Raw genomic sequence first — 103,899 nt, forward strand, 5'->3', positions numbered from 1 at the left:
GCATCATAAGGGTTATGAAGGCCAAGAATGAGGTCGGATGCAGAGAAAATGTGCATCATAAGGGTTATGAAGGCCAAGAATGAGGTCGGATGCAGGGAAAATGTCCATCATTAAGGCTATGAAGGCCAATAATGGGATCAGATACAAGGAGAATGTCCTTCTTCAAGGTTCCTTTACTGAGTGCTATCAGCGTAATTTGCTAAATGTCCTGTATATTTATTATTAAAAAACGAATGGTAATTAGGTTAGAATCCTATTCGATTTTTTTCTCCCAATATTGAACCTATTAGTATTCCTGCAGCTCTTTTTTCTATTGAACAGTCATATTTTCATAAAAAAAACATAGCTTGTCATAAGACCGTTTTAGAGGGTGGTTTTATGACTTATATTATTGAGAATGCAAATATTTTAAAGGAAGACAAGCTGAAAAAGGCTTCACTTTTAGTCAGGAACAATGAAATATCATTAATGCAGCCGGAGTTGAAAAGGTTTCAATTTACCAGAATGGATGCAAATCCATTTATCATGACTTCGGGTTTTGTGGTTTTGGATACAGCTATTCCTGCAGAGAAACCTTTCCATGAATTAAAGGATTATTTTATTAAGGAATTCCTCCTTAAAGGATGTACGGCTTTCCTTACAGCCGCCGCAGTTAAGCACGAATATTCAATGAAAAGTGATATTAAAGGGCTTAGAGCACGTTTATTAAGCAGCCCAATCGATTATATTATTGGAGTGAGAATTCCAGTTCGCCTGTTAACTCCCTCTTTTGTAAGAAAATGCAAAAGGGAAAGAGTGCCGGTTATCTTCGTCGAAGTGACTGATGCAGAAGAGCTTGAACATGTTCCCTGGGGATGGGTGCGTGAATCTATGTTTCCTTATAATTGTCCGCTGGCACCTGTTTTTTTAGGCAGGAATGGTAAAGAGAAAAGCAGAATTAAGACAGTGTGGGACAAATGGATGAAAGAACAGAAAATTCCCTCCATGCCAGAAGAAATAATGGAGCATGAACCCCTTTCCCGCAGGATTCTTTCCAAAATCGGGATATACCCGATAAAGGGCAATATTCAGCAAGGCGGCGAATTAACCTATAATTTATATTTAAAGCCCAGCGAGGGCCTTACCATTGAAGAATCCGGCTTGTTTCATTATCATAGAGATAAACTCGCTGTTACGGTCCAAAAAGGAAGGGTGATCCGTGCAGGGCAAGAAATTGCTTTTCGGCCGGGATTTGGCGAGCACATTATAATCAATACACCAGCTTACTTTAAAATGGCGGATTAGCATTCGAAAGGAATTCAGTATGGATAAAGTAAATAAAATCATTACTCTTTTAGAAAACGGTCAACATGAAGAAGCAATAGAAAGTTATCAGCAAATTTTGATTAGCGGTTCACATGAGGAAAGGTTTCTCCTCGCAGAAGAACTCTTTCAGTATGGTTTCCTTGAGGAAGCCAAAGCGCTTTATGAAAGGCTTTTGGAAGCTTATCCCGAAGAGGGTGAACTGCTTGTATTATTAGCGGAAACGCATATAGATCTGGGGAATGAAGAGGAAGCAATTCTTGTCCTTGAAAGGATCAATGAAAAGGACCCGAGTTATCCTCAGTCACTGCTATTGCTAGCGGATCTCTATCAAATGGACGGATTATACGAGGTCAGTGAGCAAAAGCTGCTAAAGGCAAAAGATATACTCCCTGATGAGGTAATTGTGGATTTTGCCCTGGGTGAGCTTTATGCTGAACAAGGGAAATTTCTTGAAGCCATCCGTGTTTATGAAAAGGTATTAGAAAAAGAGGAAATCATTGCAGGCATTAATGTAAACCAAAGGCTTGCGGAAGTCCTTAGTGCAGGAGGAGCTTTTGAAGAGGCCCTTCCATACTATGAAAAAGCACTCGAGGATAAACTGGAGATCAATACACTCTTCAGCTATGCTTTCACAGCGCTTCAGGCTGGCTATAACCGGACAGCTATTGAAAAGTTCAGCGAGTTGAAAGAAATCGACCCTGAATATCATTCCTTATATCTTTATCTTGCACAGGCCTACGAGAGGGAAGAAGAGGCTGCCAAGGGGCTAGCGGCCGTAAAAGAAGGGATCAAGCAGGATGAGTTCAATAAAGAGCTATTCTTTTATGGCGGGAAGCTGGCCTTGAAGAGTGGGGATGAAAAAGAGGCTGAAGATATGATCAGGCAGGCAATTGCTCTTGATCCTGAGTATGTGCAAGCTGCCGTTACTTTAAATAAACTGCTGCTTCAGCAGGAAAGATATGAAGATGTTATTGAAATCGCAAATATGATGAGTGATTTAGATGAGGAAGAACCGCAGCTATTATGGGATGCTGCTGTTGCTTATCAAAATAATGAAGAATTTTCAGAGGCATTAAACAAATACCAGCTTGCATATACTTTCTTTAAGCAGCAGCCGGATTTTCTTTCTGATTATGGATATTTTTTAATTGAGGAAGGAAAAAGGGAAGAGGCTGCCGAAATTTTTAATACATTAATTAAACTTGAACCAGGCAATGAAGAGTACTTGGATGTTCTGCAAAGACTTACAGATGATTTTCTTGCTTAAATAAGGCGGCATTAGATAGGAAGGGTTCCTTCCTTGCTGGTAGGGGCAGCCTTATTGAAAAACAGTTAGGCCAAATTAGTTTTATAAGCAGAGGAGGGAATCAAAAATGGCGACCCCTGTATCTGTCAACGAGAAGAAAGATTTTATACGCTGGTTTTTAAATCACTATCAGCTAAAAAGAAGAGAATGTGTATGGATTCTTAACTATTTGATGAGTCATGACCAGCTGATGGAGAAAGTGCATTTTGTGGAGCAGGCACAGTATTGCCCTCGCGGATTGATCATGTCGACCCATTGTGTTGACGAAGTTCCATTCCGTTTTTACAAAGAGAACGTTATGACCACAGATGCTGAAAAGTCGTTCCATGATATCCGGTTAAACCGTGATGAGGAAATATACATTCAGCTGAATTTCCACGCTTCCAATAAGGCTCATCAATATGCTGCAGTAATGGAGGAAAACCCATTTATGCCCAAAAGCCTCCAAATCAGTGAAAAGGACCGTCTGATTGCTGAAAGATTCCTGTCTGAAAGCCTGGAAAAGTTCAGAAGAGAAAAGCTTCTTGAATTAATCGATGAGGCACTTGATAAACAAGATAAAAAAGCGTTTAGCATTTTAACTCAGCAGCTGAATAAATTGGAAACTACCTAAGCCTTGCTTTTTAATAAAGCAGGGCTTTAATTTTTGGATTAACAAGTGCGTTTGCAGAAGATTTTTTCTTATTTGTAGCATCTCAATGAATAATGATATATTTATAAGGTAAATTTCTGTAATGGAGTGAATCAAATGAAGTGGATTTCCCAGGACATTGATATGTTCCTGAAAGAGAAGCAATATGTGGATACGGTTGTTATGCCGCTCCTTCCAGTCTCATTCGGTGAAGATATAAAACAGTCAGTCGCGATGACTGAATTCATATCTCTTCTCAGTGTGCAGCTTGAGCGGCAATTTAGAGGGCGCCTAATCATGCTGCCGGGCTATTCTTATTTGAGAACAGTTCCGGAGGACCGGCTTGTCAACTCCATAAAGGAATGGGAAGAGGAGCTTAAAGCGCAAGGATTTAAGCATATTTTTCACCTCACTTCTGACAGCTTATGGAAAGGGTTGGAAAGCAGTTTGGAGGGAGGCGTAATTTGGCTGCCATCCCTGCCCCTTGAGCATATGGATGAAAACTATAAAAATTCCATTCTGGAAGATCAGGTGAAGCAGCTTTTAAACTTGTTTGTGCAAAAGTGGCAAAATGGTGAATAGTTCGAATTTTAAGTCATACTATTGACATCTTTCGCCAAAGGATTATATTGACCTTACATAAAGATTGATATATCATTGTTATGTCCTAGTTTTATATTGTGTTGAATTTTGTCCGTTGGACTTAACTTCATAATAGAGGGGGGAAAAGTATGAGCAAAAATCGAGTTTCTAGACGTCAATTCCTAAACTATACACTTACTGGTGTAGGCGGTTTCATGGCAGCAGGCATGCTTATGCCGATGGTCCGCTTTGCGGTCGATCCGGTTTTGCAGGCAGCTGGAGAAAGTGATTTTATTCCAACAAAGCAAAAAATGGCTGAAATTACAGAAACACCGACAAGGGTTGATTACACTTATGAGCAGCAGGATGCATGGTACACATCCGAAGTTACCGGCACTGCGTGGGTTTATAAGGATGAAAAGGGTGAAATTGTTGCATTGTCTCCAGTTTGTAAGCATTTAGGATGTGTAGTTGACTGGAATACTGACAAATCAAACCCTGACCATTTCTATTGCCCTTGCCATGGCGGCCTTTATACAAAGGATGGGACAAACGTTCCAGGTACACCGCCAGTTGCACCGCTTGATGTATTTCCTTACACAGAAAAAGATGGCTTCTTGTATTTAGGCAAGGCTGAACCGCGAAAGGAGGCGTAATAATTGTTAAACAAAATTTATGATTGGGTAGATGAGCGTTTAGATATTACGCCGATCTGGCGGGATATCGCTGACCATGAAGTGCCCGAGCATGTAAACCCTGCGCATCACTTCTCTGCGTTTGTTTACTGTTTTGGCGGTCTGACGTTCTTCGTTACAGTAATTCAAATTTTATCCGGTATGTTCCTGACAATGTATTATGTCCCGGATATTAAAAATGCATGGGAATCCGTGTATTACCTGCAAAACCATGTTGCATTCGGTCAAATTGTCCGCGGAATGCATCACTGGGGAGCAAGTTTGGTAATCGTAATGATGTTCTTACATACGTTACGTGTTTTCTTCCAGGGAGCTTACAAGAAGCCCCGTGAATTAAACTGGATTGTCGGAGTGCTTATTTTCTTCGTGATGCTTGCACTTGGACTAACTGGTTACTTATTGCCTTGGGATATGAAAGCCCTTTTTGCTACAAAAGTAACAATCCAGATCGTAGAGTCAACTCCATTGATTGGGGAGTATCTGAAAATACTTATTGCCGGACATTCTGATATTGTCGGAGCTCAAACTATTACCCGTTTCTTTGCAATCCATGTATTCTTCCTTCCGGCTGCACTATTCGGGTTAATGGCTGCCCACTTTATTATGATCCGTAAACAAGGTATTTCTGGACCGTTGTAAGATATATGAAAGCGCTGAGCGGGAGTTCAGCGTGTGAACCCTGCTCGAAAGAACTTAAACGCTTTTTAAACTTAAACACTGCCTAAATATTCAAGAAGGAGGGGAAATCGCCCAATGCATCGTGGTAAAGGTATGAAATTTGTAGGTGACTCCCGTGTCCCTGCTGAACGCAAACCGAATATCCCGAAAGACTATTCGGAATATCCAGGTAAAACAGAAGCATTCTGGCCAAACTTCTTATTAAAGGAATGGATGGTAGGAGCTGTTTTCCTTATCGGTTTCCTCAGTTTGACAATAGCGCATGAGCCGCCATTAGAAAAAATTGCAGATCCAAGTGATACAGCTTATATCCCGCTGCCTGACTGGTACTTCTTGTTCTTGTACCAGCTGTTAAAGTATAGCTATGCATCAGGACCTTATAATGCAATTGGAGCGTTCATCATTCCAGGGCTTGCTTTTGGAGCTTTATTGCTTGCTCCGTTTATTGACCGCGGACCTGAACGCCGTCCATCCAAGCGTCCTTTAGCTACTGGATTTATGCTGTTGGCATTAGCCGGTATTACTTACTTAACGTGGGAGTCTGTTGCACACCATGACTGGGAAGCTGCAGCAGAACAAGGTAAGATTGTTGCCGAAGTAGAATTCGATAAAGAATCTGATGGCTATAAGATTTTTGAAGCGAATGGCTGTGTTTCCTGTCATGGGGGAGACCTTCAGGGGGGCGCGGGTTCACCTGCACTTGTTGACACAGGCTTAACACCTGAAGAAGTTGCTGATATTGCCAAGAACGGTAAGGGTGCAATGCCTGCCGGTATGTTCAAAGGCACTGATGAAGAACTTCAAAAATTGGCCGAGTTTATCTCCGGCCTTGAAAGTAAATAAACCTTGAGAAGCTGGCTTCTGCCAGCTTCTTATTTTTTTATAGCTATATTTAAAACTTATAATCACCTTTTTATGAATAGTGAGGAAGATATTTAAAATGCATCGAGTTTCCTTCCTGTAGGTTCATTCATTCAGCTGAGCAAATCAAAAAATAGGCGGACCCTCGATGCTAAGTATGCCGAAGGAGCGGTCATGCTGCTTCCTATAGTGAGCGTCCCTGAGATAAAATCAGCAGGCAGAGCTTTTTTGTAAAAGGCATACTATGGTAAAATAATGAAATAATATGATGCTAGAAGAGAAGGGGATAATAGATGAAGTGGATTTATCCTATGTTGGCCAGCAGAGCAGTATTAATGCTGCTTCTGGTTATCAATACGGCTGGAACGATTTATGGATATATATGGTACAAATGGCAGATTGTTGACACTCCTGCTATATTTCTGCCATTCGTTCCGGATAGCCCGACTGCCAGTTTGTTTTTTGTGTTTGTTTTGATTGCCTTTTTGATGGGGAAGAATTGGCCGCTTCTTGAAGCTTTGGCTATTGTAACTCTTGTGAAATATGGGATTTGGGCTGTTGTAATGAACTTGCTTGTTTTTCAGGTTACCGGAAATCTGGATCCTGCTGCACTTATGCTGATTTTTTCACATGGAGCCATGGCGGTCCAAGGGGTTTTATATGCTCCTTTTTACCGTTTTAAACTCTGGCATCTTGTATTGACTGCCATTTGGACTCTTCATAATGATGTAATCGATTATGTCTTTTTCATGCTTCCCCGATATCCAATTTTGAACCTGTATACACCCCAAATTGGCTACTTTACATTTTGGCTGAGTATCTTCTCTTTGGGTGCAGCTTACTATCTGGTAATAAGAAAAAACCGGTTCAGTTTAGATTTAACAAAATAGTCCTCAATTTCTTCATAAAATTAAATATCATAGCTCAAGCAATAATTTCTGGTCTAACCTTGTCCTCTTTTTCATACATATCTAATAGTAATTTGAGGGGGGACAAGTTAATGAGGCGGAAATTAATCGCAGTCTTAATTTTTCTATTAATGATATTGCCTGGACAAGGATTTGCAGATAGGACCTCACATATAGAAAAGCTGGACCAATTATCTGATGAAGCACTGCAAATGGTTAAGCTCCATAGATATGAAGATGCCAAAAAGCTTCTTGAGTATTTTTCCGAGCAGTTCGTGGCTATTAATGGCAAAGAAAGGCCGTTTACGATGGATGAACTCCGTATCGTTACGGTATCTCATAATGATGCTGTTCAAGCTGCAGTAAATACATCAATGAGCCATGATGAACGGCTGAATAATGTAACAAAGTTCAGACTTGTCATGGATGCAATTTCCTCTAATTATCAGCCTTTATGGACAGAAATGGAAAAACCAATTATGACCGTTTTTGGGAATGTAAAGGAAGCGGCATACAGTGGCAATAATGAAAATTTTCATTCGAATTTGAATGCCTTTTTGTCATTATACGAGGTTATTTATCCGAGCCTGAAAATAGATGTGGATGCAGAAAGAATTCAAAAATTGAATGCCCGCATAAATTTTATTGATCATTATCGCCCCCAGGTTCTCACCCAGCAGTCCAGCCAGCAGGAGCTTGAAGCACTGGAAAGCGATCTTCAGACGCTCTTTGATGATATGACCGAGGACGAAGCAGATCCTTCTCTTTGGTGGGTAATTATTTCGACCGGAAGCATAATCATCCTTACATTATCCTACGTTGGCTGGAGAAAATATAAGGGAGATAAAGCAAGACAAAAGAATCGTTCCAGAGAGTTAAAAGATTGACATTGATGTGCTGCCCAAAATATAATGATTTACATCTTTAACAGCCTCAGCAGCAATTTTTAACCGCTGGGCATGTTTTAATCATAAGGAACAAGGGAAATGTAAAGAAAGACTTCCGCAGTTCGAATAGGGTATGTTTTGTGCTGAAGCAGAACATCACGATAAGCATAGGAGGTAAAAGAATGGGAGGATATCTCATTTATTTTGCGATTATAATCATTGTGCCGATTTGGGCGCAAATGAAAGTAAAGGGTGCATATAGCAAGTATTCTAAAGTTCCTTCCTCAACCCAAATGAGAGGTGCTGAGGTAGCAAGAAAGATTTTGGATGCAAACGGACTTTATCAGGTAGGTGTTGAAGAAACCCGCGGTCATTTGACGGATCACTATGACCCAAGGTCAAAGACGGTTAGGCTATCAGCCACAAATTATCATGGGCATTCTGTGGCTGCAGCTGCAATTGCTGCCCACGAAGTTGGCCATGCAATTCAGGACCATCAGGATTATGCTTTCCTGCGCTTTCGCCATGCATTGGTCCCGGTTGCGAATCTTGGTTCTAACTTTTCCTGGATTTTGATTATGATCGGATTTTTTGCCGGTATGAGCGGAATGGTATTATTGGGGATTATTTTTATGGCAGCAGCCGTAGTTTTTCAGGTCATTACACTGCCTGTTGAATATAATGCCTCTAATCGGGCTATGGATCAGGTAGTATCCTTAGGCATTATCAGAAATGATGAGGAAAGGGAAACGAAAAAGGTATTGAACGCAGCTGCATTGACATATGTAGCGGCTGCAGCGGTTGCTGTTCTTGAATTGCTTCGTTTAATACTGATTTACACGGGCATGACAAGGTCCGAGTAAAAAGCTGGCTTTTTGTTTCATAAAAAAGAGATGGCCTCCCTAAGGTCATCTCTTATTATTTATTGGTCCAGAACCAGCAAAGCAAGTTTACTATTTTTTATGGTTAAAAAGTTTTAATGCTCAACCGGCTTTTTGTTTTCGTCCAATGTAAATCCTTCTCCAAGCACATCATGAACTGCTGTAACAGAAACAAACGCATGGGGATCTACCGAGATTATGACATTTTTTAGCCGGACGATTTCATTTCTTCCGACAACACAATATAAAACCTCCCGCTCTTTTTTGGTAAAAGAGCCATGGCCTTTTAAAACAGTTACACCTCTGTCCATTTCCTTCATGATTTTTTCAGCAATTGCATCATTTTGTTCAGATATAATCATAGCTCCTCTTGCAGCATAAGCACCCTCTTGCATAAAATCAATCACTTTGGCGCCAACAAAAACAGCGACAAGGGTATACATGGCTTCACGGTAGTCCAGATAAGTTATTAAGGACAGGGCAATTACGAAAAAGTCAAAAATAAACATTGTTTTACCCATGCTTACGCCTGCGTATTTATGGGTAAGCCTGGCGATAATATCAACCCCGCCCGTCGTTCCTCCATACCGGAAAATGGTGCCCAGGCCAATTCCAATAAATACACCAGCAAATAAAGCAGCAAGAGTCAGATCTTCATTTAAAGGCATTTCAATTTGGTATCGCTGAAAAATCCACAAGAAAATCGATACACTGACAGTTCCGATAATGGTGTAGAAAAATACATTCCTTCCCAGAAGCTTCCAGCCTATAAAAAAGAGGGGTATATTTAATAATAGATTTGTATAGGAAGGATCCCATTTGAAAAGAAAGTAGAGCAGCAATGTGATTCCGGTGAATCCGCCTTCAGCTAGATTATTTTGCATATTAAAATGAACAAGTCCAAATGAAAAGATGGCTGCTCCAAGCAAAATGAAAAAGATATTTTTAAATTTTAATCCAAAAAGCATAATATCCCTCCACTACCTAATTATCTCATATTCAAAGCGTATCTAATTATATAAGATACAGGTAATAAGAGCAATAACATCAGGGGTAAGACATCGGAGCATACATGATCAGCCCTATTACAAATATTTTAAATAAAAATATTTGTAATAGGGCTGAGCTTTAGCTAACATGAAAAGTGGAAATCTCCGTGTGAAACCGTAAAAAGCTGAGGTGAAATAAATGCCAGACAACAAAACAATGAAAGAAATGCAAACAGAAGTAGATACATACATAAGCCAGTTTAAAGAAGGGTATTTCAGTCCATTGGCAATGCTTGCAAGGATGACTGAAGAACTTGGGGAGCTTTCAAGAGAGGTGAACCATTATTACGGTGAAAAACCAAAAAAGTCCACTGAGGAAGAAAAGGCTATCGAAGAAGAGCTTGGTGATATGTTATTTGTTTTAATATGCTTCGCAAATTCATTAAATATTGATTTGCAGGATGCACATGACCGGGTTATGAAAAAATTTAATACGCGTGATAAAGACAGATGGACAAGAATTGAAGATTAAGGAGAGAAATGAAATGGATAAAGTCAAAATTGCCATAGCCGGACCTCGCGGAAGGATGGGAAGAGAAGCTGTTCAGCTTATTAAAAAAACTGAAAACTATGATTTGGCTGCTGTAATTGACCGCAAGAATGGAGGAGGGTTCCTCAGCGATTTTGACGGCTTTTCAGAATTTGCCCAAATTCCGGTCTATACGGATTTGTCAGTCTGCTTTCAGGAGATGAAGCCAGATGTCCTAATTGATCTGACCACCCCGGAAGTCGGGATGGAGCATACCAAAACAGCTCTTGAACACGGTGTTAGGCCGGTTGTTGGAACAACAGGATTTACAATGGAAAACCTCCAGGAGCTTGAGGAACTTTGCCATGAAAAAGGGCTTGGCTGCATTATTGCCCCTAACTTTGCTCTTGGTGCTGTTTTAATGATGAAATTTTCACAAATGGCAGGCAGATACTTTAAAGATGTAGAAATTATAGAATTGCACCATGATCAAAAATTGGACGCGCCTTCTGGTACTGCAGTTAAAACAGCAGAAATGATTGCGGATGTCAGAGAGAATAAGGAGCAGGGGCACCCTAATGAAAAAGAATCGATTACTGGTGCCAGAGGTGCCAATTTTGACGGGATGCATATTCACTCCGTTCGATTGCCTGGCCTGATAGCCCATCAGCAGGTTATGTTTGGATCTGAAGGGCAAACATTAACGATTCGCCATGACTCCTATAACCGTGCTTCTTTTATGTCTGGAGTGAAACTGGCAGTGGACACAGTTCTAAAGATAGATACTCTTGTTTATGGACTGGAAAATATAATGGAATAGAAAGGGGGTGCAAACATGAATATTGCTTTAATTGCTCATGATAAGAAAAAGGATGATATTGTACGTTTTGCCATTGCCTATAAATCCATCTTATCCGGGCATAACCTATATGCAACCGGTACGACCGGTTCACGCATTATAAAGGAAACAGGTCTGGAAATCCACCGTTTCCAGTCAGGCCCCCTGGGCGGTGATCAGGAGATCGGGGCACTAATTGCCAATAATAAAATGGATGTAGTATTTTTCTTTAGAGATCCGCTTACAGTCCAGCCTCATGAGCCTGATGTATCCGCACTTGTCCGCCTCTGTGACGTATATGCTGTTCCGTTGGCAACAAATATGGGTACTGCTGAAATCATCATTAAAGGACTGGAACGTGGCGATTTATCCTGGAGGAAAATTGTAAGAGGAGAAAAAGGTGACACGAATGAACTTCGATAACCTGGACATTTTGGCATTTGGCGCCCATGCGGATGATGTTGAAATCGGCATGGGCGGAACGATTGCCAAATATGCATCCAACGGAAAAAAAATTGGGATATGCGACCTTACCAGGGCTGAACTATCATCAAATGGAACGGTCGAAACACGAAAAGAAGAAGCCCTTAAAGCAGCGGAGATATTGGGAGTAACCAGTAGAGAGACCCTTAATTTACCTGACAGGGGCTTATATTATAATCAGGAATACATAGCAAAAATCGCAGGTGTAATTCGTAAATACAGGCCATCTCTTGTTTTTGCGCCATATTTGGAGGACAGGCACCCTGACCATGGCCACTGTGCCCGTCTGGTTGAAGAGGCAATCTTTTCTGCAGGAATTAAAAAATTTGAAACCGAAGGCGGTTATGCGCCCCATAAGGTGAAAAGCTTGCACTTTTACATGATTAATGGTTTCCATAAACCAGACTTCCTGATCGATATCTCATCTTTTATGGACAAAAAAATAGCCAGCCTGGAGGCCTATGAAAGTCAATTTGTAAGAAGTCCTGATTCTTATGAAACTCCTCTGGTCAATGGTTATATAGAAACCGTCCAGTCAAGGGAAACCCTTTTTGGGAAACAGGCAGGGGTTCAATATGCAGAGGGATTTAAAGCAAATAGGCCGCTACTCTTGGATCGGGATTTATTTGGTGAAGACATATGAAAAAGCTTAAGATCGGAATCACCTGCTATCCGACAGTAGGAGGCTCAGGTGTTGTTGCAACTGAATTAGGCAAAATGCTGGCTGAAAAAGGGCATGAGATTCACTTTATTTCATCAAGCCTGCCATTTCGTTTAAAAAGAATGTATCATAATATTTTTTACCATCAGGTGGATGTAAACCAATACTCGGTATTTCAATATGCTCCATATGATATCGCACTTGCAAGCAAAATGGCAGAAGTAATAAAAAGGGAGGAACTTGACATAATACATGTCCATTATGCAATTCCTCACGCTGTATGTGCCATATTGGCGAAACAGATGAGCGGGAAGGACATTAAAATTGTGACCACTCTTCATGGAACGGATATTACTGTACTTGGTTATGATCCCTCACTTACTGACGCCATCCGTTTCGGCATCGAGAAATCTGACGGAGTTACTGCAGTATCCAATGCCCTAATCTCGCAAACCTATGACTTAATAAAACCTGATAAGACGATAAAAACGGTTTATAACTTTATAGATGAAAGGGTGTATCAGAAATCTGATTCTGTTTATCTTAAGGATGAGTACGGCATCGCTCCTGAAGAGAAGGTTATTATCCATGTCTCAAATTTCCGCAGTGTAAAAAGAGTGCCAGATGTCGTAAAAGCTTTTGCCAAAATAGCAGAAGAAGTTCCCGCAAAACTGCTTCTCGTCGGCGATGGTCCTGAAATGACTGTCATATGCAAACTTGTAAATGATATGAATCTTAAAGGCAAAGTCCTGTTCCTTGGCAAACAGGATAATGTGGAGGAGCTTTATAGCATCAGTGATCTTATGTTATTGCTCTCTGAAAAAGAAAGTTTTGGACTTGTTGCTTTGGAAGCAATGGCTTGCGGAGTTCCTTGTATCGGCACCAATGTTGGAGGTATCCCAGAAGTTATTGCCGATGGGAAAACAGGCTATATTTGCGGCCTTGGGGCTATTAACGAAATATCCGAAAAAGCAATTTCTCTTCTAAAAGATGCAGACCTTCATGGCAAGTTTTCTTCACAGTCTGTTTCACTTGCAAAAGCAGTTTTTAGTGCAGATCAAATAGTATCCCAATATGAAGAGTTCTATTATGAGCTTTTAGAGAATGGTGACCAGGCATGAACGAATCGTTTTTAAAAGCTGTTCCTGTATTAGAAAGGATTGAGGAAGCAGGGTATGAGGCTTATTTTGTAGGGGGGTCTGTCAGGGATTTTCTGCTTGGGAAAGAGATTGCCGATGTTGATATTGCCGCCTCTGCAACTCCTGAGGAATTGAAATCTATCTTTAATAAGACTCTTGATGTTGGTATCGAGCATGGAACGGTTATCGTTCTTTTTAATGGCATACCCTATGAAGTTACAACTTTTAGGACAGAGGCTGAGTATCTTGATTTTAGAAGGCCATCTGAAGTTCAATTTATCAGGTCTTTGGAAGAAGATTTGAAAAGAAGAGATTTCACCATGAACGCCATTGCAATGGATAAAAGTGGGCGGTTAATTGATCCTTTTAATGGGAAAAAAGATATCGGGAAAAAAGTCATTCGGACTGTTGGCAAGCCAGAAGAAAGATTTTCCGAAGATGCTCTTAGAATGATGAGGGCTGTACGTTTTTTCAGCCAGCTCTCGTTTGATATTGATAGAACCACTTTCGAGGCGCTTTCATCAATGGCTTATCTCCTGGAAAAAATTGCAGTTGAGAGAAAACTGGCAGAATTCGAAAAACTGCTGGCTGGAAAGAACCGCATGATGGCTCTAAAAATAATAAGTGAAACCGGGTTATACAAATATCTTCCGCAAATGTCAGTTTTCAAAAGGCAGCTATGCAGTTCGGCAGATTATAATGCATGTGGACTGACAGTTGAAGAAATGTGGGGCTTCCTTGTTTACCTCTTTGGTATGGACCTGCCAAAAGCAGAGTTTTTTCTGAAAAACTGGAAAATGCCTGTAAAGAAAACAAGAAAGATATTATCGTTCCTGCATTGGATTCAGTACAGATCAGATAGCGAATGGGATGCATTTTCTCTTTATCATGCAGGGAAAGAATCTTCCCTAAGCGCTGAACGGATACACAATGTGCTTGAGAATTCCGAAATAACGAGAAATACAGATAAGGTACTCAATCTTTATCATACCCTGCCAATAAAACAAAGAAGCGAACTTCAGCTTACTGGGAATGATCTGATGAACTGGTTCGACAAATCTCCTGGTCCATGGATCAAAACGGAACTGGAAAAAGCGGAAAGTGCCGTGTTAAAGGGCGTTTTGAAAAATAGCAATGAATCCATAAGGGAGTGGCTCATGAAGTGCAATCAGAAATAAGGAAAAAAATGATTGATGCTTTTACAAATAGTAAAGAGGAATATCTATCAGGACAGCACTTAGCAGACTTGATTGGGTGTTCAAGAACGGCAGTATGGAAGCATATAGAAGAGCTGAGAAAGGAAGGCTTCGAGCTGAAAGCTGTACGAAGAAAAGGCTATCGGATCACCAAAACACCTGAAAAGGTGACTGCGGATGAAATCAGGCTGGGGTTAAAAACAGAAACCCTTGGGCGCCATATTCACCATGAAGAAAGTGTCGACTCCACCCAGAAAATTGCACATCGGCTGGCCTATGAAGGCGCACCGGAAGGAACAATTGTAATTGCGGAGGAACAGCTTTCAGGCAGGGGGAGAATGGATCGCAGATGGCATTCGCCAAAATCCACAGGGGTTTGGATGAGTGTTATTTTGAGGCCGAATATTCCTCCTCCAAAGGCCCCCCAGCTTACACTGATTTCAGCTGTGGCTGTGGTACAGGCAATCGAAGAGCTAACTGGTTTGACCCCGCAAATTAAATGGCCAAATGATATCTTAATGAACGGCAAGAAGGTAACAGGGATCCTAACTGAACTTCAGGCGGATGCAGACCGGATCATTTCAATCATAATTGGAATTGGCATCAATGTGAACCAGCAGCTTGACGATTATCCGGAGGACATAAAAAATATCGCTACATCTTTATCAATTGAAAAAGGGGAAAAGCTCTCAAGAGCTGAATTGATAAAAATCCTTCTTGGAAAATTGGAGACCCTATATAAACTTTATCTGGATAAAGGATTCTATCCAATTAAACTTTTATGGGAAAGCTATGCTGTCAGCATCGGCAAGAGCCTTACAGCCAGGACTATTACGGGCAGCATCTATGGAAAGGCCCTTGGAATTACGGACGATGGCGTTTTGATGATTGAAGATAGCGGCGGAAAATTGCATTATGTCTACTCTGCAGATATTGAGCTCGATTCCTGAAAGACCGCCAGAAATTTAATATAGCCAATGCTTTCTATTTTTTGTTATACTTTTTATGGGCAGTATCCGCTGAAGAACTGCACCTGCTTTTAATAAATCTAATCAAATAGATATCTGCCTAGATCCATAAATGGACCGGGACAGAGGGATGAACTACTATAATGAGCTATTGCAAAATCCTTCTGCCTTCAGAAGGATTTTTTTGTGGCTGCAGGCCAATCCTGTATTTTTAATACTCATTGGTGAAGTTTTATTTCCTCTTCCTGAACAAGGAGGACGAAAGATGAAGCAAACAACTGATTTTCTGAAGATGAAAGAATATGATGAAAAAATTGTGATGCTCACAGCTTATGATTATCCTGCTGCCAAACAGGCGGAAAAAGCAATGGTGGATATGATTCTTGTTGGGGATTCTCTTGGTATGGTGGTGTTAGGCTACGATTCAACCATACCTGTCACAATGGAAGATATGATCCATCATGGAAAAGCTGTCAAAAGAGGGGCAGAAAATACATTTATTGTAATAGATATGCCTTTTATGAGCTATCATTTATCCATAAAAGATACGCTTTTGAATGGAGCAAGGCTAGTTCAGGAAACTGGAGCGCATGCTGTTAAGCTTGAAGGCGGAGATGAAGTTGCAGAGCATATTAAGGCTTTAACCAAGGCTGGGATACCCGTAATCGCCCATCTTGGCTTAACCCCGCAATCTGTTGGAGTCTTAGGCGGATATAAGGTACAGGGGAAAAATGCTGAAGCTGCCAAAAAGTTAATTGAAGATGCAAAGGAATGTGAAAAAGCTGGGGCATTTGCTGTTGTCTTGGAGTGCGTTCCTAAACAGCTGGCAAAACGGATCACACAGGAATTAACGATTCCTACTATTGGGATAGGTGCCGGCAGAGATACGGATGGGCAGGTTCTTGTTTATCATGATGTATTGGGGTATGGAGTAGATAGAGTACCTAAATTTGCAAAACAATATCAAAGCTTAAACACAGTAATTCAGGAAAGCCTGGCTGCTTATTCTGCTGAAGTAAAGAACGGATCCTTCCCTGATGATGCCCATTCTTTCACAATGAAAGAGGAAGAGCTGCTTAGCTTATATGGAGGCAAAATATGAGAACGATTACAACAGTAAGGGAAATGCAGCAAATAGCAGCACAGCTTTTACGGGAAGGGAAAACAATTGGTTTTGTTCCTACAATGGGTTATTTGCATGAGGGCCATCTTTCTTTGTTAAAAGCCGCCAGAAAAGAAAATGATGTGACAGTGCTAAGCATTTTTGTCAACCCGCTTCAATTTGGCCCTAAGGAAGATCTTGCGACATATCCAAGAGATTTTGAACGTGATAGCCAGCTGGCTGAGCAGGAAGGAAATGATTTTATTTTTTATCCCTCAGCAGAAGAAATGTATCCTGATTCTCCTTCGGTAACCGCAAAAGTACATGACCGCACAGATGTTTTATGCGGCAGGTCACGTCCAGGACACTTTGATGGGGTAGCCACAGTCCTTACGAAGCTTTTTAATATTGTACAGCCGAATAAAGTTTACTTTGGAATGAAGGATGCACAGCAGGTGGCAGTGGTTGAAGGTCTGGTAAGAGATTTTAATATTCCTGCAGAAATAGTGCCTGTTGAAACAGTCAGGGAACAGGATGGCCTAGCCAAGAGCTCCAGAAACGTTAATCTGCTTCCTGCAGAACGCGAACAGGCTGCTGCACTCCATCAAAGCCTAAAAATCGCAGAATCAGCGATCGCTGAGGGTGAAAAAGATTCCCAAAAGGTTATTGCTAAAATAAGGGAGCATATTGAGAATAATACAAGCGGTGCTATTGATTATATAGAAATTCTCTCTTATCCGGATTTAAAAGGAGTCAATGTATTGCAGGGGAAAGTGATTATTGCTATTGCAGTCAAATTTACTAAAGCCCGGCTAATAGACAACGCTATCATTACGATAAATTAAGAAAAGCTAAAGGGGGAAGCAGCATGTTTCGCACCATGATGAATGGCAAAATCCATCGTGCAACTGTAACGGAAGCAAATTTGAATTATGTAGGAAGCATAACGATCGATACCGATATTATTGAGGCAGTAGGTATGGCACCAAACGAAAAGGTCCAAATCGTCAATAATAATAATGGAGCACGCTTTGAAACATATATCATCCCTGGGGCAAGAGGAAGCGGTGTTATCTGTGTGAATGGCGCGGCAGCCCGCCTTGTTCAAGAAGGGGACATTGTGATTATCATTTCTTATGCACTTGTACCGGATGAGAAGGTGCCTTACCATGAACCAAAGGTCGCCATTATGGACAGCAGCAATCGAATTGCCGAAATGATCCATGCGGAGCCAGAAAGCACAGTTTTATAACAGGATTTATTAAACTGCTTTGTTAAAGGTGATTCTTTATTGGGCAATTTGCTGAAGGGTGCGGCAGGTCGAAGAGTACTTGACATTGGCAGCAAGGTTGCCCTGCCTGAGAGTGCTTGAGTGCCTGGAGAGAAAATCAAAATAAAAATTTAACAGAGTATCTAAGGAAGTGCTGGCCGGTCAGAAAAAGTACCCTATAGAGTAGACATATTAAAAAAGTCTGCCTATAGGGTACTTTTTTGTATAAGTTGCAATCCTTGGGTGAATAAGGGCATGTTCCATGTGGAAGAAAAATAATAAGAAGAATGCTATTTGTCTTTTTCTTTTTCCGTTTTTGTGATACCGTTTGAATGACTGAATTGTAGAGGTGTATGCCATGGGTAATAAATATGTCGTTGTTGATTTAGAAACAACCGGAAACGCGCCTAAAAAGGGCGATAAAATTATACAATTTGCAGCTGTGGTGATCGAAAACGGAAAAATCACAGAAGAATATTCATCATTCGTAAACCCTGAACAGGCAATTCCTCCTTTTATTGAAGAATTGACAGGGTTGTCAGATGACATGGTTGAGGATGCCCCTCTCTTTGCTGAAATTGCCCCGAAGGTACTCACTTTGCTGGAGGGAGCGTTTTTTGTAGCACACAACGTTCTGTTTGATCTGTCTTTTTTGCAGGAAGAATTGGTAGAATCTGGTTATAACGGGTTTTACGGGCCTGTGTTAGATACTGTGGAAATGAGCCGTATTCTTTTTCCAACTGCAGATAGCTTTAAGTTATCAGATCTTGCAATCCGAGAAGGGCTAAAACATGAGCGCCCTCATCAGGCAGACAGTGATGCGTATGTGACTGCAGAGCTTCTCCTAATACTGTTGAAAAAGATTGAAAGCCTTCCGCTAAAAACGCTCGAACAGCTGCATAAGCTTTCTGGCGGCTTAAAAAGCGATTTAGATATTTTATTTGATGAATTCATTTTAATAAAAGAAAGCAGGATTGAGTATTTACCTGACTTTCTTGAAATTCATAGGGGAATTGCTCTGAAGAAAGTCGAAATGCCAAAAGAGCATAGTGGACCTGACAGCATCGGTTTTCCTTTTACTGCAGAGGAAAAGCAGGAGATGTTTATAAAAGCTTTTCCCTCATATGAAGTTAGGCAGGGCCAGTTTAAGATGATGGATTCAATATATGAAGCTTTCAAGGGTAGCAAGCATGCCTTAATTGAGGCGGGAACGGGTGTCGGAAAATCATTGGCATACCTGGTTCCATCAGCAATATATGGAAACGAGTCCGGCAAAACTGTCATTATTAGTACATATACGACGCAGCTGCAGGAACAGCTCCTGACAAAAGATGTGCCCCTTTTACAAAGAATGCTGCCTTTCCCTGTAAAGGCAGTAGTGCTGAAGGGAAGAAGCCACTATATCAGTCTGGCAAAGTTTGTCCAAACACTAAAGGATGATGAAGAAGATAATTATGATACAATCCTTAGCAAAATGCAGATTCTTGTATGGCTGTTGGAGACGGACACAGGTGATATTGATGAATTAAACCTGTCGAGCGGCGGGATGTTTTACTGGAGCAAGATAAAGAATGACGAAACTGCTTTTTTGCAAGACCGCTCATGGATACCTAGAGATTTTTATCTGAGAGCAAGGAAGGAAGCACAAACTGCAGATATTATTATAACCAACCATTCTTTGCTTCTAACCGATTTGGTGGCACCAAGCGCGATATTGCCTGAATTCAGCCATGTGGTTATAGATGAGGGGCACCATTTTGTTAAAGCATCAGGGAAACATTTTGGCCAAAAGCTTGACTATTTAACCGTCCGTTTGCTGCTTGGCCAAATTGGGCTATTTGAACAGAAACAGCTTTTTTACAAGCTTGAAAAACTAGTGGAAGAAAAAGCAGGAAGCCCTGATCATTCCATCCACTCTTTTGAAATAAATCAGCTGATAGCTGATCTTCTGCATGAAATGGATGAATTATTTAAGATTATAGGAATTTATGCAAAGAAGTATTCTAAAGCAAAGAAGGGCATCAATCGATTAACTGTTCGCTTTTTAAATGGTGCTGATGACAAAGAGTCAAAAGCGGTAATAGCCAGTGCGGAACGCTTTGGATTTTTGCTGAAAGATTTGATGGCAGCAATAGATGGCCGCATAAGGATTGCTGCCTTGATTAAGGAAGCTTTAACACTGGAGGAAAAAGCACTTATGGAGGATGTTGCCTCCGTATTTGATGATTTGAATGATTTAAATGAGAGCTTAAAATCTATTTTTAAAACCCCAGCCCCTCATTCTGTTGTCTGGATTGAGATGGATACTCGTTCTGCACAGAATAGCACTACTGTTTATGCTCAGCCAGTAACAGTATCAGAATACCTAAAGGAGCTATTCTTCAGCAAAAAGGACAGTGCCGTGATTACTTCGGCTACTTTGTCCGTAAAAGATTCCTTTCAATTTATCCTTAATGAGCTGGGCCTTGAGGAGCAGCAATGCATCCTTGAACAAATTCCATCGCCTTTTAATTATGAAGAACAGGTAAAGCTCCTGATCCCTTCTGATCTGCCTGAAGTAAATGCGGTTCCGCTTGAGGAATACGTTGCCTCCATTTCGGAACACATTATTTCGGTTGCTGAGGCAACAAAAGGGAGGATGCTGATCCTTTTTACTTCATATGAGATGCTGAGGAAAACGTATGAACTTATAAAGGAATCAGGGTTCCTGGAGGACTATGCAGTAATTGCACAGGGAGTGACCAGCGGCAGCCGTTCAAGGCTTACGAGAAATTTTCAGCGGTTTGATAAGGCAATCCTATTGGGAACAAGCAGCTTTTGGGAAGGGGTGGATATCCCGGGGGAAGACCTTTCTTGCCTTGTAATTGTGAGACTTCCATTCACACCGCCGGACGAACCTTTGGCACAGGCAAAAAATGAGCAAATCAAAAATGAAGGAAAAAACCCATTTTCCGCAAACTCGCTGCCTGAGGCGGTAATCCGTTTTAAACAGGGTGTCGGAAGGTTAATACGAACCAGTTCAGATAGGGGAATTATCCTGGTTTTTGACCGGAGGATCGTAACAACGAAATATGGAAAGGCTTTTCTGGATTCTATCCCTCCTGTTCCAGTGCAAAAAAGCAATATTGATGAAATTGTTGAATTAATTTATACTTGGCTATAATGTTCTCATTGCGGCTCTCAGTAAGCATGGGAATGCGTTGCCCAGGGATCATGCGGACTGCACTACTGCACTTTTGCCTCCTTTTTTCGGTGAGAGAAGGGCCCTTGAAAAGCAGGATAAATTCGTCTAAATAACACATTATATATTTGTTGGGAATTTATTTATGCCAGGTGGAACTAACATTGTGGAAGGGGCTTATCCATTCCGCTTTTGTTCATAGGGTAGGAGGAATAAATAGATGAAAGTGTTGTTCGCCTTTATGCTAATGTTCACGAACTGGTACTACATACCGAAAGACTCTCCTGCAGTTCCGGTAAAGGTTGAAAGCATCGATTTGAAACTAAAAAGCGATGAGCTCGCTATGACTTTTTTTTCTCTTTCCAGTGGTGAAGCTTCCTTGATTCACCATGGAAATGACCAAAATATACTGATTAATACTGGCGGACAGGGGACAGAACCTGAATTAAAAAAGCTTCTAAAACTGTATGGGGCAAATGAAATATCGACAATTATTTTAACGGATGAGGAATTGTATAACGAAACAAGCCTTGTATGGCTGATAGAAGAGTACGGCGTTAAGCAGGTAATAGCAGGGGAAACGTTAGCTTCTCAACTAAAGCATGGAAACACTGATTTAAGTGATATCAATATTCATATTTGGAGTATGGATACGAAGCAGCAGCTGTTGCCAGGCTTGCAAACGGAAGTTCTATATAATGGGAATGATTCAGGGGACGGAATGGATGTATCTTTTACATTTGCAAGACATAGGGTCTTTTTTATGAATTCAACCAGTGAGAAAGCAAAAGAGGTGTTTTTGAAGAAGGATCTTTCCAATGTCAATATCCTGAAACTTCCGGCGTTTGGAAGGGAAAAATCAATTTCTGAAGATATGATAAAACATATGGATCCCCAAATTGCAATCTTATTTCATAAGTCTTCCGTAAAACCTGACTCGGATTTGTTCGGACTGTTAAATGATGCGTGGGTCGATGTATATTATACAAGGAAGCATGGAACTGTCACCATTAAATTCACGGATATTAACTACGAAGTCATTACGATATTCCAGGAAGATGTATACAAATAAAGGCTGTTTCCTAACCTTCACTATATTTTCCTATAGGAAAATATTTTGTGAGAAGACATTTGCCTCGTTGAAATTTGTCTGATTGAAAAAGCTGCGCACATGGCGCAGCAAGACGTGATGGACTAGAAGAAAATTTGTGGTTGATTATTACAAGGAAACAAATTATGCTGTTATACTGTTATTGAGTGTATTTCTTTGTAAGTTTATTTTAACCTAAAGGGTTAGGTATATAAGTTACAAATATTGTAGAGGCTGAGGAGGAATTCCAGAATGGAAAGCAAAATAGAGGTTTTATCAACAGTCAAGATCCAGCAAAGCCCGGATTTGTATAAAATTGTTGATGTACTAAATAGAACCTTAAAGGAAAAAGATCTTATGTTCGGTTTGGCACTTGATCAGGAAGACCAAAATAAAGCGATTTTTACTATCTATCGTACATAAAAGAGTGATTAAGAAATGAAAAAAGCACTAATAGCTATCATAACTTTGCTTGTCATTTGCATTGGTACAGGGATTCTGATTTATTTCAACAGCATGAAGCCGGTAAAAGCGGCCGAAGCAAAAGCTGTAGAGCTTGCAAAAAAGGAAACAGATCTTGTTGCTGTTCAAGACTTCCATTTATACCATGGGACAGAAACCTACTATGTTGTCGAGGGCAAGGATGCTGACAAAGCAGACATTTATGTGTGGGTTCCAGAGAAAAAAGGGAAAATAGTTACGCGAAAAAAATCTGATGGAATTTCAAGCGAAGAAGCAATAAACAGACTTAAGCAAGAGAAGAATCCTGCAGAAATTATGTCAGTACGCCTGGGAATGGAGAAAAATATCCCATTATGGGAAATTCATTATCGTTCTAAAGGCGATTTAATAAATTATTATTATATAGATTTTAAAACAGGAGAATGGCTAAAAAAAATTGAAAACCTGTAAGTTTTAGGCCGTTAGCATGGGCCGCAGGAGAAAATGGGAGGAAGAACAATGGAGATTCAACTGGCACAAAGAGTTAAAGCATTAACACCATCAACAACTCTGGCAATTACTGCTAAAGCAAAGGAACTAAAATCCCAGGGACATGATGTCATTGGATTGGGAGCGGGAGAACCTGATTTTAATACCCCTCAGCATATCATTGATGCTGCAGTCCAATCCATGAATGAAGGCCATACAAAATATACCCCTTCCGCGGGGCTTCCTGCATTAAAAAAGGAAATTGCAGCCAAGTTCAAAAAAGATCAGGGCATTGATTATGACCCATCTGAAATTATTGTTACTAATGGAGCAAAGCATGGCTTATATACTCTCTTCCAAGTTTTACTTAATGAAGGGGACGAAGTGATCATTCCGATTCCATACTGGGTCAGTTACCCTGAGCAGGTTAAACTGGCAGGGGGAGTTCCGGTTTATGCAGAGGGAAAAGAAGAAAATGAATATAAAATTACACCAGAACAGCTGGCTGAGAGCATAACAGACAAAACAAAAGCAGTTATAATCAACTCACCCAGCAATCCAACAGGAATGCTTTATTCCGCAGATGAATTAAAGGCATTGGGAGAAGTTTGCCTTAAGCATAATGTCTTAATTATCTCAGATGAAATATATGAAAAACTGGTTTACGCGGGCCATAAACATACTTCCATTGCTGAGCTTTCAACTGAACTGAAAGAGCAAACCATTATCATCAATGGAGTTTCCAAGTCACATTCCATGACTGGATGGAGGATTGGCTATGCCGCAGGAAATAAAGAAATCATAAAAGCAATGACTAATCTAGCCAGCCACAGCACATCCAACCCGACTACAACTGCACAATACGGTTCCATCGCAGCCTATGCCGGACCGCAGGATATGCTGCATGAAATGCGAGAAGCCTTTGAGCACCGCTTAAATACAATTTATGATAAATTAATCAAGATTCCTGGGGTTACTTGCATCAAACCTCAAGGGGCATTTTATCTGTTCCCTAATGTTCAAAGGGCTGCCGAGATGACAGGCTTTGAGAATGTTGATGACTTTGCAGGGGCATTGCTGGAAGAAGCAATGGTTGCAGTAATTCCTGGTTCCGGTTTCGGTTCTCCGCAAAACATCCGTTTATCATATGCAACTTCTCTTGATTTACTGGAAAAGGCTGTTGAGCGCATACACGGATTTGTTGAAAAAAATATGAAGTAAAAGCACTTAAGACAGGAGAGCCGGATGATATCCGGCCTTCTTCTGTGTTATCTGAATAAAAGGCTAAATTGCCGGTGCTATAACTTTCTATATGATTGCTTGTCAATGGGCTGGAAGGTATAATAAATAGCGATACATAAGTAGTAATTGCTTAGATTTTTTGGAGGGAACATAAATTGACAAAAACCACTATTTCTCAAGTTTATAAATTTGTTGACCAGGAAGTTACAATCGGAGCTTGGATTGCCAATAAGCGTTCCAGCGGAAAAATTGCTTTTTTGCAGCTCCGTGATGGGTCAGGCTTTATTCAGGGTGTAGTAGTAAAAGCAGAAGTCCCCGAAGAAGTATTCCAGGGTGCAAAATCGGTTACCCAGGAATCTTCCGTATATGTGACGGGCAGGGTGCAAAAAGACGAACGTTCACCATTCGGCTATGAATTGCTGGTAACTGGTTTGGAGGTTATTCATCAGGCAGTTGATTATCCAATTACACCAAAAGAGCATGGAACAGAGTTCTTAATGGATAACCGCCATTTATGGCTTCGCTCCCGCCGCCAGCATGCGGTCATGAAAATTAGAAATGAAATTATCCGCGCAACTTATGAATTCTTCAATGAGCAAGGGTTCTCAAAGGTAGACCCCCCAATTTTGACAGGAAGTGCTCCAGAAGGAACTTCAGAGCTTTTTGCGACAAAATATTTTGAAGAAGATGCCTATTTATCTCAAAGCGGACAGCTTTATATGGAAGCTGCTGCAATGGCGCTTGGAAAAGTATTTTCATTCGGACCAACTTTCCGTGCTGAGAAATCAAAAACGCGCCGTCATTTGATCGAATTTTGGATGATTGAGCCTGAAATGGCTTTCTATGAGTTCGAAGATAACCTTAAAGTTCAGGAAGAGTACGTTGCCCATATTGTTCAGTCCGTATTAAAGAATTGTACGATTGAACTTAAAACACTTGGACGGGATACAGAGAAGCTTGAAAAAATCACAGCTCCATTCCCACGCATCACTTATGATGAGGCTATTAAATTCCTTCAGGATAAAGGCTTTGATGATATCCAGTGGGGAGATGACTTTGGGGCACCACATGAGACGGCCATTGCGGAAAGCTATGACAAGCCTGTCTTTATTACGCACTATCCAACTTCCTTGAAGCCATTCTATATGCAGCCTGATCCAACTAGAGAAGATGTTGTATTATGTGCAGACTTGATTGCTCCTGAAGGGTATGGAGAAATTATTGGGGGATCTGAGCGTATTCATGATTATGACCTCCTCAAGCAGCGCCTTGATGAACATAATTTAGATATGGATGCATATAAATGGTATCTTGAACTGCGCCAGTACGGGTCAGTGCCGCATTCTGGATTCGGCCTTGGACTTGAAAGAACGGTTGCCTGGATTAGCGGAGTTGAGCATGTTCGTGAAACAATTCCGTTCCCTCGCTTACTTAATCGTTTATATCCATAATAAATTGCCTATTACGGGAAAATGAATATTGGCTAAAGCAAAAAAATCCGCCTCCAGCGGATTTTTTGCTTCTTAACCCTATCGAAGGAACATTCAGAAGTTTGTTAAACAGGTGATTGTTCTTAGCCAGTCAAGGTAAAACTTCATGGAAAACTTACCGGTTATTCTCCTCACTTTAGCCAGGTTGTTCATGATATACTGAAAAGGAGGTGTCCGTATGTCCAAAAACAGTTTATTAAAATGGATTCAGGAAGGGAATATTTCCATCCCTGGAGTATTGTTAACACAGTACAAAGAAATGAATTTGAATGAGCATGAACTCGTTTTAATACTTCATGTCATTTCTTATATAGAACATGGGAATGAATTTCCCACCCCTGTCGAATTATCTTCCCGCATGACTATTTCAGTAGCCGAATGTACGGAAATGCTAAGAAAGTTAATACAAAAAGGCTATATTGAAATAAAGGACAGCTATTCAGCTGATGGAATCCGCTATGAGAGGTATCATCTAGATCCGCTATGGGAGAAGCTAATTGACCAATTTCTTTTGAACGGCAAGAAAGAAGAGGCTGTTAAGCTGCAGCAGGAGGAAACCGATCTATACACTTGCTTTGAGAGGGAGTTCGGCAGACCGCTTTCTCCGTTTGAATGCGAAACACTTGCCCTTTGGATGGATGATGACCATCATGATCCTCATATAATTAAAGCTGCATTAAGAGAGTCTGTCCTGTCAGGTAAACTAAACTTCAGATATATTGACAGAATTTTATTTGAATGGAAAAAGAATGGCATTAAGACGATTGAACAGGCAAAAAGCTATGGGAAAAAATTCAGGCAAAACCAGTCTCAGCAGAAAGCTAAGAAGGAAGATATGCCTTCGCAGACAACAAAGTCTGTTCCTTTTTACAATTGGCTTGAACAGTGAGCAGATTATAAGCTGCTGAAAAAATAGATAAACAGTAAGTGGTGATTTCTTTGTTAAATAAAACACAAATTCGATATTGCCTTGATACAATGGGAGAGATGTTCCCGGAGGCCCACTGTGAACTAATTCATTCCAACCCGTTTGAACTTGTTATAGCAGTAGCCCTATCTGCGCAATGTACCGATGCACTGGTAAATAAGGTGACAAGAAAGCTGTTTCAAAAGTATAAAACACCACAGGACTATCTTGATGTCCCGCTGGAAGAGCTGCAGGAAGATATACGTTCAATCGGGCTATATCGAAACAAAGCAAAAAACATTCAAAAGCTCTGCCGTATGCTTCTTGAAGAATATGAAGGAATAGTCCCCCGCGATAGGGATGAATTAACAAAGCTTCCGGGTGTAGGGAGAAAAACAGCCAATGTAGTTGTTTCTGTAGCTTACGATGTTCCGGCGATTGCGGTGGATACACATGTAGAACGAGTAAGCAAAAGGCTGGGTTTCTGCCGCTGGAAGGATTCTGTGCTGGAAGTAGAGAAAACATTAATGAAGAAAGTCCCAATGGATGAATGGTCCGTAACCCATCATCGAATGATCTTCTTTGGCAGGTATCATTGCAAGGCACAAAATCCTCAATGTGAAATTTGCCCTCTGCTTGATCTATGCAGGGAAGGAAAGAAACGGATGAAGGGGCAAATGACAAAATGAAGGGACAGCTAGACATTCCTGTTCCAACTAGGATTTGCCATCCTTTATTCTACAAGCCCCAAGACACGATTAAAGTAAGTCAAGAAATGATTCAGTCTTTTCAGCTTTACCCAGCATTTCTTTTTGAAGCAGCTTTTTTTTCAGGAATACAGGCATTAAGGCCTTGGGAGAATAAGCAAGAATTCATACCGCTTTTGCTTGAGGAATGGAAAGAACAGAAAATCCTCCTTGACAAGCACTTCTCAAATAGAAATCAAAAAGCTGCAGAACTGCCGTTGAAAACAGCATTAAGCTTATTCCTGCAGCTGCTTTTTTGGACAAATGGCAAACCAGCAGATTTGGAGTCTGAGATTCAGGATTTGCCAATTAAGCCAGTAAATTTACTGGAAAGACTGGATTTTATTTTTAAACGGCCAGTTTCTTATCATGCGTACATTCAGTTATCTGAACTAATGGCTGAAATGGAAAAGCAATATATAAAGCAGCAAACGTTAGAAAAAATAAAGAAAAAGGCGCCTCAGTAGGTGCCTTTTTGTTTGGGGAGGTTTGGTCAGCTGGTTGGAAATAAAATAAAGTGACCGCGCACGAAGCAACGAAAGCTGCCCAGAAGCACGAAAACAAAGAAAGTCCGCACACAACCGAAAACCTGCTGAGCAGGAAACAAAGTGCCTACAACGGACCCAATGGAGACTTTGATAAAATGGGAGCTAGGGAAAACCATCAATAATCCTATTTATCACGAAATGAAAAGAGCTGACATAGGAATATGCCAGCTCTTTTTCATTGCCTATTTAATTGTTAGTCCCTGTTCCAGAGCCGCTGCCTCCAGTGTTGCCTCCAGTGTTGCCTCCAGTGTTGCCTCCGGTATTGCCTCCAGTATTGCCTCCGGTATTGCCTCCGGTATTGCCTCCAGTATTGCCTCCGGTTCCAGAGTCAGTTCCGCCTTCTCCAGTTCCAGTTCCTTCGTCGCCACCTTCACCATCACCATCACCGGGACCTTCACCTTGGCCATCATCGTTTCCGCCATCACCTGCAGATCCGCCGTCGTTAGGGTTCCCGTCCTGGTTTCCGGATTCGCCATTCTGACCTTCTTGGCCATCCTGGCCCTCTTCAGCGTTTTCCTCTTGTTCGTCTCCTTCAGTAGCATCTTCTTCGTTGATGCTTGGATCTGGGATATCGACTTTAACAGAAGCAGGATCACTTTGCTGGTCACCTCGAATGGCTGTTACTTTAAAGGTGTACACAGCTCCAGGCTGTGGATTTGCAATTTTTAAGCCTTTTTCAGAAGTAACACTCAGCTGCTGGTCTGCACCTTCATTAACTGATACAGTAACCTCAAATTGCGTGCCTTCCGCATCTGCCGGATAATCCCAGGTCAGTGTAATTTCGTTTGTCCCCTGGTCATAATTTGCACCCAGGCTAGAAGGGGAATCAAGTTTATCAAATTTCTCGGATACCTGTGTTGGGGCATGACCCTTCACAGCATATTCATAAATAATTTGGTCCTTTGGCGTGTATTTGCTTGCTTTTTTGGCAGGGTTGCTGCCTTTTTCTATTGCCACCTGTTCCACTGTTTTAGGAACGGTAAAGTCTGCTGTTTCTTTTCCTTCTGATACGTATGCCATTAAATTGCTGAACAGCTTCTGGGCAATTTTTTGGTCAGCGCCAGCGTTAATATAGTTCTTTCTGTCTTGGTATCCCGTCCAAATGGCCGCTGTATAGTTAGTCGTATATCCTGCGAACCAGGCATCTGGCACAGCACCCTGTGGAACGCCAAATTTTTGCTTGTCTTCATCTGAATAATTCGTTGTACCTGTTTTTCCAGCTACAGGGAGGCCAGGAACATCGGCTAACTGGCCTGTTCCATATGAAGACTTTACAACACTCTTCAGCATGTCGCTAATCATGAATGCTGTGTAATCCTTCATAACAACTTCAGATTCAGGTTTTAAATCAAGCTTTGTACCATCACGCATTTCAATTTGCTTCACAGCATGAGGCTCAGTGTAAAAGCCGTTATTTCCAAAAGCGCTGTAAGCTCCAGCCACTTGCATGGAGGAAACCTCATAAGCTCCTATAGAATAAGACTCATACATTTCATCCATTGGAATGCCCAATTTCTTTGTGAATTCCAAAGCTTTATCCGTACCAACTTCCTGAAGGGTTTTCAGGGCAGGGATATTCCTTGAACGTGCGAGGGCTTCACGCATGGACATAGGGCCCATATGTTTGCCGTCCCAGTTATTGATTTTTGTACCGCCTGAGTACGTATGCGGTTCATCCACAAGCGTATGGTAGGTACCCCATTTTAGGTATTCAATTGCTGGTCCATAATCGACAATTGGTTTAAAAGTTGAACCTGCATGTCTCTTTTGGTCCACAGCGAAGTTAAATCCGCGTTTGACCTCTTGGTTGCGTCCTCCGCCGATCGCCCTGATTTCACCTGTCTTTGTATCAAGCAGGGTGATGCCGGCCTGGAACTCTTCATCTGGATACTCAACTACTTCATTTGTATTTAATATCCTTTCCACATGCTCCTGGGCATTCGGGTCCAATGTTGTATATATTTTTAATCCATCGGAATATGGATTAAGATCAGGGTATTTCTTTTCAACTTCATCTAACACAACATCAATGAAAGAATCGTATTTTGAATCGTTTGTTTCTCTCTTTTCTTCTGCTACAAGTGAAGATTCAACAGGCACCTTTTGAGCTGCTTCCATTTCTTCCTTTGTAATAAAACCATGCTGATTCATAAGCGAAAGGACAATATTTCTCCGTTTTTCTGCTTTATCAGGATGTTTGAATGGATTATAGTTGTTCGGGCTTTGCGGCATCCCTGCTAAAAGGGCAGCTTCATGGAGCTCCAATTCATCCAATTCTTTATCAAAGAAGATTTTCGATGCCGTTAGAACACCATGCCCCTCAGACATGTATATCTTATTTACATACATTTCGAAGATTTCCTGCTTTGTATACTTGCGCTCCAGCTGGAAGGCTAACCAGGCTTCCTGTGCTTTCCTGCTTAACGTTTTTTCATTATTTAAAAAGGAATTCTTGACGACCTGCTGGGTGATCGTACTGGCTCCCTCAGACCCAAAACCGCGGGTTACGTTTGCAATTACTGCTCCGCCCAAGCGGATTAAGTCCATTCCATTATGCTTGTAAAAACGGACATCCTCGGTTGCTAAAAAAGCATCTTCCACAAGCTTTGGTATATCTTCATATGATACATAGTCACGGTTTTCCGAGCCTACATCAGTTATGAAATTGTTTTCCATGTCGTAAATTTGCGAAGAAATCGGATCTTTTAACAGCTTTTCATCAAGCTTTGGAGCATCCTTAACCATGAATGCAAAAGCGCCAGCACCTAAAAGCATTCCGGCAATTCCAAGGGCAATCAGTATAAGAAAAATGCGTTTAAAAGTACCGGTAGCCTTTTTCTTTCCCTTATTTTTAGGTTTGGATTGCTGTTTGCGGCGCTCCTCTCTTGATTGGTATTTTTCTGCCATATATATGTTCATCCTTTCTGACAATGAAGACTGAAATAAATATTATTTAAGGTTATAAAGATAATCTATTATCTTAATATAGTCAATTCTGGGCTGAAATCCAAGCGGAATGTAATGCCCATTTGCAGCTATTTCATCTTTGGTAATTGACTTTCTTCCGCCATCCTTCATTCTTTTCCAGTAGGAGAGGAGATAATGTGCCTCCAGGAGAAACACTTCTTCAGTTGCAGAAAAACGAAGAAGGACAAAGCAAATCCCTTTCTGGGCCAAAACGGTCTCCATATGCTTAACTTGGTGTTCGTGAAAGTTTTTTAATGGAAAAGAGGTGGTATTTTGTGTTTCCTTTGCTTCAAAATCAATATATCTTCCATTATAGACCCCATTATAATCTGTAGTTGATGCTTGTTTAAAATATGCCTCCTTGATCACCGCTGCACTTCTCTTGGGATAATCCACCTGAACAATTTGGACTGGTGTAGGCTTTTTATGAATGGAAGCTATGCCGTGTTCCAGATAGAATTCATTTGTTTCATTTATATCTTCCTCCAGAGTCATTCCGCGATTGCTATATGACCATTGCTTATCTGCTTTTATTTTTTTTGTCTTTTTTTCGGCAGGGACATATCTCCTGCCATTCGGATAATGAAAATTCATGCAGTCACCCCGTTTTAAGCTACACCTTATCATAACAAAAGACAGCAAACTTTGGTTGAATAAAAAGTTCTATTTGGCAAACGCTAATACATATTCATTTTCTGAGGTGAAATGCTATGTTTCTTCCTGGAAAATCTGCCCTTATCGAAAACGAACAAATATTAATAGAACATATTAATAAAATGACAGCTAAAAAGAATTTGGATAACATCTCCAGGACGGATGCATACTTTTATTTTTATAATGAACACCCTGAGATACAATGGGCCTTTTTAGCCTCGATGGTATCGCGGAATGCCGGCTGGAACATGTGCGATCTTGAAGGGAACTGTTTTCCAAAGGTGATTGGGAAGAGAGTGAGAGATCTGCTCTATTTCACTTATGAAAGAGCCAATTGGCTAATCTTTCAGGACGCATATCCTCAATTGCTTCTCTATCATTATTCGACGAAAATGAATAAGCCAATGTTTCATTTATTAAAGAAATTTCATATTTCTTCATTCATGGAGCGGGAGTGGCTGCATTTTTGGAGAGATGGAAATAAGAAGAGGCTAATGATCTCACTGATAATTAATGAACAAAATGTTATCCAAGAGCCTGTGATCGAACATCCTGTTTATAAAAATAAAGTTTTCCATACTATGCTCTTTGCTTTTCAGGATTATTTTCATTTTAGCTCTGTCATTTTTCCTACATGCAAAGGCAAATTGTACGGTGCTAGTGTGAATGGCTTTAGGTCAGTATCTAAAAGGATTGATCTGGGTAAAAGGCTCGCTGAAATCTTATTTGATCCCCGTTTTTATACAGCCGTTTATGAATTTGCGTCCAACACAACCCATACAGGGTCAAGGCACGATTATGAAAAGTATTTTAAGAGGAAGAGACCAAGAACGACTCCTTTCCTACGTTGTACATACCCAATAATCAATCATCACATTCATGAAATTAATGATTGGTCTGCCAAAAATAGAATTAAGAAAAAATGGAGGAAAGAAACAGTTAGCCAAAAGCATCCCATTCATATTACGGAATGGTATCTCCATAAACAAAAGCAGCTGGAAAGGGCAGCCTGGCTAGGGAACCTCCTTCATTCCAATTAAAAAAGCAAGGATTTTTCCTTGCTTTTTGAGTTTGGTTCTTATGTTGAAGGCCGGTCAGGCCCTTCAAGTTTTTTATTTCCATAGCCGGTCTTTGTTTCTTCGAGTTTTTTAGGCTGTACCTTATTTTGTTTTTCTTTTTTTGTCATCCCTTAACACCTCCGGTATATAGTTTGTTCAATGGCTTCCTTTTCATTCCTTGGCAGGTGTCGAAACAAATACTTTTCATGCAAATTAGAACTTTCTTTGGCGAATCCCTTCTAGTTTTGTCAGGCATGAAGGAAAGGCCAAGTCTAAAGAGAAATAAGTATGCACAGAAAAAATTACAGCAGCATACGTAATAATTTGGCTGGGGAACAAGGCGATCAGAAAAAAATGAGGAGGTTTTTACATGGAGGATAAAATCGTGGAAAAAAAAGAACTGCTGGCAATGCTGACAGAAATTAATGATCAGCTTGAAGAGCTTGAAAACGTCCTGGAATCGAATTTGTCGGCCCTTCGTCAAAATTGGTATGATGAACAGACAGATAAAATAACAGCCTGTGGAAATAAACTTGAAGCGATTGAAAATGAGTTAGCTGCCTTCTCAGAAACAAAATCTGAAGCAGCGCGAAATGGAGCTGCTAATTCAACGAAAAGCATGCAGCTTGAACTTGGGTTTTCAGTGAAATAAAATAGCATTAACTTTCAGTAGCTAATAAATAGGTAGCTACTTTTATTTTGGAGCTGATAAAGCAATGGTCAATGAAAAAGTACTTCTGCAATTAACTGAAGGGTTATTGAATTATGTGCAAATCTCTGATGAGCGATACAAACAGGTAAAGGAATCAGGGGAAAAGGGGGATTTCTATAACGAAGTAAAGCCTTTTGCAGATGAAGTTAAAGCGATTAATGATAAATGGAGAGGCCAGGCTGCGGAGTGGGTTAAAATGCATAGACCCAGAAATCTTTATCCCCAGCAAATTGACTCTGCTTCAGAGCATATCGAAATGGTTTCCATTCAGGCATTCTTCCCGGAAACAAGCAAAAGCAGATTCATAAACTATGTGAATTCTGCCATTTATGTTTTAAAACAATTGACTGCTTTATTGTCAGAAGAAAAGAGGGGAACCTAATCGGTTCTCCTCTTTTCGTTTTTTCTTATACATTAATGGAATCATGGAGGGAGCTATCTTTATAGCTTTCCGGAACAGCTGCTCCTTGAGCTTCAAGCTCACGAACAAGATTGCGGTAATCTGTACTGGAAATTTCATTATGGATATAGGCCTTTTTGGCAAAATCCAAAAGCTCATTTACACATTCAGGTGTGTAATCCCGTAATTGCTGAAACTTCTTTTTTAGTTCGTGAACATTCATTGATATTTCCTCCTCTTAAAGATAGATGTGCGGAAAATTCGCTTCCCCGCAAAACCATGGCATGCATTAAGGGACAAGAGATAGTCTGTTTTTTTAATCCTAACATGAAAATTAATTTTTCGTCGTTTTTAAAAAAATCAAACTTCCGACATGGTTAGACAAAAACGGTAAGCGCTTCCAATAATGTTTTTCCGTTATTCTGCAGCACCTCAAATTTAATGGTCCTTCACACTCTGGGCACGGATTACATATATTGTATTGATGAAGAAAAGTTAGGCAATTACCTATATCATAACAAGTATAAACATTACATTTATTTCAGTCATAAGGAGGATGTTTGCCCATGTTTGGCCGCAAAAAAAATAGAGCCAGCCATTTCCATCCATATGGCCATTGGAATCAGATCCCTCCCGGTGTTCCATATTCCATGGAGATGAATGGCCAACATTATATGAGGCAACAGCCAATGCAAGAATATCAAGGGTTGCAGGGACAGTGGAACCCATATTATATGCCTTACGGCATGAATTTTCAGCAGCCATTCCCTGGACAATACCCAGTCCAAGGTTCCCAGCATGATTATAGTCCCAGCCCTTATCCCATGAATGGATATGAATCCAATTACTACCCTGCTCAAGCTTCTAAAAATCAGAGCATCTTTCAAAATCCCTTAGAACCCGAAGAATACTATGGTAATAATACAAAACAGCAGCAGATTCCTCCATACCCGTATGTGAACCCCTACCCTAAACAGTCTTTCATTCCAAAGCAGCCATCTGGAGTCCAGTCTATCATGAATTCATTTAAAGCACAGGATGGCTCACTGGATCTCAACAAAATGGTGGATACTGCCGGCCAAATGATGAATGCCGTAACACAGGTTTCGTCCATGGTTAAGGGGCTGGGAGGCGTATTTAAAGCATAGTTTTACAAGGGCCGAAAAAGGCCTTTTTTTATTGGATTGAAAAATCAGACTTGAAAAAAGATTGGATGTATTTAAAAATAGAATAGCCGGTCTATATTTTCTCGGTAAAAAGTAATAATCAAAAATGCAGGAAAATTTATCTATATTCTGCCATTTATTCGTTGACAAAATTCAGATAAAAGTGAAAAATAGAAAAATGACTAAAAGTCATTAAGAGGGGGGATCAAGAATGGTCCGCGCTGTACAGCAGATATTGTTCATATTTATTTTGATCATGATTCTTGCGGCATTGCCAAAGATTGTTTCGGTAGATGCTGCAGAAGGAGGCTTGAACTGGAATCTGGCCAGCCTGCCTCATATTTATGGAAACTTTATTTCCGAAGTAAGCCGGGGCAGCCTTGGACATTATCAGCTCGGCAGCCAAACTAGGCCGATAGCCGAGGATATAGGCGATAATTTCTATACAAGCTTAAAAATTGTGTTAATGGGCGTAAATGCAGCTATACTTATAAGCCTCCTATTTGGTGTGTTTATCAGCAGGTTCCGGCTTACAAAAATCTTTGGGATGATATTAAATGCATTAGCAGTCATTCCTGATTTTATCATTATCATTATATCTATGATTCTTGCAGTCAAAATCTATAAAGCGACAGGGATCAGAATAATATCGCTTCGTCCGGATGGCGGAGCGCTCAATACATGGTTTCCGACCATGCTTGTTGCAATTGCCCCTACGTTATATTTGTTTAAACTTGTATCGGTAAAATACTACCAAACAAGCGGGGAAGATTATATTAAGACGGCTGTTGCGAAAGGGATGGGACTGAATTATATAAATTTCCAGCATGTATTTAAAAATCTGGAGCCATTTATAAAAGCTGAGCTGGTAAAAGTTATTTCGCTGGCAATCGGAAATCTTTTTATAATTGAATACATAATGAATGTCTCCGGAATAACCAAGTTTGTATTCCAAAGCCATGAAGTACAGCCTATTGCTATTGGGCTGTTTGCTATGCTTTTCATTTCCCTTATTGTCTATTTATCAATTAGGCTAATATTCTATCTGTTTAAACGGGGTTTTCTATATGAATAGGATCCTAAAGATCAATTACTCATTGTACATTGGGATTTTCATGGTTTTCGTGCTGCTTTTTTTCTGTTTATTTGGTCCAATGCTGGCACCGCATTCATTAACCTCCACACTTGAAACACAATATACAAATGGAAAAGTGCTGGCACCGCCGCTGGAACCATTTGATTCGGATTCATACCCTTTAGGCACTGACAAATGGGGCTATGATTTAATGTCAATGATTCTGAATGGCATTAGGTATACGGTTTTTATCGCGATCGCTGTCACTGTTATTAAAATGTTTTTTGGGACTATAGCAGGACTATATATCGGCACTTGGAAGAGAACGCCAGGCTGGATGGTTGCATTCGAAAATGCATGGAGCTATGTCCCGCTGTTTTTGATCCTGTATTTTTTTCTATCGCCCATTAGCTTCAACAGTTCTCTGGAAACAGGCACTCTCATTGGATACTTTGTTGTAATAGCTTCAGTCATTAGCATTCCCAGCATTGTTTCTTCTGTAAGGCTTAAAACAGCTGAAATATATCAATCTGTATATATTGATGCTTCAAAGGCACTTGGTGCAAGGAGACATCGCCTTATATGGAAGCATATCTTCCCTCAGCTGAAGGAAACTTTTCTGGTCATGTTTATTCTTGAGATTGTATATGTAATAGCTATTATGGGGCAGCTTGCGCTTATGAATATTTTTTTGGGCGGCACCATAATGAGGTACGACCCGATTATTTATCTTTCTGCAACAAAGGAGGTGGCAGGGCTTGTTGGCCAGGCAAGAGGCAATATATACGGCAATACCCATATACTGATTGTTCCGTTGATAGTCCTTTTATTTACCACAGCATCCTTTAGCCTGCTTGCCAATGGGCTGAAAAATCGCTTTCATTCCAATTATCAGCGTACACCATGGATTAAGACCGGGCATGAGCCCAAGGTGCAGCCAGCAAGGAAAATTTTGGGGGAGAATAGAAGGTTTTGGTCCTTTTCCGGACCAAAAATCGCTTTCTTTGCTCTAATAATCGCTTTTGCAGCTGCCGGAATTTATGTAACAATTACGGATGACGCTGATGTTGGTGTTCAAAGCGGCAGCCAGGCTGAATATAGTATTAATCTTGAAATGGATGGGAATGGCATCTTTTCAGCTGTTGCCGATATTCAAATAAAGAATAAATCTGCTGAGGAATGGGATGAACTGGTATTTTATTTTATTCCTAATGTCTTTAAAGAAGGGCATGGAATCGAGTCAGTTAAAGGATTCTCTGATACCGAAATTAAACAAGTGATTTTGAATGGTCATAAAGCGGAGTTTATATTGGATTATGATACATTAACAATCCCGGTAAGCCCTGAAATGTCAGATAAAACAAAGCACAAGGTTACTATTGAATATAGCTTTACAGTGCCTGAGAAGGGAAGCCGCTTCTCCAAGGTAGGGACGAATTACTATCTAGCACAGTGGTACCCTATGGCAGCGGTCTATCAAGGCGGAAAGTGGAACAAAGAACCTTATATGGATGGAATGGAGACCTTCCACACAGGATTCTCCGACTATAAGATTTCGTATCATCTTCCTGAAGGATATTCACTTATTTCTACAGCCGAAAAGGATCCTGGCAATAATGAAGGCACCTTAAAAGCTAAGAAAGTCAGGGATTTTTTCATTGCAGTCGTAAAAGGGATGGAAGTTCATGAAACGGAAGCCAGGGAAGGTGTGAATATTAGGCTGTTCACGAAGGCCGATCATGACAAAGCCCCGGCTGACTCCCTTGAACTCGCCAGAAAGGCACTGTCATTCTATCAGGAGAATATTGGTGAATATCCTCATAAGCAGCTTGATATTGTCCTTGATGAGGGCCAATTTATGGAATATCCAGGAATCGTAACCATTAATCCATATATTGAGGATAAGCGATTTTATGAAATCTCCATCGTACATGAAATAGCACACCAATATTTTTATGGAGTGGTGGCCAATGATCCTTATAATCATGCATGGGTTGATGAAGGGATGACGGAGTTTGCGACTTCCATGTACTTTTATGCAGGTGAAAATCAGACTGAATCTCAAGCTTTTGGAATCTCCCGTTACCGTATGGAAGCAATTGAGGAAAAAGGCTTTGGAAAGCAGTATTCCAATGTACCGCTTGATGAGGTTAAACATTCCGGTTATATATATGGGCAGCCAGCCCTGGAAATCCATAAGATGATCCAGGATAAATATAGGCAAAAAGGGGATACACCAAAAGAAGTGGCAATGCAGTATTTATCCGATTATTTTCTGAATTTCCGTTATAAAGAGGTAGACACGGAGGAGTTTATAAAATTCACAAAAGATTATTTCAGTGTTCCAACAGGCTACTTCAATAGGTGGCTGGATACTTCTAATGATAACAGCTAAAAAAGGGCTATAACACTTAATCTTTATCACACAAAAACAAGCAGGATTTTATTCTGCTTGTTTTTGTATGCCCGGACAATGGATATAGGTTGAATAAAATATGATTTTTGATTTAATGAAGCGGCCAGATTCAGCTTTCATCAATAAGTATTCTTTTTCCCTGCTGTTTTGGTACAGTGATCTGCAGCAATCCATTTTGGTATACAGCTTTTACTTTCTTCTCATTAACGGGCTGTGGGAGAGGAATTGTCCTGCTGGATTGCTGCAGGCTTTGCTGTCTTCTGACAACTTTCCTGTTCTCGTCCTCTTCCGTTAATATCTCGGATGATTTTACGGAGATTGTAATATAATTGTCCAGGATATCAATTTGTATTTGTTCTTTGTTTATTCCCGGGAGCTCTGCTGTAATAATGTGTTCTTTATCTGTTTCTGTTACATCTACATGGAAAGAAGAAGCAAATGGGAAGGGGTTTCTAAAAAAATCATCCACTGTCTGAAGAAATCCTTTAACCGGCTTTTCATGAAAAAGCTGATTCATGGATTTCATTAAATCTCCAAACGGCTCGTTCCGATCCTTATTTTTATCTCTCTTTTTTGGATCCTCCATAGCATGCATCCCCTCTCATACAGGATTATTCATCCTATCGTATGCAGGCAAATGGGGGAGTGTTCCTGTATAAAGCAGGCTGGAGAGAACAAAAAAACCGCTTGAAAGCGGTTTTAAAAGATCTCTTCAAGAAGTTGATCCGGTTTAATGATTAAATGGCCATCCTTGTCAGTTTCAATTAATTTCTCTTTTTTCATCCTGGTTAAAGTCCTGCTTACAGTTTCCCTTGTAGTCCCAATCATATTGGCAAGGTCCTTATTAGTAAAATCGCCAATGAGGATAAAGGCGCCATTTCCGTCCGCTTTTCCATGCATTCTGGCCAAGCGAACCAAAAGTTTGATTATTTGCTCATAAGTGTTGTTTAGGATTTGGGCCTCTAATCTTTCTTGCAGATCAACTATTTTTTCCCCAAGGACTTTAAAAACCTTGATGCATAATTCTGGGTTTTCAATGAGGACTTTTTCAAAATGAGCAATCGGAACAACGACAAGCTTGGCGTTTTCAAGAACCTCTGAAAAGGCAGGATATCCGCCTTTCCGGAAGAAACCTACGTGAGGGAACATTTCTCCTTTTGTTAAAATGGCCACAATTTGCTCTTTTCCGTTTATATCACTTTTATAAATCTTTATTCTGCCACTATAAATAAAATAAACATTTTCTAATGGATCGTCCTGCAAAAAGACGTGGCTTCCTTTTTTCCATTCTCTAGAAATCGATATATCTACAACTTTATCCAATTCTTCATCGCTGAGTTCCTTAAATAAAGAGAATTGAGAAAGAACGTGTTTGATTTCAGCAGCTTTCATAATCCACCTCATGCTTCATGACCTATTAAGCCTATTGTAACAAAAATCTTAAAGAAGTTTTATATTCAATTACCTTAATATCTTACCTCAGTTTATTCGATTGGCAGAAAAAGTTAATGAAATTTACGAGTTTCTTCTGTTAGAACGAACGTTTATTCGCTAAAATAGGAATATGAGGTGAAAGTATAATGAAAGTACGCAAAAACCTGCCTGAAATAATGAAAGAACTTATTTCTGAACCACAGTACAAAGATAATATAATTCATTGGCATACAATAGAGGAAAAAGAAGCGAAAACATCGGAGCTTCCCGATGACATACATCCATCCTTAAAGAGGGCACTATTAAAAAGAGGGATTACCAGGCTTTATACTCACCAAAAATCCTCTTATAAAACAGCCATGAAGGGGCAAAGCCTAGTAGCGGTTACACCGACTGCCTCCGGGAAAACGCTGTGCTATAACCTACCTGTTCTGCAGACGATTGTGAACGATCCGAATGCCCGTGCTCTTTATATGTTTCCTACTAAAGCACTGGCGCAGGATCAGAAAAGTGAAATCAATGAAATGATTCAGGAATCTGGTTTGAGTATAAATAGCTATACATATGATGGGGATACACCCGCCAGCATCCGGCAAAAGGTACGGAAGGCCGGCCATGTGGTGATTACGAATCCGGATATGCTTCACTCAGCTATATTGCCTCATCACACAAAGTGGGTTTCTTTGTTTGAGAATTTAAAATATGTTGTGATAGATGAACTTCATATTTATAGAGGGGTATTTGGAAGCCATGTGGCAAATGTAATTCGCCGTCTCAGGCGGATTTGCCGTTTCTATGGAAGTGATCCCATTTTCATCTGCACATCTGCGACAATTGCAAATCCTCTTGAGCTTGCAGAAAAGCTTACAGAAAAGCCGGTTAAGCTTATCGATAATAATGGAGCGCCAAGCGGTAAAAAACATTTTGTTTTTTACAACCCTCCTATAGTCAATAAGCCATTGAATATCAGGAGGAGTGCCACTCTGGAAGTGAGAAAGCTGGCGGGTGAACTCTTAAAAAATAGGATACAGACCATCGTGTTTGCAAGAAGCCGGGTTAGGGTTGAAATCCTGCTTTCTTATTTGCAGGAGCTAGTCAAGCATAAGCTTGGCCCTAAAGCGATTCGGGGATACAGAGGAGGCTATCTGCCAACCGAAAGGCGTGACATTGAAAAAGGGCTTAGGTCGGGGGATATATATGGAGTTGTCAGCACCAATGCATTGGAATTGGGTGTGGATATAGGGCAGCTTCAGGTATGTGTCATGACCGGATATCCAGGTACGATTGCTAGTTCATGGCAGCAGGCAGGGCGTGCAGGAAGAAGGCATGGCGAATCGCTCGTTATTATGGTCGCCAGCTCAAGCCCGCTGGATCAATACGTCATTCAAAATCCTGATTACTTTTTTAATAAGAGCCCTGAAACTGCCCGCATTAACCCTGACAACCTCATTATTTTGGTGGATCATATCAAGTGTGCAGCATATGAACTTCCTTTCAATATTGGAGAGTGTTTTGGTTCATTTGAAACGGAGGAAGTTCTTGAATATCTGGCAGAGGAAAGAGTACTCCATCAAAATGGAGATAAATTCTACTGGATGAATGACTCTTTTCCAGCCCATAACATTAGTCTCCGTTCAGCTTCCCAGGAGAATGTGGTTATAATCGATCAATCTGATGTGGCAAACGTAAAGGTTATTGGCGAAATGGACCGATTTTCTGCCATGACCCTTCTGCATGAAGAAGCAATCTATCTGCATCAGGGAACCCAATATCAGGTAGAAATGCTGGACTGGGAGGAGAAAAAGGCTTATGTCCGAGAGGTGGATGTTGATTATTTCACAGATGCCAACCTGGCAGTGGAACTGAAGGTGCTTGAGCAGGACAAATCCAGGTTCACCGCCCTTGGCGAGGTAGGCTTTGGAGATGTAAGTGTAGTAGCGATGGCAACAATTTTTAAAAAAATTAAGTTTGAAACTCACGAAAATATTGGATCAGGGCCTATAACACTGCCTGAGGAGGAACTTCATACGAGCTCAACCTGGCTGTCCCTTAAGGAAGAATCATTAAAGTTTAAGCAGGATCGGCTGGAACAGGGCCTGATTGGAACAGCTCATGCCCTAAAGCATATTGTTCCCCTGTTTGTTATGTGTGATCCGCAGGACGTTCATGTAGTGCCGCAAGTAAAGGCGTCTCATAATGAAAAGCCGACAATCTTTTTCTATGACAGGTATCCGGGCGGTGTGGGCCTAAGCGAGAAGATATTTGGAGGAATTGAACATATCATGCATGAAACCATGGAAATGGTGAGCAGGTGCACTTGTGAACATGGGTGCCCTTCCTGCATAGGAACAGACACATCATCAGAGACAGCAAAAAGAGACGTCCTAAAAATTCTTTCTTCCTTCAAATACGATGAAATGGGCGAGGGTGAGTCCATTGTCCATTAAAAATAAGCTAAATAGGCTAAAAAATCACCTTGGCACCGGCAATAGCAACAGCAATCAGTCAGCCCCTGTGATAAGACGGGAGAAAGTCATAGATGTTCCATATAAAGAGGTATGGGAAGAATCAGGTGTTATTCCATATTATTTTGACGATTCCTACTGTCTTGTGAGGGAAAAGGAATATAGCCTTGATCAAATGCATGGCATTTATTCGTTTGGGGAATTTGCGTCAGCAGTGGAAGCATGGAATTCCTCCAGCATTAAGCATCCCCTGTCTGCTGCCGGACATGATCCGGAAAATATCTTTTTCTTTGATACAGAGACAACAGGGTTGGGCGGGGGAGCAGGCAATTCTATTTTTCTCCTCGGACAAGCCAGTCTTCAAGGAAACAAAATTAAATTAAAGCAGCATATCCTCCCGCATCCCGGTGCCGAGATTCCCTTGTATAAGAGCTTTCTTGAAAGCATCGATTATTCAACGATGGTGACCTATAACGGCAAGGCTTTCGACTGGCCGCAGGTAAAAACCAGGCATACACTGATCAGGGAGCATGTACCGAAGCTCCCTCCATTTGGGCATTTTGATTTATACCATGCAGCAAGGCGGATGTGGAAGCACAGGCTGGAAAGGATAAAGCTGACTGCAGTTGAAAAAGATGTTTTAGGTATAGAGAGACAAGATGATATACCTGGATTTCTCGCACCCATGATCTATTTTGATTTTGTCGAAAGGAAAAATCCAGAAGGCATGCTTGGAATCATAAAGCATAATGAAATTGATATTTTATCTTTGATCAGTTTATATACACATCTATCTTTTCAAATTTTGCGGCTTGATGAAAAGCAGTCTCCAAGGGAAATATTTGAAGTGGGCAGGTGGCTTTCTTCATTGGGTGAATCATCTGAAGCCAAAACAGCTTTTAGTAAAATTTCAGACAGCGAAACCCCTGAAGCCTTGGAAGCCAGGTTTGCCTTGGCATTTGAGCATAAGAAACATAAAAACTGGCAAGAAGCTGCCTGCCTATGGAAGGATACATCAGAAAGAGGCAGCCTAAAATCCCGGCTAATCTCTTGCATTGAATTGGCAAAGGTATATGAGCACCGTTTGAAAGATCTCAATCAGGCAATTATATATGCAGAAAAAGCAATGGAGCTTTTTAAAGAAATTTCCGGAAACACATTGGAAAAAATAAGCATTAAAGAAGAGGAGCTAAAAAAACGCCTGGAACGCTTGCGCAAAAAATGGAATCAATAACAATAAGGCTTTGTAACAAAACTTTAATATTTCAGACAAAAAAATCCACTATTTCCTAGTTGTCTGTACCTCTTGTAAGCGGTAAAATAGGTAGCTGTGTGGTACTTTTTTAGGAATATTTTATAGTGAGGCTGGTAATATGTACAAAGCAATTTTAGTGTTATTTTTCCTTGTAATTTTCACTACAGCATTCGTTTTCTCCAATTTAAAAGACAGTTTTTACAGTATGCTCTAAACAAAAACCTACCAAAATAAGCGAAATTAGGTATTTTCATTAGTACAAGAATCCCCTTTCCAACATAGGTTGTTAATGTAAATACAATTTAGAAAGGGGATCTTTACATGCATTGCAGACCAAGGCCATCGCAGGTAATGCCTGCTGTTGTTCATCCAACAAAGTGCTGTGTGACTCATTCGTTCCAGAACGTTGTGGTTCCGCACATTCATCCTACTCATCATACACATGTAAACCACACTAATTATGAGAATCAGCATTCCTACCCTCATACTCAATCAGTTGTGAATGAGGTGACAACCTCTAATGTAAATGTAGGACCAAGACCTGGCGTAGCAGGAGCATATAGCCCGGGAATGGGACCTGGATATGGAGATCCTGGAATGGGAATGGGGCCTGGATATGGTGCTCCAGGACCGGGTGTAGCAGGAGCATATAGCCCAGGAATGGGACCTAAGCAAGGGCCAAGTTTCTCAGGAAGATAAAGACAAGGGCAATATGCCCTTGTTTTTATTTGCAGGCATTTTTTATTTATTGGAAAAATGAAGACGTTGGACGCATAATATAAAACAAAGAAACTTATATAAAAAATCATCAATAAGATATAACAATCTTACTAAGCTGGCATTGATCGCCAGGTATGCGTTAAGGAGAAATGCATCTTGTCAAAAGTAGCAGTGGTTTCAGGGTATAAACCATTTGAGGTAGGGATTTTCAAGAACGATGACCCTGCTGTAGGATATATAAAAAGCGGAATAAAGAAAAGCCTGCTTTCCCTGCTGGATGACGGGCTGGAATGGGTAATTATCAGCGGCCAGCTCGGAACAGAATTATGGGCTGCTGAAGTTGTTTTTGATTTGCAGCTTGAAGGCTATTCCGATTTGCAGCTTGCAGTCATTACTCCATTTTTGGACCAGGAGGCCTCATGGAAGGATGCCAATAGAGAATGGTATGAATCCGTATTGGCCCAAGCTGATTTTGTCGGCTCAGTCACGCGAAAACCCTATGAAAATCCTCAGCAGTTCAGGCTTAAAAATCATTTTTTCATTAACAAAAGTGATGTGCTCCTTCTTTTTTATGATTCGGAAAAAGAGGGCAGCCCCAAATATTTATATGACACCGCAAAAAAATATCAGGAAGAAAATGAGTATGAAATTAGACTAATTACCTTTTATGATTTACAATTGATTGTAGAAGAAGAACAGTTATCACAAAGAGACATGTTTGAATAATGTAAGATAAATTGACAAATGTACATATTTTTGAAAAAATAACAATGATGATTGGCGATATACCGAGGTGAGTGTAATGCTATCCGATAAAATTAAATTAACGGCAAAAGACATTTTGGAAAAAGAGTTTAAAACAGCAATGCGCGGCTATAAACCTGAAGATGTAGATAAATTCTTAGATTTGATTATTAAAGACTATGAAGCATTTCATCAAGAAATTGAAGATCTTCAGCAGGAAAATATGAGATTGAAGAAGCAAGTTGAGGAAGCTTCACGCCGGCCGGCTGCTCAAACTGCCGGTACTACGAATTTTGATATTTTAAAGAGATTATCCAATCTGGAAAAGCACGTATTTGGCAGTAAATTGTATGATTGACATGAATTATTATCTTTTCCAATTTAAAACCATTGCTATTCCAACAGAGATTTCATATAATAATCCTTGTGATCATTATTAGCGTTCGGGTAATCGCTGCAATATATTTCATATTGTAGAGGAAAGTCCATGCTCGCACAGGCTGAGATGCCTGTAGTGTTCGTGCCTAGCGAATTCATAAGCTAGGGCAGTCTGGGCATATGCTCAGCTGACGGCAGGGAAAATGCCTAAGTCCTCTTGGATATGGCATGAATACCTTGAAAGTGCCACAGTGACGTAGCCTTTTCAGAAATGAAAAGGGTGGAACGAGGTAAACCCCGCGAGCGAGAAACCCAAATGATGGTAGGGGCACTTTCCCTGAGGAAATGAACAACGGGAAGGACAGGCAAACGCCTGTAGATAGATGATTACCACCTGAGTACGAGACAACAGTCGCTTGCAGTACTACGGTACAAAACATGGCTTACAGAACGTTATTAATGAGACAGTATGAGTGTTATATATTCAAGCTCTCCTTTTGCAGGAGAGCTTTTTTATTTTCGGCATACAGATTTTGCAGAAATGATGCCTGGGCGGTTTTCATTTTTAGTATATGATTGCGTTTCGAACTGTGATTATGTAACCAAGCAAGGCGCAAATGCGCTGATTTTGCAGCAGATTGCATATATCCCAGCTATGATTGCGCTGCCGTGAGCTGGCTGTGGGAAGGAAGCAGCTGAATGTGCCGATCATGTACAGGATTGGCCGAAGCAGGGAAAATTTGGCCCCAAAGCCGGTAATTGCATCGTTTCAGGAATGTGTTCATGCTCGTACTAATCTAAATGGCTGTCTTCGTTGCGGTCATGCCCATAAACATATATACTTTATGTGATAATCACATATGCTAATTCCTAAAGAGTGTACATATTTGATAGAACTAATTTTAGTAAGGGTGAAAGTATGGCAAAATACGATTTGATTGCAACGACTGCAATGGGTCTAGAGGCTCTGGCAGCTAAAGAAGTACGGGAGCTTGGGTATGAATGTGAAGTGGAAAATGGGAGAATTACCTTTAAAGGTGATGAAGCTGCTATTGTTCGCTCTAATTTATGGCTAAGAACAGCAGACAGAATCCGTATAAAAGTAGGCGAATTTAAGGCAACAAGCTTTGACGAGCTTTTTGAGAAAACAAAAGCTCTGCCTTGGGAAAAGTACATGCCTGAAAACGCTGAATTTCCCGTTTCGGGTAAATCTGTCAAATCAAAACTGTTTTCCGTTTCTGATTGCCAGGCTATTGTTAAGAAAGCAATTGTAGAAAGAATGAGAACAAAATATAAAAAAACGGGCTGGCTGGAAGAGAATGGGCCTTTATTTAAAATTGAAGTTTCCCTTCATAAGGACATTGCGCTTTTGACGATTGATGCCAGCGGAAGCGGTCTGCACAAACGTGGATATCGTGCCGGGCAGGGGGAAGCTCCTTTGAAGGAAACGCTTGCAGCAGCGCTGGTGATGCTGACAAATTGGACTCCGGACAAGCCTTTTGTAGATCCCTTTTGCGGATCTGGAACAATTCCAATTGAAGCTGCTTTGATTGGCCAAAATATTGCGCCTGGATTTAATCGCGAGTTCATTTCAGAAGCATGGCATTGGATTCCTGAAAAAGTCTGGGAGGATGCCAGAAATGAAGCTGAAGATCTGGCTAATTATGATCAGCCTCTTGATATTACCGGGGCTGATATTGATCATAGAATGGTGAAAATATCCGAAGAGAATGCTTTTGAGGCTGGCTTGGGAGATCTCATTCATTTTAAACAGATGCAAGTAAGAGACTTCACGACTGAAAAGGAGTATGGAGTGATTGTGGGAAATCCTCCTTATGGTGAAAGGCTTGGAGAAAAGGCTGCAGTACAAAAAATGTATGCTGAAATGGGAAAAGCCTTTGCGCCTCTTGATACATGGTCGATCTATATCCTGACCTCTGACGAGGAATTTGAGACTCATTTTGGTAAAAAGGCGACAAAAAAACGCAAGCTCTTTAACGGTTTTATTCGTACTGATTATTATCAGTACTGGGGAAAAAGGCCGCCAAGAAATAAATAAGCTTTTTGTTTTCGTAAAGTTTGTTGCTTTTTAGGCTGCTAACTAAGCTTAACTAATTGAGTTGACTGAAGCTGAAAGCAACGGGCGTAATTTAAAAGTAAAGCGACAATTTTAAGAAAAGAGCCTAGTGTAAAGACTATAAGCATAAAACCTCCTGATTCTGAATATAATATATTTATCTGAATCTGTCAGGAGGGATGGCAATGAAGCATTCTAATATCGATTTTCATAAAATTTCTCAGGCGCTGAATGGAACACTTGAAGCAATTCAAGGGGACGGTGATTCTTCGGCTGAGGCTCTAGAAAGCCTTAGAAATGCACAGAACGAACTTCAGCAGGCATTGTCATTTTCTATGTCGCGCGCCAACTAAACATTAAAAAAGCAGGGGCTGCTAAAGCACCCTGCTTTTTTGTTGGAAACAGGATACTGCCTCCATTAGGATTAATCTTGACAGTTGCCATATTTAAGATAAAATTGTATGATGTTCATTTGATTATAAAAAGTCAAAAGTTGAAATAATGATAAAACTGCAATAGCGTCGTCTGGTATTGGTATTAAAGGCGCTTTAATTTTTTATTTACGGAGGGGTATCATGTCTAACCGAATGCCTTTTGCCGTGTCCAAGAGCGAATCTTTTTACGAGAAGTTAAGCGAGTGGATCGGGGATGTGTTTTACGATTTATTGCCTGAAGCAGGTTTTGAAATACGGGATGAGCAAATATTTATGGCTTTTCAGCTGGAAAAAGCTTTTAAAGATAAGAAGGTTATTTTTGCAGAGGCTGGAGTCGGGACTGGAAAGACAATTGTGTATCTTTTATACGCGATTAGCTATGCAAGGTACATAAACAAGCCTGCTATTATCGCATGCGCGGATGAAACATTAATTGAGCAGCTTGTGAAAAAGGAAGGCGATATTGCAAAATTAGAAAAAGCTTTGGGTCTGAATATCGATGTAAGGCTGGCAAAATCACGTGATCAATATCTTTGCTTAAATAAGCTGGACAAGCTAGTGGCAAATGATGTTCATGATCATTATAACCGTATTTTTGATGAGCTCCCGGATTTTGTTCAAACAGGCTCTTCCATGCAAAAATTTGAAAGGTACGGGGACAGGAAAGATTACCCTGAACTGCCCGATGAACATTGGGCGAATGTTGCATGGGATTCAATTCAGGATTGCTTCACTTGTGAAAAACGCCACCGCTGCGGGCAAACGCTCCACCGGGAATATTACAGGAATGCGAAGGATTTAATTATTTGTTCACACGATTTTTATATGGAACATATTTGGACGAAGGAATCAAGGAAACGGGAAGGGCAGCTGCCGCTTCTTCCTGAAAGCTCTTGTGTTGTTTTCGATGAAGGACACTTGCTCGAATATGCCTCCCAGAAGGCATTAACTTACCGTTTCACTGAACAGATCCTTGAGTCTCTCTTAACAAGGCTGATGGCTAATGATGTGCGGGAGAAAACTTTGAATATAATTGAAGATGCAATTTACCAAAATGAGCATTTCTTCTTAACACTGGGAATGTCAGCATCTTCAGAAACTGGATCAGACAAGAAATCCATTGAAAAAACAGCTGATGTTCTAAAGGAAGGTAAAAAACTGCAGGAATTAATTAGCAGCCTGGAGGAAGAATTGGTATTTGAAAGTGAGATGTATGTTATTAATGATTATGATTTAAAAATTGTCGAGGAATACCTTGAGCAAATCTCATATTCACTTTCATTGTTCCTTAAAGATTTAAAGGGCATTACCTGGTTCGAAGAGAATGATGGCGAGAGAACCTTGGTCATTATGCCTAGAATGGTCGAAGATATTATGAGGGAAGAGGTATTTTCACAGAAAAAGCCTTTTGTTTTCTCTTCGGCAACATTATCTGAGAATAAATCCTTTGACTATATGGCAAATAGCCTTGGGATTGATGATTACTTATCCTTTACAGTTGAATCGCCGTTTGAATATGAAGAAAACATGTCAATCAGCATGCCAGCCTTTGCAAAGGATGATAAGGCAGCAAAAATGGAATATACGCTTGAACAAATCAGGCATTCTGAAGGAAGGGCGCTCGTATTGTTTACCAATCGTGCGGATTTGGCTGAATTTAAAGCTTTTGCTGAAGGAAAAATGGATGTTCATTTCTTATATGAAGGAGATTCGGAGATCAGCACATTGGTCTCAAGTTTCCAAAATGACGAGCATTCTGTGCTTTGCTCGGTCAATTTATGGGAAGGCTTGGACATTCCGGGAAGGTCGCTGGAGAATGTGATTATTTATGATCTTCCATTCCCTCCGCATGATCCAGTGTTTACTGCTAAGCGGGAAGGTACCCCAGATCCATTCAGGGAGGTTGACCTTCCTTACATGATCTTGCGTTTAAGGCAGGGAATTGGAAGATTAATCCGGACACATCAGGATAAAGGTTCTATACACATTTTAATTAACAAAAATGAAAATCCTGAAGTGCTTGAGAAAATGAAAAGTGTCTTGCCGACAAAGCCGTCCTTAAGCAAACAGAATTAATATGAAAAGAAAGTGCCCGGTAAATTCCTGGGCACTTCTTTTTATCCTCTTAAAACCCTATTTCCTTCAGGTGTTATATTTTCAGGTGTCCAGGCAGGTTCCCAGACAAGATTAACTTCCACATCAGAAAATTCCTCCAAATCTTCGATACAATATTTTACGCCGCTGACAATGCTGTCATGTAGCGGACAGCCCGGCGTGGTCAAGGTCATTGTAATGATCACTTTGCCTTCTTCGGGAAAATCAACATCATAAATGAGCCCTAAATCAACCACGTTTATATTAAGTTCTGGATCCATTACTCTTTTTAAATTGGTTAGCACATATTTTTTAAAGTTCATGGTTTTGCCTCCTATTTTGTAAAAACTGAAATAATGAAATAGCTGAAAGCTAAACAAGCGCCCAACACCATCATCTGTCCAGTGAGGAATAAGCCATTGTCACCTATTGCAATAGAAGCCGTTGCGCCTAAAATGCCAAAAATAAGAATGAAAAGGACCGGTACTGAGGCTTTATCATCCATCATGTCTTTTAGTGAAGGCACGCTCCGTTTGCCGATTGCTTTGCTGTATTTCCAAGTCCACCAAAGGAAAGGGACTATTTTAAATAGATAGCTTAAAATGCTTAAGGCAATCCACAGCATCAAGTAGGCAAAAAGCAAGTAGCCGGCTGTGTTTTCAAAACTGCCTAACAGTGAGCTTGCGAATGCGGCAAAGTGGATAATTAACCCTCCAGGAATAGCAAGCAGAGCAAACTTGAAGGAGTAATCAAGTTTCTTCTTTACCCTTTTCTTTAAAATTTGCAGGATATGCCAGGCAAAGATAGTGAAACCGCCTGCTAAGATGAGTAATGCACAAGTAAGAATCCAGTCCTTTTCAGTAAAAAAGGCTGCTAATGCCAGTAATAATCCGCCTCCATAAATAGCAAAAACATATTTGGCCATCTTCATGCTGTATCCATGAGACAAAGAAAACATCGGTACCATTTTATAGGAAAATCCAAAGATCAGCAGTGTAAACCAGCCCGCTGTTCCCAGCATTACGTGGCTTTTAAAGATTGCTTGATAGTGATCAGAAGCGAAGCTAGTCTTCAAGCTGATAACCATCAGGATCCCCATTAGAATCACAGCGAATAAACAAGCCAGTGCTGTTCCGACAAAAAGAGTCAGTATATTAGGCTTTGCTTGCTTTTTTAAAGTCAGAAGCATCTGCAGCAGAAACATTAAGATGCCTGCTAAAGTAATGATTCCTGGCAGCAGGGCATCCTGAGGGCTGTAATATAAGACATGGGCAAAATACAGGATGCCAAAAGCCGTGACGCAAAATTGAATGAACCCGAATCTTTCATTCCAAATGGGTGTTAAAAAGGCCACTGGAACAAGCTGATACATGGCTCCCATTGCTGCCATCAAAGCCCAGCCCAAAATAAAAAGATGGGCAGCTGACCAAATTCCAGGAACCCGAAATTGGCTATTTATTATAAACTCTCCCTGAAAAAGAACTAATGTTAAGGATCCTATTAAACTGAATATGCTGAACAATATAAATGAAAATGGGAGTTTAATATTCGTTTCATTCTTTGTATTTGGAAGCAATGGGATCACCTGCTTATTTCTTGATTTCTATTAAAAAACTTCCATCATTTCGCTCGGTAGTTTTATGCCTATAGCCCAATTCGTCCAGCTGCTCATAAAGAAACATGGGACGTCTATCGTTGATTATGGACAGTGTTTCACCCTTTGATAGGCCTTCAAGGGCTTCCAGGGTCCTCATCATTGGCTGGGGCGGTTCAAGTCCTCTGTTGTCCAGGTTCATTTTGCTGCACCTCTTTTGGTAAAAGTAACTTTCCAATGCTTTTTGTCAATTTCTTCAGCTTTGTGTTCAAATCCCTTTGCCTTTAATACGCCAAAAAGAGGAACTGGCTTAAATGGGGCATGCAGGATAAAAACATCATTAGCATCGAGGCCTGCAATGGCAGACATTATTTTCTGGAATGGTTCAAGCTTATTTTTTAGATCCTCCCGCACATCAATCTCAACGATTTTTTTCTCCATCTTTTCTCTCTCCCTTTTAAAAGATATTTTAAATAACCTGGTCTTTCAGCTGCCGGCGGTCAATGATGAAATGACCGGAATCATCAGTTTCCAGATAGCCCTTTTTCTTTAAATGGTTTATGGTTCTGCTGACAGTTTCCCGCGAAGTCCCAATCATATTTGCAAGCTCTCTGTTTGTAAAATGAGTAGTGATTTTATAGCCTTCAGCGTTTTTTACACCATTTGTTTTGCAGAGCCTTAAAAGAAGCATAATAATTTTTTCATGTGTATTATGGAGAATTTGCTCCTCAAGCCGGTTCTGCAGATCAATTATTTTTTCGCCAAGGACTTTAAAGAGCTTTATGCAAAGTTCTGGGTAAGAGATTAGAATTTGTTCAAAAAGGCCAATTGGAATAGCAATAAGCTGGGCCTCTTCCATGATTTCTGCATGTGCCGGGTATTGGCCTTTCCTGAAAAAGCCTGCGTGGGGGAACATCTCTCCGGCTTCCAGTACAGAAACGATTTGTTCTCTTCCTGAAAAATCAGTTTTATAAATTTTCACTTTCCCGGAATGTATGAAAAACACCTTATCAAGGGGATCCCCTTGCATAAACACATACATTTTTTGTTTATAAAAACGCGTCTGTGATATTTCGATGATTGGCGCCAGTTCTTCCTTATCAAGTTCTTTAAATAAAGGAACACTGCCTATCCTCTTTTCAATCTCCTCTTTTTTCAAATAGATCACCTTCCAGTATGAATATTCGGCTAGTTGCTCTCAGTTTAACAGCTGAATTTACTTAATTAAGTGACCTGCATCATATAGGAGGGAATTTTTGATTCTCATTCTCACATGTGTGAAAAATCACAGCCTGTTCATGAGGTTTCTCACAAAAACACAAAAAAAAGAATAATAAAATCAAAGTGTACTCAAACAGAAAGGAAGCGAATGCTATGGAAGTCAATCGCGGAACACCTATTAATAAAGTGGTGAAAAGAAATAAAAATGCACTATTAAAATCGATTCTTATTTTCACCATAATTGCTAGCTTTACAGTTCTTCTGGTAGGAGGCTACTGGATCTTTAAAGAGCAGGCACCAAGGCCGCTTGAGATTACAAATGAAAAAGGGGAGGTTATTCTTACAAAAGAAACGATTATGGGTGGCCAGGCAGTTTTCCAAAAGTACGGTTTGATGGATTACGGTACTGTCCTTGGCCATGGTTCCTATATGGGGCCTGACTATACAGCTGAGGCTTTAACGGTTTACACAAAAGGAATGCAGGACTTCAGGGCAGAAGAAAAGTATGGAAAGCCATACGATGAGATTTCCGGTGAAGAGCAAACCGTTATCAGGGATCATGTTAAAAAGGAAATGCGGGAAAATAGATATAACCCTGATTCAGATACTATGGTGCTGACAGACGCACAGGTTTATGGATATGAACAGGTTGGAGCGTTTTACCGGAAAGTCTTTACAGAGGGTGACGGCTGGGGACTAAAAGCAGGATTAATTAAAGAAGAACATATGCCGGATAAGGAAAGAGCTTATGTTGCTTCAGGAGATCAAATTCAGCAAATAGCGGATTTCTTCTTCTGGACAGCATGGCTTTCAAGTACCGAGCGTATTCATGATGATATAACTTATACAAATAACTGGCCATACTACGAGGATGCTGGAAATCAAATGTCATTCTCTGCTATTTGGTGGAGCGGAGCAAGTGTTACTGTATTAATCCTGTTTGTGGGGATCATATTGTTTGTCTTTTACCGCTATCATTTGGGAATGGAAGAGGCATATAAAGAAGGAAACTTCCCTCGCATTGATTTGGCGAGTCTGCCAGTAACATCTTCTCAATTAAAGTCGGGTAAATATTTCTTAATTGTGACTGTTCTTTTCTTTGTTCAGGCAATGTTTGGCGCTTTGCTTGCCCACTATTATGTGGAGCCTGACAGCTTCTTTGGCATCAAGTGGATACATGATATCATGCCATTCAATATAGCCAAGGGCTATCATCTTCAGCTTGCAATCTTTTGGATTGCAACAGCATGGCTCGGCATGGGAATCTTTGTTGCGCCATTAGTAGGCGGTCATGAACCGAAGAAGCAAGGTATGCTTGTTGATATCCTTTTCTGGGCTTTAGTTGTACTGGTTGGGGGAAGTATGATAGGCCAGTGGCTTGGAGCAAATGGCTATTTAGGCAACAAATGGTTCCTGCTTGGACACCAGGGATGGGAGTATTTAGAGCTCGGCCGTCTGTGGCAGGGAATTCTGGCTGCGGGAATGTTGATCTGGCTGTTCATTGTGTATCGCGGAATTAAGAGTGGATTAAAGCGCGAAAATGACAAAGGGGGCTTGATTCACCTATTATTTTATTCAGCAATCGCGGTTCCCTTTTTCTATCTGTTCGCATTCTTAATGAACCCGGATACTAGCTTTACCTTTGCGGATTACTGGCGCTGGTGGATCATTCATTTATGGGTTGAAGGTATTTTTGAAGTGTTCGCCGTTGTCGTAATCGGATTCCTGCTGGTGCAAATGAAGCTTGTAACCAAGAGCTCCACTGTTAAAGCTTTGTATTTCCAGTTAATTCTGCTGCTTGGAAGCGGTGTTATCGGCATCGGACACCATTACTATTATAATGGTTCTTCTGAGATTTGGATCGGCTTGGGAGCAGTATTTTCAGCACTTGAAGTTATTCCTTTAACCCTATTGATTCTGGAAGCATATGACCAATATAAAATGATGAGAGACGGCGGTGTAGACTTTCCTTATAAAGCTACCTTCTGGTTCTTGATTTCTGTGGCCATATGGAATCTGGTTGGAGCAGGGGTTTTAGGATTCCTGATTAACCTGCCAGCTGTCAGCTTCCTGGAACATGGTCAATTCTTAACTCCTGCACATGGCCATGGTGCCATGATGGGCGTATACGGAATGTTTGCCATCGCTGTATTGCTATATAGCTTAAGAAACATTGTTAAACCCGAAAAATGGAACGACAAATGGCTAAAATTCAGCTGCGTTATGCTGAATGTGGGTCTCGCAGGAATGGTTTTTGCGTCCCTGCTTCCAGTAGGATTCCTGCAAATGAAAGAAGCGTATGTCAACGGATATGCTGCATCCCGTTCAGCAGACTTCTTAAAGCAGGATATTATCCAATCTTTATTAACGTTAAGATCTGTTCCTGATACCATCTTCCTTGTTGGTGTTGTGGCACTTGTTCTTTTCTCCATAAAAGCTATGTTCAACCTGCGTAAAGTAACTCATAAGGAAATTGAACTGCTTCCTGTTAGAGACCTTAGCACGGATGATGAAGAATAAAGCATAAAGAAAAATCCGCAGGTTATTCTGCGGATTTTTCCCGTTCTTCTGCACACTCAAAACACATTGTCTCATTCTTTTCGTTATATATTCCGTTAAAAAATCCCTCCAGGCAGTACAGCTCTTTGCCGCAAACACAGCAGCTGCCCACTAATTCTTTCATTTCTATTCACTCCTGGCTCTTTAAATATGAAGTGCTAATTTTACTAAGGTAAGCATACAAGGAAAAAACGGTAAAGAATAGGACCGCTGCAGCTATTACAAAACCGAACTGAAAAGTGGCACCCAATAAACCTAACAGGGTGGAGCCTGCTACAACACCCAATGAAAAGAATGCATAAAAAAGGCCGAATGCCTTTCCCCTGGTTTTTTCGGTTGTATGGTTTGCAATAAGCGCATTGATTGAGGGGAATAGCAGTGCAAACCCTGAGCCATATAAGACCATGCAAAAAAACATAAACGGGAGAGAAGCAGCTGAACTTAAAAGAATGAGGGCAATGCCTAAAACCGCCATACCTGCCATCATTGTGTACTGGTGTTTATATTTGTCAAAGATTTTATTGATTGGCAAAAGAAAAATAAGAATAGCAGTAAGACCAAAGGTGCTTAGCAAAATTCCGCTGAATATCGAATTGAATTGGAGATGGTCGACCTGTAAAGGGAGCAGATAGGCAAGCGCTCCCTGTGCAAACATTAAGGAAAAAGCTCCTGCATAGCTAACAGTTAGCATTGGCTTCTTTATTAATGGCATTAGTCTTTCAGAATGGGCGTCTATCCGCTTTTCTTCCAATCTTCTTGATGGCAAAAACACATAAGCAAATGCTGCACTGCTGATCATGGCTGCAGCGATAATTAAAAATACCCAATCTACACTGTATTTTGCAGCAATGACGGCACCAAATGCGGGTCCCATTATAGCTGAACTTCCTACGGCAGCACCAGATAAAGCCATTGATTTTCCTTGTTTATTCGCTTTTCCACGGTTGGCTATAACTGTGAATGCAGCTGGAACAAGAAAGCCTCCAAACAAGCCGTGAAAAAACCTCACGAAAATTAATTGCATTGGTGACTCAACAAGCGTGTACAGGATCAATACGCTTCCGGTTATTGCAAGGCCTGAAATGAGGACCTGCTTTGCGCCCCCTTTATCAATCCAAAAACCTGCTAAAATATTGCCAAACATATTGGAAAATGAATACATACCAACAATTAATCCTATAAAAGCAGGTGAAGGATCAATGGATTTTGCAAAGGGGCTCATAATGGGGAGCTGTGAAAATGTATCTATAAATGCCACTATTACGATAAAAAAAATAAAATATCTCATTCTAACTCTCTTCCTGCAATTATTCACTTTATATCATTATAACTCTTTCAGCTGCAGGTTAAAAAGAAAAAGCGGTAAATATCATTTGGCAACTGTGATGCGGTTCGCTAATCCATTAGTCCTGCTCCAATAAAATAAAGATGTAAAAACATAGGCTGTTTCTTGAGCGCCTGGAGCGGCAATCACAGGCAAGCTTTACATTGAGATAGAAAGAATTACTAAATGGAGACTGCCTTTTCAGAAAAATATGATAAAATAGTTTTTGAATTTGAATAAGAGGGGGAAGAATTGTGACTGAAGCACTAAAAGAGACCGAACTTCAATTTCTGGATTATGTAAAAAAAATGACTGCATATAATGAAGCATTATCTTTAATGTTTTGGGATCTTCGTACAGGAGCGCCGAAAAAAGGTGTAGAACAGCGATCTGAAGTGATCGGAATGATTTCCTCGGAAGTGTTCAGAATGTCAACGTCCGAAGAAATGGCGGCATACATAGCAAAGCTTTCTGGCCAGGGGGGTCTATCAGATGTAACTTTGAAGACTCTGGAAGAGTGCAAAAAAGATTACGACCGCAACAAAAAAATTCCGGCAGAAGAATACAGAGAATATGTCATACTCCAGTCCAAAGCTGAAAGCGTATGGGAAGAAGCAAAATCCAACTCGGATTTTGAGATGTTCCGTCCCTATCTGGAGAAGCTTGTAGACATGAACAAGCGCTTTCTTGGATATTGGGGGTATGAAGGAAACAAATATAATACACTATTGGACATGTATGAGCCCGGTGTTACCGTTGAAACGCTTGACCAGGTTTTCGGCCAATTGCGTGAAAATATCGTACCGCTTGTGCAGCGAATTTCGGAATCAAAAAACAAGCCGGAAACAAGCTTTTTATTTGATCATTTTGCAAAGGATAAGCAGCGCAGTTTCAGCCTTGAAATCCTTGAACAAATGGGGTATGACTTTAAATCAGGACGACTTGATGAAACTGTCCATCCTTTCGCTATTGGGTTAAATCCAGGTGATGTCCGTGTAACCACAAAATATGATGAAGGGGATTTCCGTACAGCTGTATTTGGTACTATCCATGAAGGGGGCCACGCCTTATATGAACAAAATATATCGTCTGACTTAGTTGGCACCCCTTTATGTACAGGAACTTCGATGGGAATACATGAATCCCAGTCTTTATTTTACGAAAACTTTGTTGGGCGCCACTATTCATTTTGGAAAAAGAATTATCAGCTTCTTAAAAAGTATGCAAGCGGCCAATTCGATCATGTCCCTTTAGATGATTTCTATCGTGCAATCAATGAATCAAAACCATCATTAATTCGTATTGAAGCAGATGAATTAACCTACCCGCTTCATATCATTATCCGCTATGAAATCGAAAAAGGTTTATTTAATGATGAAATTGAAGTCAAAGACCTTCCAAGGATCTGGAATGAAAAGTATGAGCAATATTTGGGTGTGAAGCCTGAAAATGATGCTGAGGGTGTACTTCAGGATGTCCATTGGGCTGGAGGAAGCTTCGGCTATTTCCCTTCGTATGCTTTAGGATACATGTATGCTGCGCAGTTGAAAAACAGGATGTTACAAGACCTGCCTAATTATGATAGACTGCTGGAAGAAGGAAACCTGCTGCCAATTAAAGAATGGTTAACAAAAAATGTCCATCAGTACGGCAAAATGAAAAAGCCGCTTGAAATTTTAAAGGATGTAACAGGTGAAGGCTTAAATGCTCAGTATCTCGTCAATTACCTTAATGAGAAATATGGTGAAGTATACCATTTAAGCTAAAAACGGATAACTGCTGTGTTTTCAAAATTTAAAGTAAGAGGGTGGCTTAGGCCATCCTCTTCATTCATGGGAGAAAAGAGATGAAAAGGATTTTGCCGTATTTAATGATTGCCTTTGGAGCAAGCCTCTGGGGAGTTATTGCTATTTTCGTTAAAGGATTGGGGCAGCTTGGATTCACGGCAATGCAAATTGTCGCAATAAGAGTGATTTTTGCTGCCTTTTTTCTGGTATTGATAGGATTATTGCGTTATAGAAAACGCATGAAGCTCCATTCTCCACTGGATATCAGGCTTTTTGCCGGTACAGGTATTTTAAGCATTGTATTTTTTAATTACTGTTATTTTACAGCGATTAATCAGATCAATATTTCGATGGCGGTCATCCTGCTTTACACAGCTCCTGCTTTTGTCACAGTTCTGTCTTTCCTTTTTTTAAAGGAGAAGATTGATATAAAAAAAGTGGCTGCAGTTGCAGGAACAATTGCGGGATGCGTTTTAATTGCAGGCCTTTCTGCGGGAGACAGCCATATAACCTTCATGGGAATATTAACCGGTTTAGGATCTGGACTTGGCTATGCACTCTATACGATTTTCGGAAAATTTGCATTGCGGAAATACCATCCATTTACAATCACCCTATATACATTTCTTGTTGCAGCAGCCTCTCTTATTCCGGTTACTCGTTTATGGACAAAAGCTGAACAATTATTAACTCCAGAAGTTTTGCTGCTTAGTATAGGTTTGGGCTTTGTCCCAACTGTATTGGCATACTTTGTCTATACTTGGGGCCTTGAACAGACGGAGGGAAGCAAGGCAGCTGTAATCGCCACAGTAGAGCCGGTTGTGGCGATGCTTTTAGGTGTTACTTTATATGGAGATCAATTAGGTGCCATTCAAATTACTGGTGCAGTGCTAATACTGAGCTCAGTTGTTATCGTAAATCTTCCGTCTAAGAGAAAAAATATTCCATGTGCATCTGAATCACAAAAAATAGGGCATTAAAAAATCTCCAATCCATTTGGATCGGAGATTTTTTCAGTTTTTTACCAAAGCTTATATCCTTTAGCCCCAGGAGGAGCATTTTGGATTAAATCAATAAATGGTATAGTGTATGCAAAAAGAATTAGAACAAATGTAATACCAAGCCAAAGCTTCCAATTTTCAAATACCATTGGGGCTTTTTCAGCTTCATCTGCTGCTTCACCGACAGGGAATTCCTGCTCCCCCTTAGGGGCGAAGAATGCTAGATTGATAAAAATGTATAGCATCAGTATAATGCCAAGGAACAGGATAGATCCGCCGATTGCCTGAGCCACCTGGTATGGAATCCATTCTAAAGCCTGTGATGCTCCGCCATACTCAGAGTAGGAAGACCGGCGCGGGGCCCCAAGCAATCCTGCAGCATGCATAGCTCCAGACATGAAAGTCATGCCGATTGCCCAGATTACAGCCTGGATAATGCCTAATTTATTCATAGCTTTCGTTAATTTTCTGCCGGTCAAATGGGGAATTAGCCAATAGGAAACCCCAAAGAAAGTAAGGACAACAGATGTTGCAACAGTTAAATGGAAATGGCCTGTCACCCAAATCGTATTATGGACAACCTGGTTCATTTGATGGGAAGCATTTACAATACCGCCCGCGCCAGCAGGGATAAATGCAACCATTCCGATAAACGGAACAACAAACCGGGCATCTCCCCAAGGCAGCTTCTTTAACCAGCCGAATAATCCGGTTGCGCCTTTTGAGCGACCAAAGCTTTCAAACGTTGCGAATAGTGAAAAGGCAGTCATTAGAGACGGAATAACAACCAGGAATGTTAAGATAACTTGTAAAAACTTCCATGCCGGATCAATTCCGGGTTCCATTAATTGATGGTGGAAACCGACTGGAATGGAGAAAAGCAGGAATAAAATAAAGGACATGCGTGCCAATGAATCTGAGAAAATCTTTCCGCCAATGACTTTCGGGATAATAGCATACCAGGCCATGTAGGCAGGCAGCAGCCAGAAATATACAAGCGGATGTCCGAAATACCAGAACAAAGTACGGCTGACACCGATATTAACCGTCTCAACCAAACCTAATGACCAAGGCAGCAGTTGGAACAGAACAGTTGAAGCAACACCGATTGTTGCCACGATCCACATCATCGTATTAACAAGCGACATGAATGTTAGGAGCGGGCTGGGCTGACCTGGATTGTTTCTTCTCCATTCAGCGTACTTCATGATAATGGCTGCCCCATCAACCCAGCTGCCGACAATTACCAATGTTAAACCAATGTAATATAATGCATGTGCCTGAAGCGGGGCATAAAAGGTATAAAGGACAGTTGCTTCATTTAATAGGATCATCACTGCGGCAAGAACAGTTCCTGCTGTCATTAGCCAAAAGCCGATCCAGCCGGTAATACGCTGTTTGCGTGTGAATGTTCCTGAAGTTTTGCTTGTTGCGGCAAGCTGGAATCCCATAATAAAGAAAGTAGTAAGTACGAGTCCTAATACAACTCCATGGACAGTCAGAATTTGATAATAGCCAATTCCAGCAGGAAGTTCGAATTTTCCAGAGCGAACGAGAGTCTGGAGCAAACCTGCCAATCCGCCTATTGCCAATGCAGTAAAAGCAACATAAAAATGAGCCATTGCTAATCTGCCGTCACGGCGGTCCACCTTAAGGCCAGCTGTAGGATTAAACATTATTTCACCACCTCAATTTTAGACGACATCATGTGGTGTCCAACACCGCAATATTCATTACAAACAATTAAATATTCACCAGTTTTATCAAATGTGGTGATGTGTTCACTGATATATCCAGGCTCTAGCATCATATTGATATTGGAGCCTGCTACTTCAAATCCATGGACAACATCTTTTGTCGTAGCCATTATTTTTACTTTTGCTCCATAAGGCACCTCCACGGAAGCAGGGCTATAAGAGAAAGCGGAAGCAACAAAGACTAATTCATAATCCCATTCCTTACCCTCGACTTTTTTCAATCCCGGCTCATTGAATGGAGGCATTGTATCGACTTTTTCAGGGTCAATTGTTGCTAAACAGCTTGGCGGCTGGTTTCCAAGATAAAATGCGCTGACACCCAGTACTGTTAAAAAGACCAAAAGCGATCCAATTCCAAAGATGAGCCAGGCTTTTTCAAACTTATGCATGTGCATGGCTTTTTCCCCCTTTCTATCTTTTAAAAGCGGCTAACAAATAAGAAGTAAACGCCTACCCATGTAATGATCAGGAAAAATCCCAATAAGAAAACGGAAGCTAGCGTTCCCTTTAAGGAAGAGCTATCCTCTATTTCAGTCTTCGTCTTTCGGCTGAGTTCCGTTTTCGCCATTTTCTTTCACTCCCTTCGAATATAGGAAAAAGTAAATGATTACATTTTCATAATACAAAACATTTTTGAAGATTCTAGAGGATTTCCGTGAGTTCACAAAGTGTTCATTCGTTACTTAATAACTATGGTAATAGTGAAAAATTGATATTATAGTGATATATGTCACAAAAACCGGCAGGGAAATGTGAAGAAAATGTGAAGATAGATTCACGCCTTCTGGATTCAGCTAATTTATTAAACGCAGTTTTCGTAAAATTTGCTGCTTTTTTAGTTAACCACCTGAGTTGATGGCAGCGGAGGGCAATTAGCCTCGAAAATGCAACGCATTTCCTTCTTACGGCGTTTATTAAAGGAACAATTGCAGACTTTATAAGTAAAACAACAATTTATGATAAAAGCCTTGTTAAAGTAACGATAGAACAATGGGAAAATAATAAAAAATCGAACAATTTAAAGGTATATTTTATTTTGGTTCGTCTTTTGCTCTATTTTATGTTGAAGTAATCATAAATGATGTTATAATGTTAATAACTTAATAACATTCACTCATATAATCGCAGGAATATGGCCTGCAAGTTTCTACCGGGTTACCGTAAATGACCCGACTATGAGTGAGCAATGTACAGGGCGGTAATTCCATCCTTTAATTGCCTGAAAGCTTTTATAAAAGCCTGCAGGCCATTGCTTCACTCATTTTATGTTGTGAATGCATGGCCTTCAGGCTTTTTATATTTTTGATGGCTTTTTATTTACAAAGGGGGAAGCAAAATGAAGCTGCTGATAGAAAAAATAAAAAACGATGGGATTGTCCTATCACCAACCGTATTAAAGGTCGATTCCTTTTTAAACCATCAGATAGATCCTTATCTTATGCAGGAAATCGGAAAGGAGTTTGCAGAACGATTTGCCGGCTGCGGGATTACAAAGGTTTTAACAATCGAATCTTCGGGAATTGCGCCTGCTGTTATGGCTGGGCTCCAACTTAAAGTTCCAGTTGTTTTCGGCAGAAAAAGAAAATCTTTGACGCTCGTAAATGACTTAATTACAGCGTCTGTCTACTCTTTTACGAAAGAAGAAACAAGTGAAATCTCTGTGTCAAATAAATATCTTTCAGAACAGGATAAGGTACTAATCATTGACGATTTCCTTGCAAACGGGCAAGCGGCGCTGGGCCTTGCAGACATTGCCAGAAAGGCCAATGCATCGATTGCAGGAATTGGAATCGTTATCGAAAAAGGATTTCAAAATGGAGGGCGTCTGCTGCGGGAACAGGGCTATCGGGTAGAGTCATTGGCAATTCTTGAATCCCTGGAGAACGGGAAAGTCAGCTTTGATCATTCAACAGAGAAATTGGGGGAATTGACACGATGAAACAGAATTCTTTAAAGGTTGCTTCACTAGGCATTCAGCACGTACTTGCAATGTACGCCGGGGCTGTTATTGTACCGCTAATCGTAGGAGGAGCACTTGGTTTAACAGGAGAACAGCTGACCTATTTAGTTTCTATAGATATTTTTATGTGCGGAATCGCAACGCTTCTTCAAGTTTGGCGCAACAAGTTCTTCGGGATTGGCCTTCCTGTTGTTCTGGGCTGTACATTTACTGCCGTCGGCCCAATGATCGCTATTGGCGGTCAATACGGAATATCTGCCATTTATGGTGCCATTCTTGTTTCTGGTATTTTTGTAGTAGTAATTTCAAAGTATTTTGGGAAGCTGGTCAGATTTTTTCCGCCTGTTGTTACTGGATCTGTCGTAACGATAATTGGAATTACTTTAATCCCGGTTGCCATGAATAATATGGCTGGTGGAGAGGGAAGTCCGGACTTTGGTTCCCTGACAAACATTTCGCTTGCGTTTGGAACATTGCTATTCATAATTGTGCTGTTCCGTTTCTTTAAAGGCTTTATCCGTTCTATTGCTATTCTGCTAGGATTGGCTGCAGGAACAATCGTTGCTTATTTTATGGGAATGGTGAATTTTTCTGAAGTTTCGGAGGCTTCCTGGATCCATATGCCCTCTCCATTCTATTTTGGCTTGCCTACTTTTGAGGTGACTGCTATTCTGACCATGATTCTGGTTGCAATGGTTAGTTTGGTAGAGTCTACCGGAGTTTACTTTGCACTCGGTGACATTTGTGATGAAAAGCTTGAGGAAAAGGATCTTTCTAATGGCTATCGTGCTGAGGGTCTTGCGATCGTTCTCGGAGCTGTCTTTAATGCCTTTCCTTATACAACTTATTCACAAAATGTGGGCCTTCTTCAATTGTCAGGGGTCAAAACAAAAAATGTCATCTATACAGCAGGCGGATTCCTAGTACTGCTCGGACTGGTTCCTAAAATCGGGGCATTGACCACCATTATTCCAACTCCTGTATTAGGAGGAGCGATGGTTGCTATGTTCGGTATGGTTGTCGCTTATGGAATTAAAATGTTAAGCAAGGTGGAGTTTTCTTCGCAGGAGAATCTATTAATTATTGCCTGTTCTGTTGGAATGGGACTTGGAGTTACGGCCGTTCCGGAATTATTCGCCCAAATGCCTTCAAGTATCCGTATCCTGACCGATAATGGGATTGTAGCGGGCAGTGTTACTGCAATTGCTTTAAATCTTGTATTCAATGTTTTTAAGGGGAAAAAGGTGGTTAAGCCAGCTTCCTTTGCAGAGCAAAAAGCTTCTTAAGATTATTTTCACTCCATTCACAATAACTCCGGCAATCAATATAATATTCTATCGGGATATGTTCCAGTAGACTCCCGTAGTATTGGTTTTTTCACAGGAAAGAGAGTGGATGGGATGGAAAAATATTATTGCGACTATTGCCGGCTTTTATATAATGAAGAAGAAGTCTGCAAAGCTTGCGGAATCCCTGTAACTAAGAAGATATATATCGAAGTTCAAAAACACCAAAAAAACCACCATAATTTTGAGGCATCGGAGTAAACCGGTGCCTTTTTTGGGGGAAAAAGAATTATTATGTTGAAATAAAATGAATCTCCGTTAAAAAGGGTAGGGGCGCAGGAAAAGCTTGTAGGCCCTGCGGTTTTTCTTACGTCTCCAGCCGGCAGAGTGACAATCCAAGGTTCTAGGTTCAATTGGAAAAGATTTAGTAATGCTATCAATTAGAAAATTCATATATAATGAAGATGCACAACAACTCCTTCAAAACATATTGCTTCCTCCACATTGGAGGGAGCTTTTTTTATTTTATCTCAGAGAATTTATATTTTAAACGGTTTCAAATATATGCAGATAGGATACATACATAACAGCTAAGCATAACCTTCAATTATTTGGAAAAATTAAAGGAAAGCATGAGAAGGAGAGTCATGAATGCCAATGATTGTATCAGTTGCAGAAGCTATACCTGAACATGTGCTAAGGCAGGAGCAGGTAATGGAGTTTGCCCGAGATTTATTTTCAGAATCTTTTAGGGATATTGAACGTCTTTTAGAAGCTTTTCACAATGGGCAAATTGAAAAACGGCACTTTGCAAAGGGCCTGGAATGGTTTAAGACAGACAAATCATTTGAGGAAAAAAATAATGCTTATATTTACCACGCTATAGAGTTAGGCGCAAAAGCAATAAAGCTTTGTTTAGATAATGATACGTTCCTTAAAAATCATGTGCCTTACGAAGAAATTGACGCAATTTTTACTATCTCAAGCTCTGGGATCGCCACACCAAGCATTGAGGCAAGAATCATGAATGAGCTTCCCTTCTCGGAGCATACAAAGCGAATACCAATATGGGGGCTGGGCTGTGCGGGAGGTGCTTCTGGCCTTTCTCGAGCATATGAATACTGTCTTGCTTTTCCCGATGCTAAGGTTTTGGTTTTATCCATTGAATTATGCAGTCTGACATTCCAGCGCAACGACCGTTCAAAAAGCAACTTAATTGGCACTTCCCTTTTTGCCGATGGGGCAGCATGTGCATTATTAACGGGTGATGAGGTTGAAAGAGAGTCTTTCCAGAAGCAGGCGGCAATTCCGCGGATATCGGGGACTCAATCAACAACGATGCGCAATTCTTTGGATGTGATGGGGTGGGAAGTGAAGGATGAAGGTTTATATGTTGTATTTTCAAAGGACATTCCTGCGATCATTGAAAGCTGGCTAAAGCCGAATGTAAACGCATTTTTGCAGGAGAAAGGAATTAAAATGGAAGAAGTGAACCATTTTGTTGCCCATCCTGGCGGTAAAAAGGTTGTTGAAGCCTATCAAAATGCGCTTCAATTTGATCCGGCAATGACAAGAATATCCCTGGATGTCTTAAAAGAGTACGGCAATATGTCCTCAGCGACAATCCTGTATGTTTTGAAAAGGTTTATGGAAATTGGCCAGCAGGGAGAAATTGGTCTTGCAACTGCACTCGGACCTGGATTCAGTTCCGAATTGCTGCTTTTGGAATGGGAGTGAAAGTATGTTATTTCTTTTATTTATTGCGGTTATTAATGTACAAAGGGCAATTGAACTTGTAATAGCCAGAAAGAATGAAATATGGATGAAAGCACGTGGAGCACTGGAATTTGGCCGGGAGCATTACCCCTGGATTGTCTTGATTCATGTTCTCTTTTTTGCCGGCTATATCTCAGAAGTGATACTCCTGGATAAAGGTCTGTCACCTTTTTGGCCAATTCTTTTAGTGCTGTTTCTCCTTACCCAGGCGGGCCGGTTATGGGCTCTATTTTCTCTGGGCCGATTTTGGAATACAAAAATAATTGTACTCCCGGGAGCGAATGTCATTAGAAGAGGCCCTTACCGCTTTTTAAAACATCCCAATTATGCAATTGTTGCAGCTGAGTTTATAGTAATTCCCTTCATGTTTACCGCTTACATTACTGCAATTGTCTTCACGCTGCTGAATATTATAATCCTTTCCATTAGAATCCCGGCGGAAGAAAAAGCACTAAGGGAGCTAACTGCATATGAAGATGCTTTTTTGCGGATTAAAGAAGAACCAAATAAAGATATAAAAAAAGTTTGACAATTTTAAGAGCCCTGTTGAAAATGATTATCGTTCATGATAAACTTCTAATTGAAGTTGAAAATTATTCTCAATATCATTCCAATAGGAAAGGTGTTGCTACATATGACAATCGTTTTTATTGCAGGCACAATTGCTGCATATTCACTAGTTATGAAACATGTTCTTAATAACGTTGCAAAACCTCACACCAGATAAAAAATAATTTTGCTAGGACCAGGCTGATGCCTGGTTTTTGTTTTTTTATCCCTATATATTTCCTTGAAATATGAACTTGGGGAATAAATAATGAAAACTGGCTAATAACAAGGTTAAATCAGCTAATAAATTTAAGTAAATTGGCAAACAAACCAAAGAATTTAGCGAACAAACCAATAAAATAGAAGCAAATAACTTTCAACCTATTCTAATAAGCTGATTTTCAACAGGAAAAATTAGAAAAATCAAAGAATAAGATCTCACTTATAGGAAAATCGGCGAATATCATTTAAAATAGGTAGTAAATCGATGTTACAAGGGGATAAATGTAAATGGCTGATACAGCAATACAACCAGGATTACAACAAACTGAATTATTGAACAAAGTTACCGCTCTATATACATATACGAAGGAAAATGGAGATGAGCAGACGGCAGACCGGGCAAAAGACTTGGCAAAAAAGCTTAGAGACCAGGAATTCGCCATTGCCTTCTGCGGCCATTTTTCAGCAGGCAAATCGAGCATGATCAACAAACTTGCAGGAGAGGATCTTCTTCCTTCATCGCCTATTCCAACGAGTGCCAATCTTGTAAAGGTCAAGTCCGGTGAAGAGGATTATGCAAAAGTCATTTTTAAGGAAGGCAAGCCAAGACTGTACCCTGCCCCATATGATTATGGGCAAGTAAAGTCTTATTGCAAGGATGGCGATTTAATTCAATCCATTGAAATCAGCCATTCCAATACAAGTTTGCCAAAAAGAGCAGTCATTATGGATACACCGGGAATTGATTCCACGGACGATGCCCATAGAATTGCGACCGAATCTGCTTTGCATTTGGCTGATCTTGTTATTTATGTAATGGATTATAATCATGTGCAGTCCGAATTGAATTTCCTTTTTACCAAAGAATTGACGGCTGCAGGCAAGGATGTTTATCTAGTTATCAATCAAATAGATAAGCACCGGGATGAGGAATTAAGCTTTGAACATTTTAAAAAAAGTGTAAGAGACTCATTCGCATCCTGGGGAGTAAAACCTGCACAAATTTTTTACACCTCATTAAAGGATCCAAGCCATAAAGAAAATGAGTTTTGCCCATTGCAGCAGTTTATTAATGAGAGCATTGCAAACCGTGAAAACCTTTTGCCTGTTTCCGTATTCAATTCCCTGAAAAAGCTTGCAGATGACCATCTTAAGTTTTTAAAAGAAGCAAATGCTGCAGAAAAAGAGGAATGGGAAGAAAAATTGGGCGAGCTTGATCAGAGGGAGCGGGAACAGCTGCCAGCTAGATTAGCCAATTTGGAGACTGATTTAAAGAAACTGAAAAGCTCTATTGACGCAGCGGATATAGACATTAGTGATAAAATCAATGAGATTCTAAAAAACGCTTATTTAATGCCTTTCCAGACTAGGGAGCTGGCTGAGTCCTACCTGGAGTCCCGCCAGCCCGAATTTAAAGTGGGCCTCTTTTTCAGCAAACAGAAAACAGAACAGGAAAGACAGACAAGGCTTGATCGCTTTTATCAGGATTTTTCCGATAAAGTCAAGGCTCAGCTCGAATGGCATATAAAGGAGCTATTTCTGAAGGAACTAAAACACCATGAAATTCACGAACCAGAATTACTTGCAAAGGCTCAAGGGTTTAAAATGCATTTTAAGCCTGAGCTTTTAGCAGAAACAGTAAAGCCGGGTGCAATGGTTTCAGGCGATTATGTTTTGCAGTATACAAATGATACAGCTGATGCAGTGAAAAGAATAGCCAAAAATAATGCAGCCGTTTTAAAAGAAGCTTTGCTGGGGGCCTTAAAGGATAAAAACAGCCAGGAACAAGCGAAGCTTGAAAATGAACTTCAGAACCTGAAAGCATATTCTCAAGCACTAAATAAGTTAAAGTCAATCAGTATAAAGATCGAAGCAGCTAAAAGCCAAATGGATTCATATCTAGCAGGAAATTATCCTAAAGAACAGTTTATTGAGCAAGAAAAAAAGCTTGCAGCAGAAGATGTAGAGGAAGCTGAGGTTATTTTCCTGCAAGAAAATCAGGATGAAAAGGAAGAGGAGTTAAAGAATACAAGGCAACCTCAAGAGGACCGGGCAGATGAGGAAGTAATGTCTGTTTCTGTTCAGCCAGTGATTGAAAAGCTTAATTTCACTGCCCAGGCTGTAAAGGACCTTCCCGGATTCAGAAAGCTTTCCGCAGACTTAGCTGAAAAAGCATCAAGGCTAGAGAGCAAGGAGTTCACTGTTGCACTTTTCGGAGCGTTCAGTGCTGGAAAATCTTCCTTTGCTAATGCTTTAATCGGAGAAAAGCTTCTGCCAGTTTCGCCAAATCCGACAACAGCAGCTATCAATAAAATAAAGCCTGCTTCGAGCGAAAATGAACACGGAACCGTTCTTGTAAAGGTCAAAGATTCTGAATCAATTTTTAATGATGTAAATCATTCTTTAAAAGTCTTCAATTATTCAGCCAGCAGTTTTGATGAAGCGGCATCGGCCATTCAGAAGATTACTGGTGCCAGCCAGGATTTTGATGCGAATGAAAAGACTCATTTTGCTTTTCTGAATGCCTTTATGCGAGGGTTTAATTCGTTCCGTGATTTGCTTGGACATACAATAAAAGCAGATCTGGAGGAATTTAAGGATTATGTTGCCAATGAGGAAAAGTCATGTTTCGTTGAAACGATCGAAGTTTACTATGATTGCGAATTGACAAGGCAGGGGATCACTCTTGTAGATACTCCTGGAGCGGATTCCATCAATGCAAGGCATACAGGTGTGGCATTTGAATATATTAAAAACTCAGATGCTATCCTTTTTGTAACCTATTATAATCATGCATTCTCGAAAGCGGATCGTGAGTTTCTTATTCAGTTGGGAAGGGTGAAAGACACCTTCGCCCTGGATAAAATGTTCTTTATCGTCAATGCCATTGACCTGGCGAATAATGAAGAAGAAAAAGAATCAGTTCTGCAATATGTGGAGGATCAATTGGTGCAATACGGCATCCGGCGCCCTCATTTATTTGGCATTTCAAGCCTTCAAGCATTGTCGGAAAAGCTGGAAAGCAATCTGGAAAGCAATAAAGAAGAAACATCCAATATCAGCTCTTTTGAAAAAAGCTTTTATTCTTTTATTAATAAAGACTTGCTGAATATTTCTATTTCTTCAGCGGAGACAGAGTGGAGACGATTATTAGGGCAGCTAAGGACATATATCTCTTCCTCTATGGAAAACAAAGATATCAAACTTCAAAAGCTGAAGGTTCTGGAAGATGAACATAAAATTATTATTGACATAATTCGAAAGCAAAAACCCGAGCTGCTGACTCAAAGGCTTGAACAGGAAACAGAAGAACTCGTTTTCTATATCAAACAGAGAGTTTTCTTGCGGTTTGGAGATTTTATCAAGGAGGCTTTCAATCCATCCATTTTAAAGGATGATGGCCGAAATTTAAAGAAAATGCTCAAAGCGGCGCTTGATGATTTTCTTTCCAGCTTTGGATTTGATTTTGCACAGGAACTCCGTGCAACAACCTTGAGGCTTGAAAGTTATATTGGAAAGCTTCTTGAACAGCAGCAGGATATGATTGCAAAATCAGCTGCCAGCGTAAATAGTGATATGTCTTTCAGCTCCTATGAGCCTGCAGAAATGGATGGAATAGAATTTGAATCTGCTTTTTCAAATGAGGATCCAAATCTTTTTAAGAAAGCTTTATCATATTTCAAGAATCCGAAATCCTTCTTTGAGAAAAATGAACGGAAACAACTTGCGGATGAGCTTGAGAAGAGCTTGCAGGACCCAGCTGACCGCTATTTGGAGGGAGAAAGTGCAAGGATGAAGTTCCACTACAATGGCTTGCTGACAAAAGAATTCGAGCGGCTGCTCGATTCGCTCATTGAGCAGACCAATGAGTACTACGAAGGGATTACTGCTGCTTTGAAGGATGATTTTCCAATTGAGGAACTAAAGGAAATGGAGAAACAAATTGCACAGTATGAAAAATAAATGTTAAAGGAGGGCTGCTTTATTTATGGAAAAATGGCTGTGCGATGCAGAGGAAAAATACAATATTGATATCCTTTTTGCATGTGAAGCTGGAAGCAGGGCCTGGGGTACAGATGATGCGGAATCTGACTATGATGTTCGCTTCATCTTCAAACACAGGGACTTAAGAGCTTACCTTTCATTAGAGCGTGACATTGAGGTTATCGACACAGCAGCTGCTCCTTTTGATGCGCATGGCTGGGATGTTTTTAAAGCTTTTGGACTCATGAAAAAGTCCAATCCAAGCATTTATGAATGGGCATATTCACCCATTATATACAGGGATGTGGACAAATTTTCTGTTAGGCTGAGAAAAATAGCAGAAAAGGAATTCTCACAATATAAGTTATTTCAGCATTACATCCAGCTTTTTTCCCGAAATTTAAAGGAAGCAGCCCAAAAAGAAACATTCACAGAGAAAAAACAGAAATTGCTTATACAGGCAGTTAGAGCCTATTTGATCGCCAGGCAAATCCTTGAAGCTGATCGGCTTAATGGAAGCTTTCTTTACAAGGAGCTTTTTCGTTTACAGGATAATAATATTTTCACGGATTTTTATCGCGAGCTTGCGAAAGAAAAACAAAATGGACGCCTGGTTAGTGAGAAATATGCAGACCGGATGGTTTACTTGCTTAAGTCAGAAAAAGAAGCAATGTATGCTGCTGCCGAAACAATGTCTGCCAAAAGCAAGCCTGTATCCGGCTTGAATGAATGGCTTTGGGAGCTGTTGAAGATATAGGCGGTGTCTGATTAGAAAAAGGGAGAGTTATGGGTAAGAATTCTTTTCATGTATGTGCTACCTGTGTGAATTTTATATCTGAAAAGCGTAAAGATGGAATGTACTATTTTTGCAGCAGGCTTGACTATGAAACAAAACCGGACTATCAATTTAACTGCTGGACACCTAAGGAGCATGTAGTCAGGCTGATGGAAAAAAGGAGAGGGGAGAATCTTGGATGAAGTATTTTATAGAAAAGGAATGGCTTTTAAAAAAAATTGATAATGAAAATGTGCGCATTGCAGATTGCCGTTTCAAACTTGGTTCGCCTGATGAAGGCCGAAGCTTGTATGATCTTAATCATATTCCTAACGCAGTTTATTTTGATCTTGAAAAAGACCTTTCAGGACCAGTTAAAGACCATGGGGGCAGACATCCTCTTCCGGATCCCGATCAGCTAAAACAGACTCTCGAGCAGGCGGGAATAAGCAGGGAAACAATAGTGATTGCCTATGATGGCGGAGAAGGGGCTTTTGCTTCACGTTTCTGGTGGCTCCTCCGGTATTTGGGACATGAGCAAGTCTACGTTTTAAATGGCGGTTATAAAGAATGGATTAATAGTGATTATCCTGTAAAAAGTGAAGTACCAGTCTTTGAACCTGTTAGTTATAAACTAGATCTGAAGTCTGATATTCTTGCTTCTTATGCAGAGGTTAAAGAGCTGGTCCAGCGCCGCGATGAAGCAGTATTGATTGATTCAAGAGAGGCGAAACGCTATTTGGGGATTGAAGAACCCATCGACAAAAAAGCAGGCCATATACCTGGTGCAATTAATAAAGTATGGCTGGATGCGTACGAAAATGGCAGGTTTAAAGAAGTGGCGGAACAGGAGAAAAGATTTGCCGATATTGACAAGAGCAAGCCTGTAATCGTCTATTGCGGTTCAGGTGTAACTGCTGCCCCAAATTTCCTGGCTTTAAAGGAAGCGGGCTATAATAATGTAAAATTATATGCAGGAAGTTTCAGTGATTGGATCTCATATGAAGAAAATGAAATAGAGTCTGTCGAAAAGCAGAGAAATCCCTTTTAAAAAAAGGGATTTTTTTACTGTTATAATTATTATATAATTTAAAATGTTTGATAGATTATGAATAGGGGAGTCTTAAATGAATACTTCAGGTTATACAATAACGAAAAAGCAAAAAACAGATATAAAACAGATATTGGTGACGACTGCTATCATTCTGATTTTGTCGGCAATCTTTATTCCAATATTTTTGCTCCCGCTTTTTCAGGCACAATTTTGCCGGCCGGCGGGGACGTGGGTATTTGAAGCACCTAAAGCAGCATATGTAACATTTAGTGCTGCTCTTGCGGCAGTTGCTGTTTTCATGGTTGCAGGGGTTTGGTTCCATAGTGCAGAGAAGTTTGGCAAGCTTGGAAAAATAATTGTCGGAGCTGGATGTTTAGTTTCGTTTGCGACAGTCATTCTCAGCTTTGACTACTACCATTACATTGATAAAAGCGGAGTTCACTTTGACCCATTATTCAGTTTGAAAGAGAAGCACTATGAGTGGTCCGAAATTAAGAAAGCAAGACAGACAGTTAAAAATGATAAGGGGATAATTTCTGATGACAAACTAATTTTTACGTTCAGTGATGGAACATCCTATGCCTATCTATTTAATGATAATGTCCGAAAGGCCAGAATGGCGACTTATTTTGAACTTGAGGAACATGGAGTTGAATTAATCAGGGAAACAGAGTGATTCTGTAAAACTTTTCAAGGGAATGTATGAGCCTTCCATGTTATAATGGTACTTACTGCGGTTAACGGCCAGTCTATCTTCCACCTTTTTGTGAAAGATAAACTAGCTGTAAAGGCCCGATATTACTGAAACTCAGACAAAAATAAAATCGCTGCATTATGTGGCAATTTTGAGCCCCATATTAGGGCCTCAAGTCATGATTATAACCAGGAGGCGAATAAATGAACGAAAACAAACCTTCACTGCTGCTTGTAGACGGAATGGCGCTATTATTCAGAGCTTATTTTGCCACCGCTGTATCCGGCCAATTTATGATAAATTCAAAAGGAGTTCCAACGAATGGGGTCTACGGTTTTGTAAAACACTTCTTAACCGCTGTTTCTTCTTTCAGCCCATCTCATGTGGCAGTCTGCTGGGATATGGGAAGCAAAACATTCCGGACGGATATGTTTGATGGATATAAAGCAAATCGCCCGGAAGCACCCGTTGAGCTTGTACCCCAGTTTGATTTAGTAAAAGAAGTCGTTGAGGCTTTTGATGTGCCTAATATTGGACTTGAGGGATACGAAGCTGATGACTGTATCGGAACGATCGCGAAAAAAGCCAAAAAGGAAGCAAATGTTTTAATTCTCACTGGTGACCAGGATATCCTGCAGCTGTTGGATGACAATATTTCTGTTATCTTGCTGCAGAAAGGCTACGGTAATTATCTTGTTCATACAACAGAAACCTTTTTTGAAGAGAAGGGCATTACTCCAAAGCAGATGATCGATCTAAAAGCTTTCATGGGAGATACGAGCGATAACTATCCCGGTGTAAAAGGCATTGGGGAAAAAACAGCCTTAAAGCTTTTGCAGCAGTATGAACATATTGAAGGCGTTCTTGAGAATTTAGAGAAACTGACAAAAGGCCAGCGTGCCAAGATTGAACAGGACCTGGAAATGCTGCACCTGAGCAGGCAGCTTGCCGAAATCAAATGTGATGTGCCTGTTGAATGTTCGCTGGATATGGCGCAATTCTCGATGAATCGTGAAAAAGTCGCAGAAAAGTTCACCGAAATTGAATTCCGCGGTCTTCATCGTTTCCTTGATTTGAAAAAAGAATATGCTTGATAAGAGAGCTCCAGGCTGTGGCCTGGAGCTTTTTGTTTTTGATAAAAAACTCATATGGGTGAAAAGTGGGGTTTGGATTACACCTGCAAGTAACAGGTTTTTCGTGCACACTCCCTATAATCGCGCGCGCAACTGAGTCCCAGCCTGCGCAGAAAAGGTTAGTCTAAGCACAGAAATGGGCGTCTCCTGCACGAAAACAGACTGTCCTTGCACAAACCCGAAAATCACACCAAAACCCGGAGTCACTCCACGCATTATTTAGTGTTTTTCTTCTTTGCAGCATTTTCCAGCTTGCTCTTTGGCTCTTCAGCAAATTCTGCATCTTGTCCGTAGCCTTGAGGATTTACGCCAGGAGCTTTCTTTCCTCTATTTGTATGTCCATTTTTGCTCAATTGGTTCACCTCCCTTAATAAAGCAAATTTCCCAGTTGATAACCTTATTATTGATTAGGTCTTGGTGTTTTAATCATGTCCAACCAGGGTACAAATTAGCAACTGATGCTGTGTATTTCTTCTATTTTCCGTTTATTTTCACATTGAATAAAGCTTTTCCGGAGAATAATAACAGTCTCCATATTTCACAATAAAGAAGAGGTGAATCGTATAATGAATAAGGGAGTTTATATCGCTCTGTTAAGTATAGGATTGGCTCAAGGCCTGAAGATTCCTATCCACTACGTAAAAAAGGGCGAGCTTCGTCCAGATTTATTTTTCCAGACAGGCGGAATGCCGAGTTCCCATTCAGCTGGTGTTTCGTCTTTAACAACTTTTATTGCTTTAAAGCGAGGAGTTCCTACATTTGATTTTGCTTTATCGCTAATTTACGGCCTGATAGTTATGTATGATGCTCAGGGCATTAGGCGCCAGACAGGTGAGCTTACGTTAAAAGTAAACAGCCTTGGGGAGCTGGTAGATAAGATTCATAAAGATGAAACGGTAAAATTTGAAGAGGAAGGCCCGAAGAAGCTAAAAGAGATGCTCGGACACCAGCCAGCTGAAGTTCTGGGGGGAGCTCTTCTCGGTGTTTTAACAGGTACTATTGGTTTTCTTTTAACAAAAAAGAAATGATTTTATCTTCAAAGAAAATATTAACTCTCTCCCTTTTTCCGGCGGAAAAAAAGGTAGATAATTGTCGAAAAATCAGGTAAGATTTAGGAAAAAGCTAAGGGAGCAGGGGAAGGTTTGTGAGGACAGTTGAAGAATATTTGCACTTTTTAAAAAGTAAAGGTTTTCAATTCCGCGAGGATGCTATTGGCTTCATTTACTTTGGAAAGAATTATACAAATGCTTCTGACGAGCTTGCAAATGCTGCAATTGAGCTTACATTGAAGGCTCAGAAATCCTTTGATGGAAGTTTTTATGTGTCATTGCTGGAAACGCTGGTATCAAAGAATATTACGAGCAGGCGGGAAGCAATAAAGTTTGTAAAAGAAAAAGTGATTATTTAGCAAAACAAGGCGTGTCTTTATTCAACACGCCTTTTGATTTGCTGTCCTATTATTAAGCTGCTTTTTTTCTAAAATTAAATAAGTTTTTTTTAACAGGAATCTCTGCAAAAACCATGCCGGCGAAAATCAGCAAACATCCAATCACTGCACTATAAGATAATCTTTCATTTGCCCATATAAATCCGGTCGCTGCTGCAAAGACAGGTTCCATTGCAAAAATCAATGCAACTCTTGTAGGCGTGGTATACTTTTGAAAAGTTGTCTGTGCAAAGAAGGCGATAGCTGTAGCAAAAAGAGAAGTTACAATCAAAGCACCCAGCACATTTCCTTTCAGTAAGACCTCCAGTTGGAAAGCCTGCTGCCAATTTTCAGTGAACAGGGCAAAAACCATTGACAAAATGGCTACTGTGGCTATCTGTATAACCGTTAATAGCAGGGCTGGATATTTGCTGCTGTATTTACCTGTGAAAATAATATGAAGGGCAAAACCCACAGCACAGACGAATACGAGGGCGTCTCCAATATTCAGCGAAACTTTATCTGTCATTGTCAGCAAGTATAGCCCTGCAGTTGCAACTGACACTCCTGTAATGGCATTCATGCCGGGCTTTACTTTTAAAAGCATAAAAGAAAAGACCGGAACCATTACGACACTAAGTCCTGTAATAAAACCAGCCTTAGAGGATGTCGTGTACAGCAGGCCAGCTGTCTGGAATGCATAGCCCACAAACAAAAAGAGGCCCATAATGACTCCAGATGCCAGCAGTTTCTTATTCATTTGAACCAGCTGTTTTTTCTCAAAAAGAACAAGCCATCCTCCGAGCAGTAGAGCTGCCAGGAAAAAACGTACTCCGTTAAAAGAGAATGGTTCCAAAAATGCAATGGCGCTTTGTACGAGCACAAAGGTGGAACCCCATACAAAGGCAACAAGCAAAAGGCTTACATCGGCAAAAATTGTAGAACGGTTCATGATTTTTCTTGCCCTTTCGTTCTATTGTTTCGGATAGCAGCTCTGGCCAATTCATCAGCAGATTTATTCTCTGCGCTGGGCACCCACTTCATAAAGAATAAATCGAATTGTCTGGATAACTCTAAGGCTTCTTCAAGAAGAGGAGCAAACTTTTTATTTTTGACAAATTCCTTTTCGACTGCACGGCTTACGAGCTGTGAGTCTGTACGAAATGATACTATTTTAAACTCCTTTTCTAAACATATTTTTAATGCGTGTAAAAATGCACGGTATTCAGCTTCGTGATTCTCCATTTCGCCTAAAGGAATCGAGTAGCGTTCAACTTGGCCATTATTTTTGATAAAAATGCCTGCGCCGCTTGGGCCGGGGTTACCGGCACTGGCTCCATCAATATATACTTCAATCAACAGCACTGCCTCCTGATCTTTTTCAATTTATAATGTTAAAGAGCCGGGTATTCACTTTATTTGGCACTTCAGTTGGACAAACTAAATGTAGTTTATCATAACATTCACTCAGTAAGCAGAAAAAGGATACCAATGTGGCAGCCTTATCTATCTGTTCTTATTTTATTGGGAATCGTTTAGCAATATATCCAAATGGGGTATCCAGTAAGGCTATAAGAGATTTAAGAATATAGGTTGTAAAGAAGATTTGAACCCAATCTTCAATTGGAAATACGCCCAGAAAAGCAATGCTTGTAAAGATCAATGTATCCAAAAGCTGGCTGATTAAAGTGCTGCCATTGTTTCTGATCCAAAACTGGTTCTCTTTTGGAAATTTCTTTTTCAGAAAGCTGAAAATATAAACATCAGTCAGCTGGCTGGCTAAATAGGCAGCCAGACTTCCGGCTGCAATCCGTGGAAGGATAGAAAAAATAGTGCTAAGGGCTTCTTGGGCGAAATCTGATTCATGCGGTTTAAATAGCAGCACCATCTGCATGATTAAGGTCATTGCCAAAAGTGTAAAGAACCCAAGCCAAACTGCTTTTTTGGCTTCATCTTTTCCGTACTTTTCATTCAGAATATCCGTAACCAGAAAAGCAGTGCCATACATGGCATTTCCCAGTGTGGCAGTCAGGCCGAACATTTCAATGGTTTTAACGACTTGAAGATTTGCCATAACAGTTGAAAAACCAATCCACACAAATAAACCTGTCTTTCCAAAAAGACGGTACATAGCCAGAACTAATATAAAATTGACAATAGCAAAGAATAATCCAAACCATTCATTAAACATTGTTTTCCTCCTAGTTTTGATCATGCGGGAGTTTCCGAACCGCAATGTTTATGTAAATGTCATTGACCATTATACCTTGAAATATACTCAGGCAGCACCAGTATGAGTGAAGAATAAGAAATTCAACGATTGCAAACAGTTCTAATAAAGAGACCAGCTAAAAAAGTACAGAAAGGCTGAAAAACATGAAATATAAAGTGGAGTGGAAATATATACTTAAAGGAAATGAAGATATTCTTTTTGCTTCGGATTGGATCGACAGTGAATTGGCATTGAAGGTTGGAGAGGACATCGAAAAGTCTGGGAAAGGAAAAGATGTAACCTACTATGATGAAATCGGGACTTCCTGGAGCACAAAGGAAATGAAAAAGCTGTTAACTGAAGTTGAAGAGGATCCGCATGATATTACCATATTTTTTGATGGCGGGTTTAATAAAGAAACAAACCAGGCAGGGCTTGGAGCCGTAATTTACTATAAGCAGGGTAAGAAAAAATACCGTGTGAGGTCAAATGAGCTCTTTGATGAAATGGACAATAACAACGAGGCAGAATATGCCGCCATTTATTTCACGCTCAATCTTCTTGAAGAAATGGGTGTTCATCATATGACCTGTGAATTCAAAGGTGATTCCCAAGTGGTACTGAAGCAGCTTGAAGGTGAATGGCCTTGTTATGAAGAAAATCTTAATCGCTGGCTTGACCGGATTGAAGAAAAGATAAAAAAACTTGGCATCCATCCAAGATATACACCTATTCCGCGCAGCGAGAACAAAGAAGCAGATAAACTGGCGGGGCAGGCGCTCCAAGGGAAGTTCATTAATAGCAGAATGCAGGTGATTTAATTGAATAAGGAAGGCGTGAAAAGTTTTGAGCAGAAAGGAAATATTCAATGAAGTGGAGGAGCTGATGGCCAGCTATTGCAAAGACTGTTTCCTTCATAAACATCATAAAGAAGAAAAAGGCCGCAGATATGCCCATCGATTTTGCATTACAGAATGTACAGTCGGTGAAAAGATCAAATCCATTGGAAACAAGCTGTCATGACCTAAGGCAGCGGCAGACATAAATAAAAGGCTGGCAGATGCCAGCCTAATTATCGTTATATAAAAATTAAAGTTTTACAACGTTTGCAGCTTGAGGTCCGCGGTTTCCTTCAACGATTTCAAAAGAAACTTCTTGGCCTTCTTCTAAAGATTTGAATCCTTCGCCTTGGATAGCAGTGAAGTGTACGAATACATCGTCTCCGCCTTCAACTTCGATAAAACCGAAACCTTTTTCGTTATTGAACCATTTTACTTTACCGTTTTGCATGTTTACTTTTCCTCCTAAGCCTTTCAAGACACTTTCAGGTGCCTTAGATGAATATTACCACCTAACAAAACATAGAGCAGATATTTTTTGAAATAACGGAAATATATTCTGTTAAATGATGATTATAATATACACGAATGGGCACTTTCCGTCAAGGAATACAAGCGCTTTTTTACAAAAAACAATAAAATATTTTAAATATTTGAAATTTTATTCTCTATTTAAGAGTTCTTCTATTTTTACATTCATAAAGACTTGTATTTTTCATATTAATTATTAATTATCTTGTTTATTAAAGGGTGAGAAAATGTACCGTTTTTCCATTCAGAATCAAGATTGGATTTTGAGGTTTTCGCCTAATGTTGAAATTGAAGCAGAAGAAAAGCAGGCTATCATCAGTTCTATTCTTCAGCTAGGGAGTGATCTGCCAAGTTTTTCTCACGGAGATTCATTTATTATTATGAATGACCAATTAGGAATAATTGTATTTAATGTTGAAAAAATCCCTTCCATGATTTTAACTGTTTCCAACATTGTCCCGGAAAGTAAATGGTACATTCAAAAAAACCTTACAATAAAACGTTATAAAAAAGATTGATCGGCGGAAGCCGATTTTTTTATTAATGAATAGGTTTAAAAACACTGAGTCTTTAGCCTTATGCAAGCGCTTTCCCTGATAGTTTAAGATATATATGTAGAATGTATTATAACTATAAGAGGAGGGTCAAAGGTGAAGGAGCTTAAACAGTTTATGTTCCTGGCCATAGCAGTTATTATGGCCGCAGGCAATTTTTTATCCCCATTTATGCAAACGATTGCATCCGCTGAAGGCACAGCAGCAAACAGTGCTGCAACTAGTGTCACTATTCATTATCAGCCTGCTGAAGGCAATACGAAGGACTGGAATTTATGGGTATGGCCCGAAGGCGGAGAAGGTCAGGTATTTGAGTTCACAGGCGAAGATGAGTTTGGTCTTGTTGCCGAGATTAAACTGCAGGGAATCTATGAAAAAGTTGGATTTATTGTACGTACGGACAGCTGGGAAAAGGATGGCGGAGACCGCTTTATTGATGTCCAAAGCGGCGATGACGAAGTATGGGTAAAAGCAGGCGACGAATCTACATACACATCTCCTCCAGACGGGGAGTACAGGGACTTTCCAGAGTTTGAAAAAGTCAAAGTTACGCTTCATTACTTTCGGTATGACGGAAATTATGATGGTTGGAACTTATGGGCCTGGCCAGACGGAAAAGATGGCAAAAGAGTCGACTTCACAGCAGAAGACGATTTTGGAAAAGTTGCTGAATTTGAGCTTGAGGATCCTGAAGGGATGAAAAAGGCAGGATTCATTATAAGAAAAAGCTCAGAAGAAAATGAATGGGCCAGCAAGGAATTTGGAGACCGTTTCATAACCAAATTCGATGAACAGGGAAATGCTGAAGTCTGGGTTGTCCAGGGAACAGAACGTATCTATTATAACCCAGCCTATATTGACACCAATCCAAGGATTGTACAGGCTTCCATGGACGGTTTTAAGCAGATTACCATTGAAACCAATTTTCCTTTTGATTGGAGGAATTGGCATTCTCAATTAGAAATTGAAAATACAGAAATAAAAGGAGTTGTTCCTTATGACGGGAATGAAGAAATAGATGTTACCAATAAGGTAAAAGTGTTAACTGAAAATCAACTGGATTTCAGCCAGACATATCGGGTTTCTATGAAATCGTTTGGTGAAGCTATTGTTACAATTGGAAATATTGTCAGGTCAAAAGAATTTGATGAGGCATTCTATTATGATGGCGAACTTGGCAACCAGTATACCAAGGATGAGACATCCTTTAGAGTATGGGCTCCTACTGCAAGTGAAGCAGTATTGGTTATGTATGATAGCTGGGATGACAAGACGGGTGAAGAGCTGCCCCTTGAAAAAGGAGAAAAAGGGACATGGTCAACCGTCCTGCCTGGAGATCAGAATGGGTTAATATATAATTATAAAGTTAAAATTGGCGGAACCTGGACGGAAGCAACAGATCCATATGTACGTGCTGTCACAGTGAATGGCGACAGGGGAGTTGTGATGGATATGGATTCCACCAATCCGGATAACTGGAACAAGCGCAAGCCAAATCTAACAAACCCAGAGGATTCTATTATTTATGAAGTCCATGTCAGAGATTTATCCATTCATGAAGACAGCGGGATTAAAAACAAGGGAAAATTTCTCGGAGTGGCGGAGAAAAGTACTGTCAATTCAGGCGGGGTTAAAACCGGCTTAAATCATATTAAGGATCTGGGAGTGACACATGTTCAATTCCTGCCAATCTATGATTATCGTACAGTGGATGAAACAAAACTTGATGAACCTCAATTCAATTGGGGGTATGATCCAAAAAACTACAATGTGCCTGAAGGCTCGTACTCTACTGATCCTTATAATCCGGCTGCAAGAATTATAGAATTGAAGACAATGATTCAGGAACTGCACAATCAGCAGCTAAGGGCTGTTATGGATGTTGTTTACAATCATGTGTTTGCTGTCAGCGAGTCAAGCTTCCATAAGCTTGTTCCAGGCTATTACTTCCGATATAACGAAGATGGAACACTTGCAAATGGCACAGGCGTTGGCAATGATACAGCTTCGGAAAGAAAAATGGTTCGAAAGTTTATTGTCGACTCTGTTGCCTATTGGGCGGAGGAATATAATCTGGATGGATTTCGCTTTGATTTGATGGGGATCCATGACACTGAAACAATGAATGCAGTAAGGAGTGTGCTGGATAAAATTGATCCTTCCATTGTTATCATAGGAGAGGGATGGGATCTAAACACCCCTTTGGATGCTGAAATGAAAGCTAACCAGAAAAATGCTGAAGATATGCCAGGCATTGGCCATTTCAATGATGGTATCCGCGATGGTCTCAAAGGCAGTGTATTTAATGAACTTGATAAAGGTTTTGTAAATGGTAAAGAAGGAATGGAAAACTTCATTAAGCAGGGGATTGCAGCAGGCATGAATTATCCTGATGCAATGGCCACTTACAAGGATCCTGAACAAGCAGTTACCTATGTTGAGGCACATGATAACCACACGCTATGGGATAAGCTTGAACTAACAAATCCTGAAGCGCCAGAAGAAGAAAGAAGGAAAATGCATAAGTTGGCATCTTCCATTATTCTCACATCTCAGGGCGTAAGCTTTATCCATGCGGGACAGGAATTCATGCGTACAAAATACGGTGACCATAACAGCTACAAGTCCCCAGATAGCATCAATCAGCTCGACTGGGACCGCCGTGCTGATTTTAACAAAGAAGTTGACTATTTTAAAGGTCTTATCACTCTTCGCAAGCATTACAAGTCATTTAGAATGACGACAGCAGAAGATATTAAGGAAAACCTTGAGTTTCTTGAAGCTCCGAAAAATACGGTAGCATACAGTCTTGATGCAGGAGCTTTAAAGGACAAAGCGAAAGATCTTGTTGTTATCCATAATGCCAATGAAGAGCCTGTAGAAATCAAGCTTCCGGAAAGTGGGCCATGGCATCTGCTTGCAGATGGAAATCGAGCAGGAGTGAAAACATTAGAGGTGCATCATTCTAACACAATAGAAGTACCTGCTTTAACAAGCTTTATACTAAAAAGATAAGCAAAAAAGGAAGAATCCCATTGCAGGGTTCTTCCTTTTTGTATCCTATTTTAATAGCATAAATGATTTGGAAATATGTTTAATAATAAATTTATATATTTAAAGGGATTTGTTCTCTCTTTGCTAATTTTTTAGGTTAATATTAAAATAGATATCTATATTTTGTTCTATTAAGGGAGCTGCATTATGAAACTGATTATAGCAGAGAAACCCGACCAGGGATTAACGCTGGCTTCTATTTTTAAAATGAAGAAACATCAGGGGTATATTGAAATTTTCGCGAATGATATCTTTCCCGAAGGAGCGTATGTAACTTGGGCTGTAGGCCATCTTTGCCAGCTTTCCGCTCCTGAAAAATATGATAGTGAATGGAAAAAGTGGTCGCTTGGCTCCTTGCCTATCGTCCCTGAGCAATTCCAATATGAAGTCACAAAAGATAAGGCAAAACAATTTAATATCATAAAACAGCTTCTCTCAAATCCAGATCTCACCGAAGTTATCCATGCTGGCGATGCTGGGCGTGAGGGTGAGCTTATTATCCGAAATATTTTAAGGCTAACAGGATCAAGATTGCCGATGAAAAGGCTGTGGATCTCATCATTAACACAAAATGCAATCAGAGAAGGATTCCTTGCATTACTTGACGAAAGCGAAACTAGAAACCTCTATTTTGAAGCTTACACGAGAGCTTGTGCTGACTGGGTCGTTGGTATGAATGCATCCCGCCTTTATAGCCTGCTTCTTCAGCAGCAGGGCTTTTCAGATGTTTTTTCAGTAGGGAGGGTTCAGACACCAACATTGGCCTTAATTGTAAAGAGAGAAAAAGAAATTCAAAATTTCGTATCCGAACCATTTTGGGAGGTTACAGCCCAGTTTAATATGGACGGAAAAAAATATGCAGGCAAGTGGGAAAATGATGGGGAAACAAGAATTAAGACGAAAGAGCTGGCTGAAAAGATAGCTGCTTTTTGCAAAAATAAGGATGCTCAAGTAGAGGATGTTCAGGCAGAAACTAAAGAGTTTATGCCGCCAATGCTATATAATTTATCAGCATTGCAGGCTGATGCCAACCGGAGATACAAATTTCCCCCAAAAAAGACACTGGATGTCCTGCAAAAGCTTTATCAAAAAGGGATTGTCTCCTATCCCCGTTCTGATTCAAGACATGTAACAGAAGGGGAAGCGGAAATGTTCCCCGAAATTCTCAGAAAAATAGAAGCGAAGGAAGAGTACAAGGATCTCTTTCCCTTGCCGGTCAGCTCAATTATGCACCATAAACGGTATGTGAATGATAAAAAGGTAACAGACCACTATGCAATTATTCCTACTGAGCAGGTACCTGATCTTCAAAAGCTATCTTCGGATGAAAAAACACTTTATGATCTTATCACGAGAAGCTTAATAGCAGCCCATTATGGAAAAGCTGTAACGGAATATACAACCATTAAGACGCTTGTTGACGGCAGAGCGGCATTTTTATCAAAGGGTAAGGTGCAGCTTGAAGAAGGCTGGAGAAAAGTGATTCCTCAGCAGGAAAAGGAGAATGAACCTGTTTTGCCTTCATTGCAGGCCGGCGATAAAGGTAAAGTAGTAAAGGCTGATGTAAAGGAAAGCAAAACGCAGCCGCCAAAACGCTATACAGAAGGACAGCTAATTACTCTGATGAAAACAGCCGGAAAGCAGATCGAAGATAAAGAGCTTGAAAAAGTATTAATGAAAACGGAAGGCCTGGGAACAGAAGCAACACGGGCAGGCATTATTACAATGCTAAAAGACCGTAAATATATTGATATAAAAAAGAATCTTGTTTATGCAAATCCAAAAGCAAATATCCTGATAGAGGCCATTGGATCTGAAATCCTGGCTTCGCCGGAAATGACTGCAAAATGGGAGCAGCGGCTAAAGGATATATCAGATGGAACAGCTTCCCCAAAACAGTTTATGGAGCAAACAAATAAAATGGTTGCCCATCTAATTGATGCCTCTATTAATAATGCAGGAAATTGGACATTTTCTGAGGAAGATAAAGAAGGATTTACACCAGGCAAGTTTAAGCAGAAAAGAGCCGCAAGCCTGGGGAAATGCAAGCTCTGTGATGGGAAAATTGTTGACAAAGGAAGTTTTTACGGCTGCTCCAATTACAATAAAACGAAATGCGGCTTCACCATATCCAAAAAAATAATGGGAAAATCCATTACACAAAAACTCCTTAAGCAGCTGTTAAAAGATGGAGAGACAGAATTGGTAGATGGCTTTACAAGCAAAGGAAAAGACAAAACCTTTTCTGCTAAATTATCATGGGACGTACAAGAAAACAGGATTAAGTTTGTCTTCCCGCAAAAGGCCTAAATTTATCTTTCTGTGACATATCGCCTTGTCTCCGTTTCCCAACTGTAGTAAAATCGTTTAAGTCTTATATTTATTAAAAGCAGATTATAAACTTCGAAAACTGTCTAGCTCCAGCGCCTACCCCCTCGAGGTCACAAGCCAATCCTCTCAAGAAGGCAAAGAACACCTTCCCGAGAGGATTGACTTGTGCTTGTCGGGGGTGGGCAAGGCGCTTGCGCTTTTCTCAGTGGCAGGAGGTTGCGTTATGCCAACACCAAGTATGGAAGATTATATTGAACAAATATATATGTTGATTGAAGATAAGGGCTATGCCAGGGTTTCTGACATTGCAGAGGCACTGTCTGTACATCCTTCTTCTGTAACAAAAATGGTCCAAAAGCTTGATAAAGATGAGTACCTGGTTTATGAAAAATACAGGGGGCTGATTTTGACGCCAAAGGGCAAAAAAATCGGGAAAAGGCTTGTATACCGCCATGAACTTCTTGAGCAGCTCCTTCGCATCATTGGAGTAAAAGAAGAAAATATTTATGAAGATGTGGAAGGAATCGAACATCATCTGAGCTGGGATGCGATCGACCGTGTTGGCGATTTAGTTCAGTTTTTTGAAGAGGATGAAAACCGAATTGAAATTTTAAGAGAAATCCAGCGCAAAAATGAAGAAGAACAATAAAAACCTGACCGCGGTCAGGTTTTTTTTGCTTCAAGAGTTCTAATAGAAGCTTGGAAATTCATCAAAAGATGAAACTTCAGCTGGATTCAGGTACATCAACCCGTCTTCTCCTTCAGTAATTCGAATACCATCAATCAATCCATTTTCGGCCTCCTGCAGAGCTTTTCGATAGGAAATGATCCGCCCTTCCGAAGTCTGAAATGAAATAACCTCCCCGTTATGGTTTCGGTGGACTGCCACAAGCTGTTCGCCGTTCATGGAAACCTCTCCTTTATTCAAATATCTAAGAGTATTGTTGACACTTTTAAGAATTTATAATCAAAGGGTTTTTAAAGCCTGCAGCGAATTTAAAATATTGGGAACCTTTTGTTGTATCAGTCGTAAATAAAGACGGAGGGATGGAATGAATACGTTTAACTGGTCCGCTGAAGCAGAGAAGCTTTGGGATAATAATTCGGAATCGTGGAATTCAAAGAGCCGTGAAATGTGGGAACAAGGAAGCCGAAAAGATATCATTTCTTTTTTTGAGAAGCATGTTGAAAAAGGATTAATGGTATGTGATCTGGGATGCGGGGATGGCTATGGATCATATAAGCTTGCTATGGCTGGCTATCAGGTTATGGGTGTCGATGTTTCCGAAGAAATGATACATAAAGCTAAAGAACTGAATGCCGATACTCGTGCGGAATTTATAAAGGCTGATATTTCCCGTCTGCCGTTTAAGGAGAATTCGGCTGATGCTGTACTTGCCATCAATTCGCTTGAATGGACAGAAAGCCCGCTTGATGTATTGGAAGAAATGAATCGAATAATTAAGCCTGGGGGAAAGGCATGCATCGGTATTCTTGGACCAACTGCAGCACCGCGTGTAAACAGTTATCGCCGCCTATATAAAGAACAAGTAATATGCAATACGATGATGCCATGGGAATTTGAGCAGCTTGCCGCAGAAAATGGATGGACTAAAATTACTGAATTAGGTGTTTATAAAAAAGCATCTGAACAGCTTTCAAAAGGTTCACTGACAGTTGATCTGAAACAGGCACTCTCTTTTATGTGGGTTTTCATGCTGGAACATAAAAAACAGGAAGGAATGGTTGAAGAATGAGCCGTTACTCAATCGAAGAGTTTGTAAATCAGACAAAACAGCAGGATAAAGGTGAAGGACTATTTGAACTTGAAACACCAAGAATGCTAGAAATTAATTTAACCAATCAAGTTTGGGCAAAAGCAGGAGGCATGGTTTCTTACCGGGGACAGATAAAGTTTGAGCGCGAAGGGATTTTGGAGCATGGTTTAGGCAAAATGTTTAAAAAGGCACTTACTGGTGAAGGAACATCCTTGATGAAAGCAACAGGGAACGGAAAATTATATCTTGCTGACCAGGGGAAGAAGATATCTATCTTGAATCTCAATGGAGATGCCATATTTGTAAATGGCAATGACTTGCTTGCTTTCGAGCCTTCGATTAATTGGGATATTAAGCTCATGAAAAGGATGGCAGGAATGCTTGCTGGCGGATTATTCAACGTCCGTCTAGAAGGATCCGGAATGATTGCCATTACCTCCCATTATGAACCGCTCACACTTATGGTAACACCTGATAACCCAGTATTCACAGATCCGAATGCAACGGTTGCATGGTCAGGAACATTGGAGCCGGAGTTTGTAACAGACGTTTCATTTAAAACCTTCCTTGGAAGAGGGAGCGGCGAATCAATCCAAATGAAATTTTCAGGCAACGGCTTCGTCGTTGTTCAGCCATTTGAAGAAGTATATTACGCACAGCAGTCGTAAGACAGGCCGGTTTTAGAGAGGGAAGCCTCTTTAAAACCGGTTTTTTGATGCCGGCATACAAGTATGGTGATTTTCGCGGTAAAAATTCTTGTTTTATCTGCGATTTATTAATTATAGTGCGATTTTCATCAAATTAAGTGCAAATAATCCAAAGTAAAAAACCCGGCAATACCGGGTTCAATATTAATCCCATTCAAAAGGTGTTTCCTGGTAAACATAGTAATTCAGCCAGTTTGAAAATAATAAATGAGCGTGTGAACGCCATTTATTATATGGCTTTCTTTCTGGATCGTCATTCGGAAAATAGTATTTCGGCAGAGGCACCTGCAAGCCTCTGCTTCTATCTCTTGTGAATTCTTCTGCAAGAGTGGTTGCTTCATATTCCAAATGGCCGGTAATCATGATTTGCTTGCCGGCATTTGCACTCATGATAAAAGGACCTGCTTCTTCTGAGGCTGAAAGCAGTTTGATTTCCGGATGCTGGAGCAATTCCTCTTTATAGACATCGGTATGGCGAGAATGAGGAGCCGAGAAGATATCATCAAAGCCTCTAAGCAGCTTCTCGGTTCTGTCAAGAACCTCGTGTTCATAAATGCCTGAGCATTTTTCCGGCAGTTCGTATTTGCCTATTCCAAAGTGGTAAAACAATGCGGCTTGGGCACCCCAGCAAATATGCAGGGTAGAGGTAACATTTGTTTTTGTCCACTCCATGATTCCGGTAAGTTCTTCCCAATAATCCACATGTTCAAAGTCAAGAAGCTCTACAGGTGCTCCCGTAATAATCATACCATCAAACTTGCGATTCTTAACCTTGGAAAAGGTGGTATAAAACTGCTCCAAATGCATAGGGCTCGTATTTTTTGACTGATGGGTAGCAGTCTTTAAAAATGAGATGTTTACCTGAAGCGGTGTGTTCCCTAAAAGCCTTAAAAGGTGAGCTTCGGTTTTTTCCTTTTCAGGCATCAAATTTAAGATCAAAATATTTAAAGGGCGGATATCCTGGTTTTTAGCCCGGTCCTCATCCATCACGAAAATATTTTCTTCTTCTAAGATTTCCCTGGCAGGAAGCAGCTTAGGAATTTTAATTGGCAAATGATCATCTCCCTGACAAAATTTCAATTAAACTTATTATAATGACGATTCAAAATTGTATCAATGCTTTAGTACGTGAAAATCTAAAAATATCAAAAACAACTGATTAGTAACTGACCCAGGAATGGTACAATATATCTGTAAGAACCTATACATATTGGATTTCAGGGGGATAAAAATGAATGTGAAACCGGTTGTGAAATCAGACATCGAAATCGCTCAAGCATCAACAATGAAACCTATCGCTGAAATTGCCGAGAAACTCGGGCTCACTGGCGAGGATATCGAGCTATTCGGAAAGTATAAAGCAAAATTATCAACAGAGACTTTAAAAAAATTAAGAACGAAGAAAAGCGGAAAATTAATCCTGGTTACTTCCATAAATCCAACACCGGCCGGGGAAGGAAAATCAACCGTAACGGTTGGCCTTGGCGATGCTTTTAACAGGCTCGGAAAAAAGGCCATGGTTGCCATGAGAGAGCCTTCGCTTGGGCCAACAATGGGGATTAAGGGAGGAGCAACTGGAGGCGGATACTCGCAAGTCCTGCCGATGGAAGATATAAACCTGCACTTTACAGGTGATCTTCACGCCATTACTACAGCTAATAACGCCCTGGCGGCCCTGATCGATAACCACTTGCAGCAGGGCAATCAGCTGAACATCGACCAGAGAAGAATTGTATGGAAGCGAGCAATGGATTTGAATGACCGGGCTTTAAGAAAAGTAGTGATTGGACTGGGTGGGCCTGTACAGGGGATTCCGCGTGAGGATGGTTTTGATATTACGGTTGCTTCGGAAATTATGGCTGTTTTATGCCTTGCTTCCGATCTCCAAAACCTAAAAGAACGACTCGGAAAAATGGTTATTGCCTATAATTTCGCCAAACAGCCGGTAACAGTGGCAGACCTTGGTGTAGAAGGCGCACTTACTTTGCTGTTAAAAGAAGCAGTAAAACCAAATTTGGTTCAAACGATTGAGCATACGCCCGCATTAGTCCATGGCGGTCCGTTTGCAAATATTGCTCATGGCTGCAATAGTGTGATTGCCACAGCAGCTGCATCTAAGCTGGCTGATTATGTTGTTACAGAAGCGGGATTCGGCGCAGATCTTGGCGCTGAAAAGTTTCTGAATATAAAAGCCAGAACAGAAGGCATTGATCCTGAAGCCGTAGTTATAGTAGCCACAATTCGAGCACTAAAAATGCATGGCGGCTTACCAAAAACAGAGCTTGGCAAAGAAGATACAGATGCTCTCACGGCAGGGTTCGCCAACTTAAAGAAGCATGTAGAGACCATTGAAAGCTTTGGGCTTCCATACATAGTTGCTATTAACCGATTTATATCTGACAGCGAAAATGAAGTGAATGTATTAAAAGATCTTTGCAGCCAGGCCGGCATTCCTGTTGCTCTAACTGAGGTTTGGAAAAAAGGCGGAGAAGGCGGCGTTGAGCTGGCTGAGAAGCTTCTGGAGATTTTAGAGGAGAAAGAAAATAATTTCAATCATCTGTATGATTTATCCCTTCCGCTCGAAGAAAAAATTCAAACAATAGCCCAAAAGGTTTATGGTGCGGATAAAGTTGAGTATTCAACTAAAGCAAAAAAGCAAATAAAAGACTTTGAAAGCCATGGCTGGGGCAATCTGCCGATTTGTATGGCTAAAACACAGTATTCTTTATCCGATGATCCGGCAAAGCTGGGACGGCCGTCAGACTTTACTATCACCATTAGGGAGCTGAAGGCTTCTATTGGTGCAGGATTCATTGTCGCCCTTACCGGGGATGTCATGACAATGCCTGGACTGCCTAAAGTCCCTGCGGCCATGAACATGGATGTAGATGAGGATGGAAATGCACTTGGTTTATTTTAAGAATAGAATGTATAATTTTTAAATTCGATAACTGTCAAGCTCCAGCGCTGCCCTATAGGTGACAAGCCAGCCTCTCAGAAAGGTAAAGAATACCTTCTGCGAGAGGTTCGCCTTGTGCTTGAGGCCACAGGAAGAAGGTCATGCAGACGTTGCTACAGGACGTGGCGTTTTTAGTCTGGGTTTCGCTTTGGGCAAGGCGCTTGCGCTTTTCGATTAGGGGAGGTTCTGCCCATGTTTGATCCTACAGCTTTTGAAAATATGAAGGTTGTGATGGAAGGCGGCTTTTATGATCGGGATCTTAACGGTGAGATTAGAATTATTGACCGGAATGATATCATAAATTCTGCTAAAATGGCCCGGCGATATGAGATTGCTTTTACCGATATTGTTGATGAGCGGGAGGATATTTTCTGCACGTTTACAATGGAGGCAGGCCTTGAAAATTTGGCGGCTGAGCTATCGCCTGAAGGGCGTTCTGAAAAGCTGGCTGGGTGCCATGTATCGGTGAAATTTGCAATGGATCTAAAGAATGATTCTCAGCTTATTAAGGAAAATCGTGAAATTTTGCAGGAGATTTGGGGAAGTGACCGGACGATAAAACAAATAGTGAAATATGACCCGGAGAGTATGGATAACACAGTGCAAGCAGAAGCTGTAATACTATTTAATCGTCTTGTATACGAAGAACAGATAGATGATCTAACCGAGATGATCAACTACATGATGATTTCCTTGCAAGCATTAAATAAAATTAGATATAGATAAGTCCCCGAAAATGTTGCCTTGCTCTCTAATGGAGCAAGGCATTTTTTAACCAAAAACGGACGGAAAATTCAAAACTATATTTACAATATTAACTGCACCTAATACGATTAAGAAGGAATGGTAAAACGTTCCTAATAATACATTAAGGAGGAGAACAAAATGGTTAAAAAGGTATGTGTCAGTAAGGGATGTAAAGAGGAAAGACAAGACGTAACCTAGTCAGGAGGACAAATGATGATCCAAGGTACGGACAAAATTAGAATTGCCGAGTATCATGAGGGCCTTGCAGCTGGAATCGCAAAAATGTGGAATCTTAGCCGTGATAGCTGGGGGGGAGATACCAGCGTTATGACTGAAGAACAGGTAAAAACGAAGGAAGCGAATAATGGCAATATTGATTTGTTTTTAGTGTTGGATGGAGAAGAGGTAGTAGGTTATTGCGGATTATCCGAATACAAGGAAGATACCGGCTCTTTATATATTCCCCTTCTAAATGTAAGGCCGGATTACCATGGCCGGAAAATTGGAAAAATGCTTGTGCTGAAAGCACTCCAAAAAACAATTGAATTGGGCTGGCCGCGCCTTGATTTATATACATGGCCAGGCAATGTGAAGGCAGTACCGCTCTATAAAAAATGCGGTTTTTTCTGGGAGGAAAGGGATGAAACTACACATCTAATGAATTTTATCCCTGCTGTCCATCAAACTCCGCTTCTCAGGCCGATTCTGGAAAAAATAGATTGGTATAATCATAGTGTAAGGGAAATTCAGGTGAAGCCTGATGGAATCAAAGAAAATGGTTTTACTTTTTATGAGTATGAATGGGAAAACGAAAAAACATCTGCGCGGGTAAGATTTGAAAGAACAGGCAGGGGAATTAGTTTAATTGAAACGGAAAAGTATTCTCTTGAACTCTTCATGGATGACCATGAAGCAATCGAAAATGAAACCCGAAATTTCAAGCTGAAGGTTGTCAATAAAACGGGAAATCCCGTTTCGCTTAGGGCGGAAGGAGACAATCAAGGCAGGGTTGAAGCAGATTTTGTACATGAAATGCTTGTTGAGAGTGACGTTATTATAAATGGGAAATTAATGATCCATGAAGGAGAAGAACCAAGTGTCTGGAAAACGCATCCTTCATTAGCGGTTAAAGTTTGGCTGGATGGCAAAGAGTGTGTGCTGCGCCTCGGTTTGAAACCAATGCAGCCCGCAAAAATCACGGGAGTTTCCAAGGGAAATCTCAGGTTTTTACACCAGGAAGCGGAACTGGAGCTTGAAGTGGAAAATAGTCTTAAAGAGGATGCCTGCTTCCGCTTATTTATTGCGGAAGATGAACATGCTGAATTAAAAAAGCAGGAATTCATTCTAGAACTATTAAAGAATGAACGAAAGCTTCTCAAGATCCCATTTAAAGTAAGGAAGTATGGTTTTTACAATCCGGAGATTGCTATAAAAGCCAGGAAGAGTGATGGCTCCGAGCTATCCTTTAACAGCAGTGCAGCAGGTGTGGCCCTTAAAAGTTTTGGACAGAGGTTCGGGGGAGAGTCAAAAGATTTTTGGCATATTTGCAATGGAATCTGTCAGGTGAATATCCGGAAATGGGATTATAGAATAACAGCAGGCCGGAATGAAAATGTTGACCAGCCATTTGCGTTTTTCGTTCCTAAGCTTGGCAAGCCTTATTCAACGGAGTTTTCGAAGGCTAAGCCAGAACAGGCAGAGTGGTTCATTGATGATTCTGCAATTACTTTCAAATTGGTTTTCAGGTCAAAAGGCTTCCCGGGAATTTTTTTAACCCTATATACGTCCTTATATGGTGAAGGGATTATAAAAACATGGGCTGAACTGAACAACCAAGGAGAAGCAAAATATGAGAATCTCTCCTTTAACCAGCCGCTGTATCATGAAAAGCAGCATACCATTTTTCCGCTTGGTAATGAAATTGTGGAATTTTCAGAAGTCAAAGGGTTGGAATTCGGAGAGGTTTCAGCAAGCAGCATGACTGAAAATTGGTATTTCTCTAAGCATGATGGTGAACCAATTGGATTCTGCTGGCCGAAAAATGCAAAGGCTAACCCTGATGGGTGGCAATTTTATTATGAGCAGGATGCAGGCAGCCTTGAACCAGGTGAACAAGTTGTATTAGAACCTGCATATTTATCAGTTGGCGCTTTTCAAACATGGGAACAAATGCGGGCGTTTGCCAATGGGACAGCTGATAAAGAAGTCAAAACTGTGCAGAATGAAAAAGCTTTGATTGTAAATGGAGGCAATCCTGTAGCTGCTGATGCCGGAACAGTCAAGGTCAGCTTGAAAACTCATCGTTCAAGCTATTTGGATGGCACCATGGATCTTTATCTAAATAATGAAAAGAAACAATCCGCAAGTTTCAGCAGGGAAGAAGAGATTAAGGTGTTCACAGGTTATTTGCCTATAAGGGGAACAATGCCGCTAACGATCGTAAAGGCTGACACAAGCATTGACAGTGAGAAAAAGCAGCTAAAGGATCTTCTTCTAGTACCTGAGGGTGATGTAAGCACTTCTACGAAAAAGCAGGGAGACGACCAGGTTTATATGCTGGATAACGGCATCCTTCGTCTGAAAGCATCACCTGAATTTTATCCTGGACTATTTTCACTTTCCTATCAGGAGCGGGAGTGGCTTGATACTTCCTACCCTAAGATAATTGCCAAAGGGTGGTGGAATCCTTGGGCTGGCGGGATGAAAACCATGCCATCGCAAATGAGTGTGTTTTCCTTATTAAAAGAGAAATCCACTGCTGAATTTACGAGTCTTAAAGATTCGTTTGGAAATGAATGGACTGCGCTGGCAATCCGGACGAAGGTTACCCATCATTCCCTATGGAAAGGGCTGGAGTATACACAGTACTTTGCGCTATTGCCAGGGGTTCCAGTCCTTGCCCACTGGGTAAAAATAGAGCATACTGGGGGAAAGATTTTAACAAATGAAAGATGGATCTCAGATTTATTTTTGTCAGCAGGATCAATATCAAATCTAACTCTCACAGTCCGTGACAAAGGTGAAGAGTCACGCTATCAGGCTGGAATGGAAGAGCAATTCTTTTTGAAGTTAGATGATGCTCATATTTCCAGCTGCCGTTCTCCTGAGAAAATGTATGTGGCGGGGAGCAAAGATAGCGAACTTCAGGGAGCTTATATGAATAAGGAAGCCTTTCGGATTATTTCTGAGAGGAAATCAGGCCTTTTGGCCAAACCAGGATACATCCTATTTGACGAAAGAAGTTTAATGGGAACAACCCTAAAAAGTCTGCATAATCTAGAATTCAGCTAAAAGGAGAATCCATGAAAGTCATAGATGCACATATTCACTTTTCTGATATTAAATCATTTCACCATACAGCAGATAAGCTGTCTTTAGTTGATTATTCATATAATGGGCACCAGGTAGAGTTCCAAAGCGCAAATGTAGTTCTAAGCATTGCAATGGGTCTTACGGAAACAGATCAAATGGGCTTTCCGGACTGCGGGGCCAGGACACCTATGGGGCTTGACTTGGCAGATAAAATACCTGCTGATATCGTTTGCTGCCCTGGCATAAATCCGTACGATTTAAATGAAGAGGCGCTTCATAGACTGGAACTTGACCTTCAGAAACCTAACGTAGTAGGGATTAAGATATATCTAGGCTATTATCCCTTCTATGCTTATGATCAGGTATATGAGCCTGTTTATGCCCTTGCAGAAAAATACAGTGTCCCGGTCGTTTTTCATACCGGTGACACATATTCTGAAAGGGGATTGCTGAAGTATTCACACCCTTTGGCAATTGACGAAGTGGCAGTTAAACACCGAAATGTAACTTTCATGATGGCTCATTTTGGAGATCCATGGACACTGACAGGAGCTGAAATCATTTATAAAAATCCAAATGTCTATGCCGATTTATCAGGCTTGATTGTTGGAACGGAAAAAGAATTGAAGAAACGCAGTGAAGGAAGGTTTTTGGATCATCTCAGGCATGCCCTCGTTTTTGCAGATTCATATGATAAATTGCTGTTTGGAACGGATTGGCCGCTTGCGCCGGTTGGGCCTTATATTGAATTTATAAAAGGGTTAATCCCGGAGGAACACCATGAAGATGTTTTTTACAATACCGCTTTAAGGGTGTTCCCAAAGATTAGGGCTTACCTGGCATAAAGACTTAAGGCTGGGGTGAATGAAATCCTTCACTGCCAGCCTTTCAAGCAGTCTAATTTACATACATGCACGAATAAATTACTAAAAAAGGGGGCGGTTTAAATGGCTAAAATTGCTTGGGTAACCGACAGCACCGCATTTTTAAATGACGAATTGAAAAATCATCCTGATTTATACCAAATTCCGATGACCATCATTATGGATGGAAAAGAGTTTACCGACGGAGTTGATTTAACACCTGAGGAGCTATATGCACGTTTAAAGACTCTGGATACTGCTCCAAAAACATCTCAGCCATCGATAGGGGCTTTTCGGGATTTATACGAAAAGCTGCAGGAAAACTATGATGTGATCATTGCCGTCCTGGTATCTTCCAAGCTAAGCGGAACCGTTTCTTCGAGTGAACAGGCATCACAGCTTGTTGACATACCGGTGTATAGTGTTGACTCAAAGATCCTCTCATATCCATTAACCAGAATGATGTTAAAAGGAATGGAATGGGCAGAATCAGGCTTGGAAGTGGAGGAAATAAACAATAATCTTGAGATGCTGCGGGACACAGGAGAGACATATGTTTTGATCGGAAGCCTGGAACAGCTTCACCGAAGCGGAAGGATGTCAGGGGTTCAATTTTTCCTTGGAAGCATGCTGAATGTAAAACCGATTATCTCTGTGCATGATGGAGAATTAAGTGTCAAGGAGAAAGCCCGAAGCGAGAAAAAGGCAAAAGACAAAATTGTCCAGCTGCTAAGGAGCGCACATGAAAAGAAACCGCTGAAAGAGGTATTTATTCTGTATGGATTGCATCCTGAAGAAGCAGATAGCTGGAAGGAAGAGCTGGAGGAAGAATTCCCAAATATCCAGTTCGGCTGCTATTCTTTGGGGGCAACAATTGGTGTCCATGCAGGTGAACATACACTCGGAATAAGCTGGCTAAATGGTTTGGATTAAGCTTTATAAAGCAGTTTCAAAGGGCCTGGCTCAAGAAATCATTTAAAAATGGTTACTTGGACCAGGCTTTTGTATGCAGAATACTAAAATAATTGTTTTATTCGTTAATTCTCATGATTGTTCGCTAAATATAATATTTATTAGTTTTGGCGTTTTCTCTGTTAAGTTCCTTTTTTTCAGAAAACGGAGGCGGAAATAAACAGCCTAAAGGTTTGGAACATGGAATAACCTTGCCAATGTTTCTTTTTCCCGACTAATGTTAAAATGGACAGTGGAGTTTGAAAGCAGGTGGAGATTAATGGATGAAAAAATCATACATATAACAGAAAATTTTGTTCGCGATGCCTTAGGAGAAGATTCAACCGGACATGATTGGCATCATATTGAACGGGTACGCAAAAATGCATTATATATAGCCGAAAAAGAGCAAAAAGGCGATTCATTTATGATTGAAATGGCAGCTTTGCTACATGATATTCCCGATGAAAAACTAAATCCTTCGAAAGAGGAAGGCGAAAGGAAGCTTTCTGAGTTCCTGCAGACCTTGGGAATTCAAGAAGGTATCATAAATAAAATCAAGGAAATTATTTATTCAATTTCCTTCAAAGGCGGGAAAAATACCAGGCTTTTAAGCGAAGAAGCCGAAATTGTCCAGGATGCAGACAGGCTGGATGCGATTGGTGCTGTGGGGATAGCCAGAGCTTTTGCCTACGGAGGCAAAAAAGGCCAGGCGATTTATGATCCGGATATGGCAGCCAGAAATAAAATGACTGAAGCCGAGTACAGGAATGGAAAGTCAACATCTATCAATCATTTTTATGAAAAACTGTTAAAGCTGAAAGATAGACTGAATACAGAAACAGCAATAAAAATGGCGGAAGACCGGCACCAATTTATGGAGCAGTTTTTACAGCAATTTTATAAAGAATGGAATGGTCAAGCATGAAAATGATCTCTGTGGAGAATGTCACAAAAACATATGGAGAAAAAGAACTTTTTAATAACATTTCTTTTACAATCGCTGAAAAAGAAAGGGTAGGTCTCATCGGTGTAAACGGAACGGGGAAATCCTCCTTGTTGAAGGTGATTGCCGGAGTTGACCAGCCTGATTCAGGCGAAATTGTCACCCCAAAGGACTACACAATTTCTTATTCAGCCCAACAGCCTGAGCTTGATTATGAACTAACAGTGCTTGAGCAGGTTTTTGCAGGGGATGCCCCGGTCCTTGTTCTGCAGAGAGAATATGAATTGACCCTGATGCAGCTTAGTGAAAGCCCAGAAGATCCAGCCATACAGGAAAAGCTTTTTGAGCTCCAGAAAAGAATGGATACATTGGATGCCTGGGAAGTGAATACAGATGCGAAAACGATTCTCACAAAGCTTGGAATTGAAGATTTCAGCAAAAAAATTGGAGAGCTATCCGGCGGACAGAAGAAGCGGGTGGCTCTAGCTCAGGTACTGATCCAGTCACCAGATTTACTCATTCTGGACGAGCCTACAAACCATCTGGACTTTGAATCTGTCAAGTGGCTAGAAGATTATCTGGGGCGGTACAGGGGTGCGCTTTTGCTCGTTACCCATGACCGTTACTTCCTTGACCGGGTGACAAATAGGATGTTTGAACTTGAAGGCGGCAGTCTTTACAGCTATAAAGGCAATTATGCTGCCTTTTTGGAAGCAAAGGCAATTAGAGAAGAAAATGAAGCTGCAACCATAGAAAAGCAGAAAAACCTTTTCAGAAGGGAACTTGAATGGATCAGAAGAGGGGCAAAAGCACGAACAACGAAACAAAAAGCCAGAATCCAGCGGTTCGAATCTCTTGATAGCCAGCTTGCAAATGTTAAAACTTCTGAAAAGCTTGATATGTCCTTAAGCGGAAGCCGTCTTGGAAAACAAGTCTTTGAACTGGAAAATGCTTCGAAGAAATATGGCAGCCAGGTCATTTTGGATAAGTTCAGCCTCTTGGTGAAACCAGGGGACAGGATAGGAATTATCGGACGGAACGGAACCGGGAAATCTACACTGCTGAATATACTGGCAGGAAAAATTCCGCTTGATTCGGGTGAGCGCATTATCGGGCAGACCGTAAAAATTGCTTACTACACGCAGGAAAGCGAAGACATGGATGAAAATAAGCGCATGATTGAATACCTTAAGGAAACAGCCCAAGTAGTGGAAACGTCTGATGGAAAAACGATATCGGCTGCCCAAATGCTGGAACGCTTTCTTTTCCCTTCGTTTACACATGGCACCCCGATCCGAAAACTGTCTGGCGGGGAAAAACGCAGGCTTTACTTGTTAAAAATTTTAATGTCAGAGCCAAACGTACTGCTCCTTGATGAGCCAACGAATAATCTTGATACCCAAACACTGACGGTTTTAGAGGATTATTTAGACGATTTCCCTGGAGTCGTTATAACAGTGTCCCATGACAGGTATTTCCTTGATAAAGTTGCCGATCAGCTTCTTGTCTTAAAAGGTGAAGGTATAGTCGATTCTTTTTATGGAAACTACAGCGAATTTCTTGAAAAAGAAAGTTCAAAGCCGGTTCATAAAAGCCCATCAGTTCCAGAGATGCCGAAGGAAACAAAGCCTAAAAAGAAAAGAATGAGTTACAAAGAGAAAAAGGAATGGGAAGAGATTGATGGCAAGATTGAATCAGTCGAAAGCCGGCTGGAAGAGATTGCTTCCGAAATGGCCAATATAGGCAGTGACTTTGTAAAAGGGCAGGCCTTAATGGAGGAAGAAGCGAAACTTAATGAAGAGCTTGAATTTTTAATTGAAAGATGGAGCTATCTTTCAGAAGCAGCTGAGAATGAATAAATGATATAGGACCCGAGGCAAACGCTTCGGGTTTTTAATATTGGCTGTTAGTAATGTTTGCTGTTTTTCGGGTGGCTAACTAAGTATAATCAACGGGCAGAATTTATTAAACAGCAATTTTTGAGTAAAGAGCATGAATATATTTATGAAAGGCTGAGTTTAGGTTTATTCGTAATTTGCACTCGGTTAATTGGAGGAGAAGTCGCAAGGTTTATCAAAAGTACATTCAATTTATCTTCGTTAGATTTGTAATTAGGATGATTATTCAGTATCCAGCAAAAGATGCGAAGCAGGGGGGCCATTAAGGCACAAAGCTACAAGGGGGCTAATATCGCCATCTGAAAGGCCAATGAGGGACAGAAATGGAAATGCGCATGAAATGCCTCGGGAATTTTCTTATGTTAGAATAAGACCAGTTGCTACCGTGAAAACATTAAAAAGGGTGATACTTTTGAAGATAAAAGCAATTGAACCAACTCCTAGTCCCAATACAATGAAGGTAATTCTTGACGAAGAACTTCCAATGGGAAAAAGCAATAATTATAAAAAAGACAAAAGCGAGGGTGCTCCAAAGGTTATTCTGGATATTCTTGCCATTGAAGGAGTAAAAGGTGTTTACCACGTTGCAGACTTTTTAGCAGTTGAAAGAAATGCCAAATATGACTGGAAAGAACTGCTTCCAAAAGTCCGCTCTGCTTTTGGCGAAGACATTGATAGTGAAAGCGGCGAAGAGAACGGCATCGATGAGCATTTTGGAGAAGTGCAGGTCTTTGTCCAAATGTACAAAGGAATTCCTATGCAGGTAAAGCTGACTGACGGTACGGAAGAAAAGCGCTTTGGATTGCCTGAAAACTTTATTACAGCTGTTTCAGAGGCTCAAGATCCAGCGGATAATGTTGTCATGGTCCGCAAGTGGAAGGAATTTGGCGTCCGGTACGGGGACTTTGACCAAGTCGGCCATGATATTGTGGAGGAGCTAATGGCTGCCTATCCTGAGGGAAGGCTCCAGACACTTGTTCATATAGCTAAAAGTCCAGAGAAAGCTGAGGAAAAGCATGCACGCCCGCGTCTAAAACTTAAGGCCGGGGATCTGGATTCTCCTGATTGGCGGGTTCGATACCAAAAACTCGAACAAATGGATGATCCTACTGCCGAAGACCTCCCTGTCCTGGAAAAAGCACTGAACGATGAAAAAGCTTCAATAAGAAGGCTGGCTACTGTTTACCTTGGCATGATTGAAGATAAAAAAGTATTGCCTCTGCTATATAAAGCACTAAAGGATAAAACCGTAACAGTAAGACGAACTGCAGGAGACTGTTTGTCTGACTTAGGCTTTGAAGAAGCAATGGACGCCATGAAGGAAGCATTGAAGGATAACAGCAAGCTTGTTCGCTGGCGAGCTGCCATGTTTTTATACGAAGCAGGTGATGAAAGTGCACTGCCTGCCCTTAAAGAAGCTGAAGATGATTCTGAATTTGAAGTCAGCATGCAGATTAAACTGGCTATCGAAAGGATCGAACATGGCGAAGAAGCAAAAGGTTCGGTCTGGAAGCAAATGACTGAATCACGTAAGCAGGGACAAGAATAAAAAATAATTAAGACCGCTCATTGGGCAACAGCCACGAGCGGTTTTTTTTGTTAATGGCCGTTCCCTTGTTTTCTGGATTTCTGGCTGAAGGGAAGCTAAAGATGATGTAGTATTCCCAAACCTCCCCAATTTTCTAATCAACTAAACTACCGAGAGTTTTGATTAGGATTTTCGTAATTTCGTCCAATATTTTGTAGCCCCTTTTTTAAATACATCTCTTATATACATTGCAGTTTTACCCTTTTAAAGTAAAAAAATATATTAAATTAGTGAAAATTATTGAAATTATTAGAAAAAAAGTCTATATTGTAAAGAAAATATTTGGGAGGTTCATTATTTCATTCCCGCAAAATAGAATAGCAGATTTTGAAATTGGAGGTTTTACTACTATGACTGACTCAAAAATGAGAAGCGACATGATCAAAAAAGGAACGGACCGCGCACCGCACCGAAGCTTATTGCGTGCTGCAGGCGTAAAGGAAGAAGACTTCGGCAAGCCATTTATTGCAGTGTGCAACTCCTATATAGATATTGTTCCAGGGCATGTTCATTTGCAGGAATTCGGTAAAATTGTTAAGGAAGCGATCCGTGAAGCAGGCGGTGTTCCGTTTGAATTTAATACAATCGGGGTAGATGATGGAATTGCCATGGGGCATATCGGAATGCGTTATTCTCTTCCAAGCCGCGAGATCATTGCAGACTCTCTTGAAACGGTTGTGTCTGCACACTGGTTCGATGGCATGGTCTGTATCCCGAATTGCGACAAAATTACGCCCGGCATGATGATGGGCGCTCTGAGAGTCAATATTCCTACTGTTTTTGTAAGCGGAGGCCCAATGAAAGCAGGAGTTGACTCTAGCGGCAAGCCATTGTCCTTAAGCTCTGTTTTTGAGGGAGTCGGTGCATATGAATCTGGGAAAATCGATGAACAAAGGCTGCAGGAAATAGAACAAGTTGCATGCCCAACGTGCGGGTCATGCTCCGGAATGTTCACTGCGAACTCTATGAATTGCCTTGCTGAAGGCTTAGGTCTTGCTCTGCCGGGTAATGGTACAATTCTGGCTGTATCGGAAGAGAGAAAAGAGTTTGTCAAACGCTCAGCAAAGCAGTTAATGGAGTTAATCAAACAGGATATCAAGCCGCGCGACATTGTTACAGTTGATGCGATTGATAATGCATTTGCATTGGATATGGCGATGGGCGGTTCTACCAATACAGTCCTTCATACCTTGGCCCTGGCACATGAAGCTGAAATCGATTATTCAATTGAACGAATTAATGAAATAGCAAACCGTGTACCGCATCTTGCAAAGATCGCGCCTGCGTCGGACTATCATATTGAAGATGTTCATAATGCTGGCGGCGTTAGTGCGATCATTAATGAATTGCTGAAAAAGCCTGATGCTTTAAATGGAGATTGTCTGACGGTAACTGGCAAGCCTTTGCGCGAGAATGTCGCAGGCTGTGAAATATTGGACGAAAATGTAATCCGTCCTCTGGAAAATCCTCATTCCGAGCGCGGAGGCCTGGCAGTCTTATTTGGAAATCTTGCACCGGAAGGTTCTATCATTAAAGTTGGGGCAGTTGACGAATCTGTAGGCGGATATCATAGAGGGCCTGCTATTTGCTTTGATTCCCAGGAAGAGGCATTATCCGGCATCATCACCGGTAAAGTGCAGGAAGGCCATGTTGTAGTTATTCGGTATGAAGGCCCTAAAGGAGGACCGGGTATGCCGGAAATGCTTGCGCCTACCTCCCAGATTGTCGGACGCGGCCTTGGTGCTAAAGTCGGCCTGATTACTGATGGCAGATTCTCCGGTGCTTCAAGGGGGATCAGCATTGGGCATATATCTCCTGAAGCAGCAGAAGGCGGCCCCATTGCTTTTGTAGAAGACGGGGACATTATTGAGCTTGATTTAAATAATCGCACAATCAACCTTGAGATTTCTGATGAAGAATTTGAAAAACGCAAAGCCAATTGGAAAGGGTTCGAGCCAAAGGTTAAGAAAGGCTATCTGGCACGTTACTCAAAGCTTGTAACCAATGCAAGCACGGGCGGCGTTATGAAAATATAAGATATTTTAAAAACCAGCCAGCTTTTGTGGCTGGTTTTTTGCTTTGGCCGATAAAAAGCCGGTTTTGGCCGTTAAATCCATAGTTTTGATGCTAGACTAAAAAACGGACACGGTAAATTGACACTTTCGTTATAATGATTAACAAAGAACAATTAAAGGACGTGTCTAAATGGGGAAGCATTTTGATCTCGAATACAAAATACAGATTGCACAAATGGTCGTAGAAGATGGTAAAAAAGCAACTCAATTAGCGAGAGACCTAGATATTCCAGTCGGAACCATTAGGAACTGGGTTGATGCATACAAGAAAAAGAGTCAAAAGGGTTTCGTGGGGAGTGGCAATACGTCCCCTGAAATAAAGCCCTACAAGGACCTTCAAAAAGAAAATACAGACTTGAA

100 protein-coding genes, 1 other RNA gene and 1 riboswitch are annotated in these 103,899 nt (G+C 40.6%); of the genes, 78 read left to right on the forward strand and 23 right to left on the reverse strand.

Annotation, left to right across the window (positions count from 1 at the left end):
• Positions 1–378 precede the first annotated feature (378 nt).
• The 10 genes from L634_RS0102455 to L634_RS0102500 all read left to right on the forward strand — a co-directional run bounded on the left by L634_RS0102455 (position 379) and on the right by L634_RS0102500 (position 8,716).
• Positions 379–1,284 carry a hypothetical protein gene (locus L634_RS0102455; RefSeq protein WP_026581071.1) on the forward strand — a complete coding sequence of 302 codons (906 nt, stop codon included), beginning with the start codon at positions 379–381 and terminating at the stop codon, positions 1,282–1,284.
• Positions 1,285–1,303: 19 nt separating this feature from the next.
• The gene (locus L634_RS0102460; protein ID WP_026581072.1) at positions 1,304–2,572 is read left to right on the forward strand and encodes a tetratricopeptide repeat protein; all 1,269 of its coding nucleotides are present in this window, start codon (positions 1,304–1,306) and stop codon (positions 2,570–2,572) included.
• Positions 2,573–2,678: 106 nt separating this feature from the next.
• Positions 2,679–3,224 (forward strand): ReoY family proteolytic degradation factor, encoded by a 546-nt coding sequence (locus L634_RS0102465; protein ID WP_026581073.1) that lies wholly within the window; start codon positions 2,679–2,681, stop codon positions 3,222–3,224.
• Positions 3,225–3,359: 135 nt separating this feature from the next.
• Positions 3,360–3,824: a YpiF family protein gene (locus L634_RS0102470; RefSeq protein WP_026581074.1), complete on the forward strand. Its 465-nt coding sequence runs from the start codon at positions 3,360–3,362 to the stop codon at positions 3,822–3,824.
• Between the two features lie 149 nt (positions 3,825–3,973).
• Positions 3,974–4,480 carry a ubiquinol-cytochrome c reductase iron-sulfur subunit gene (locus tag L634_RS0102475; RefSeq protein WP_026581075.1) on the forward strand — a complete coding sequence of 169 codons (507 nt, stop codon included), beginning with the start codon at positions 3,974–3,976 and terminating at the stop codon, positions 4,478–4,480.
• A gap of 3 nt (positions 4,481–4,483) precedes the next feature.
• Positions 4,484–5,158: a menaquinol-cytochrome c reductase cytochrome b subunit gene (qcrB, locus tag L634_RS0102480; RefSeq protein WP_026581076.1), complete on the forward strand. Its 675-nt coding sequence runs from the start codon at positions 4,484–4,486 to the stop codon at positions 5,156–5,158.
• Positions 5,159–5,272: 114 nt separating this feature from the next.
• A complete protein-coding gene (locus L634_RS0102485) occupies positions 5,273–6,040 on the forward strand; it encodes a menaquinol-cytochrome c reductase cytochrome b/c subunit (RefSeq protein WP_026581077.1) in 768 nt (255 codons plus the stop codon).
• Positions 6,041–6,351: 311 nt separating this feature from the next.
• Entirely contained in the window at positions 6,352–6,948 is a 597-nt protein-coding gene (locus L634_RS0102490; RefSeq protein WP_026581078.1) for a DUF1405 domain-containing protein, read from the forward strand.
• Between the two features lie 110 nt (positions 6,949–7,058).
• A complete protein-coding gene (gene ypjB / locus L634_RS0102495) occupies positions 7,059–7,853 on the forward strand; it encodes a sporulation protein YpjB (protein ID WP_026581079.1) in 795 nt (264 codons plus the stop codon).
• A gap of 182 nt (positions 7,854–8,035) precedes the next feature.
• Entirely contained in the window at positions 8,036–8,716 is a 681-nt protein-coding gene (locus L634_RS0102500; protein ID WP_026581080.1) for a zinc metallopeptidase, read from the forward strand.
• A gap of 113 nt (positions 8,717–8,829) precedes the next feature.
• On the opposite strand, the gene L634_RS0102505 is transcribed toward L634_RS0102500, so the two are convergent.
• Positions 8,830–9,702 (reverse strand): YitT family protein, encoded by an 873-nt coding sequence (locus tag L634_RS0102505; protein ID WP_026581081.1) that lies wholly within the window; start codon positions 9,700–9,702, stop codon positions 8,830–8,832.
• A gap of 220 nt (positions 9,703–9,922) precedes the next feature.
• Here L634_RS0102505 and L634_RS0102510 point away from each other — a divergent pair, with 220 nt between their 5' ends.
• The 19 genes from L634_RS0102510 (at position 9,923) to L634_RS0102605 (ending at position 27,962) form a co-directional block, all read left to right on the forward strand.
• Positions 9,923–10,255 carry a nucleotide pyrophosphohydrolase gene (locus tag L634_RS0102510; RefSeq protein ID WP_026581082.1) on the forward strand — a complete coding sequence of 111 codons (333 nt, stop codon included), beginning with the start codon at positions 9,923–9,925 and terminating at the stop codon, positions 10,253–10,255.
• A 13-nt stretch (positions 10,256–10,268) separates the two neighbouring features.
• Positions 10,269–11,072, forward strand: a complete 804-nt coding sequence (gene dapB / locus L634_RS0102515) for a 4-hydroxy-tetrahydrodipicolinate reductase (protein ID WP_026581083.1) — start codon at positions 10,269–10,271, stop codon at positions 11,070–11,072.
• A 15-nt stretch (positions 11,073–11,087) separates the two neighbouring features.
• Positions 11,088–11,513 carry a methylglyoxal synthase gene (mgsA, locus tag L634_RS0102520; RefSeq protein ID WP_026581084.1) on the forward strand — a complete coding sequence of 142 codons (426 nt, stop codon included), beginning with the start codon at positions 11,088–11,090 and terminating at the stop codon, positions 11,511–11,513.
• Entirely contained in the window at positions 11,500–12,216 is a 717-nt protein-coding gene (bshB1, locus tag L634_RS0102525) for a bacillithiol biosynthesis deacetylase BshB1 (RefSeq protein WP_026581085.1), read from the forward strand. The genes mgsA and bshB1 overlap by 14 nt, the downstream gene beginning before the upstream one ends.
• Positions 12,213–13,355: an N-acetyl-alpha-D-glucosaminyl L-malate synthase BshA gene (gene bshA, locus L634_RS0102530; protein WP_026581086.1), complete on the forward strand. Its 1,143-nt coding sequence runs from the start codon at positions 12,213–12,215 to the stop codon at positions 13,353–13,355. Before bshB1 ends, bshA begins: the two co-directional genes overlap by 4 nt.
• Entirely contained in the window at positions 13,352–14,551 is a 1,200-nt protein-coding gene (locus L634_RS0102535) for a CCA tRNA nucleotidyltransferase (protein ID WP_026581087.1), read from the forward strand. The genes bshA and L634_RS0102535 overlap by 4 nt, the downstream gene beginning before the upstream one ends.
• On the forward strand, positions 14,536–15,519 hold the full coding sequence (locus L634_RS0102540; RefSeq protein WP_026581088.1) for a biotin--[acetyl-CoA-carboxylase] ligase: 984 nt from the start codon (positions 14,536–14,538) through the stop codon (positions 15,517–15,519). The genes L634_RS0102535 and L634_RS0102540 overlap by 16 nt, the downstream gene beginning before the upstream one ends.
• A 283-nt stretch (positions 15,520–15,802) precedes the next feature.
• Positions 15,803–16,639, forward strand: a complete 837-nt coding sequence (gene panB, locus L634_RS0102545) for a 3-methyl-2-oxobutanoate hydroxymethyltransferase (RefSeq protein WP_026581089.1) — start codon at positions 15,803–15,805, stop codon at positions 16,637–16,639.
• Positions 16,636–17,484: a pantoate--beta-alanine ligase gene (gene panC, locus L634_RS0102550; RefSeq protein ID WP_026581090.1), complete on the forward strand. Its 849-nt coding sequence runs from the start codon at positions 16,636–16,638 to the stop codon at positions 17,482–17,484. Before panB ends, panC begins: the two co-directional genes overlap by 4 nt.
• Positions 17,485–17,507: 23 nt before the next feature.
• Positions 17,508–17,891 carry an aspartate 1-decarboxylase gene (gene panD, locus L634_RS0102555; protein WP_026581091.1) on the forward strand — a complete coding sequence of 128 codons (384 nt, stop codon included), beginning with the start codon at positions 17,508–17,510 and terminating at the stop codon, positions 17,889–17,891.
• Between the two features lie 376 nt (positions 17,892–18,267).
• Positions 18,268–21,072: an ATP-dependent DNA helicase DinG gene (gene dinG / locus L634_RS0102565; RefSeq protein ID WP_026581092.1), complete on the forward strand. Its 2,805-nt coding sequence runs from the start codon at positions 18,268–18,270 to the stop codon at positions 21,070–21,072.
• A 238-nt stretch (positions 21,073–21,310) separates the two neighbouring features.
• Positions 21,311–22,162 (forward strand): ATP-dependent DNA helicase, encoded by an 852-nt coding sequence (locus L634_RS0102570; protein ID WP_026581093.1) that lies wholly within the window; start codon positions 21,311–21,313, stop codon positions 22,160–22,162.
• 270 nt (positions 22,163–22,432) lie between these two features.
• Complete coding sequence (locus tag L634_RS32420; RefSeq protein WP_082804516.1) at positions 22,433–22,603, forward strand: YpmA family protein; 171 nt, start codon at positions 22,433–22,435, stop codon at positions 22,601–22,603.
• Between the two features lie 15 nt (positions 22,604–22,618).
• Positions 22,619–23,092, forward strand: coding sequence for a cell wall elongation regulator TseB-like domain-containing protein (locus L634_RS0102580; protein WP_026581094.1), 474 nt, complete (start codon positions 22,619–22,621; stop codon positions 23,090–23,092).
• 54 nt (positions 23,093–23,146) lie between these two features.
• A complete protein-coding gene (locus tag L634_RS0102585; RefSeq protein ID WP_026581095.1) occupies positions 23,147–24,331 on the forward strand; it encodes a pyridoxal phosphate-dependent aminotransferase in 1,185 nt (394 codons plus the stop codon).
• A gap of 176 nt (positions 24,332–24,507) precedes the next feature.
• Complete coding sequence (gene asnS / locus L634_RS0102590) at positions 24,508–25,803, forward strand: asparagine--tRNA ligase (RefSeq protein WP_026581096.1); 1,296 nt, start codon at positions 24,508–24,510, stop codon at positions 25,801–25,803.
• 217 nt (positions 25,804–26,020) lie between these two features.
• The gene (locus L634_RS0102595) at positions 26,021–26,731 is read left to right on the forward strand and encodes a DnaD domain-containing protein (RefSeq protein ID WP_026581097.1); all 711 of its coding nucleotides are present in this window, start codon (positions 26,021–26,023) and stop codon (positions 26,729–26,731) included.
• A 50-nt stretch (positions 26,732–26,781) separates the two neighbouring features.
• Positions 26,782–27,438 (forward strand): endonuclease III, encoded by a 657-nt coding sequence (gene nth, locus L634_RS0102600; protein ID WP_026581098.1) that lies wholly within the window; start codon positions 26,782–26,784, stop codon positions 27,436–27,438.
• Complete coding sequence (locus L634_RS0102605; protein WP_026581099.1) at positions 27,435–27,962, forward strand: YpoC family protein; 528 nt, start codon at positions 27,435–27,437, stop codon at positions 27,960–27,962. Before nth ends, L634_RS0102605 begins: the two co-directional genes overlap by 4 nt.
• Before the next feature lie 267 nt (positions 27,963–28,229).
• On the opposite strand, the gene L634_RS30480 is transcribed toward L634_RS0102605, so the two are convergent.
• A complete protein-coding gene (locus tag L634_RS30480; RefSeq protein WP_034261832.1) occupies positions 28,230–30,950 on the reverse strand; it encodes a penicillin-binding protein 1A in 2,721 nt (906 codons plus the stop codon).
• A gap of 42 nt (positions 30,951–30,992) precedes the next feature.
• Positions 30,993–31,604 (reverse strand): Holliday junction resolvase RecU, encoded by a 612-nt coding sequence (gene recU, locus L634_RS0102620; protein WP_026581100.1) that lies wholly within the window; start codon positions 31,602–31,604, stop codon positions 30,993–30,995.
• A 116-nt stretch (positions 31,605–31,720) separates the two neighbouring features.
• On the opposite strand from recU, the gene L634_RS0102625 reads away from it, so the two are divergent.
• The 3 genes from L634_RS0102625 (at position 31,721) to L634_RS0102640 (ending at position 33,816) form a co-directional block, all read left to right on the forward strand.
• Positions 31,721–32,704 carry a DUF2515 domain-containing protein gene (locus L634_RS0102625; protein ID WP_026581101.1) on the forward strand — a complete coding sequence of 328 codons (984 nt, stop codon included), beginning with the start codon at positions 31,721–31,723 and terminating at the stop codon, positions 32,702–32,704.
• A 388-nt stretch (positions 32,705–33,092) separates the two neighbouring features.
• Positions 33,093–33,374 carry a hypothetical protein gene (locus tag L634_RS0102635; RefSeq protein ID WP_026581102.1) on the forward strand — a complete coding sequence of 94 codons (282 nt, stop codon included), beginning with the start codon at positions 33,093–33,095 and terminating at the stop codon, positions 33,372–33,374.
• A gap of 64 nt (positions 33,375–33,438) precedes the next feature.
• A complete protein-coding gene (locus L634_RS0102640) occupies positions 33,439–33,816 on the forward strand; it encodes a YppE family protein (protein ID WP_026581103.1) in 378 nt (125 codons plus the stop codon).
• Positions 33,817–33,841: 25 nt separating this feature from the next.
• Here L634_RS0102640 and L634_RS0102645 read toward each other — a convergent pair whose 3' ends face one another.
• The gene (locus L634_RS0102645) at positions 33,842–34,057 is read right to left on the reverse strand and encodes a YppF family protein (protein ID WP_026581104.1); all 216 of its coding nucleotides are present in this window, start codon (positions 34,055–34,057) and stop codon (positions 33,842–33,844) included.
• A 343-nt stretch (positions 34,058–34,400) separates the two neighbouring features.
• On the opposite strand from L634_RS0102645, the gene L634_RS0102650 reads away from it, so the two are divergent.
• From L634_RS0102650 to L634_RS0102660, 3 genes are all read left to right on the forward strand, one after another.
• Positions 34,401–34,982, forward strand: coding sequence for a YppG family protein (locus tag L634_RS0102650; RefSeq protein WP_026581105.1), 582 nt, complete (start codon positions 34,401–34,403; stop codon positions 34,980–34,982).
• Positions 34,983–35,211: 229 nt separating this feature from the next.
• Positions 35,212–36,075: an ABC transporter permease subunit gene (locus L634_RS0102655; RefSeq protein WP_026581106.1), complete on the forward strand. Its 864-nt coding sequence runs from the start codon at positions 35,212–35,214 to the stop codon at positions 36,073–36,075.
• Complete coding sequence (locus L634_RS0102660; RefSeq protein WP_026581107.1) at positions 36,068–38,470, forward strand: ABC transporter permease subunit; 2,403 nt, start codon at positions 36,068–36,070, stop codon at positions 38,468–38,470. Before L634_RS0102655 ends, L634_RS0102660 begins: the two co-directional genes overlap by 8 nt.
• 130 nt (positions 38,471–38,600) lie before the next feature.
• Here L634_RS0102660 and L634_RS0102665 read toward each other — a convergent pair whose 3' ends face one another.
• Positions 38,601–39,077 (reverse strand): Hsp20 family protein, encoded by a 477-nt coding sequence (locus tag L634_RS0102665; RefSeq protein WP_026581108.1) that lies wholly within the window; start codon positions 39,075–39,077, stop codon positions 38,601–38,603.
• 113 nt (positions 39,078–39,190) lie between these two features.
• A complete protein-coding gene (locus L634_RS0102670; RefSeq protein ID WP_026581109.1) occupies positions 39,191–39,883 on the reverse strand; it encodes a Crp/Fnr family transcriptional regulator in 693 nt (230 codons plus the stop codon).
• Between the two features lie 188 nt (positions 39,884–40,071).
• On the opposite strand from L634_RS0102670, the gene L634_RS0102675 reads away from it, so the two are divergent.
• The 10 genes from L634_RS0102675 (at position 40,072) to L634_RS0102715 (ending at position 50,074) form a co-directional block, all read left to right on the forward strand.
• Entirely contained in the window at positions 40,072–42,372 is a 2,301-nt protein-coding gene (locus tag L634_RS0102675) for a DEAD/DEAH box helicase (RefSeq protein WP_026581110.1), read from the forward strand.
• Positions 42,362–43,624 carry a ribonuclease H-like domain-containing protein gene (locus L634_RS0102680; protein WP_026581111.1) on the forward strand — a complete coding sequence of 421 codons (1,263 nt, stop codon included), beginning with the start codon at positions 42,362–42,364 and terminating at the stop codon, positions 43,622–43,624. Before L634_RS0102675 ends, L634_RS0102680 begins: the two co-directional genes overlap by 11 nt.
• 342 nt (positions 43,625–43,966) lie before the next feature.
• Positions 43,967–44,344, forward strand: coding sequence for a CotD family spore coat protein (locus tag L634_RS0102685; protein WP_026581112.1), 378 nt, complete (start codon positions 43,967–43,969; stop codon positions 44,342–44,344).
• 177 nt (positions 44,345–44,521) lie between these two features.
• Positions 44,522–45,091, forward strand: a complete 570-nt coding sequence (locus L634_RS0102690) for a DUF1273 domain-containing protein (RefSeq protein ID WP_026581113.1) — start codon at positions 44,522–44,524, stop codon at positions 45,089–45,091.
• A 76-nt stretch (positions 45,092–45,167) separates the two neighbouring features.
• A complete protein-coding gene (gene gpsB / locus L634_RS0102695; RefSeq protein WP_026581114.1) occupies positions 45,168–45,467 on the forward strand; it encodes a cell division regulator GpsB in 300 nt (99 codons plus the stop codon).
• An 81-nt stretch (positions 45,468–45,548) separates the two neighbouring features.
• Positions 45,549–45,938, forward strand: an RNA gene (gene rnpB, locus L634_RS32425) — RNase P RNA component class B.
• Between the two features lie 18 nt (positions 45,939–45,956).
• Positions 45,957–46,160 (forward strand): hypothetical protein, encoded by a 204-nt coding sequence (locus L634_RS0102700; protein WP_026581115.1) that lies wholly within the window; start codon positions 45,957–45,959, stop codon positions 46,158–46,160.
• 246 nt (positions 46,161–46,406) lie between these two features.
• Complete coding sequence (locus L634_RS0102705; RefSeq protein WP_026581116.1) at positions 46,407–47,546, forward strand: THUMP domain-containing class I SAM-dependent RNA methyltransferase; 1,140 nt, start codon at positions 46,407–46,409, stop codon at positions 47,544–47,546.
• A 203-nt stretch (positions 47,547–47,749) separates the two neighbouring features.
• Positions 47,750–47,917: a hypothetical protein gene (locus tag L634_RS33735; protein WP_198029676.1), complete on the forward strand. Its 168-nt coding sequence runs from the start codon at positions 47,750–47,752 to the stop codon at positions 47,915–47,917.
• A gap of 222 nt (positions 47,918–48,139) precedes the next feature.
• Positions 48,140–50,074, forward strand: a complete 1,935-nt coding sequence (locus L634_RS0102715; RefSeq protein ID WP_026581117.1) for an ATP-dependent DNA helicase — start codon at positions 48,140–48,142, stop codon at positions 50,072–50,074.
• Positions 50,075–50,115: 41 nt separating this feature from the next.
• Here the strand turns inward: L634_RS0102715 and L634_RS0102720 are convergent, their stop codons facing one another.
• From L634_RS0102720 to L634_RS0102740, 5 genes are read right to left on the reverse strand one after another with little or no spacing between them, the layout of a single operon-like run.
• The gene (locus L634_RS0102720; protein WP_026581118.1) at positions 50,116–50,415 is read right to left on the reverse strand and encodes a metal-sulfur cluster assembly factor; all 300 of its coding nucleotides are present in this window, start codon (positions 50,413–50,415) and stop codon (positions 50,116–50,118) included.
• An 11-nt stretch (positions 50,416–50,426) separates the two neighbouring features.
• Complete coding sequence (locus L634_RS0102725; protein WP_026581119.1) at positions 50,427–51,668, reverse strand: hypothetical protein; 1,242 nt, start codon at positions 51,666–51,668, stop codon at positions 50,427–50,429.
• A 13-nt stretch (positions 51,669–51,681) separates the two neighbouring features.
• Positions 51,682–51,888, reverse strand: a complete 207-nt coding sequence (locus tag L634_RS0102730) for a DUF2249 domain-containing protein (protein ID WP_026581120.1) — start codon at positions 51,886–51,888, stop codon at positions 51,682–51,684.
• A complete protein-coding gene (locus L634_RS0102735; protein ID WP_026581121.1) occupies positions 51,885–52,127 on the reverse strand; it encodes a DUF2249 domain-containing protein in 243 nt (80 codons plus the stop codon). The genes L634_RS0102730 and L634_RS0102735 overlap by 4 nt, the downstream gene beginning before the upstream one ends.
• A 28-nt stretch (positions 52,128–52,155) precedes the next feature.
• The gene (locus tag L634_RS0102740; RefSeq protein WP_026581122.1) at positions 52,156–52,845 is read right to left on the reverse strand and encodes a Crp/Fnr family transcriptional regulator; all 690 of its coding nucleotides are present in this window, start codon (positions 52,843–52,845) and stop codon (positions 52,156–52,158) included.
• 215 nt (positions 52,846–53,060) lie between these two features.
• Between L634_RS0102740 and L634_RS0102745 the strand changes: the two genes are divergently transcribed.
• A complete protein-coding gene (locus tag L634_RS0102745) occupies positions 53,061–55,427 on the forward strand; it encodes a nitric-oxide reductase large subunit (RefSeq protein WP_026581123.1) in 2,367 nt (788 codons plus the stop codon).
• Between the two features lie 22 nt (positions 55,428–55,449).
• Here the strand turns inward: L634_RS0102745 and L634_RS33740 are convergent, their stop codons facing one another.
• Positions 55,450–55,590 (reverse strand): hypothetical protein, encoded by a 141-nt coding sequence (locus tag L634_RS33740; protein ID WP_198029677.1) that lies wholly within the window; start codon positions 55,588–55,590, stop codon positions 55,450–55,452.
• 6 nt (positions 55,591–55,596) lie between these two features.
• Positions 55,597–56,754, reverse strand: a complete 1,158-nt coding sequence (locus tag L634_RS0102755; protein WP_026581124.1) for an MFS transporter — start codon at positions 56,752–56,754, stop codon at positions 55,597–55,599.
• A gap of 290 nt (positions 56,755–57,044) precedes the next feature.
• On the opposite strand from L634_RS0102755, the gene L634_RS0102760 reads away from it, so the two are divergent.
• Positions 57,045–58,556 carry a carboxypeptidase M32 gene (locus L634_RS0102760; protein WP_026581125.1) on the forward strand — a complete coding sequence of 504 codons (1,512 nt, stop codon included), beginning with the start codon at positions 57,045–57,047 and terminating at the stop codon, positions 58,554–58,556.
• Between the two features lie 80 nt (positions 58,557–58,636).
• Positions 58,637–59,557 (forward strand): DMT family transporter, encoded by a 921-nt coding sequence (locus L634_RS0102765; RefSeq protein WP_026581126.1) that lies wholly within the window; start codon positions 58,637–58,639, stop codon positions 59,555–59,557.
• A gap of 41 nt (positions 59,558–59,598) precedes the next feature.
• Here L634_RS0102765 and L634_RS0102770 read toward each other — a convergent pair whose 3' ends face one another.
• Genes L634_RS0102770 through L634_RS0102780 form a run of 3 tightly spaced genes read right to left on the reverse strand, consistent with a single transcriptional unit; the run spans position 59,599 to position 61,903 of the window.
• Positions 59,599–61,254 carry a b(o/a)3-type cytochrome-c oxidase subunit 1 gene (locus L634_RS0102770; RefSeq protein WP_026581127.1) on the reverse strand — a complete coding sequence of 552 codons (1,656 nt, stop codon included), beginning with the start codon at positions 61,252–61,254 and terminating at the stop codon, positions 59,599–59,601.
• Positions 61,254–61,730 (reverse strand): cytochrome c oxidase subunit II, encoded by a 477-nt coding sequence (locus L634_RS0102775; protein ID WP_026581128.1) that lies wholly within the window; start codon positions 61,728–61,730, stop codon positions 61,254–61,256. The genes L634_RS0102770 and L634_RS0102775 overlap by 1 nt, the downstream gene beginning before the upstream one ends.
• 23 nt (positions 61,731–61,753) lie before the next feature.
• The gene (locus tag L634_RS0102780) at positions 61,754–61,903 is read right to left on the reverse strand and encodes a hypothetical protein (RefSeq protein ID WP_026581129.1); all 150 of its coding nucleotides are present in this window, start codon (positions 61,901–61,903) and stop codon (positions 61,754–61,756) included.
• Positions 61,904–62,429: 526 nt separating this feature from the next.
• A riboswitch (purine riboswitch) is annotated at positions 62,430–62,531 on the forward strand.
• Positions 62,532–62,671: 140 nt separating this feature from the next.
• Here L634_RS0102780 and L634_RS0102785 point away from each other — a divergent pair.
• The 10 genes from L634_RS0102785 (at position 62,672) to L634_RS0102835 (ending at position 74,729) form a co-directional block, all read left to right on the forward strand.
• A complete protein-coding gene (locus tag L634_RS0102785) occupies positions 62,672–63,274 on the forward strand; it encodes a xanthine phosphoribosyltransferase (protein ID WP_026581130.1) in 603 nt (200 codons plus the stop codon).
• Positions 63,271–64,581 carry a nucleobase:cation symporter-2 family protein gene (locus L634_RS0102790; RefSeq protein ID WP_026581131.1) on the forward strand — a complete coding sequence of 437 codons (1,311 nt, stop codon included), beginning with the start codon at positions 63,271–63,273 and terminating at the stop codon, positions 64,579–64,581. Before L634_RS0102785 ends, L634_RS0102790 begins: the two co-directional genes overlap by 4 nt.
• A 651-nt stretch (positions 64,582–65,232) precedes the next feature.
• Positions 65,233–66,318 (forward strand): type III polyketide synthase, encoded by a 1,086-nt coding sequence (locus L634_RS0102800; protein WP_026581132.1) that lies wholly within the window; start codon positions 65,233–65,235, stop codon positions 66,316–66,318.
• 4 nt (positions 66,319–66,322) lie between these two features.
• Entirely contained in the window at positions 66,323–66,886 is a 564-nt protein-coding gene (locus L634_RS0102805) for an isoprenylcysteine carboxyl methyltransferase family protein (RefSeq protein ID WP_026581133.1), read from the forward strand.
• A gap of 530 nt (positions 66,887–67,416) precedes the next feature.
• Positions 67,417–71,091: a dynamin family protein gene (locus L634_RS0102810; RefSeq protein WP_026581134.1), complete on the forward strand. Its 3,675-nt coding sequence runs from the start codon at positions 67,417–67,419 to the stop codon at positions 71,089–71,091.
• Positions 71,092–71,116: 25 nt separating this feature from the next.
• On the forward strand, positions 71,117–71,869 hold the full coding sequence (locus L634_RS0102815) for a nucleotidyltransferase domain-containing protein (RefSeq protein ID WP_026581135.1): 753 nt from the start codon (positions 71,117–71,119) through the stop codon (positions 71,867–71,869).
• A gap of 29 nt (positions 71,870–71,898) precedes the next feature.
• On the forward strand, positions 71,899–72,090 hold the full coding sequence (locus tag L634_RS0102820) for a hypothetical protein (RefSeq protein WP_026581136.1): 192 nt from the start codon (positions 71,899–71,901) through the stop codon (positions 72,088–72,090).
• The gene (locus L634_RS0102825; protein WP_026581137.1) at positions 72,087–72,938 is read left to right on the forward strand and encodes a sulfurtransferase; all 852 of its coding nucleotides are present in this window, start codon (positions 72,087–72,089) and stop codon (positions 72,936–72,938) included. The genes L634_RS0102820 and L634_RS0102825 overlap by 4 nt, the downstream gene beginning before the upstream one ends.
• Before the next feature lie 76 nt (positions 72,939–73,014).
• A complete protein-coding gene (locus L634_RS0102830; protein WP_026581138.1) occupies positions 73,015–73,617 on the forward strand; it encodes a hypothetical protein in 603 nt (200 codons plus the stop codon).
• Positions 73,618–73,838: 221 nt separating this feature from the next.
• Complete coding sequence (locus tag L634_RS0102835) at positions 73,839–74,729, forward strand: 5'-3' exonuclease (RefSeq protein WP_026581139.1); 891 nt, start codon at positions 73,839–73,841, stop codon at positions 74,727–74,729.
• Between the two features lie 254 nt (positions 74,730–74,983).
• Here L634_RS0102835 and sspL read toward each other — a convergent pair whose 3' ends face one another.
• On the reverse strand, positions 74,984–75,121 hold the full coding sequence (gene sspL / locus L634_RS0102840) for a small, acid-soluble spore protein L (protein ID WP_026581140.1): 138 nt from the start codon (positions 75,119–75,121) through the stop codon (positions 74,984–74,986).
• Positions 75,122–75,334: 213 nt separating this feature from the next.
• Between sspL and L634_RS0102845 the strand changes: the two genes are divergently transcribed.
• Both L634_RS0102845 and L634_RS0102850 read left to right on the forward strand, forming a co-directional pair.
• Positions 75,335–75,796 carry a divergent PAP2 family protein gene (locus L634_RS0102845; protein ID WP_026581141.1) on the forward strand — a complete coding sequence of 154 codons (462 nt, stop codon included), beginning with the start codon at positions 75,335–75,337 and terminating at the stop codon, positions 75,794–75,796.
• A 116-nt stretch (positions 75,797–75,912) separates the two neighbouring features.
• A complete protein-coding gene (locus L634_RS0102850; protein WP_026581142.1) occupies positions 75,913–76,176 on the forward strand; it encodes a DUF6123 family protein in 264 nt (87 codons plus the stop codon).
• A gap of 52 nt (positions 76,177–76,228) precedes the next feature.
• On the opposite strand, the gene L634_RS0102855 is transcribed toward L634_RS0102850, so the two are convergent.
• From L634_RS0102855 to L634_RS0102865, 3 genes are all read right to left on the reverse strand, one after another.
• Entirely contained in the window at positions 76,229–77,146 is a 918-nt protein-coding gene (locus tag L634_RS0102855; protein WP_026581143.1) for a DMT family transporter, read from the reverse strand.
• The gene (locus L634_RS0102860) at positions 77,143–77,553 is read right to left on the reverse strand and encodes a reverse transcriptase-like protein (protein ID WP_026581144.1); all 411 of its coding nucleotides are present in this window, start codon (positions 77,551–77,553) and stop codon (positions 77,143–77,145) included. Before L634_RS0102860 ends, L634_RS0102855 begins: the two co-directional genes overlap by 4 nt.
• 157 nt (positions 77,554–77,710) lie before the next feature.
• Positions 77,711–78,385: a queuosine precursor transporter gene (locus tag L634_RS0102865; protein ID WP_026581145.1), complete on the reverse strand. Its 675-nt coding sequence runs from the start codon at positions 78,383–78,385 to the stop codon at positions 77,711–77,713.
• Positions 78,386–78,570: 185 nt separating this feature from the next.
• On the opposite strand from L634_RS0102865, the gene L634_RS0102870 reads away from it, so the two are divergent.
• Together L634_RS0102870 and L634_RS32430 are read left to right on the forward strand one after the other, a co-directional pair.
• Positions 78,571–79,227, forward strand: a complete 657-nt coding sequence (locus L634_RS0102870; protein ID WP_026581146.1) for a reverse transcriptase-like protein — start codon at positions 78,571–78,573, stop codon at positions 79,225–79,227.
• Between the two features lie 25 nt (positions 79,228–79,252).
• Positions 79,253–79,429, forward strand: a complete 177-nt coding sequence (locus L634_RS32430) for a zinc-finger domain-containing protein (RefSeq protein WP_084028808.1) — start codon at positions 79,253–79,255, stop codon at positions 79,427–79,429.
• Positions 79,430–79,495: 66 nt separating this feature from the next.
• On the opposite strand, the gene cspD is transcribed toward L634_RS32430, so the two are convergent.
• Positions 79,496–79,696: a cold-shock protein CspD gene (gene cspD, locus L634_RS0102880; protein WP_009332654.1), complete on the reverse strand. Its 201-nt coding sequence runs from the start codon at positions 79,694–79,696 to the stop codon at positions 79,496–79,498.
• Between the two features lie 307 nt (positions 79,697–80,003).
• Between cspD and L634_RS0102885 the strand changes: the two genes are divergently transcribed.
• From L634_RS0102885 to mntR, 4 genes are all read left to right on the forward strand, one after another.
• Entirely contained in the window at positions 80,004–80,294 is a 291-nt protein-coding gene (locus L634_RS0102885) for a hypothetical protein (RefSeq protein ID WP_026581147.1), read from the forward strand.
• Positions 80,295–80,447: 153 nt separating this feature from the next.
• Entirely contained in the window at positions 80,448–83,345 is a 2,898-nt protein-coding gene (pulA, locus tag L634_RS0102890) for a type I pullulanase (RefSeq protein ID WP_442852679.1), read from the forward strand.
• A 186-nt stretch (positions 83,346–83,531) separates the two neighbouring features.
• Positions 83,532–85,694, forward strand: a complete 2,163-nt coding sequence (locus L634_RS0102895) for a DNA topoisomerase III (RefSeq protein ID WP_026581149.1) — start codon at positions 83,532–83,534, stop codon at positions 85,692–85,694.
• A 244-nt stretch (positions 85,695–85,938) separates the two neighbouring features.
• Entirely contained in the window at positions 85,939–86,364 is a 426-nt protein-coding gene (mntR, locus tag L634_RS0102900; RefSeq protein WP_026581150.1) for a transcriptional regulator MntR, read from the forward strand.
• Positions 86,365–86,403: 39 nt separating this feature from the next.
• Here the strand turns inward: mntR and L634_RS0102905 are convergent, their stop codons facing one another.
• A complete protein-coding gene (locus L634_RS0102905; RefSeq protein WP_026581151.1) occupies positions 86,404–86,622 on the reverse strand; it encodes a DUF3892 domain-containing protein in 219 nt (72 codons plus the stop codon).
• A 145-nt stretch (positions 86,623–86,767) separates the two neighbouring features.
• Here L634_RS0102905 and L634_RS0102910 point away from each other — a divergent pair, with 145 nt between their 5' ends.
• Together L634_RS0102910 and L634_RS0102915 are read left to right on the forward strand one after the other, a co-directional pair.
• On the forward strand, positions 86,768–87,472 hold the full coding sequence (locus L634_RS0102910) for a class I SAM-dependent methyltransferase (RefSeq protein ID WP_026581152.1): 705 nt from the start codon (positions 86,768–86,770) through the stop codon (positions 87,470–87,472).
• Positions 87,469–88,161, forward strand: a complete 693-nt coding sequence (locus L634_RS0102915; RefSeq protein WP_026581153.1) for an AIM24 family protein — start codon at positions 87,469–87,471, stop codon at positions 88,159–88,161. The genes L634_RS0102910 and L634_RS0102915 overlap by 4 nt, the downstream gene beginning before the upstream one ends.
• A 183-nt stretch (positions 88,162–88,344) precedes the next feature.
• Here L634_RS0102915 and metA read toward each other — a convergent pair whose 3' ends face one another.
• The gene (gene metA, locus L634_RS0102920; protein ID WP_026581154.1) at positions 88,345–89,253 is read right to left on the reverse strand and encodes a homoserine O-acetyltransferase MetA; all 909 of its coding nucleotides are present in this window, start codon (positions 89,251–89,253) and stop codon (positions 88,345–88,347) included.
• 178 nt (positions 89,254–89,431) lie between these two features.
• Between metA and L634_RS0102925 the strand changes: the two genes are divergently transcribed.
• The 10 genes from L634_RS0102925 to L634_RS0102970 form a co-directional block, all read left to right on the forward strand.
• Positions 89,432–91,120, forward strand: coding sequence for a formate--tetrahydrofolate ligase (locus L634_RS0102925; RefSeq protein WP_026581155.1), 1,689 nt, complete (start codon positions 89,432–89,434; stop codon positions 91,118–91,120).
• 231 nt (positions 91,121–91,351) lie between these two features.
• Positions 91,352–91,885, forward strand: coding sequence for a hypothetical protein (locus L634_RS0102930; protein ID WP_026581156.1), 534 nt, complete (start codon positions 91,352–91,354; stop codon positions 91,883–91,885).
• 231 nt (positions 91,886–92,116) lie between these two features.
• Complete coding sequence (locus L634_RS0102935; RefSeq protein ID WP_232233690.1) at positions 92,117–95,197, forward strand: GNAT family N-acetyltransferase; 3,081 nt, start codon at positions 92,117–92,119, stop codon at positions 95,195–95,197.
• 11 nt (positions 95,198–95,208) lie between these two features.
• Positions 95,209–96,063 (forward strand): amidohydrolase family protein, encoded by an 855-nt coding sequence (locus L634_RS0102940; protein ID WP_026581158.1) that lies wholly within the window; start codon positions 95,209–95,211, stop codon positions 96,061–96,063.
• A gap of 102 nt (positions 96,064–96,165) precedes the next feature.
• Complete coding sequence (locus tag L634_RS0102945) at positions 96,166–97,014, forward strand: DegV family protein (RefSeq protein WP_026581159.1); 849 nt, start codon at positions 96,166–96,168, stop codon at positions 97,012–97,014.
• 298 nt (positions 97,015–97,312) lie between these two features.
• A complete protein-coding gene (locus L634_RS0102950) occupies positions 97,313–97,960 on the forward strand; it encodes an HD domain-containing protein (RefSeq protein ID WP_026581160.1) in 648 nt (215 codons plus the stop codon).
• Positions 97,957–99,837, forward strand: coding sequence for an ABC-F family ATP-binding cassette domain-containing protein (locus L634_RS0102955; protein ID WP_026581161.1), 1,881 nt, complete (start codon positions 97,957–97,959; stop codon positions 99,835–99,837). The genes L634_RS0102950 and L634_RS0102955 overlap by 4 nt, the downstream gene beginning before the upstream one ends.
• A gap of 451 nt (positions 99,838–100,288) precedes the next feature.
• Positions 100,289–101,425, forward strand: coding sequence for a conserved virulence factor C family protein (locus tag L634_RS0102960; protein ID WP_026581162.1), 1,137 nt, complete (start codon positions 100,289–100,291; stop codon positions 101,423–101,425).
• A 389-nt stretch (positions 101,426–101,814) separates the two neighbouring features.
• Positions 101,815–103,500 carry a dihydroxy-acid dehydratase gene (gene ilvD, locus L634_RS0102965; protein WP_026581163.1) on the forward strand — a complete coding sequence of 562 codons (1,686 nt, stop codon included), beginning with the start codon at positions 101,815–101,817 and terminating at the stop codon, positions 103,498–103,500.
• Between the two features lie 169 nt (positions 103,501–103,669).
• Positions 103,670–103,899, forward strand: a 230-nt coding sequence (locus L634_RS0102970; RefSeq protein WP_026581164.1) for a transposase, incomplete at its 3' end; no start/stop codon positions are given.

It is taken from the genome of Bacillus sp. J33 (assembly GCF_000518885.1).
In the GTDB taxonomy this organism is placed as follows: domain Bacteria; phylum Bacillota; class Bacilli; order Bacillales; family Cytobacillaceae; genus Cytobacillus.

What these genes read in the sequence shown, in the direction of transcription:
- L634_RS0102455 (WP_026581071.1), top strand. Translation starts at nt 379, where the DNA reads ATGACTTATATTATTGAGAATGCAAATATTTTAAAGGAAGACAAGCTG.
- L634_RS0102460 (WP_026581072.1), top strand. Translation starts at nt 1,304, where the DNA reads ATGGATAAAGTAAATAAAATCATTACTCTTTTAGAAAACGGTCAACAT.
- L634_RS0102465 (WP_026581073.1), top strand. Translation starts at nt 2,679, where the DNA reads ATGGCGACCCCTGTATCTGTCAACGAGAAGAAAGATTTTATACGCTGG.
- L634_RS0102470 (WP_026581074.1), top strand. Translation starts at nt 3,360, where the DNA reads ATGAAGTGGATTTCCCAGGACATTGATATGTTCCTGAAAGAGAAGCAA.
- L634_RS0102475 (WP_026581075.1), top strand. Translation starts at nt 3,974, where the DNA reads ATGAGCAAAAATCGAGTTTCTAGACGTCAATTCCTAAACTATACACTT.
- L634_RS0102485 (WP_026581077.1), top strand. Translation starts at nt 5,273, where the DNA reads ATGCATCGTGGTAAAGGTATGAAATTTGTAGGTGACTCCCGTGTCCCT.
- L634_RS0102490 (WP_026581078.1), top strand. Translation starts at nt 6,352, where the DNA reads ATGAAGTGGATTTATCCTATGTTGGCCAGCAGAGCAGTATTAATGCTG.
- ypjB (WP_026581079.1), top strand. Translation starts at nt 7,059, where the DNA reads ATGAGGCGGAAATTAATCGCAGTCTTAATTTTTCTATTAATGATATTG.
- L634_RS0102500 (WP_026581080.1), top strand. Translation starts at nt 8,036, where the DNA reads ATGGGAGGATATCTCATTTATTTTGCGATTATAATCATTGTGCCGATT.
- L634_RS0102505 (WP_026581081.1), bottom strand. Translation starts at nt 9,702, where the DNA reads ATGCTTTTTGGATTAAAATTTAAAAATATCTTTTTCATTTTGCTTGGA.
- L634_RS0102510 (WP_026581082.1), top strand. Translation starts at nt 9,923, where the DNA reads ATGCCAGACAACAAAACAATGAAAGAAATGCAAACAGAAGTAGATACA.
- dapB (WP_026581083.1), top strand. Translation starts at nt 10,269, where the DNA reads ATGGATAAAGTCAAAATTGCCATAGCCGGACCTCGCGGAAGGATGGGA.
- mgsA (WP_026581084.1), top strand. Translation starts at nt 11,088, where the DNA reads ATGAATATTGCTTTAATTGCTCATGATAAGAAAAAGGATGATATTGTA.
- bshB1 (WP_026581085.1), top strand. Translation starts at nt 11,500, where the DNA reads ATGAACTTCGATAACCTGGACATTTTGGCATTTGGCGCCCATGCGGAT.
- bshA (WP_026581086.1), top strand. Translation starts at nt 12,213, where the DNA reads ATGAAAAAGCTTAAGATCGGAATCACCTGCTATCCGACAGTAGGAGGC.
- L634_RS0102535 (WP_026581087.1), top strand. Translation starts at nt 13,352, where the DNA reads ATGAACGAATCGTTTTTAAAAGCTGTTCCTGTATTAGAAAGGATTGAG.
- panB (WP_026581089.1), top strand. Translation starts at nt 15,803, where the DNA reads ATGAAGCAAACAACTGATTTTCTGAAGATGAAAGAATATGATGAAAAA.
- panC (WP_026581090.1), top strand. Translation starts at nt 16,636, where the DNA reads ATGAGAACGATTACAACAGTAAGGGAAATGCAGCAAATAGCAGCACAG.
- panD (WP_026581091.1), top strand. Translation starts at nt 17,508, where the DNA reads ATGTTTCGCACCATGATGAATGGCAAAATCCATCGTGCAACTGTAACG.
- dinG (WP_026581092.1), top strand. Translation starts at nt 18,268, where the DNA reads ATGGGTAATAAATATGTCGTTGTTGATTTAGAAACAACCGGAAACGCG.
- L634_RS0102570 (WP_026581093.1), top strand. Translation starts at nt 21,311, where the DNA reads ATGAAAGTGTTGTTCGCCTTTATGCTAATGTTCACGAACTGGTACTAC.
- L634_RS32420 (WP_082804516.1), top strand. Translation starts at nt 22,433, where the DNA reads ATGGAAAGCAAAATAGAGGTTTTATCAACAGTCAAGATCCAGCAAAGC.
- L634_RS0102580 (WP_026581094.1), top strand. Translation starts at nt 22,619, where the DNA reads ATGAAAAAAGCACTAATAGCTATCATAACTTTGCTTGTCATTTGCATT.
- L634_RS0102595 (WP_026581097.1), top strand. Translation starts at nt 26,021, where the DNA reads ATGTCCAAAAACAGTTTATTAAAATGGATTCAGGAAGGGAATATTTCC.
- L634_RS0102605 (WP_026581099.1), top strand. Translation starts at nt 27,435, where the DNA reads ATGAAGGGACAGCTAGACATTCCTGTTCCAACTAGGATTTGCCATCCT.
- L634_RS30480 (WP_034261832.1), bottom strand. Translation starts at nt 30,950, where the DNA reads ATGGCAGAAAAATACCAATCAAGAGAGGAGCGCCGCAAACAGCAATCC.
- recU (WP_026581100.1), bottom strand. Translation starts at nt 31,604, where the DNA reads ATGAATTTTCATTATCCGAATGGCAGGAGATATGTCCCTGCCGAAAAA.
- L634_RS0102625 (WP_026581101.1), top strand. Translation starts at nt 31,721, where the DNA reads ATGTTTCTTCCTGGAAAATCTGCCCTTATCGAAAACGAACAAATATTA.
- L634_RS0102635 (WP_026581102.1), top strand. Translation starts at nt 33,093, where the DNA reads ATGGAGGATAAAATCGTGGAAAAAAAAGAACTGCTGGCAATGCTGACA.
- L634_RS0102640 (WP_026581103.1), top strand. Translation starts at nt 33,439, where the DNA reads ATGGTCAATGAAAAAGTACTTCTGCAATTAACTGAAGGGTTATTGAAT.
- L634_RS0102645 (WP_026581104.1), bottom strand. Translation starts at nt 34,057, where the DNA reads ATGAATGTTCACGAACTAAAAAAGAAGTTTCAGCAATTACGGGATTAC.
- L634_RS0102650 (WP_026581105.1), top strand. Translation starts at nt 34,401, where the DNA reads ATGTTTGGCCGCAAAAAAAATAGAGCCAGCCATTTCCATCCATATGGC.
- L634_RS0102655 (WP_026581106.1), top strand. Translation starts at nt 35,212, where the DNA reads ATGGTCCGCGCTGTACAGCAGATATTGTTCATATTTATTTTGATCATG.
- L634_RS0102660 (WP_026581107.1), top strand. Translation starts at nt 36,068, where the DNA reads ATGAATAGGATCCTAAAGATCAATTACTCATTGTACATTGGGATTTTC.
- L634_RS0102665 (WP_026581108.1), bottom strand. Translation starts at nt 39,077, where the DNA reads ATGGAGGATCCAAAAAAGAGAGATAAAAATAAGGATCGGAACGAGCCG.
- L634_RS0102670 (WP_026581109.1), bottom strand. Translation starts at nt 39,883, where the DNA reads ATGAAAGCTGCTGAAATCAAACACGTTCTTTCTCAATTCTCTTTATTT.
- L634_RS0102675 (WP_026581110.1), top strand. Translation starts at nt 40,072, where the DNA reads ATGAAAGTACGCAAAAACCTGCCTGAAATAATGAAAGAACTTATTTCT.
- L634_RS0102685 (WP_026581112.1), top strand. Translation starts at nt 43,967, where the DNA reads ATGCATTGCAGACCAAGGCCATCGCAGGTAATGCCTGCTGTTGTTCAT.
- gpsB (WP_026581114.1), top strand. Translation starts at nt 45,168, where the DNA reads ATGCTATCCGATAAAATTAAATTAACGGCAAAAGACATTTTGGAAAAA.
- L634_RS0102700 (WP_026581115.1), top strand. Translation starts at nt 45,957, where the DNA reads ATGAGTGTTATATATTCAAGCTCTCCTTTTGCAGGAGAGCTTTTTTAT.
- L634_RS0102705 (WP_026581116.1), top strand. Translation starts at nt 46,407, where the DNA reads ATGGCAAAATACGATTTGATTGCAACGACTGCAATGGGTCTAGAGGCT.
- L634_RS33735 (WP_198029676.1), top strand. Translation starts at nt 47,750, where the DNA reads ATGAAGCATTCTAATATCGATTTTCATAAAATTTCTCAGGCGCTGAAT.
- L634_RS0102715 (WP_026581117.1), top strand. Translation starts at nt 48,140, where the DNA reads ATGTCTAACCGAATGCCTTTTGCCGTGTCCAAGAGCGAATCTTTTTAC.
- L634_RS0102720 (WP_026581118.1), bottom strand. Translation starts at nt 50,415, where the DNA reads ATGAACTTTAAAAAATATGTGCTAACCAATTTAAAAAGAGTAATGGAT.
- L634_RS0102730 (WP_026581120.1), bottom strand. Translation starts at nt 51,888, where the DNA reads ATGAACCTGGACAACAGAGGACTTGAACCGCCCCAGCCAATGATGAGG.
- L634_RS0102735 (WP_026581121.1), bottom strand. Translation starts at nt 52,127, where the DNA reads ATGGAGAAAAAAATCGTTGAGATTGATGTGCGGGAGGATCTAAAAAAT.
- L634_RS0102745 (WP_026581123.1), top strand. Translation starts at nt 53,061, where the DNA reads ATGGAAGTCAATCGCGGAACACCTATTAATAAAGTGGTGAAAAGAAAT.
- L634_RS33740 (WP_198029677.1), bottom strand. Translation starts at nt 55,590, where the DNA reads ATGAAAGAATTAGTGGGCAGCTGCTGTGTTTGCGGCAAAGAGCTGTAC.
- L634_RS0102755 (WP_026581124.1), bottom strand. Translation starts at nt 56,754, where the DNA reads ATGAGATATTTTATTTTTTTTATCGTAATAGTGGCATTTATAGATACA.
- L634_RS0102765 (WP_026581126.1), top strand. Translation starts at nt 58,637, where the DNA reads ATGAAAAGGATTTTGCCGTATTTAATGATTGCCTTTGGAGCAAGCCTC.
- L634_RS0102770 (WP_026581127.1), bottom strand. Translation starts at nt 61,254, where the DNA reads ATGTTTAATCCTACAGCTGGCCTTAAGGTGGACCGCCGTGACGGCAGA.
- L634_RS0102775 (WP_026581128.1), bottom strand. Translation starts at nt 61,730, where the DNA reads ATGCACATGCATAAGTTTGAAAAAGCCTGGCTCATCTTTGGAATTGGA.
- L634_RS0102780 (WP_026581129.1), bottom strand. Translation starts at nt 61,903, where the DNA reads ATGGCGAAAACGGAACTCAGCCGAAAGACGAAGACTGAAATAGAGGAT.
- L634_RS0102785 (WP_026581130.1), top strand. Translation starts at nt 62,672, where the DNA reads ATGAAGCTGCTGATAGAAAAAATAAAAAACGATGGGATTGTCCTATCA.
- L634_RS0102790 (WP_026581131.1), top strand. Translation starts at nt 63,271, where the DNA reads ATGAAACAGAATTCTTTAAAGGTTGCTTCACTAGGCATTCAGCACGTA.
- L634_RS0102800 (WP_026581132.1), top strand. Translation starts at nt 65,233, where the DNA reads ATGCCAATGATTGTATCAGTTGCAGAAGCTATACCTGAACATGTGCTA.
- L634_RS0102805 (WP_026581133.1), top strand. Translation starts at nt 66,323, where the DNA reads ATGTTATTTCTTTTATTTATTGCGGTTATTAATGTACAAAGGGCAATT.
- L634_RS0102810 (WP_026581134.1), top strand. Translation starts at nt 67,417, where the DNA reads ATGGCTGATACAGCAATACAACCAGGATTACAACAAACTGAATTATTG.
- L634_RS0102815 (WP_026581135.1), top strand. Translation starts at nt 71,117, where the DNA reads ATGGAAAAATGGCTGTGCGATGCAGAGGAAAAATACAATATTGATATC.
- L634_RS0102820 (WP_026581136.1), top strand. Translation starts at nt 71,899, where the DNA reads ATGGGTAAGAATTCTTTTCATGTATGTGCTACCTGTGTGAATTTTATA.
- L634_RS0102825 (WP_026581137.1), top strand. Translation starts at nt 72,087, where the DNA reads ATGAAGTATTTTATAGAAAAGGAATGGCTTTTAAAAAAAATTGATAAT.
- L634_RS0102830 (WP_026581138.1), top strand. Translation starts at nt 73,015, where the DNA reads ATGAATACTTCAGGTTATACAATAACGAAAAAGCAAAAAACAGATATA.
- L634_RS0102835 (WP_026581139.1), top strand. Translation starts at nt 73,839, where the DNA reads ATGAACGAAAACAAACCTTCACTGCTGCTTGTAGACGGAATGGCGCTA.
- L634_RS0102845 (WP_026581141.1), top strand. Translation starts at nt 75,335, where the DNA reads ATGAATAAGGGAGTTTATATCGCTCTGTTAAGTATAGGATTGGCTCAA.
- L634_RS0102855 (WP_026581143.1), bottom strand. Translation starts at nt 77,146, where the DNA reads ATGAACCGTTCTACAATTTTTGCCGATGTAAGCCTTTTGCTTGTTGCC.
- L634_RS0102865 (WP_026581145.1), bottom strand. Translation starts at nt 78,385, where the DNA reads ATGTTTAATGAATGGTTTGGATTATTCTTTGCTATTGTCAATTTTATA.
- L634_RS0102870 (WP_026581146.1), top strand. Translation starts at nt 78,571, where the DNA reads ATGAAATATAAAGTGGAGTGGAAATATATACTTAAAGGAAATGAAGAT.
- cspD (WP_009332654.1), bottom strand. Translation starts at nt 79,696, where the DNA reads ATGCAAAACGGTAAAGTAAAATGGTTCAATAACGAAAAAGGTTTCGGT.
- L634_RS0102885 (WP_026581147.1), top strand. Translation starts at nt 80,004, where the DNA reads ATGTACCGTTTTTCCATTCAGAATCAAGATTGGATTTTGAGGTTTTCG.
- pulA (WP_442852679.1), top strand. Translation starts at nt 80,448, where the DNA reads ATGTTCCTGGCCATAGCAGTTATTATGGCCGCAGGCAATTTTTTATCC.
- L634_RS0102895 (WP_026581149.1), top strand. Translation starts at nt 83,532, where the DNA reads ATGAAACTGATTATAGCAGAGAAACCCGACCAGGGATTAACGCTGGCT.
- mntR (WP_026581150.1), top strand. Translation starts at nt 85,939, where the DNA reads ATGCCAACACCAAGTATGGAAGATTATATTGAACAAATATATATGTTG.
- L634_RS0102905 (WP_026581151.1), bottom strand. Translation starts at nt 86,622, where the DNA reads ATGAACGGCGAACAGCTTGTGGCAGTCCACCGAAACCATAACGGGGAG.
- L634_RS0102910 (WP_026581152.1), top strand. Translation starts at nt 86,768, where the DNA reads ATGAATACGTTTAACTGGTCCGCTGAAGCAGAGAAGCTTTGGGATAAT.
- L634_RS0102915 (WP_026581153.1), top strand. Translation starts at nt 87,469, where the DNA reads ATGAGCCGTTACTCAATCGAAGAGTTTGTAAATCAGACAAAACAGCAG.
- L634_RS0102925 (WP_026581155.1), top strand. Translation starts at nt 89,432, where the DNA reads ATGAATGTGAAACCGGTTGTGAAATCAGACATCGAAATCGCTCAAGCA.
- L634_RS0102930 (WP_026581156.1), top strand. Translation starts at nt 91,352, where the DNA reads ATGTTTGATCCTACAGCTTTTGAAAATATGAAGGTTGTGATGGAAGGC.
- L634_RS0102935 (WP_232233690.1), top strand. Translation starts at nt 92,117, where the DNA reads ATGATGATCCAAGGTACGGACAAAATTAGAATTGCCGAGTATCATGAG.
- L634_RS0102940 (WP_026581158.1), top strand. Translation starts at nt 95,209, where the DNA reads ATGAAAGTCATAGATGCACATATTCACTTTTCTGATATTAAATCATTT.
- L634_RS0102945 (WP_026581159.1), top strand. Translation starts at nt 96,166, where the DNA reads ATGGCTAAAATTGCTTGGGTAACCGACAGCACCGCATTTTTAAATGAC.
- L634_RS0102950 (WP_026581160.1), top strand. Translation starts at nt 97,313, where the DNA reads ATGGATGAAAAAATCATACATATAACAGAAAATTTTGTTCGCGATGCC.
- L634_RS0102955 (WP_026581161.1), top strand. Translation starts at nt 97,957, where the DNA reads ATGAAAATGATCTCTGTGGAGAATGTCACAAAAACATATGGAGAAAAA.
- ilvD (WP_026581163.1), top strand. Translation starts at nt 101,815, where the DNA reads ATGACTGACTCAAAAATGAGAAGCGACATGATCAAAAAAGGAACGGAC.